The sequence below is a fragment of the Marinobacter metalliresistant genome, from assembly GCF_038098645.1.
GTDB classification, from domain to species: Bacteria; Pseudomonadota; Gammaproteobacteria; order Pseudomonadales; family Oleiphilaceae; genus Marinobacter; species Marinobacter metalliresistant.
This window is the reverse complement of the sequence record NZ_CP101118.1, coordinates 4,019,303-4,130,225: the sequence shown is the minus strand read 5'-3', so window position 1 is coordinate 4,130,225 and position 110,923 is coordinate 4,019,303. Positions and strand designations below refer to the sequence as shown.

Below are 110,923 nucleotides of genomic sequence, written 5' to 3'. Positions count from 1 at the left end.
AGCCACAGCCAGCCGGTTGCGCCGGGCGGCAGGGCACCGAGGCTGACAACCAGATCGGGCGCGAAAATCCAGTACGCCGCGGAGACGAAGCCCATCCCGAAGGCAAACAGCGAGAGCCGGAACAGGCGCGACCACTGCAAGGCGCTGATCGGAGGCGGGGGCGCTGCGTTCGAAGGCGTGACACGCGAAACTGAAGGGATGAAAAACCACGTAGCAAACACCCCGATCACCGCCAGGATGGCAAAGGATACATACGCATAACGCCAGGCCCCGGCCAGAAACAGAATCGCCGGTACGGCAATGGCGACGCCAATGCTGGTACCCGCGTTCATGACCGCGCTAACGCGCCCATGCAGGGACCGTTTCACCAGGGCCTGCATGGCGGCCGTGAGGGCCGGCATCATCAGGCCGGTGCAGATGCCACTGGCAAACACACCGATGCCGAGGGACAGAGCACCAGAGGCCTGGCTGATCAGCGCCAGACCGACAGCACCAAAAACGCCGGAAAGCACTGCCGTGTTGCGGGCACCGAGACGATCTGCGGCAAACGGCGCAACCATCGTGGCGAGCACGAAACTGATCAGCGGCAGTGCGCCGATGAAGCCAATCACGTCCGGCGCCAGTTCGAGTTCGGCACGGATCGGGGGCACAAACAAGCCGAAAGCAAAGCGTGCGAGCCCGTAACTGATCGCGATCAGTGCCGCTCCCAAGAGTGCAAACACCGTGCTTGAGGGAAACTTCATGCCACCTCCGAAAAACATCCACGCCCGTTAACGCTCTTCATTCGTGTCAGCGTAGACTGCAACGAGCCCGCCAGCCAAACCTCAGCGATTGGCCAGCCCTGCCCTTTTGCCCGGGCTGTTGTACGAAATCGCCATACAGCAGGTGCACAAAAAGCTGATCACCTTGAAAACACTGGCCCTGTCCCCAATTAGGGGGTAGTTTGATGCCTCCGCCCGCGGGCCCGGCATCTTCCCCTATTTCATGCAACCACCATCGGGACAGAGCACTATGGCAACCCTTCACAAACCGCTTCAACCGCGGACCTTCTGGCAGTTGACATCGCTGATGGCACTGGTGTTGTTTCTCAGTGGCTGTGGCATCAATAACATCCCCACTTACGATGAGAAAGTTACCGCCGCCTGGTCCCAGGTGGAAAACCAGTACCAGCGCCGCGCCGATCTGATTCCCAACCTGGTGGAAACCGTCAAGGGCTTCGCGGCCCAGGAGCAGGAAACCCTGACCGCGGTGATTGAGGCGCGCTCCAGGGCGACGTCGATTCAGGTGGACGAGAGCATTCTCAACAATCCCCAGAAGCTGCGGCAGTTCCAGCAGGCCCAGGGTGAACTGAGCAGCGCCCTGAGCCGGCTGATGGCTGTATCTGAACGTTACCCGGACCTGAAGTCGAATCAGAACTTCCTGGCCTTGCAGTCCCAGCTTGAAGGTACGGAGAATCGTATTGCCGTCGCACGCCGGGATTTCATCCAGGCGGTGGAGCGCTACAACACCGAACTGCGTACCTTTCCGGGCAAGATCTGGCACAGCCTCCTGTATAGCGATCTGGAGCCCCGCGCCAACTTCGAAGCCACCACGGAAAATGCGGATGAAGCGCCCGCGGTGGAATTCTGATGGCTGCCCAGCTCCGAAACAGTATGCTATTGGCGTTACTGCTGTTGCTACCGGCTGCTATCTGGGCCCAGTCAACGCCGGAATTTCCCGAACTGACCGGCCGGGTGGTAGACCAGGCGAAGATGCTTTCCCCTGAGGTAGAAGCCCGCCTGAGCCAGATGCTTCAGGCCCACGAGCAGGCCAGCACTGAACAGGTAGTGGTGGTCACCTTGCCGGACCTACAGGGCTTTCCGATTGAGGATTTCGGCTACCGGCTGGGCAGGCAGTGGGGTATCGGTCAGGAGGGCGAGGATAATGGCGCCCTGCTGATCGTGGCGAAGGAAGAACGCCAAATCCGCATTGAGGTGGGCTATGGCCTCGAAGGCCGGCTCACCGACGCTGACTCCTCCGTCATCATCAATCGCGTGATCACCCCGGCATTCCGTCAGGGGGATTTCCAGGCCGGTATCGTCAACGGTGCCGCCGCCATGATTCAGGTCCTCGGCGGCGAGCCCATGGCGGTCCCCCAGGGTCAGCAGTCCCTTGCAGTCCAGGAAAAGCCCAGGGCCGGCCTGGTAGCGCTGCTCTTCATCATCATGATGGCGGTGGTGTTCTTTATTGGCAGTCGCGGCGGCCGTGGCGGGCGCGGCGGCGCTGCCCTGTTAGGCGCGGCTTTGCTGGGCGGCGCCATGGGTGGCCGTGGCGGCCATGGCGGCGGCTTCGGTGGTGGCGGTTTTGGCGGCGGTGGCGGCGGCTTCGGCGGCGGCGGTGCCTCCGGTGGCTGGTAGCTCCGCACTGATAACCGAGCGCGCTGAATCCCCTCACCTGAAAATGAGAATTAAAGAATCATGACATTATTAAGCAAAAGCGATCAGGAAGCCGTTACTGCTGCCATCAATGAGGTGGAACGGGAAACCGATGCCGAACTGGTCACCGTGCTGACGGCCCAGTCCGATAACTACAGCTATATTCCCCTGCTCTGGGCCGGCATCCTGGCGTTGCTGGTGCCGGGTACTGGCAATTACTTCGGCGGCTGGTTCGGTGCCGACATGCTGATGCTGGTGCAGTGGGGTACGTTCATCCTGCTCAGCCTGCTGTTCCGGATGCCCGGTATCAACACCCGTCTGATTCCCCGGCAGGTGCGTTACTGGCGGGCCTCCAACCTGGCGCGGCGGCAGTTCCTGGAGCAGAGCCTGCACCATACCGAAGGCGCCACCGGCATGCTGATCTTCGTCTCGGAGGCGGAACGCTATGTGGAGATCCTGGTGGATCAGGGCATTGCCGACGTTCTGGACAACTCGGTATGGCAAGACATCGTGGCGGACTTCACCGCCAGGGTGCGCCAGGGCGAGACCCGGCAGGGATTCCTTGACTGCATTGCTGCCTGTGGCAAGCTCCTGAAAGAGCACCTGCCGGCCACCCATGAGCGCAACGAACTTCCCAATCACCTGGTCATCCTGCCCTAACGACAACGGCGGTCACCCTATGCCACTCCGGGCTGCGGGGAGTGGTGTGCCAGGCTTCTACCTCACGGCGCCAGTTTTCGCTTCAACGCCCTGGAAACCGACAACGGCAGGCTCGGCAACGAGCGCAGCATCCACGGCAGTATCCTGCGTTTCACGCCGCTCAGTGACTCCGGAATCATGGCTTCGATCAGATGCGGCCCCGGCATGCTCCGGGCGTATTCCAGGGCTTTTGCCATGTCTTCCGCCGTATCCACCCGCACCGCATGCACGCCCATGCCCTGCGCCATTTCGGCAAAGTTGAGTACGGGGCCTCGCAGGTCCAGCTGGGATTTGGCCTTAATGCCGACGTCTTCTGCCCCTACCCGCTCCAGTTCAATGTTCAGCACTGAGTAAGACGCATTGTTGAAGATGATGGAGGTTACGTTCAGCTGTTCCCGGGCCATGGTCCACAGGGCCTGGATGGTATACATGGCGGTGCCATCGCCGATCAGGGCGATGACCGGCCGGTCCGGGCAGGCTACGGCCGCACCTACGGCATTGGGCAGACCCTGGCCGATGGCACCGCCGGTGAGGGTGATCATGTCATGGCGGGGTGCGCCAGCAGTCATTGCCGAGAGCATCAGGCTGGAGGTGATGCCCTCATCCACGATGATGGCGTTGTCGGGCATCAGGTGGCCTACCGCCTTACAGACTTTTTCTGCCGTGAGTTTTCCTCTCGGCCGGTCCGGTCTTTTGGCGGCTTGTAGCCGCGGTTCGGCCTGGCTGGCGCCGAGGACGCCGTTGAGTTTGTTCAGGCTTGCGGTGATGTCCTGATCCGGGGCCGCCAGGGTGTGCACCTGGCAGGTATCGGGCACCAGGTAACTTTGTTTGCCGGGGTAGGCGAAGAAGGAGACGGGGGCCTTGGCATCCACCAGGATGAGGTGTTCAATATCCGTCAGTTGCACCGTAGCCAGCTCAGCCAGGTAAGCAAGGCGCTCAATGTAGGGCAGGCCGGCACCCCGTTCCATCCGGGTAGGGAAGGTTTCGGCCAGCAGGGTAACGCCATTGTGTGCGGCCAACTTTGCTGCCGCCAGCATGCCTGGTTCCCGCAAGGCATGGCCGCCCATCAGCAGGGCCGTTTTCCTGCCGGAGCGGATGGCCGAGGCAATGACCTCTACCGTGGCATCGTCTGCCGGCTCCGGTGTGGGCGGCACCAGGGGTGCGCTGGGCACACCGCCCTCGCCCCAGGAAACATCGGCCGGCAATATCAGGGTGGCCACCTGCCCGGGCGCGGTGCGTGCGGCGGCAATGGCCGCGGCGGCGTCCTGGCAGAGGGTTTCCGTGCTCTTGGCGGTGCGCACAAAGCCGGGGGAGACGTTGCGGGCAACGGTCTCGATATCGGACTGCAGTTGGGCGTCGTATTTCACGTGGTAGGTGGCGTGGTCGCCAACAATGTTGACCACCGGCACCTTGCCCTTGCGGGCGTTGTGGAGATTGGCCAGCCCGTTGCCAAGCCCACAACCCAAGTGCAGCAGTGTGGCGGCGGGCTTGTCCGCCATGCGGGCGTATCCGTCTGCCGCGCCGGTGGCGACGCCTTCAAACAGGGCGAGTACGGCACGCATCCTGGGCTCATCGTCCAGAGCCGCCACAAAATGCATTTCACTGGTGCCGGGGTTGCTGAAGCAGACTTCCACACCGGCATCCACCAGGGTTCTCATCAGGGCTTGTGCGCCGTTTGTCATTGTTATTCTCCAAGCTTTAGGAATTCAATTATTAAGGGTCTGGCCGATTGTGCCATTGGGGTCAGCTTCGGGTTCAGGGGCTTGAGCCTCCGGTCACAATGGAGCGCACCGCTGCCCGGGCCGTCATGATGCAGCCGGGCAGAAAAGTGCCTTCCAGCGAGCGTTTACCATTGGCGCCACCGCCGCCAAAGCCTGCCGCTTCTCCTACACAGTACAGGCCCTCGACGGGCGCTCCCTGAGCATTGAGGACGCGGCTTTGCAGATCGGTCTGAAGCCCGCCCAGGCTCTTGCGGGTGATCAGTTGCATGCGGATAGCAATGTAGGGCCCGGCACCGGGCTTTTGCAACGGGGCCGGTTTACAGGTGCGCAGGCGGTCCGGCTTCCATTCCCGGGCGTGCTGGATCATCCGGATCTGTGGGTCGTTATGGAGACTGGTGCCAGCGGTGAAGTTGGCATCGAAGGCATCCGCGGTGGCCTGGAGCGTGGCCGGATTGATGTCATGGGAACAGGTCAGCGCGTTCATCTTGCCGGCCAGGTCGGACAGGTTATCCGCCACCAGGAAATCACGGCTTTCACGCTGCATCTGGCGCACCAGTGCGTGGTTGCCCAGCAGCAGTTCTTTCACGAACAAGGGGAATTGCTTGTCCCGTATCCGGGCATTGTGCTCGGCGCCGGAGATGGCGAATTCCCTGGCGGCAATGCGCCAGTTGAGCAGGTGCCAGGTCCAGGGTTTTTCCTGTTCCGCCACTCGCTGACATAACCAGTGGGTATCAAATCCGGTCACCAGGTGTTCCGGGCCGATCCGCTCACCCCGATGGTTCAGCCACAGGGCGGATTTGCAGGGGATGGTGGAAAGCCCATGGCCGGGAAAGTGGGGGTAAGGATGCGCAAAGCCCGCCGCGTAATTCCACATCTCCCCGGCGTGGGTAATCCTGCCACCGAGGGTGTCGGCCACCCAGTGGTGCATGCGGCCATCCGCAAAGGGGTGGGCACCGTTCAGCATGCCGGTAGGTTGGGGACGATTCTTGGGCCAGTTGGCGCGGCATTCCCTGTGGCTGCCGTTGATGCCGCCGGTGGCCAGTACCACTGCGGATGCGGCCAGGCGGACTTCCTCACCGGTGGCCTCGTTGATGGCCTGGGCGCCGCTCACTCTGCCGGTCTCAAGCTCCAGTTCGGTGATGCGATGCTGGTGCAACAGGGTGAGTTTGCCGCCAGTGTTTTCTCGGTGCAGGGCCGCCAGCAGGCAGCGGACCAGTTCCCGGGCAGTGCCCCAGATCACATGGTAACGGGGCAAACGGTTGCCATCACCGAAGCGGCCACGCTCCACCCAGTTCACGGCCGGCAGGAATTTGATGCCTTCATTGCCCAGCCAGTCATAAACCTCTGAGCGGGAATGCTCCACGTAGTAGCGTGCCCATTGCAGGGGCCATTCATCATCCGGCGCCAGCTCACCAAAGCTGAGCCAGTCACCCAGGGCAATCTCCGGCGTATCTGCAATCTTCATGCGTTTCTGCAGGGGCGTGCCCACCAGCATCATGCCGCCAAAAGCCCACAGTGCCAGGCCACCCATTCGTTCGGCCGTATCCCGGTCCGCCAGGGTCACTGATTTCCCGGCTCGCAGAGCTTCGAGGGCCGTGACAAGTCCGGCCAGCCCTCCGCCGACCACCAGAATGTCTGAGGAAATTACCTTGGCCATAGTGCGCATCCGATTCGGTAGCAATGAGTTGTCAGCTTTAAAGATATACCGGTACCATGGCTTTAAAATTGACATTAGAGGCCAGCAAAATTGACTTTAGAGGCCACAGTTTCCATTGGCTGGGTGAATACCGTTATCGCGGCGGCGCAAAGGCTGTCTGTGGATGAAGGTACGTTGCTGACAACCGCCGGTATTCCGGAGGCGGCCGGTACCCGGGAACGCTGGCCCATTGATGACATCACCCGGCTCTGGCACGCGGCGGAGCGTTGCACCGGCGATCCCGGTTTTGGTTTGAAAGTCGGGGCGGAGTTCACCCCGATGAGCATCAGTGGTGTGGGCTTTGCACTCCAGTCTGCCGCTACTCTGCGCGAAGCCATTGTGATGGGGCAGCGCTTCCAGCGGCTGATCTCCGACGGCGGGCGTTTCCAGATCCTGGCAGGCCATTCCGCCACCTGGCTGGTTTACCATCCCCGGCAGGGGAAGCTGGCTTTCAGTCCGCATCAGATTGAAGCGGTGCTGGCCGCGGTGGTCGGCTTCGCCAGCTGGGTAACCGGTACCCGCATGCAGCCTTCACGGGTCCAGTTCAGCCAGCCCCGGCTCGGGCCCCTGGCGGGATACCAGGCCGCGTTTAACTGCCCGGTGGAATTCGAGCAGGCGTTCAGCGGTGTGCTGGTCGACAATGCCGTTCTGGACCAGCCTCTGCCCCAGGCCGATCCGGAACTCGCGCAGGTGCACGAACGCTACACCACCGCCCGACTTACCGCGCTTTCCATTAACAGCGCTTCTGTGCCGGAGATACGGAGATGGCTGATGGCCCGTCTGGGCCCGAGCCTTCCTCGTCGGGCCGAAGCAGCCGAGGCGTTAGGTATCAGCGAACGGACTCTGGCGCGGCGGCTGCAGGAACAGGAGCAGACGTTCGATGCCCTGCTGGACGAAGTGCGCCGTGAAAAGGCACTGCAGGCCGTGGCAGATCCCAGCGCCTCTCTACCCAAAGTTGCCGAAGCCCTGGGCTTTGCCGAAGTCAGTACCTTTTACCGCGCCTTCAAGCGCTGGACCGGACTGCCCCCGGTGCGCTGGCGCAAAGCCATGCTTCGGTGACAATCCGCGTATTTTGCCGATATGGGCGGCAACTGAAGCGACGGGTAGCGGCTAATGCGCCGTTACCAGGGCAGCTCTTCACCATTGCTGTGCCAGAAGGAGCCGGTGTTCTCCAGGCTCAGGCCTTCAATCCTGGCTGCCAGACCCTTGGCTGATTCCTCGGGTGTGATCAGCCCGCCGAAATTCACCATGCGGGTTTGCACATACCCGGGGTGCAACTGCGCCACCGCGATCCCCCGGGGCTTCAGATCCATGGCGAGGGATTTGCCAAAGGCGTTCAATGCCGCTTTTGAAGCGCGGTAACCGTAGCGCCCACCGGAATCGTTATCCGCAATAGATCCCATGCGGCTGGTGATGTTGGCAATCTTGCCGCCGGAAGGGATCTGCGAGACCAAGGCCTCGGCCACCCGCAACGGCGCATAGGCGTTGATTTCCATCTGGGTCCGGATGGAATCGAAGTCGATGCTGCCCAGCTTCTCATCCTGTAGCAGGCCGGCGTTGTTGATCAGCAGATCAATGGTTTGCCCGGCCAGCTCGTTCTTCAGTTTCGAGATACCGCTGTCAGTGGTGACATCGATGTTGTCGATGACTTTCGCCGCGACGCCAGAAAGCTCGTCTGACGTTTGCCTGCAAACGCCAATAACATTCCAGCCCTCGCGCGCATAATGGCGCGCCAGCTCAAGGCCAATGCCACGATTGGCCCCTGTAATGACCGCAGTTTTGTGATCTGTCATAAACACCCTCCTGATCTAGAGATAGCGATGCAGCCCATTATTGACTACAGGCTTGGTGCGTTGAAAGTGTGTTATTTTGAGGGGCAGGGTTGGGCCCGAAGTAAGCATGAAGTGGGCCCGCACTCCCCGCAATAAATTTCCAGGATGGTAAATTAAAGAGGCTCAATGCTCTGCTTCAGCTACGGCTCCAACATGTCAAAACGGAGACTCCGGGCCCGGATTCCGTCGGCCCGGTTTGTAGCTGTAGCAGAGTTACCGGCCCACCGGCTTTGCTTCCATAAATCGGCCGGGGATGGCTCTGCCAAATGCGATGCAGAGGAAACCGGCAATCCGGACGATCGGGTGATCGGTGTGGTTTACGAGATTGCCGATGCAGAAAAGCCTGACCTTGATCGACATGAGGCTTTGGGGTTTGGCTACGATGAAAAGCAGGTGGAGCTATTTACCGGGAGCGGAAGACTCCACGCCTGGACGTATTACGCCACGCGCATCAATAAGGCATTAAAGCCCTTCCAATGGTACAAAGACCACGTCCTCACCGGCGCCAGGGAAAACGAACTGCCGGCTGAGTACATCTCGCAGATCGAAGCCGTCGATTCCATTGACGACCCAAAACCCGAACGGCATGGGCGCGAGCTGTCGATTTACAGCAACGTATGAGTTGCTATTCACCACACTTCCGGTTTGCTATCGACAATTAGCAACTTTTATGTTGCCAACATAGGAAAAAGAAGCGAATATGTTGCTATCACTCAAAAAGGCAACTGATACGTTTCCGTATGACTTCACTACTGGACCAAATCAAGCAACGTCGATTGAACCTGGGACTTAAACAGCACGACATGATGATGTGTGTCGGTATGTCGCGCCAACAATACCAGCGTCTGGAGTCCAAGGGTAACCCAAGGCTCGATACGCTTGAGTTGATTGCCATGGGCCTAAAAAGCGAACTCATGTTGGTTCCCCAGGAAAAGCTGGAGGCAGTCAGGGCCGTCCTCGAGGATAAGAGCATCGACCACTCTCCTCACAACAGCCGCTCATCTGAAACAGAACGCTCCCTCTCAGACGATCCCTGGCGAGGCTTGCTGGAGGACGATCAATGAGCAATGCGGCAGACGGCGACGTGAAGGTGCTCGAGCTGACTCTTCACGGACGACTGGTGGGCTATCTGGCTGGTTTCAGCACTGGCCGTAACGTCCTGAGTTTTGCGGAGGAATTCAAAAAAGACAGGGATCGCCACTCCCATGGACCCGGAGGACATTCCAGACAGCGTTTTATCGACCCACGGAAAAGCGAAGGCCGTGAAGTTCGAAAAACCCAGATTCGAAAACAGGTTCTCGCTGGCGGGCGTCCAGATGAAATTTTCCATGAAGGAAAAGGAAGGTCGCTACAAACTGACAAAGAGTAACGAACTGGGCGACTGGATTATCAAAACACCTTCGACCAAGCACAGCCACGTTCCCCTTAACGAATACACGGCAATGAGCCTGGCATCCCTGGCCGGAATCGATATACCGGACATAAAGCTGGTGGATCTTGATAAACTCGACAACCTTCCGCCCATTAATCTGCCGGAGGAAAAGCAGGCATTTGCGATCAGGCGGTTTGACCGGGATGGAAACAGGCGCGTGCATATGGAGGACTTCGCCCAGATCCTCGTGAAGTACCCCCACGAAAAATACAACTCGGCGAACTATGAGCAGATCGGTAGGGTGGTTTACGACTACTCCGGCGATGGCCTTGCAGACGCCCAACAATTTGCCCGTAGACTGTTGGTGAATATCCTGCTCGCCAACGGCGATGCCCATCTGAAAAACTGGAGCCTGACCTACCCTGATCAGGTCACGCCCCGACTTTCACCGGCCTATGACATCGTCACAACCCGCGTTTACATCGAGAATGAGAGTGAGTTTGCGCTCAATCTGGGGAAAAACAAACGTTGGTACTCTGCGACCATGGAGCATTTCCGAAACTGGGCAGAAAAATCCGGGATACCCTGGCGGGTTATCAAGCCCCATCTGGACGACACTTTGGAAAAAGCCCGGACCTTGTGGCCGAATGCCCTTCAAGAGTTACCAATGGCGGCTGCTCAAAAAAACATACTGATTGCTCACTGGCAGGCACTGGAGAATGATTTCAGAATAGAAACTCGTTAACGCGCCTTTCGGTGGCAACCCGGGGGCATTCAACCCCCCAACCTGTCCCGCAACGCATAATACCAGGCCCATTGCCGTCAGTTTACCAGGGCAGCTCTTCACCGTTGCTGCGCCAGAAGGACCCGGTATTCTCCAGGCTAAGCCCCTCGATTCTGCAAGTTCAAGGCCGATGCCACGGTTGGCACCGGTAATTACAGCGGTCTTTTTATCCGTCATACTCAGCTCCTGATCTTTCTGAAACGCCTGTACACTTTGCCCTTAATTGGCTCGGGACACCAAACCATGCACCTTCCCTTCTGGCTGACCACCGCCCTGCTTTTCCCGGTGTTGCTCTACCAGGGCAAACAGGCGCGGCGCAACACACCGCGGCTCCCGGAAGCCGGGGGCTCGCCTTCAGGCCAATACGGTAAAGGCACACCCGGTAAGCGGATCCTGGTCATTGGCGAATCCACGGCCGCCGGTGTCGGGGTTGAAACCCACGACGAGGGTCTGGCCAGTCAGTTGGCACATAGACTCCACGAACGTTCCGGCGAGACAATCGCCTGGCACACTTTCGGCATCAACGGTATTCGTCTTAGCGCGCTGATTCACGCGGTTGAGGATGCAGACGCTGAACTGCCAGAAGCCGATGTGGTGCTGCTGAGCATGGGCGTGAACGACACAACCGGCTTTACGCCCCGTTACCGGTTCCGCAACCAATTGCGGGCACTTCGCAAGTTACTGGCTTCACGCTACCCCGGGCCGCTGCAGTTGCTCAGTGTTCCGCCAATGCACCTGTTCACGGCGCTGCCTGCGCCGCTGCGCTATGTGATAGGCTGGCGCGCGAGGCAACTGGACAGCCTGTACCGCCAGCTTGCCCGGCAATATCCGGAAGACTTTGTTTACCGAAGCTACCCCACGATTTCAGACCCGGAACTGCTTGCCCGAGACGGTTATCACCCGGGGCCCAGGGGCTACCAGTTCATTGCCGAGGCTCTGGCTGCCCAGGCATCTGAAGCTGATCCCGCCCCGAGGCTTTAGCCCGGTAAAGTGCATTGTCGGCGGCATCGATGAGCTCATCCGGGCTGAATCCATGCTCCGGGGCGGTTGCGAGGCCTGAGGAAAAGCGAATAGTAAGGGGTGAAATACTGGTCTCAAAGATGGTCAGCGGCGCGGAATCGAAACCTTCCGTGGTTTCCTCATAGCGAATCATATGGCCGGCGATCCGTGCGCGGGCGTAATTATCAGCGATCCGCTGGTACAGGTCCCGGTCCGGCACGATTTCGTCGAGGAACCGCCCACAGAGCATGGCGTCTGCCTGGTTCATGAACCGGTCCATTGCCTTATTGCAATAGATCAGCCGATACCGACCCGCCTCTGCGCGCAGGCTAAACACATGATCGGCCATGGTATCCAACATGCCCGTAAGCAGGTGGATGTCGGCCGGTTCAACTTCGTTTAGCGGGAACGTCACGGCAAGATGGTCCTGATTCCTGAAGAAAGATCTCCCGCTGACTATAGTCTAATCCGGTGCCATGACAACCGATACCGGGCATCAATGTCGGCCGGTGCCGTGATAAAAGCCAGACATTATTTACTGGCCACGCAATTCAGACTGGTACATAGCAGCAGGCTGGCGAGGGCGTCAAAGCGTTCAGCCTGACCCTGAATCGCCAGCGCGAGGGCCTTGCCCGCGCCACATGGGTGAAGGTGACGCCGTAGCCAGAGCAGCCCTGGGAATAGCAGTAAGGCGGCGGCCGAAAACAGCCGCCGACGCACGTCTATGCCAGGACCAGACGTTCGGGAAGACACGTTCTTCTACCTATATCTGAAGCCGCGATCACCCGGGGAAGTGCTGCTATGATTGGCCAACTCCCCTGCCTGTGAGACGGCCATGAATCATCCCAAAACTACCACCACACCCACCGACCAGGCCGGATGGCAGGCCCTGGCAGATCAACTCACAATTGAAAGCCGAGCCTATGTAAACGGCTCTTACCGGTGGGCAAGCGATGGCGAAACCTTTGCCTGCATCAGTCCGGTAGACGGGCGCGAGCTGACCCAAATCGCCAGTTGCGGCCAGGCCGATGCCGGGCTTGCCGTTGCTGGCGCCAGAGAGGCCTTCGAAAGCGGCGTCTGGAGCCGCCTGGCACCCACCAGGCGCAAGGCCACTCTGCTTCGGTTTGCGGACCTGATCGACGCACACGCGGATGAACTGGCCCTGCTGGAAACACTGGACATGGGCAAGCCCATCGGCCACGCCCGAACCGTGGATGTGCCGGCTACCGTGCGCGCGATCCGCTGGACCGCCGAGGCTATCGACAAGGTCTATGGCGAACTGGCAGCCACGCCCCACGACCAGATCGGCATGATTTCCCGGGAGCCCATGGGGGTGGTGGCCGCCATCGTGCCCTGGAACTTTCCGATGATCATGGCCTCCTGGAAGATTGCCCCGGCCCTGGCCACCGGTAACTCGGTCATCCTCAAGCCCTCCGAGAAATCCCCGCTCACCGCTATTCGTCTGGCGGCCCTGGCGGAGGAAGCGGGTATTCCCGCCGGCGTGTTCAACGTGCTGCCCGGCTATGGCCACACCGTGGGCAAGGCCCTGGCCCTGCATATGGACGTAGATTGCCTGGTGTTCACCGGCTCCACCAACGTGGCCAAGCAGCTGATGATCCATGCCGGCCAGTCCAACATGAAACGGGTGTGGCTGGAGGCCGGCGGCAAAAGCCCGAACATCGTCTTTGCAGACGCGCCGGACCTGAAGAAAGCCGCCGCCGAAGCCGCCAGCGCCATAGCCTTCAACCAGGGCGAAGTGTGCACCGCCGGCAGCAGGCTGCTGGTTGAAGAAAGCATCCGCGCCGGGTTCATTGGCCTGATCCGGGAGGCCCTGAAAACCTGGCGCCCCGGCCATCCCCTGGATCCGGCGACGACCTGCGGTGCCATCGTTGACCAGGCCCAGTTGGATCGCATCATTGAGTACGTCGGTATCGGCCAGTCCGAAGGGGCAACCCTGGTGGAAGGCGGTAAACAGGTGATGGAAGAGACCGGTGGCCTGTTCGTTCAGCCTGCGGTATTTGATGGGGTGAAAAACGGTATGCGCATCGCCTCGGAGGAAATCTTCGGGCCGGTACTGTCGGTGATCGGGTTCACGACCGCCGAAGAAGCCATCAACATTGCCAACGACTCCATCTACGGCCTGGCCGCAGCGGTGTGGACGTCCAACATCAACACCGCCCACAAGGTCGCCAAGGCGCTTCGGGCCGGCAGCGTCTGGATCAACCATTACGACGGCGGCGACATGACCGCGCCCTTTGGCGGCTTCAAACAGTCCGGCAACGGCCGCGACAAGTCCCTGCACGCCTTCGACAAATACACTGAAATCAAGGCCACCTGGCTGGTGATTGAATAGCGAGCGGTTGCTCAAACCGGTCAACGCGTCGTGGTGAGCCATGAATCAGATCTGCTTGTAAACAACATCGGACAGACGGCTGCGGTTACCATCAGTGTCCAGGGTTCGGATAGCGAAGTACCAGGTTCCCCCGGTAAGTTCGTCTACCAGCAACTCGTCTACAGAGGCATCACCAATCGCCAGACTCTGGTCCAGGTTTTCAGCGCTTGTGCCATAGACCACCTCGAAGCCTGCGATCTCGCCCATGGCAAGGCTCTCGCCGTTCTCGCGGGTCAGGGGCGCAGTCCAGCTCAACAGGGCCGTATTCGCCGGAATGGTTTCCTCGGGCGTGGTCTCAGTAGCCGGAGGCTCGCTGGCTCCGGTGGTGGTTCCGGTATCGGCAACTGTATCACCGGTGCTGCCGTCTACAGTGGTATCCGGTTCGGTCGTTCCGGCGACATGCTCTTCAGTGTTATCCGTTGTGGTTTCCGTACTGGTATCAGCCGCCGTATCCCCGCCGCCTGCAGCCGTCTGGTCCGTACTTGCAGAACTGTCGTTTGTTGTGTCGGTGGTCGTGTCACCACTGTCGGCAACACTGGTGTCGTTGTCTTCGTTAACATCGGCAATCGTTTTGAAGCGCTGCACGTTGCGGTACTCAACAACCACCAGTTTCTGGCTGATGACGCTTGAATCCACCATGGCCTGGAGCTCGGAAGACTGCAGTGCCGCGGCGCTGACAAGGTCCGCCAGCGCCACGTTGGTACCGTCCCCCATCACGCTGATCTGGCCGGTGGCACTGACCTGTGAGGTCACGTCGCCCAGTACATCAGAAATCGAATTCCACTGGGCGTTGTCGTTCACCAGAGCCAGGAATGCCGCATTGGCAATCGCAACCTGAATGGCGTCGGCGGCTACGCCGGTCATGTCATCCAGGTTGGTCAGGTCCGGCGGGGTCAGGCGCAGAGCGCCGGCCGGAAGGCCGAACCAGTTTTCCACTGTGGTGTAGGCACTGGAGATCGCGGTCGGTGAAAGACCTTCAGCACTGCGCTCCGCCAGGGTAACCGCCAGATGAGTCAGCGGAGTGAGGTTTACCGTTTCCATGCGCAGATCACCCGCGCCCAGTAAGCTGAAGTCGCTGTCCAGCGGCATGGTCTGGCCGAAAGCCACCGGGTCACCGCCAGCCTGATCGCACTGGGGCACAACATCGCAGATCATGCGGGTGCCGCCATCAGCCGTAAGTTCAACCAGGGCCCAGCCTTCGGCCTTGCCCCGGAGCTGCCACTCGTAACTACCATCGTCTGCAGTCAACACCGGCTTGGCCGCCTGGCGCTGTGGCACGTAATAGCCGTCTTTGTCGGAAATCAGGCGATTGGCAACAACCAGCCCCTGCTGGATGACGCCCTTCATCGCTGCGCCGGCAATCTGGACTGTCGGCTCAGCCGTGGCCGAAGACTGTGTCGAGGTGTTGTCTTCGTCACTGGAAATGTCCAGACCGCAGCCCGAAAGCAGAATGACCGCAGGTAACATCAGCAGTCCTTGCTTCGTTAATTTTTTGCCGCAATATGACATCTTTTTGCACCACTTGTTTGACGAATTTGAGCGAATCTTACAGCGGCGGTTTTCGGTTATATGTGGCGCAGTTCCGGATTTTCCGGAGCAGGCCCGTCAGGAAATTGACGCTTACGGAGGGATACACGTTGTGATGGAAGGTTACAGCGCGGAGCCCGGATTGCGGATCATAAGGTATTGTTTTACTGTATTTTTATGCATCACGATTACATTCTGGCTCAGCGCCATGAACGACAGGCGCGGTGCCTGATTACAAATTTAAACGTTGATAAAGCGAGAGCGGTTTCACAGTTTTCCGGAGACCGCTCCCGGATACCGGAGATTAACCTGGCCCCATGCTCTGCTTCAGCTACGGCTCCAACATGTCACAACGACGGCTCCAGGCCCGGGTTCCATCGGCCCGGTTCGTGGCTGTGGCAGGGTTACCCGCCCATCGGCTTCGCTTCCATAAATCTGCCGGGGATGGCTCCGCCAAATGCGACGCGGAAGAAACCGGCAACCCGGACGATCTTGTGATAGGTGTGGTTTACGAGATTGTCGACGCAGAAAAACCTGACCTGGATCGGCATGAGGCGCTGGGGTTTGGTTACGATGAAAATGAAGCCGTGGAGTCCATTGACGACCCCAAACCTGAACGGCATGGGCGCGAGCTGTCCATTTACAGCAATTCTCGAACGGCTCGATGACTCAAACCCCCAACCTGTCCCGCAACGCGTAGTACCAGGCCCCCATTGCCGTTAAAGGCACCCGGAGGGCGCGCCCACCCGGGAACGGGTAATGCGGCAGGCTGGCAAAGGCATCAAAGCGTTCAATCTGGCCCTGGATGGCCAGGGCCAAAGCCTTTCCGGCCACGTGAGTGAAGGTGACACCATGGCCTGAGCAGCCCTGGGAATAGAACACGTTGTCGTACAGGCGGCCGAGCTGGGGTAGGCGTGAGAGCGTAAGCAGGAAGTTGCCGGTCCAGGCGTAATCGATCATCACGTTCGCCAGTTCCGGAAACGTTTTCAGCATGTTGGGTCGAATCAGCCGTTCGATGTTGTCCGGGGCTCGGGCGCCATACACCACACCACCGCCGTAAATGAGGCGTTTGTCGCCAGACAGTCGGAAGTAATCCAGCAGATAGTTGCAGTCTTCCACGCAGTTGTCCTGAGGTAACAGCTTCCTGGCCAGCGCATCGTCCAACGGCTCGGTGGCAATGATCTGGGAACCGCAAGGCATGGACTTGGCCTCAAGTTCGGGCACCAGCCCCCCCAGGTACGCGTTGCCGGCCAGCACGACATACTGTGCCCTGACCTCACCGTGTTCGGTTTTAACCGTTGCCGTTTTCCCCGGAAGAATCCCGGTAACCGCTGAGTGCTGATAAATAACACCTCCCCGGGACTCCAGTGCCGCCGCCTCTCCCAGCGCCAGGTTCAGTGGGTGAATATGGCCACCGGTGTGGTCGATGGCACCGCCCACATAGCGCTCGCTGCCAACCCGTGCACGAATGGCGTCGCGATCCAGCAGCTCCAGTTCCTTATAGCCGAATCGGCGCCAAAGCGCCTGTTGGGACTCCAGATGTCTGAACTGTCCTGGATTAAGAGCCGCAAAAATGCCCCCCTCTTTCAAGTCGCAACGAATACCGTAACTCTTCACCCTCTGGCGGATAATCTGGCTGCCCTCGAAGGCCATTTCGGCCAGCAGCTTCAGGTGGTCTTCAGTGGTCTGCCGTTCGATGCTGTCCAGATCGCGGCTGAAGCTGTTTACGATCTGACCGCCATTGCGACCCGACGCGCCCCAGCCAACCGTTGCGGCTTCAAGGACCACCACCCTGAAACCGGCTTCCGCCAGGAACAGCGCCGTGGACAGGCCGGTATAACCGGCGCCGACTACGCAGACATCCGCCTCACACGATCCCCGCAGAGCCGGGCGCACAGGGGCCGGATTGGCGGAGGCGGTGTAATAGGAAGGAACTGGGGGATACTGGATCATTATGTGGCGCCAGACAGGGTGATGGAAGAGTTTGGTAACCGGCGGCAACGGTGCTCGCCGGAGGAAAGTCTATGCCGGCCAGCCCAATATGAAACCGGTGTGGCTGGCGCCCGACAAGCGCCGCAGATCAACTCCGGGAAACCATTAAACCGTGTGCAGGTACCAGAGATATTCGAGATCGGAGATAGTCATCTCGAACTCATTCAGCTCATGCTCCTTGCAGGCCACGAACACATCCAGGAACTGGCTGCCGAGATAGTCGGCCATCACCGCTGACTGTCCCAGCTCCCGCAAGGCATCCCGCAGGTTGTTTACCAGCGTCGCTTCGTGCTGCTCGTGGGCGTTACCCACCGTGACCGGCGGCGGCTCGATCTGGTTGGAGATGCCATAATGGATGCCCGCCAGCACCGCTGCCATCAACAGGTAGGGGTTGGCGTCGGCACCGGCTACGCGGTGTTCAATGCGCAGGGCGCCGGGATCACCACCCGGCAGTCTCAGTGACGCGGTGCGGTTGTCCACACCCCAGGTAGCCGCACTGGGCACATAATACTCCGGACTGAACCGGCGGTAGGAATTGATGTTGGGGCAGAACAGCGCCATGGCATCGTTCATGGTGGCTACCAGGCCCCCGACCGCCCAGCGAAGCAGGTCGTTGGGTTGCTCGGCGTCACCTGCGAACACGTTGCGCCCGTCCCCATCAACCAGGCTTACATGCAGGTGCATGCCGCTGCCCGCCTGATTGTGATAAGGCTTGGCCATGAAGGTGGTGTCCATCTCATGGTCGTATGCCATGTTCTTGATCAGGCGCTTGAGCAGAGTGGCGTGGTCGCAGGCACGCACGGCGTCGTCCACGTAATGCAGGTTTACCTCAAACTGGCCGGGGGCGGATTCCGCCACCAGTGCATCCGCAGGCAACTCCTGCTCGTGGGCCGCATCCAGCACATCTGCCAGGAATTCTGCGTATTCATCGAGATCATCAATGGAATAGGCCTGGGTACCCGCCGGGCGTTTTCCGGAGATGGGCGACTTCGGCGGCTGGGGACGGCCCGCCAGGTTCTCCTGATCAATCAGGTAGAACTCCAGCTCAAAGGCGGCAACCGGTGTCAGCCCCAGTTCCCCGAAGCGTTTGACGATATTCTTCAGCACTACCCGCGGATCGGCAAAAAACGACGTTTCGCGGTTCAGCTCGAACATGGTCAGCAAAAGCTGGGCTGTCGGCCGTTTCTGCCAGGGCTCCATGGTGAGAGTGCCCCCAATGGGCAGACACACGCGGTCCGCTTCGCCGATATCCAGGCCCAGGCCGGTTTCTTCCACGGTGGTGCCCTGGATGTTCAGTGCAAAGATCGAGGCCGGCATGGCTACGCCCCGCTGAAACACCTTAGCCAGCGCAGACGGATCCACCCGCTTGCCACGAACAATGCCATTCATATCCGGAATCAGCAGGTCAACAAACTGCAGCTCGGGATGCGCCTGAAGGAACGCCTCAGCGCTCGCAAAACCAGAACCCATAGGAAAAACCTTCCACAAACTCTAACAGGCCTGTGGCGAGGGGCCGGCACAGGGGGCTTAACGCTCCTTTATCCGGTTTTTCGGAGCACTTTGCAAGATAGGCATATACCGTATCAGGCGGTGATATTCACGGTCGTTCCAGGGAGCCCCCCCATGAAAGCAGCGGCTAGTGCGCATGCCTTTTTCCCAAATACATATTCGCGTCGGCCTTGCTGAGTAATTCCCTGGCCGTCATTCCGTCCTCCGGGTAAAGAGCCGTACCGATGCTGCATGAGATATGAAAAGTCTGTCCTTCAAGATTCATGGGCAGCGCCGTCAGTTCATAGACCTTGGCAACAGCCGTCTCGACCGAGTCACGGCCATGAACATCAGTCAACAGCACCGTGAATTCATCGCCACCCATACGCGCAACTGTATCCGTCTCCCTCGTGCAATCTTCCAGACGGCGGGCGATTTCCACAAGCAGCTGGTCCCCGGCCTCATGGCCACCGGTGTCGTTGATGCGCTTGAAATCATCTACATCGAGGTACAGCAAGGCCAGCCGGCCTTCGTTCCTGTTGGCCGACCGCAGGGCGGTTTCCAGGCGGTCGTAGAATAGCGAGCGGTTGGTCAAACCGGTCAACGCGTCGTGGTGAGCCATGAACCGCAGACGTTCTTCCGCCCGTTTACGCTCAACCACCGTCGCAAGCTGCGTCGCCACGAACTGCAGCAACGCCTGATCCGCTTCGCGATAGCGCGTGCCTGGTGACGGACTTTCAATGACCAATACACCAAGAACAGCGTCCCGGGATATCAGGGGCACACCTAACCAATTGGCACCTTCAGGTTGTGTCAGGTCATTGAGCCCCACCCCCTGCCGAGCGGGATCACGGGAAGCCAGCAGAGCCTGCCCCGCGTTGATGACATCGGCAATGGCAGTCCCTGATTCCACAGGCTTCTCAATCCAGCTACCGGATCGTCCGGCGATCCAGTCCGGAACGCTGAGCAGGCTCCCGGCAGCGTCGTAAAACCCGAGGCACAGATCAGATTCCGGGAAAAGCTCGCCGATCACCTCGCGCACACCGTCGCACAGCGCACGGAGCGTTTCTGCCGCGTGGGCCGCTTCGGAAATTCGGTACAACGCGTTCCGGGTCTGGTCTGCCTGCCGCAGTGCGGTAACATTTCGCGCCACAGCAATCCTCAGGCGATCTTGCTCAGACCAGCGTGCGGACCAAAGGATTTGAACAACGCTGCCATCTTTGTGCAGGTAACGATTCTCGAAATCCGTGTGGGACTGGCCACTCATCACATTGCCGATAGCTACAAGAGTGCGATCCAGGTCGTCAGGGTGGATGTAATTCAGAATCCGGGTGTCGATCATCTCGTTGGCGGAATAACCAAGCAGCTGCTCGCAGGCATCACTGACAAACACGATATGTCCGAATTCATCGACCACGAAGACCGTATCCAACAACAGATTGATCAGCTTTGGATAGAGAGCTTTGAAATCGATACTCACAAACCGTCTCCCTTCACTCCCAGCCGGTCAAGATAGACGTGAAGCTCCGCTTCGCTCATATCCACATACTCCAGCACCCGCCCATACAACATGGCGGTTGGTACATTGCGGTCGTTCAGTTCCCGCTGGGTTTCATGCAGTACATGCAGAATGATGCGCTCTGTTCGGGTGAGGCCGTCGCGGGCATCCGGAATGACTTCCAGGAGGGTTTGGAGAGAGTCTGAACCATTCATTGCGTGCTCGGCATGGATATTGGACTGATACATAGTAGCAGTCTGGCTGCGGCGACCCCAGCGGGACACCGCAGCATTTCATGCCGGATCAGATCTGCTTGTAAACAACCTCGGACAGCCGGCTGCGGTTGCCATCAGTGTCCAGGGTGCGGATGGCGAAGTACCAGGTGCCTTCGGTGAGTTCGTCCACCAGCAGCTCATCGGTGGAAGCATCACCGATCGCAAGGCTCTGGTCCAGGCTTTCGGCGCTGGTACCGTAGACAACTTCAAAGCCGGCAATTTCACCCATGGCCAGGCTGTCACCGTTTTCGCGGGTCAGCGGTGCCGTCCAGCTCAGCAGGGCTGCGTTGGCCGGAATGGTTTCTTCCGGCGTCGTTTCCGTGGCCGGCGGCTCGCTGGCTCCGGTATCGGCAACCGAATCACCGGTGCTGCCGTCTACAGTGGTATCCGGTTCGGTTGTGCCGGCAACCTGCTCTTCAGTGTTATCCGTTGTGGTTTCCGTACTGGTATCAGCCGTCGTATCCCCGCCGTCTGCAGCCGTCTGGTCCGTGCTTGCAGAACTGTCGTTTGTTGTGTCGGTGGTCGTGTCATCACTGTCAGCAACACTGGTATCGCTGCCGTCATAGACTTCGGCAATGGTTTTGAAACGCTGTACGTTGCGGTACTCAACCACCACCAGTTTCTGGCTGATGACGCTTGAATCCACGGTTGCCTGGAGCTCAGAGGCCTGCAATGCTGCGGCAGAAACAAGGTCAGCGAGCGCTACATTGGCGCCATCCCCCATCACACTGATCTGGCCCGTGGCACTGACCTGAGAAGTGAGATTGTTCAGTACATCAGAAATCGAGTTCCACTGGGCATTGTCGTTTACCAAACCCAGGAAGGCGGCATTAGCGATAGCTACCTGGAGGGCGTCAGCGGTAACACCGGTCATTTCGTCAAGCTGGGTCACATCCGGCGGGGTGAGACGGAGGGCGCCGGCCGGGAGACCAAACCAGGCTTCCACCGTTGTGTAGGCACTAGAAAGCGCATTCGGTGAAAGCCCGTTGGCACTGCGTTCCGCCAGGGTTACGGCCAGGTGCGTCAACGGAGTCAGGTTGACGGTTTCCATGCTTAGACCACCGGCTCCACGAAGGCTGACGGCGACTGTGCCGGTGGCTGCTTACAATTTTAAACAGAGATCTTCCGGCCCTTATTGGAAACAATTGGGAACATAGGCATCAGCTCACAGAGCCTCCGGAAACGCCGATACGAGGTAATCAACCAGCGCACGGACTTTGGGCGTCACGAACTTGCGGGTGGGGTAAACGGCGTACACGCCGAGCTCGGTGGAACGATATTCTGGCATCAGCTCCACCAGTCGCCCGGCTTCAAGGTCCTTCTGTACGAGAAAGCCCGGTTGAAGCACCACGCCCTGCCCAGCCACCGCAGCTGCGCAGCATGTCTCGCCATTATTGGCCTGCATCCACGGCCGGACCCGCACACTGGTCGCCCCCTCCGGTCCTTCGAACGGCCAGTCGTTGCCGGTCGTGAAGTTGCTGTAGCCGATGATCCGGTGGCTGGCGAGATCCGCAGGCGCTTCGGGCGAGCCCTGGGCCGACACATAATGGGGGGAGGCACAGGCGATCAGGCGGGTTGACGTTATCCGTCGGCTGACCAGCGTGGAGCTTTGCAGTGTTGCAATACGGATGGCCAGATCAAAGCCTTCTTCGACAATGTCCACCAGCCGGTCAGACAGATCGATAGAGAGCGCCACATCCGGATAACGGGCGTGAAACTCGCCCCACAAAGGTGCCAGATGGCTGATCCCGAAACTGACCGGTGCGTTAATCCTTAACAAACCCCGGGCGACATCGCTCCGGGACGTAATTTCCGCCTCGGCTTCCTCCACGCCCGCGAGCAGCTCCCGGCAGCGAACATAGAAAACTTCACCCTCTCCCGTCAGTGACAGCCTCCGGGTCGTCCGGTGCAACAGTCTTATTCCAAGCCGGGATTCCAGCTCACCGAGATAGCGGGACACCGCCGCCCTGGACATGCCCAGGGCATCCGAAGCGGCAACGAAGCTGCCCGCCTCCACCACCGCACAGAAGGTCTGCATCTCCAGCAATCGATCCATTGTTTCATTTTCCGGAACAGTTAATTTATATAAAGCAGGTTTATCCCGTTATTTGATATTTGTAAAGTGACAACATGTTCAAACACACCCAAGGAGATTCACCATGAACAACGCATTCCTGAACACGTTGCTGTCTACCCAGGCCGGCTGGGGTGCTCTTGCCCTGCGCATTCCGGTCGGGATTATTTTCGCCGCCCACGGCGCCCAGAAACTGTTTGGCTGGTTCGGCGGCTATGGCCTGGAAGGTACCGGGCAGTGGATGGATTCCATCGGCCTGAGCCCGGGCTACCTGATGGCCCTGTTGGCCGGTGGTGCGGAATTCCTTGGCGGTCTGGCACTGATCATCGGCCTTCTGGTTCGCCCCGCCAGCGCGGTACTGGCTTTCGCCATGCTGATTGCCATTTTCAGCGTTCATATCGGCAACGGGCTGTTCATGAGCAACAATGGTTACGAGTTTGGTCTGGCATTGCTGGCAGTATCCGTGTCACTGTTTTTCAGTGGTGCCGGACGGGCATCTGTTGACCGCCTTATCGCGGCCCAATAACCACGCTCAGCAAGGAAGAATCAACCATGAGCCTGTTTGTCTCCCACGGCGCACCCACCTTCGCATTGGAGCCGGGCCTGGCTGGCCCGGCACTGACCGACCTGGGTAGACGCCTGCCAAAACCCGAAGCCGTGCTGGTCGTTTCACCGCACTGGATGACCACCGGAATCCGGGTGGGCTTCTCGGAAAAACCGGCAACCATTCACGATTTCAGCGGATTCCCGCCTGAGCTGTACCGGATGGAATATCCGGTACCAGGCCATCCGGCTTTGGCTGGCAAAGCCCTGGCGCTTCTGGAGGCGGCCGGCTGGAAACCTGTGGCTGACGCCAGCCGGGGGCTGGATCACGGTGCCTGGGTCCCCCTGATGCACCTGTTCCCGGAGGCTTCAGTCCCCGTCTTTCAGGTTTCCATGCCAATGGATCTTGATTCCGAGTCGGCGTGGCAGCTGGGCGAGGCACTGCGGCCCCTGGAGCATGATGGGGCACTGATTGTCGGATCCGGCAGTCTGACCCATAACCTGCACGAAGTTCGCTGGGGGGATAGGAAGGCGTCAGACTACGCCCGGGAATTTACGGACTGGGTGCGGCTAAACGTCCAGGAGGGCAATCACCAACAGCTGATTGGAACCTTGAAACTGGCTCCCCACGCCCGGCGTGCCCACCCCACAGAAGAGCATTTCCTGCCTCTGCTGGTGGCGGCCGGTGCAGCTGGCATCGGAAGTTCGGGCGGCCTGATTGATGGCGGTATCGAACATGGCGTTCTGGCCATGGACGCCTTCGTGTTTAACAGAGAGGCCACCTGGATCGGTGGCCTCTCTGGGTTCCCGAACTGAGGCTCGCTTACCCCAGATTCTTCCTGACAAACTTCTGGATCTCACCAACGATACCGCTGCGGAACGCCAGTACCGTGAGCACGAAGATGCCACCGAGAATCGGATCTACCCAATCCCGAAGCGGACCCTGGGAGAGCTGGTACTCGATATTAACCACAAAAGTTGCGCCGACAACAGGCCCAAGCAGGGTGCCCATGCCCCCCACGAGGGTCATCAGGATGACTTCGCCCGACATATGCCAGTGCGCATCGTTCAGGGAGGCCAGTTGGAAAACCACTGACTTCAGGGAACCGGCAAGTCCTGCCAGGGCCGCCGAGATGACAAAGGCAAGCACCTTGTAGCGATTCACGTTGTAGCCCAATGATATGGCCCGGGGTTCATTCTGCTTGATCGCCTTTAACACCTGGCCGTAAGGGCTGCTTACAATCCGCTGGACCAGGAGATAACAACCGAGGAAAACCGCCAACACGAAATAATACATGTTGTAGTTGTCCGAGAGGTCGACGAAACCAAACAGATTGCCCCTGGGAATACCATGCATCCCGTCTTCACCGCCGGTGAATTCCGACTGGACGAGGAAGAAGAACACCAACTGCGACAGCGCCAGGGTAACCATCGCAAAGTAGATGCCCTGCCGTCGGATGGACAGCAGTGCGAACGCCAACCCCAGCAATGTGGCAGCAGCGGTGCCTGCAATAATGCCCATTTCAGTGGTCAGGCCGGAAACGTTGCTCAGCAGATAGCCGGTTGTATAACCGCCTGTCGCAAGAAAAGCCGCGTGGCCGAAGGACAGCAGGCCGGTAAAACCGAACAGCAGGTTAAATGCCACCGCAAACAGGGCAAAACACAGGATCTTCATCAGGAACACCGGATACATGGCGAACGGTGCTGCGAGCAAAAGCAGCAGCAGGACACCGTTCAGTACCATTTTTTTCCGGTTGTCCGCGCTTTGCTGTTCCAGAATGGCTTTTTGGATCTCGGTCTGATTGACAGGCTGAGTCATGGTTACGCCTCCTTACCAAACAAGCCACTGGGGCGGAACATCAGAACGATCACCATGACCAGGAAGATCACCGCGGATGAAGCAGGCGGATAAAAGGTTTTGGTAAGGCCTTCAATCACCCCCATGAGAATACCGGTGATAATCGCGCCACCGATGGAGCCCATGCCACCGATAACCACCACGGCAAAGACGGTTATCAGGATGTGAGACCCCATCACCGGCGTAACGGAATAGATTGGCGCAGCCAGGACACCCGCAAACGCCGCGAGCATAACGCCAAAGCCGTAGGTAAGGCTGATCAGTAAGGGCACGTTGATGCCGAACCCCTGCATCAATTGAGAGTCTTCCGTTCCGGCACGCAGATAGGCACCAAGCTTGGTTTTTTCGATCATGAACCAGGTGCCAAAGCAGACCAGCAACGCGATCACGATAACCCAGAGCCGGTAATAAGGAAGGAACATGAATCCGAGTTTCATTCCGCCCTGGAATATATCAGGCATGGAATACCGGAGCCCGGATACCCCGTAGATGTTCGTAAGCACACCCTGTAACAGCAAAGCCACGCCAAAGGTGAGCAAAAGGCTGTAGATATGGTCCTGGCCGGCGATCCTCCGGAGCAGGAAATATTCGATCAGTACGCCGACCGCTCCGACCAGAAGTGGCGCGACGAAAAGCGCAACCCAGTAATTGACGCCGAGAGCGTCAAAGAGGATGACGGTGGACATGGCGCCCAGCATGTACATTGCCCCATGGGCAAAGTTAATTATCTTGAGCAGGCCAAAGATAACTGCCAAGCCGAGGCTCAAGAGCGCATAAAACGCGCCATTAATGACCCCGATCAGAAGCTGACCAGCCAGCACGGCAAGGGGGACACCGAAAATCATGGACATGTTGCTCACTCCAAAAGCAGCGCAAACGTGATACCGGGAACCATCGTTGCGAGTTCCCGGGGCTGCCCCACCGGAAGGCGAGGGAACCCCGAAGATTACGCTCTTCTCTTTATTTGCTGGTTACCAGCGGGCACTTGCTCTCGGAGAGCGGGCGATAGGCTTCGTCAGCCGGGATAGTGCGGAGAATCTTGTACAGATCCCACTCCCCTTTGGACTCAGCCGGTGTTTTGACTTCTGCCAGGTACATGTCGTGCACCATACGGCCATCGACACGAATCTTGCCGTTCTTGGCAAACATGTCGTTGATCGGTGTATCCATCATTTTCTGGCGTACAGTCTGGGCATCGTCGGAACCGGTGGCTTCAACGGCTTTCAGGTACTGCATGGTGCTGGAGTAGATACCGGCGTGAACCATGGTCGGACGTACTCCGGTTTCTTTCTCGAAACGATCGGACCAGGCGCGGGTCTCATCGTTCATATCCCAGTACCAGCCCGTGGTCAGCTGAATGCCCTGGGCTGCATCCACGCCCAGTGCGTGCACATCTGTCAGGAACAGCAGCAGAGCGGCAAGGGTCTGTCCTGACTGGGTTACACCAAACTCACTGGCGGTGTTGATGGCATTGGTGGTATCCGCACCCGCATTGGCCAACGCCACGACATCCGCACCCGAAGCCTGTGCCTGAAGGATGAAAGAGGAGAAATCAGGCGTAGGGAACGGATGCCGCAGGGTACCGATGACTTCGCCACCGTTGGCCTCAACAACGCGGGTTACGTCCGCTTCAAGGGCATGACCAAACGCGTAATCCGCGGTCAGGATGTACCAGGTTTTACCGCCTTCTTTTACCACTGCACTGGCAGTGCCATTAGCCAGCGGATAAGTGTCGTACACATAGTGGATATGGTTTGGCGTGCAATGCTCGTTGGTGATGCTGGAGGCCGCAGAGCCGGAAATGATACCCAGCTTGTCATTCTCTTCAAGGATATCGCTTACCGCGATGGAGACTGAGGAAGCCACAAGGCCGGCGACCAGATCGACTTTGTCATTTTCGACCCAGCGGCGGACTGTGCTGGAGGCCACATCCGCGCTGTTGCGGTCATCTGCGCTCACAACTTCGATAGTGGCGCCGCTCACTTTTCCGCCGAAATCGGCGACGGCCATTTCCAGGGCCTTCATGCCGTTGGGGCCAGCGAGATCCCGGTAGGTACCGGACATGTCCGCCAGGTAGCCGATTTTAACGGTGTTGTCAGAAATGGCCGCCTGGGCGCCACCCACCATCATGGCGGTTGCAACGGCTGATGTCAGAAGCTTTTTCATCATTGTCATTGTTGTATCTCCGCGACTGTCGTGCGTTGGTTGTTCGGGTTGTTGCTTTTTTTGGTTGTTGCTCTCTTCTATCCGGTGTTACACACCCAAATAGTCGTTCAGCAGCGACTGCTTGGCTTCAAGCTCGCCGGCGCTTACCTCTTCCACGATCTGGCCATGCTCCACAACGTAGTGGCGATCAGCCAGCGGCGCGGCGAAATGGAAATTCTGCTCCACCAGCACAATGGTCAGGCCTTTGTTCTTGAGCTTGATCAGCACTTCGCCAAGCTTTTCAACAATGACCGGTGCCAGCCCCTCGGTGATTTCGTCGAGCAGCAGCATATTGGCGCCGGTCCGAAGGATGCGGGCCATGGCCAGCATTTGCTGTTCACCGCCAGACAGTTTCGTGCCCTGGCTGAAGCGGCGCTCATAGAGGTTGGGAAACATGCTGTAAATTTCTTCCAGGCCCATGCCGCCGCTGCGCACTACCGGCGGCAGGGTCAGGTTCTCCTGGACGTTGAGTGCGGAAAAAATGCCCCGGTGTTCGGGGCAATACCCGACACCCAACCTTGCAATATGGTGCGGCGCACAAGACATGGTCTCTTCGCCGTTGATCATGATGGAGCCGGTGCGGCGGCCAACCATGTTCATGATGGCCTTGAGCGTTGTGCTGCGGCCGGCGCCGTTGCGCCCGAGCAGGGTGACCAGCTCGCCGCGGTGAACCACAAGATCGATGCCGTGCAGGATATGCGACTCACCGTAAAAAGCGTGCAGACCGGAAACCCGCAGCTGTTCGTATTCTTTGTCGGCACGGTTGCTCATTCTGATGTCTCCCGCTCCGCCGAGGCTTTATCGTTCGCGGTGCCCATGTAGACTTCACGCACTCGGGGATCGGCAGACACTTCGCTGTACTCTCCCTCGGTAAGGACGGCCCCCTGGGCCAGCACCGTGATGCGGTCGCACAGTTTGCTGACCACCCCGAGATTGTGTTCCACCATCAGCACCGTGCGGCCCCTGGCTGCCTTGCGAACCAGTTCAACCACACTGTCTACGTCTTCGCCGCCCATGCCCTGGGTAGGCTCGTCAAGAAGCAGCAATTCGGGCTCCATGGCCAAGGTGGTGGCCAGCTCCAGCGCCCGCTTGCGGCCATAGGCCAGTTCCACCGTTGTGGTGTTGGCGAACTCCACAAGCCCGACGGAATCGAGCAATTCCATGCAGCGCTGGTTCAGTTTGTTCAGTGAAGCGCCGGACTTCCAGAAGCTGTAGGAGTTGTTTTCCGCGGTTTGCAGGGCAACCCGGATATTCTCCAGTGCCGTCATGTGAGGAAACACCGCGGAAATCTGGAATGAGCGGACGATCCCCTTACGGGCAATGGCAGCCGATTTCATGGCTGTGATGTCCTGCCCCTTGAACAGGATCTGACCCCGGGTCGGAATCAGGAACTTGGTGAGCAGATTGAAGACCGTGGTCTTGCCGGCGCCGTTGGGGCCAATCAGGGCGTGAATATGGCCTTTCTGAATCTTCAGATTCACGTCGTCGACCGCAACAAAGCCCTTGAATTCCTTGACAAGGTTACGGGTCTCCAGCACGTACTGTTCACTCATGAGCCAATTTACCTTTGTTATTGTTGTACATGTCATCTATATCACAGATTAGATTGACGTATACGTAAACGTCAACACTTAATTCTGATTTTTCAGTTCAACCTCGCTACGCAAAAAGTCGCATATGAGGGTCACCAACTGGTCCTGCTGCTCGAGATGGGGCGAGTGACCGGCACCTTCCAGAAAAACCTCCCTGGCGCTGGAACCGATGCCAGCCACGATGTCAGTCACCTGTTCGGGCACGCCGTATTCGTCACACTCTCCCTGAATGATCATAGCCGGGCATTCGATAGCCGCCAGCCAGTGACCAAAATCCATCGCCGCATGGAACCCCTCATCACGCCAGACAGTCTGCCAGGCGTTAAACAGATCATCGGTCCGATGGCCGTGATACCGCTCCAGCCGCTCACGAATATCGGTTTCCCGGTAACGACTGGCCATTTCCTCTAAACCCGCGAGCGTCAGGTGGTCGGCGTAGGTGTGCGCCGCCATGGTGACAAGCGCCTTTACGCGCCTGCCCAAAGCGCCGGCGGCTACCAGGGAAATCGAGCCACCATCACTATGCCCCACCAGCACGGCTTCCGGAATTTCAAGCCTGTCCAGCAACCGGGGTAGCCAGCGATGGCCGGCGACTTCGAGGTAGTCATAGGGGCGCGGCAGCACTTCCCGGGTTGACTGCCCGTAACCCTGCCGGTTGTAGATCAGCGCATCCCACCCTGTCGCCCTCGCAAGCTTCTCCGGAAACTTGCGCCACAGGGCGATACTGCCGAGGGATTCGTGCAGGAAAACCAGAACCGGCCCTTTTTGTTGCTGGTGCTGAATCCGCCTGACTTCCAGCTCAACGCCCTCGCCCACCGGCACCATCATGTCTCTTATCTGCATGGCGCTACCGGTTCGGAGGGATCGAATAGGTCAGGGTGGAGTGGGCCACCGGCTCCTCTGCGCCTTCGGAGTAGACAAACACTTCACCCACCCCCATGGTACGGCCGACCTTCAGCATCGTCGCCCTGGCCCAGATCGGCTGGTGTGCCACAGGTTTGCGCAGGAAGTTGATATTCAGGTTGGTGGTAACCGCCAGCGGCACCAGGCCAATTCTGCTCAACAGCGCCGCGTAAAGGGTGACGTCCGCCAGCCCCATCATGGCCGGCCCGGAGACGGTCCCCCCCGGCCTGAGATGCTCCTCATCCACTTCCAGCTTCATTTCCGCCCAACCGTCCCCGAGCTTTTGCAGGGTGCCGAAAGCGGCCCCCTGCGGAAACTGCTCATCAAGGAAGGCCTGCAACTCTTCAAACGTGATGATCATGCGCCGGCTTCTTCCTGGGCTTTATTACGAAGGACGAACCGCTGAATCTTGCCGCTCGGCGTCTTCGGCAGCTCATCAACGAACTCGATTTCCCGGGGGAAGGCGTGGGTGGACAACCGGCGGCGCACCAACTCCTGAAGTTCGTCTTTCAGGGCCTGCTCATCCGCTGGCTCCTGATCACTCTTGATCACCACATAGGCCTTAATGATGGAACCGCGCTTTTCATCCGGCTTCCCGACTACGCCGGACTCCGCCACGGCGGCATGTTCCAGCAACGTGCTCTCCACATCCGCGGGGCCGACGCGGTAGCCGGCGGTGGTGATGATGTCGTCGTCCCGACCGCTGAAGGAGAAGCACCCATCGCCATGGCAGACCACCATGTCACCGGTGAGGTAGTAGCCTTCCACGAACGGGTCTTTTTCACCCCAGGTGTAACCGTCAAAGTGGAACAGGGGCGAGGCTTTCACGTCCACGGCCAGTTGACCAACCTCGCCGGCGCCCACTTCCTCGTTCTTTTCGTTCAGGGCGACGACTTTATGACCCGGGGAGGCATAGCCCATGGAACCCTCGCGAACGGGATGCTCAAGGCCATGGAAGTTACAGCAGGTCATACCGGTTTCGGTCTGGCCGTAGTGGTCCTTGACCGGGCAGAAGTGACGATTGCGGATCCAGTTCACCACTTCCGGATTGAGGGGCTCGCCGGCACTGCTGGCGATTCGCAGCCCCAGGTTCTCAGCTTCCGGCAGCACATGATCGTTAGCCTTGAGCAGACGATAGGCCGTAGGCGCCGCGGCCAGGTTGGTGATCTTGTACTTCCGGATCATGTCGTAGGTGGATTCCGGCGTGAAGCCCCCCGGGTTGAAATGGGTCGCATGCCCCATCAACAGGGGGCCCACCACGGCGTAATAAAGGCCGTAAGCCCAGCCGGGATCGGCCACATTCCAGAACCTGTCGTCGTCACGCAGATCGATGGCGTACTTCATATAGACATAGAACGCCAGCAGCGCTTTGGCCGGGACGGCAACGCCCTTGGACTTGCCCACGGTCCCAGACGTAAACATCTGCAGGAACGGCTCATCGCCTCTGACCATGACCGGCTCAAACTCACTGGACTGCGCCGCCAGGGTTTCCTCGAAATCGGGGACTTCAGCGTCAATCTCACCGGCGTTCACAGCGAGTACCGGCGGACACACCTTCACCTCATTCAGTTTGGGGTAGTTTTCCGGATTGGTCACCACCAACTTGGTACTGGCCCGTTCGAAACGGTATTCAATAGCCCCCGAGCCAAAGGCCGTGAACAGGGGTTGATAGACAGCACCGACGCGCAGGGTGCCCGCGATGACGATCAGCAGTTCCGGCGTACGCGGCAGGAGTGCAGCCACCCGGTCACCCTTGCCAACGCCCCGGGATGCCAGGTAATTGGCAAACCGTGCAGACGCTTCTTTCAGCTCGGCAAAGGTCAGAACACCGTCACCGCCACCCTCTTTTTCGTAGTAAAGGGCGACCCGGCTGGGGTCGTCCGCCCACTTGTCGCAGATTTCGTGGCATACATTGAGCCCGCTATCCAGACGTCCATCCAGGATGTCCGCTTCCAGAGCAGCAGGATCGAAGTTGTTGTAAACGTCAGTGTATTCCGGAAGGCTCATTCTCAACTCCTGTTGTTTTTAGCATCGAAAGCACGGGTCAAGGTTTAGCACAGGCTTCACTTTACGTAAAGGTAAACTTTAGACCAAGTAGGAAGAAAATCGGGGCGCTTTATGAGGAGATAAACCGGCGCAGCCGGCAGGCCGCGCCCGGTAAGGAGGTCAGGATTTCGGGGTGATATTTCCGGAGTGGCGGCTGGAAAGAATATGGTGCAGGGCCCCACACTCCACCATAGGGTCATCGCAGTTCACAACGATGTCTGAGCGGGCAATGACATAGCCCTTGCCAGTGATGCTGTTCTTGATCACCTGGTATTCGCCCTCTTCCTCAACCGAGGTAAATTCGCCGATAAAACCGGTCTCCCTCAGGGATATGGTTTCCAGCTTGTCGCCCGGCTTTATGCTGCCTTCGTAATTCATCAGCGCCAGCCGCGCCGAGGTGCCGGTGCCGGTCGTACTCCGGCATATCACGCCCGGATGCACGTAGGTGGCGGAACGGGATCGGTAATAAGCTTCAGCTACATGCTCCACAGGCCCCATGAAGTGCAGGAACGGCAGCGGGCCGACATCGCCAAGGGTGTAATGGGAAAAGCCACGCTCGGCCTGAATGGCCTCGACGATGGCGTGGGCGGTTTCCGCCAGCTTGCGCTCCTCGTCCAGGGTCAGATCAAAACCCAGGCTGGCGGCATCGACCAGTGCGTAGAACCCGCCACTGTAGGCCACGCTGTAGGTAATCCCGCCCAGCGAAGGCACATCAATGGTGGCCTGGTAGGTATGGATATAACTGGGCAGGCCTTCACAGGTGATGGCTTCCACCACGCCGTCATGCACGGTCGCCTCGATCTGAACCAGACCGGCGGGCGACTCCAGGGCGAAATTCTGTTTCCCTTCCTGTTTCGGCACAATGCCCGATTCGAGCACGGCGGTGGCGGTGCAAATGGTGTTTGAGCCGGAGTAGATCGGGTAGCCCATCACCTCCATGATGATGTAGCCGGCCGCCGCCCTCGGGTCCGTCGGCGGTACCAGCAAATCCACTGACATTTCCGGCACGCCATAGGGCTCTTCCAGCAGCAGCCGGCGCAGACCATCGGCATCATCGCGCAGGTATTCCATCTGCGCCCGTACAGTATCGCCGGGCAACAGATCAATACCACCAGTCACGATGCGGCTGACATCACCGCCGGCATGAGTATCCATCAGCTCAATAGTCAGTTCCGGCTTCATCAGGCGCTCCCCAGTGACCAGCGTTTGCCGTGTTCTTCCCACTGTGAGTCGGGAACAATCACGATCTTGCCGAGATAATTGCTACCCCGGTTCACGAAGTACTGCTCTGCCCGATGCAGATCAGAGAGCCGGAAAGCGCCGTGCAAAACCGGTTTCAGGTGGCCGTTGCGAATCCAGGCCACCAGCTGTTCCGCTTCCTCCCGGGTGCCATGGGACACACCGAAAATCTGCACCTGATAGAGGTAGATACGGGTCCACAGGATTTCGCTGATATTGCCGCCGCTGGCGCCGGCAATGCTCAGGCGCGGGTAGGTGCTGCGGGCATTCATGTCGAAAATCATGGTATCGATGAACACATCGGTCATCTCACCGCCGACCAGATCCATCACCGCATCGATGGGCTTGCCACCGGTTTCCGCTTTCAGACGCTCCACGAAGGTGTCCATATCGGAGCGATCCAGCACCGCCTCGGCACCCAGTTCCAGCAACGGTCCGGCCTTGTCCTGCTTGCTCAGGGCGTACGGAATTGCTCCCATAATCCGGCACAGCTGGATCAGTGCGGTGCCCACACCACCACTGGCGCCGGTTACCAGTACCCGTTCGCCACCTTTGATGTTGGCCGACGTGAGCATGTGCATGGCGGTCTGATAGGAACACATACCCATGGACGCGACTTCGGCATCCGCCAGTTCGGGGTTGGGAATGTGGTGAAACTGGTCCGCTGGCAGTGCGGCGTATTCCGCGTATCCGCCATCGGCGCCGTGGCCGTAGTAATCGGGCGTGAGATTGATGTCCCGCCGGTCATTGGCGTAGATGTTGAAGTCCAGCAGACCCCGTTCGCCGACCCGGGCCTCATCAACACCTTCGCCAACGGCCACAATACGCCCGGCAATATCCGCACCCTGTATCCGTGGAAAAACCAGCGTGGGTTTGCCGCCCATCCGGAACGAGGTCATTTCACCCTTTTTGGTGGGATACAGCCCTTCCCGCGCCTTCCGGTCGGTATTGTTCTTAGCCGTTGCCGTCACCTGAACAAGCACCTGGCCGGGCCCGGGGGTGGGAACGGGCACATCCTGATACTCGAGTTTGTCGATATCACCGTGACCGGTAAGAACCATGGCTTTCATGGTAGTCGGGATCATGGGCGGGCGATCCTCCCTGTCTGCTGAATTTCGGGTGTCCAGAGAGGATAGGTGAGTTTCCGGGGTGTGTCAGTGCGTGTTGCGGGTATCCATTATTCCCGCTATCGCGCAATAACCTTGTAGACCGGGCGCAGCTTGGGAATCTGCTTGAGGACCACCTGGATAACCGTCATCAATGGCACCGCCAGAAGCACGCCCACTGGCCCCCATAGCCAGCCCCAGAAGAAGATCGAGACGAAGATAATCACCGGATTGATGGCCATGCGGAAGCCATGGATCCAGGGCTCGATAAACAGACCCACAAGGGTTGTCAGCCCCAGGAAACCCAGGGGCGCGATCGCCATCATCCAGAGTTCATCCAGGCTGACGGCTGATACGATTGTCAGCATCGAAATCGAGAGAATATTGCCCAGATAGGGAACAAACCGGGCCAGCCCTGCCACCAGCCCCCAGACCGCCGGATCCGGCAAGCCGGCGCCCCAGGATATAAGGCCAGTGATAGAGCCAACGGCCAGATTGCTCAATCCCAGAACGCCCAGGTAGCGGGCAATCTGATGCTGCGAATCATGAGTGATCCGCAAAACCGTTTTGCGCTGATCAATGGGGAGCTGACGAACAAAGTTTCTGGTCAGGCGGTTACCGCTGACCAGAAGGAAATAGGTCAGTGCCAGTGCCAGCGCGAGGCCCGCGATGCCGTTCCGGGCTTTGGCCATCAACTGGCTACGCCAGGAGTCCGTTTGCAGAACAACCGTCGTTGGCTGTTGTTGTTCTATCTCGGAAAGCTCCTCCACGGATTTCTCAACCTGCTTCGCTGATTCCGTCACCCTGGCAATCTGGCGACTTATCTCACTCTGGCCTACCAGCAGCCTGGAGATACCCTGCGGCACCTCTTCCATCCACTTCAGCGCCGGAGTGGCGACAGCAACGGCAATACCGACAATCCCGGCCAGTACCAGCAAGACCAGAACCAGCGAGCTGACCACCCGCGGAATCCGCCAATTCACGTAGGCCTTCTTCACCAGTGGCGATAACAACAGGCTCGTCATTAACGCGAGAATGATGGGCATCACAATCTCATGGGCCAGGTACAGGGTGTACAGAGTACCCAGGCCGAACAGCCCGTAGATCGGCGTGGCAAGATCCGATGAAATCAGCGGGCGCCTGCTTTCGCCCGCCGAGTCGTTGTTTGTGGAATGGTCGTCCATGATGAACCCTGCAGACCTTGAGAAAAATCCGGCCCGGGAAAAGCCAGGCCAGCGTTCAAAGCGTTCAGTCTACCTTCACCACTGCGCGGGCGCATCCGGGAGAGGGTTACGGGAGGTTCACCTCAAAGCATGATTCAGGTGCACAAAGTGAGACTCTGGTCCCTCGCCAGGCACAAACTATCGCTATGGTAATTCTGTTAATCAGAGCGAATTGTTAGTATGGCACCAACACATGGAGTGTTAATCCCAGTGCACGGAGCAAGCATGCGTTACCTCGTTTTTTCTTCCCTCGTTCTTACATCAGCCCTTTCCGGTTGCAGCCTCTATTTCGAATCCCAGGCAAAAGACATGGTCCAGCGACAGATGGATGCCATGGTTTTTGTGGAAGGTGGGGAGTTTATGATGGGGAATCCAGGTGGATGGGATGGGAGCAGTGATAGCTGGCCGCCTCACAGGGTGGTTCTGGATGATTTCTATATTCAGAAGTATGAGGTTACCCAGGGAGATTTTGAGCTGTTTATAGAGGTGACGGGGTATGAGCCCTCCGATGATCGCTATGAGGACATGAGGGATAAAATGTCCGAGCGCTTTGACGATGAATTCCCAGCTGTCGCATCCTGGGTAGATGCGAAAGCCTTTTGCCAATGGCTGGGCGAACACGCTGGCACAAAAGTCCGGCTTCCCACAGAGGCAGAGTGGGAGTTTGCTGCACGTTCTCGGGGGCAAATGCTTCGTTACGCAACCGAGAACGGAGAGGCTATTGAAGATGTCACCATGGCTGCCAAGGTTGAGCATAGCCGGTACGCCCCACCACCCTATGAAGTCGCAATGCCAAACCCGCCCGGCACGTTTCCACCGAATGCGCTGGGGTTATATGACATGTCGGGGAACGTTGGAGAGTGGGTTAGCGACAACTACTCAGAGGACTTCTACGAGCACTCTCCCGTTAACAACCCTAAAGGGCCCGCAGAGGGACAGAAGGATATTTTCGAAGGCTTGCCCTATCGGGTGTTACGAGGTGGTAATTATGAGAACTTCCTTGCAAACACAACAATATCCCGACGAAAAGGCTCGCAGACGCTCGCTTCAGAGATCCGGGGGTTCCGTTGCTCTACAGATTCAGGCTTAAAATAGACCATCATGCAGCATTAACTGAGCACGCCTGACAACCACCGCTCAGCCTTTTCAGATTGAGGCGAACGCAATAATCGGCGAGCAATCAGTCGCGCATAATTGGTCTTGAGATCATGGAAGCCGCCTTTCTTCCCCTCATTACCGATCCGCTTCAAAATCTCCACCAATTCCCGATGCATGGTTACCGTCTCAAGGATCTTCATACTCGCTTCGTCAGCAATTGATCGGTATGGATCCTCAAAACCGAAGAAAGCGGAACTGTCTTCCATCAAAATCTCCAAAAGCTCAGCTTTTGCAAGAGGGGGCAGCCTGGCCACATCGTTATTCGAAATAACAGCCTTAGCAACATCCCTTACTCTCGAATTAGCTGTGCTCAGATCCGCCCAGAACTTTTCGATTCGTTCTGCCCCCTGAGAAACAAACTCTTCAAAGTCTGATTTCGTTAAAACAAACGCTTTTAAAAACAACGTGATCTGCTTGAATGCACCCTCATCAATCCAGTCCAGAAATCTGAAATCACTCCGCTCCAGCGACCAGCGGACAAACTTCCCCAACTCCCAGATCTGCTTGCCATTGAGTTCGGCGGCAATTCCGCCACCTCCGCCAGCACCGACAACCAGCCTACCGTTAAGTGCCATGTACAATGTATCCCGCTCAAGAAATACCTTGTAATCAAAACCGGCCCCGATTCCTGCGGATATCGCAATCTCCGGCTTTACATCCAGCAAGGATCTGAATTCGGAGCCCAGTGCTTTTTGATCTTCGGTGATCTCCGTGCTTCTTGAGGAGCTACCCTCACCAGAACCCTGGTGATCGGCAACCTCCTGATAAGCCGCCTTCCACTTAACCCCAAACCTGGCTTCATTACTCACCGTCGCCCCGGCAAATGCCTCCCCGTTAGTTTCCCCAGAAATACCGACTTGCCCCGGGGCACTTGATACCTTCGCATTGGCTGCAAGAGAGACGCAGGCACCAGCGAAGCCCTGGATCCGGTACTCCGCATCGGCTCTGAAGTAACCACAATGAAGCTTTATCTGATTTCCCTGGTGGTTCTCGTATTCGAGAATAACCTTTGCTCCGGTTTCATCAGGTATTCGTGCCGCAAAGGTCGCCTCACCCTGCAGCAAACTGTACGCACCCTGCATTTGCGTGCCGATGTAGGCCTCGCCCTTCTGGGGATCATAGTTGGCTTCCAGACTGCATTGAGCGGCAAACCGGAACATCTGTGCTTCAGCACTGGCAGCGAAGCGCCCATCTTTGGTCGACGCTTCTTTTTTAAATAATTCGATTTCCAACTGGTTGAAGAAGTTGTCCTCTTTACTCTTCCACTCGGCGAATTTCACCTTGAGCGACCGATTGTTCTTCAGTGAATCTTTGGCCTCGCCCCAGGCTCGCTCAAAGTCGGCGGCGTTCATCACTGCACGAACATCCGAGGCCTTCAATGGCTTCCAGTTACTGCGCAATTGATTCAGAACCTCCTGGCGGGCGTAACGATAACCAGCGCCACCAGTGTGCTTCAGTTCGATCAACGGGCGGGCTTTCATTGAACTGACATTGGGTTTGGCAAGAACATCGACAGCCGAGGGAGGGCTGGTTTCCACCAGGCCTCTGAGGGTCTTCCCAATATCGACGATCAGGTCCCGGCGTTCCTGCTGCTCCTGACGATGCTTCTCAACCTCCTCGTGGTGGATGACATTCCACAGCCGGACGACCCAGGACACTTTCGCCGCATAGTCGCTGACGTAATCCATGTACGGAATAAGTTCACCATCGAGCTCGTTGAGCCGTTTCTGCTTTTCTACGAGAGACTGGATATCGGACTCGGCAATGAAATCAGGCCAGCGGGTATAATTTTTCAGCTCGTCGGCTTCATACCTTAGCTGACGTGCTTCCTGGCTGTCTGCGTCGTCGGCACTCTCCACCATCCGGTACTGAATTTCTGCCTCGAGCGCCGCGCGAAGAAACTTCAGCCTTTCATCTATTGCCGATAGGTCTTGTTTACTGGCGTCGGCGATCAGTTCATGGGCTTCAACCTTGGCTTTCACACCTGGCAGGGTCGCCTCCAGTTCCGCACAAAGCGTTGTGAACACCTTTACCGAAAGCTGGTCCCTTGCATCTGTCAGATTGCGTTGACTGGCCGGAAACAGGATCTGGTTTCGAATCTGGTTGATTTCATACTCAATCCGCTTTGCACGACGGCGCTGATGTTCAAGCCGTTGCCGCTCCCTTTTCCAGCGCGCTTCGTAGTCTCTGAGCAGTTCTTTTGCAGTCGAACTGTGCTCCGGCTTCGGGAGCGCTCCCAACTTTCTGAGTCTGTTCCAGGCTTTTTCCCGGGCGGCAGGTATCTCTGCTTTTGGCCCTTCTTCCGCCGCTTTCAGTTCAATCAATGGCTCGTTAAGCGTTTCAATCTCCCTATGCAGATCTCTTAGCTGAGTTCGGGTAAGCGCATAGAGAACGTCTTCCTCACCAGTGACATGGACAAGCGCTTCGCATTCTATCGAGCACTGGGAACATTCGAGATCATCTTTTGTATCATCATTGGCCGACTGTGCTGGCGGCAAAGCATTCCGGGTTGCGGGGTTATCAGGCACTGTCAGATTCCAGCCGGCCTCTATGTGATTCACATCCTGAATAATCGGGTTCTCAGCCTTGATCTCATCCAGCGAAACCTCGTAACGGGAAGCAATACCTGACAGGGTTTCACCTGACTGAACTTTATGTTGTGGCATCCGTGGACTCCAATATGCTTTCCATAGCGTTCAAACGGTCCGCCGGCGTCATATCCGGCTTGTTCATGATTTCTCGATAATCCAGCCGGCCAAGCAGAGGAGCGCCATTGCGAATTCTCAGTCGCAACCAGCGCTCTTGCAGAGAAGCGGATTCAAAACCAAGACTGTTGGCTTCCTGCAGCTGCTCTAACACCCAGACTCCGGGGTTTTCGCTATAGGGCAGGTAATCCCGGTAGACATTCGTGTAGACCATGGCACGATCTGCCAACCGAAAACCCGGCAATTCCAAGAGTTCTGCCTGAGACAACGAAATACCTTCAGGGGCATCGCCTGTTTCTGTTTGACCGGCAGACCGGTATGCGTACCAGGCGCCACTCTGGCTCCAATAGATCGCCGCTCCTGGGTTCACCATGCTCCGTGATCTTTCCTGGAGTGTTGCCATCAGCGGCCGGAAAGACCTTGGATCGTAAAACCGGAAAAGACGCTCATCCGAATCCGCAAGCGCCAGCAGCCATCCCTGAGCCCACTCAAAAACCTGCTCCGGGCTCTCAGAGGATTCAACGAGGATGCCCAATGGCAATTGGGTCAACCGTTCTTTCAGCTTGTCCCGGAAGTGGCTGTCGCCAGCGAATTCCAGAAATACCGGGCCAGCCTGCCAGGAAGCTTGCCATCGGGTATTTTCCAGAAGACTCCGCCAATGAACAGCGCCCTGTCGATCAGAGTCGTACAGAAATTGCAGAAACCGTTCATCAACCGCGAGGTCGATGAAGGCAAAGTCTGCTCGGAAGGGTTCCTGATTTAGCAACTCGAGACGATCAAGCGTGCTGATGTAGTTTGCAGCGTCCATTCTCATCAAACTCGCAAGCGGAAACGACGGGCGCTCCCTGGTTGGCTGATTCCTTCAGCAATATTGAGGGATCTGCTACGACTTGTGGGGCACCCTTCCCCGAAGCCCGCTGGTTGGTTTCAGCCAGCTGCACGGCGTCCCGGCGCCCGGATTCCGCAATAACCCCGAGAGGCAGTTCCGGCGTCTCGCCAGCCGCACCACTCCCGCTCCCCGGCCCACCACCGGAATTCATCCGTACTGAAGGACCAGACACCGTTACCCCACTGGGGTCCACCTTCACAAAACTGCCACCGGCTTTGAGAGTGACTTCGGCGCCAGCTTCGATGACGATCTTGATACCCGCCTTGTGGTGAATTTCGCTGCCGGCTTCGATGAGCTGGCTTTTGCCCTGTTTGCTGTGGTGGCTGCCGTTGACGGTGAGACTGGAATCGCCACTTATGCTTTGGCGATACTCGCCATCAACGGTGACATGGTCGTTACCTTTGGTCTGGCTGAAGCGGTTGTTCTCGACGGTGAGGTGGCTATCGTTCCGGATCACCTCGGTCCGGTTGTTCTCGGTAAGCAAGTCCAGGTCTTTCTGGGCGTGGAGGTAGATCTGCTCCTGGTCGGCTTCGTCTTCAAACCTCAGTTCGTTGCTGCCCTCGCCCTTGTGGGTTTTGGTTTTCAGGGTGGTGCGGGTCTTGTGTTCCGGAAGCGCATAAGGCGGCTTGTTGGTGATGTGATGGGTGCGACCGGTGATGATGGGCTGGTCCGGGTCGCCGTCCAGGAAGGAGACAATCACTTCGTGGCCAATCCTGGGCAGTGCCATGAAGCCGTACTGGCCGCCGGCCCAGCCCTGGCTGACCCGTAGCCAGGCGCTGCTGTGTTCGTTATTGCGGCTGTATCTATCCCACGGAAAGCGGACTTTTACCCGGCCGTGCTTATCACAGTGAATCTCTTCACCCTCGGGCCCGGTGACCATGGCAATCTGCGGGCCGTCCATCCGGGGGCGGTGTTGGGTTTGTGGCCGCCAGGGGATGTCGGCGGGCACCGCGCGGAATTGGTTATGGTAGGTGGTCGGCTCGCTGCCGCCCTCTTCTTCCAGGGCCTGGGGTTGGGTGCCGGTGTGGATGATCGCCGTCAGCAGCCATTCCCGGTTCAGGGCATCGCTGCCGTGGTCAGTCAGTTCTACCTTGGCACCCGCACAGAAATCCGGGCGGTTGCTCTCCCCGGTGGCGGTGCGGGCGTCGTTGCGCAGGGACTGAAGTCTGGCTTCGGTGAAGGGCTGGCCACTGGCGTCGGCCTTGAAGCGGCCGGGGTAGTCGTAGTGCTGGTAGTCCTCGCGATGATGCAATCCGCCGGTGGCATTCTCGTGCATCAGGGCGTAGGCCGGATTCCTGAAGGTGTAGTCCTTCATGGCCACGGAGGCCACCCGCACCCGCTCCTCATACCGGAAGCGATACACCACCGGGCGCCGGGTGCTGCCGCCCGCGTTGGCGTTGTACTCCGCGGGAGCCAGTGTCGGCGCATCGCCGTGGTGATCGGCGATGACCAGGGCCGGTTGAATCTCCCCGTCCACGCTGCCGTGTTCGTAGCGGTAGTGCCAGCCTTCCTCGGCGGCCAGGCGTTCGACAAAGGCCCGGTCGCTTTCCCGGTGCTGGACGCAATACTCCCGCTCTTGCGGTGGGCGTTTGAAATCAAAGACCGAATCGATAATGCCCCGCTCCTCCAACAGGGTCCGCACGATGGTATCGGTGCCTTGGGCCTGGAAGATCCGGCTGTTGTGCATCAGGCCCAGACGCCAGAGCGGGGGCTGGATGACCAGTTCGTAGCGGGTGCGCCGGTGGCCGGAACCGCCCCGGGCGAATTCGCTGACCACGCCGGTGAAACGCCGAAGCGGCACGCCGTCCTGCCAGACGGCGAGATCGACCGGTTGTTCCAGAATGTCCGCAGCCTGAATCGACCGGTCGGTACTGGCCAGCTCAAGGCGACCGTGGAACACCTCGGAAAGGCGCTCGGCCAGGGTGAAGCCAACCACTGAGAATAGATCCGGGGGGAGTTCGCCAACATGGGCGGTAAACTGCAATCCGCTTGCCTGGGGCATATCTTCAATCCCTGAAGTTGGGGTCAGATGAACTTTCATCTGACCCCGAATTCCACGCCAACCACATCCTGGTCGGGTTGACAAACAACAACTGGCGGAAAACTTACCAGCACTGGTTCAGAAAATCCAGTGGTGAGGGCTGAACATGGGGTCAGATGAAAAGTTCATCTGACCCCATTTTCATCTGACCCCGATTTTAGGTTACTCGGGTTTGTACAGCCGCTGGATACTGGAAAAGTCCAGCGTGCCATTGCCCTGCCCGGCATGGAGCTCAAACAGGTTGCGGGCCAGCGAGCCCATGGGGATCGCCGCGTGGTTCTTCACCGCGTTGTCGAAAGCCAGACCCAGATCCTTGTTCATCAGGTTTACCAGGAAGCCGCCCTCATAGCCGCGGGATGCCGGCACGCCTTCCATCACACCCGGCCAGGGATTGTAGACGTTCAGCGCCCAGTTACCGCCGGAGCTCTGTTTCATGATTTCAGACAGTACCGCCGGATCGAGACCGTTCTTCACGCCCAGAGCCAGGGCTTCACTGGTGCCGGCCATCAGGATCGCGAGCAGCATGTTGTTGCAGATCTTGGCGACCTGACCGGAACCATGCTCACCGGCGTGGAAGATGTTCTTGCCCATGGCTTCCAGGATCGGCTTTGCCTTGCTGAAGGTCTCTTCCGCACCGCCGCAGATAAACGTCAGCGCGCCTGCCTTGGCACCGCCTACACCGCCGGAAACCGGTGCATCCAGGAACGGAATATCCTTCGCTTTTGCGGCCTCGGCCACACCGCGGGCTGTTTCCGGCGCGATGGTGGAGGAATCAATCACCAGGGTACCGGCCGGCAGATTGGCCAGCAGGCCATCGTCGCCCAGATACACGGCTTCCACATGTTGCCCGGCGGGTAGCATAGTGATGACACACTCGGCGCCATTGGCCGCTTCGTGGGCGGTGTCGGCGGTTTTTGCGCCTTCGGACACCAGCGCTGCAACGGCGTCTTTCGAAAGATCGAACACGGTGACGTCGTGGCCGGCTTTAACGAGGTTGCTGGCCATGGGGCCGCCCATGTTGCCAAGGCCGATGAAGGTAATTATTGCCATGTCTCTTCCCCTAATTCTTGTATTTGATTCGTAGGGCTTGCCTTATCGGCAGCCCGGGCTCTCTTGTCAAAGCTTGTCGGATCAGCGCAGCGTAATCCGGCAACAGGCCTGCTACCGGGTAAAAAAGTCGTCGATCCAGGCACTGTCCATCTCGGCAAGGGACGCATAGCGCCAACGCGGCTGCTGGTCCTTGTCAATCAGAAGCGCACGGATACCCTCTGCGAATTCCCCTTTTGTCAGGCACTTCCGGGAAAGCGCCAGTTCCTTATCGAGCACCTCTTTCAAGCTGTCGTGTTTGCAGCCGTGCAAGTGGCGCCAGACCAGAGCCAGGGACGTTGGTGAGGCGCCGGGCAGCGAACGGGTTGCCTTGGCTACCCAGCCTTCACCGCCGGCAAGTTCGCTCAACTGGCTGACGGTCGCTTCCAGGGAATCGGCATCGGTGACCCGGTTAATCTCATCAAAATGGGCCCGTACCGGCGATTCCGGTATGGCATCACCACTGTGGCGTTCAAACTGTCTGAGCACACTGCCAACCACGGCGTGGGCCTCGTCATCCTGCCAGTTGCGCTTGCACAGCTCTGCTACCACATCCGCTTTCAGATCGTGCCGGATAAACCGATCCGCCAGGCCGGTAAACAGGGCGTCTGCGCCATTAAGGCGGGCACCGGTCAGGCCCAGGAACAGCCCGGTACGGCCGGGGGTGCGGTTCAGGAACCAGCCAGCGGCAACATCCGGATAGAGGCCAATGCTGATTTCCGGCATGGCGAGTTTCGAGCCTTCGGTCACTACCCGGTGGGAAGCGCCTTGCATGATGCCCATACCGCCCCCCATCACAACGCCATTGCCCCAGCAAACAATGGGTTTCGGGAAGGTATGGATCAGGTAATCCAGCTCGTATTCCTCGGTGAAGAACGCCTCACCTTCACTGGCAGCCTGGGGCTCGGTCATACTGCGATACAGGGCGACAATGTCGCCACCGGCACAGAACGCCCTATCGCCTTCGGCTTCAAGCCAGACTGCCTGAATGGCCGGGTCCTCTGCCCACCGCTTCAACTGCGGTGTCAGCAGGCGAATCATCTCCAGAGACAGCGAGTTCAGCGTCTTCGGCATGTTCAGCCGGGCCACGGCAATCAGCGCGCCGTCGCCTGTTTTCCACTCTTCAAAGATAATGGGGTGATCACTCATAACAGATCCTTGAGCCAGGGTTCAGGGCGCCGGCCTCAGCGGTTTTTCCATTCCGGCTTGCGCTTGTCGAGAAACGCATTCACGCCTTCTTTCTGGTCTTCGGTGGAGAACAGCTCAACGAACAGCTCCCGTTCCATACGCCAGCCGTCGTCATGGCTGCGACCGTCGCGGGCGCTCATCACCAGGGTCTTGCAGCGGGCAGTGGAAGACGGGCTCTGCTTGCAGGCCATTTCCGCCAGCTCCAGGGCCTTTTCAAGCCCCTTACCCGAAGGCACCACTTCCTCAACCAGGCCGATTCTCAGGGCGGTATCCGCATTGACGCGCTCGCCACACAGGATCATGCGTTTGGCCCAACCTTCACCCACCAGCCAGGGCAGGTTCTGGGTACCACCGGCACAGGGCAGCAAGCCCACGGACGCCTCCGGCAAGGCCATCTGGGCATGCTCCTCAGCAATACGGATATCGCAGGCCATGGCGCACTCCAGGCCGCCACCCATGGCGTAGCCATTCACCGCCGCGATTGACACACCCCGGAACCGGCTGAGGGTCGCAAACGCCTCACCAAACAACTGGCCCATTTCATTGGCCCGGGCCTTGTCACCGTCGGCGAAGGTTTTCAGGTCGGCACCGGCGGAGAAAAATTTCTCGCCCTGCCCGGTCATTACCAGGGCAAAGATGTTTCGGTCTTCGTTGAGTTCACCAACCCTGTCCATCAGGGCAATCAGGGAATCCCGGGTCCAGGTGTTGGCCGGGGGGTTGTTGATGGTCAGTATTGCAATGTGCCCGCGTTTTTCGAGCTGAATCAGATCGCTCATTTTATTCTCCCGTTCTGAAAATGGGGTCAGATGAACTTTCATCTGACCCCGTCTTTATGCCTACTGAATGGCTTCCGCCACGCCGTCCTCGAGCAGACGGCGGGCGACAATCAGGCGCATGATTTCGTTGGTGCCTTCCAGAATCTGGTGCACTCGCAAATCGCGCAGGTAACGCTCCAGCGGGTATTCGCGAATATAGCCATAACCGCCGTGCAGTTGCAGGGCCTCGTTGACCACCTCAAAGCAGGCGTCGGTGGCGAAGCGTTTCGCCATGGCACAATGCAGGGTTGCTTCCGGATCGGCGTTATCGAGCTTGAAGGCACCCAGGCGAACCATCTGCCGTGCTGCGACCAGATTGGTGCCCATGTCGGCCAGTTTGAACTGCAGGGCCTGAAACGCGGCCAGCGGTTTGCCGAACTGTTCGCGCTCGTGCATGTAATTACGGGCCCGCAGCAGGGCTGCCTGGGCACCACCGAGGGAACAGGTGGCGATGTTCAGGCGCCCGCCATCCAGGCCTTTCATGGCAATGGCAAAACCGTCGCCTTCCTCGCCCACACGGTTGCTGGCCGGGATGCGCACGTTCTCAAGGCTGATCATCCGGGTTGGCTGGCTGTGCCACCCCATTTTCTCCTCGTTCTTGCCATAGGAAACGCCATCGGCGTCTGCAGGAATCACGAAGGTGGAAATACCTTTGTAGCCGGAATCCGGCGCCCCGGTGCGGGCCATGAGCACCAGGATATCGGTGGCGCCGGCACCGGAGATAAATACCTTGCTGCCGTTAATCACATAGCTGTCGCCGTCCCGGACTGCCTTGGTACGAAGGCTGGCAGCGTCTGAACCGGCGCCCGGTTCGGTCAGGCAGTAGGACGCCAGCCATTCGCCGCTGGCCAGTTTCGGCACGATTTCCTGTCTTAGGTCGTCCGAGGCGAAGCTGGCAACCATCCAGGTGGCCATATTGTGGATGGTGATAAATGCAGCCGTTGAGGGGCAGGCCGCGGCGAGCTCTTCCACGATAACGGAGGTGTCCAGCCGTGACAGGCCCATGCCGCCAAGGGCTTCCGGGGTGTACATGCCCATAAAGCCCATCTCTCCGGCTTCTTTGAGCACATCCGTCGGAAAGATATGTTCGTCGTCCCACTTTGCCGCGTACGGCGCCATGGCTTTCTCCGCAAACGCCCGGGCCGCCTCGCGAAACGCCTGCTGGTCTTCAGTGAGGTTAAAGTCCATCGTTACGCTCCAGATAAAAGAGGCTTGGCATTGAAAGGGGCGAACAACAAGGGGCCGGAAACGGATTCCGGCCCAAAGACCCCACCTTCAACGCAATTAACGCAACTGGATAGAGAAGTTGGCTTCCGAGCTCGTCGCCTCACTGGAGAACCAGCGGGAAGTAACCGTTTTGGTTTCGGTGTAGAAGCGAACCGCCTGCTTGCCGTAGGCGTGCTGATCACCATAGAAGGAGCCCTTCCAACCGGTGAACGAGAAGAACGGCAGGGGCACCGGAATGGGGATGTTTACACCGACCTGGCCTACATCGATCTCATGCTGGAACCGGCGTGCAGCGCCACCGGAGCTGGTGAAGATGGAAACACCGTTACCGTATGGGCTCTTGTTAACCAGCTCAATCGCCTCACCCAGGCTGTCCAGCTCAACACAGGACAGAACCGGGCCGAAGACTTCCTCGTTGTAGATGTCCATTTCCGTGGTCACACCGGAGAACAGCGTGGGACCAACCCAGTTGCCATCAGGCAGGCCATCGACGGTGCAACCACGGCCATCCAGCAGCAGGTTGGCACCCTGAGCCTCGCCGGTGGCAATGAGGGATTCGATACGATCTTTCGCCTTGCCGGAAATCACCGGACCATAGCTGGCGCCGGCGTCATTCCAGGCACCGGGACGAACCCTGGCCATGGCTTCCTTCAGCTCCGGAATCCACTGCTGGGCCTCGCCCACGAAGACGGCCACGGAAATCGCCATGCATCGCTGGCCGGCGGCGCCAACAGAAGCGCCCACCAGGGCGTTGAGTACCTGCTGTTTGTCGGCATCCGGCATGATGACCATGTGGTTCTTGGCGCCGGCGAAGCTCTGCACACGCTTCATGTTGCGGGTGCCGGTTTCATAGATATAACGGCCGACAGGCACAGAACCCACGAAGGAAACGGCCCTGATGGCCGGGTCGGTCAGAAGCACGTCTACCTGCTCCTTGCCACCGTGAACCACCTGCAGAACACCCTTGGGCGCGCCGGCTTCTTCAAACAGCTCGGCAAGGCGCATGGGAGTCAGCGGGTCCTGTTCGGACGGTTTCAGGATGAAGGTGTTACCGCAGGCAATGGCCATCGGGAACATCCACAGCGGGATCATGGCCGGGAAGTTGAATGGTGTAATACCCGCGCAAACACCCAGCGGCTGGATCCAGGAATGGGTGTCCACTTCACGGGCCACGTTTTCAACGGTCTCGCCCATCATCAGGGAGGCGACGTTGGCGGCGTGTTCAACCACTTCGATACCACGCCAGACATCGCCCTTGGCGTCATCAAAAGTCTTGCCGGTTTCCTTGGAGAGGATTTCGGCGATCTCGTCATGATGTTCTTTCAGCAGGGCCTGATAACGCAGCATGACCCGGGCACGCTCGGAAACTGGCACTTCTTTCCAGGTGTTGAACATTTCACCGGCGCTTTCGATGGCCTTGCGCATTTCCGCATCGGTGGTGCACGGCGCCTTGGCGATCACTTCGTTGGTCGCGGGGTCGGTGACATCAATCCAGTCACTGGTGTTGCTCTGGACGAATTCACCTGCGAGATACAGCGGCACATTTTTCATGTTGATATCCCTGTTTGTTGTTGTGCGGGAAGCCAGCCGAAACCCGTTGGGTTCCGACCACGTTTAACCAAAGACTAGCACGGGTACGGCGAGAGGGCGATTGACTAAATTTCGCCCGTAATGGACTATATTTCGATATATGAAACCCAGGCGACACCAGACATGACTCAAACCTCGCAGTGGCCGGTGCCCAAAGACAGCATTCGATATGTGGTACCTGAGCCAATCATTCGGCTCCTAGCCAGCCACCCACTTACCCGGGACCTATACCCCCTGGCCTTCGGCCACTACCGCCGGGCCATGGGCCATCACATGCACCGGGAACACCACCACGACAATCTTTTGATTTACTGCACCGAAGGCAAGGCATTCCTGAATGTCCGGGGCGAGCCCTACACCGTGGAAGCCGGTGACCTGCTGCTTCTGCCGGCGGGAGCCAGCCACCGCTATACCGCTGATCCAGACAATCCCTGGACCATTCACTGGGTTCATTACACGGGGCCACTGGCGGAGGATTTCCGCCATTACATGGGGTTTGACGACCCAACCCGCATTCGCCACCTGGGGCGCCAGCCACGCCTGCTGGTGGACTTTAACGGCCTGTTATCGGTACGCCAGACCGGTTTCCGGGCTCGCGGGCTGATCCACGCCGCCAACCGGCTCCGGCAACTAATGGCAGCAGTCCCAATCAACGCGGATGAGACCGGTCATGAGCGGCAGGCGGAACTGGAAACCATCCACAACTATATGCGTGAACACCTGGACGAACGCATCAGCCTGGAGCAGCTTGCAGACCTTGCCGGCCTGTCCCCGGCCCATTTCGCCACCCGTTACCGGGAGCAGACCGGCACCTCCCCTATCCGGCACTTCCTGCACCTGAAAGTGGAACGGGCCTGCCAGATGCTGGACACCAGCAGCCTGAGCTTTGCCGACATCAGCCGGCGCCTCGGGTACGACGACGCCTATTATTTTTCCCGGCTTTTCAAAAAGGTTATGGGCCAGTCACCCCGGGATTACCGGCATACCGCGCGGCACTGACCGGGCACTCCGGGCCAGATTGAAACCTGCCGCCTGCTACGACTTTTGTTGCAGAAGCCAAAGGGTTAGTCTTGGCCGATAAATGGATAGAAAGAGTGAGCCCATGGCCATGTACAGGATTGAAATTGATGAAACCTTTGACCTGCCCCGAAGAAAGGTGTTTGCCCTGTTTGCCGATCACCATCGTTTTGGCAAACTTCTGGGTGCGCCGGCCAAACGCATCAGGGACAGCCACCAGGCCGACCCGAATGGCATCGGCTCGGTCCGCAAGATTGGCATCGGGCCGGTAGGCCTGGAAGAGACAGTCACCAATTTCGAGCCGGATTCATTGATTGAGTACACCATCACCAGTATGAGCCCGATCCGGAATCATCTGGGGCGGATCCGGTTTGAGGACACGCCGGAAGGCAAGACCCGGGTGAACTACACCATCTCTTTTGACGACATTGTGCCGTTTACCGGAAAAGTGGTGCGTACGGCCCTTGAACAGGGCATTCGCCGCGGAATCAAACGGGTACCCCGGTTGGCCTGAAGGCCGGCGACAACAAATCGTCACTTGAGAAATCGTCACTTGAGAAATCGTCACTTGAGGGATGTCAGAGAATTGACCCGCGACAATTATCGCAGGCCGGTTGATCGCGTATAACCTGAAACGGAGTCTCTGCCCGAATCGAAATAACCCTGTCACCAGCCGGCAATGTTGAGTAAAATCCGGCCTTTTCCAGAGAACCAAGAGGCAGCGCATATGGGCAGAGCCTACCAGAACCGTAAAGAGTCCATGGCCAAGACGGCTGCGGCAAAAACCAAGGTCTACAGCAAGTACGGACGCGAGATTTACATGAGCGCCAAATCCGGCGGCACAGACCCGGATGGCAACCTGTCACTTCGTGGCCTGATCGACCGTGCAAAGAAAGACCAGGTACCCTCCCACGTTATCGAGAAGGCAATTGAGAAGGCCCGGGGTGGCGCTGGTGAAGACTACTCCCCTGCCCGCTACGAAGGCTACGGACCGGGCAACTGCATGGTGATTGTGGACTGCCTGACTGACAACCCTAACCGCACCTTTGGCGACGTGCGCCTGGCCTTCACCAAGACCAAGTGCAAGATCGGCACCCCGGGCACCGTTGCCCACATGTTTGATCACAGTGCCATTTTTGCGTTCAAGAGCGATGATGAGGAAGCCGTTCTGGAAGCACTGATGGAAGCGGACGTCGACGTGACCGACATTGAAAACGAGGACGGCCTGATTACGGTTTTCACGCCAAACACGGAATATGCCAAGGCGCGTCAGGCTTTGGTAGACGCAATCGAAGGCATCGACTTTGAGGTGGACGAAATCCAGTTCCTGCCCAAGACCACCACACCGGTGGAAGGCGATGACATCCCCATGTTCGAAAAATTTCTGGATATGCTGAACGAACTGGACGATGTGCAGAATGTATTCCACAACGCCGAGCTGCCGGACCAGTAAGCCAGAGGCTCACGCCATGCAGGAAAACCGCACCGTGCAGCAGAACCCTTCCCCGAACCGCAAGGCGCGGGTGGTGGTCCTGAAAACAGGCAGCACCTACCCTGGCCTCCTGGTGCAATTCGGTGATTTCGACGACTGGTTCCTGCGCGGACTGTTACCGGAGCTGGATATTACTGTCACCAATGTGGAAGCCGACGAGCTACCCGGAAGCCCTGAAGACTGGGATGGCATTGTGGTGACAGGTTCCCCCGCCATGGTGAGTGACCGGGCCGATTGGAGCGAAAATACCGGGGCCTGGCTGGCACGGGCGGTTGCCGGTGAAATCCCGGTACTCGGAGTCTGCTACGGGCATCAGCTGCTGGCCCATGCATTGGGCGGCGAAGTGGGGTATCACCCGAAAGGCCGGGAGACCGGCACCCATCAGGTTGAGCTGCTTCCCGAAGCCGACTCAGACACCCTGTTCCGGGGACTGCCGGCGATTTTCCCGGCCCAGTTGACGCACCGGCAGTCGGTACTGCGCTTACCCGCCGGCGCGGTGTTGCTGGGACGCAACGGTTTCGAGCCTAACCAGGCGTTCAGAATCGGCCCCTGCGCCTGGGGTGTGCAGTTCCATCCAGAGTTCACGGATACCGTCATGAGCGCCTACCTGGAAGTACAGGCGCCGGACCTGACCCGGGAAGGGCTTGATGCGCAAGCACTGATTGCCGGTGTGAGCCCCGCTCCGGACGCATCCTCGCTTCTCCCTCGTTTTTCAAGGCTGGTTATCAAACGAGCCCGGTAATATCCGGCCGGCATTTTTCGTCAGTCGAGGATATAGGCCGTCTTTTCCATCGCCTGCTCTTCTTCATCAATGAAGCGGAACTCATTCCAGCCGATACGCACCCTATCGTTACTGTTCAGCCGCTGCCGGCCCTCAATCCGCAATTCGTTGACAAAGGTACCATTGGTGCTGTTGCTGTCGGTAATGTAGTAATCCACGGCGTCTTCGAGATAGGCATTGGGTACCGCTTCAATCAGCGCGTGCTGGCCACTCACCGAGATTTCATCAATCCGGATGTCACTATCCGGGCGGCGGCCAAGGCGGGTTTCCGGCTGCCCGAGTTCAAAGGTGTTGACCACCACGTTGTCCACCAGTTGCGAAAGCGAAGCCATGTCAGTTTCCTCAATACTCCAACGTCAGTAATACCACAGACACGTTATCGCCGGCCTCGTTTGCCAGGCCGGCTTCAACAAGAGCCTGAACCCTGCGCTCCATGCCGTCACTGTCCCTCAAAATCTCAAGCCACTGTGCTTCCGGGACAGAATGGGTCAACCCGTCGGAACACAGCAACAGCACATCACCTTTTTCCAAAGACTCAACCCGGTAACTGGGCTGCACCTGCTCAACTGTACCCACCGCACGGGTAAGTACATTTCTAAAAGGTACATTGGGAACGTCGGCCTCGGTAATGCTGCCATCTTCCAGCATGTTCTGGACCACGGTATCGTCCCGGGTCAGGCAGACCGCCTGGCCGCCGCGCAGGCAGTAACACCGGGAATCGCCCATGTGGGCAATGTGTGCCTTGTTGTCGATTGCCCAGGCCACCACCAGGGTTGTGCCCATTTTATCGAGCCTCGGATCTTCGGAACGCTGGCTCAGTATCCGTTCATTGGCCAGTGCGAAAGCACGCTCCAGGCTTTCCCTGACTGAGCTGCCGGTTTTGCCGCGCGACGGCCCGGAGATTTCCGGCTCAAGGGCTTCCACAACAGCGTCAACCGCCAGGCGACTGGCAATCTCGCCGCCCTGGTAGCCGCCCATACCGTCGGCAACCACCAGCAGCGCCTGATCACCGCAATCGTTTTCCCGCCAGTCCACCACATCCTGGTTCGATTTCCTGACTGCACCCCGGTGACTCTGGCCTGCAATGCGATATCTCATCAGGACACCTCCTGGCCCGCTTCCCGCACTGCCAGGCGCCGCACGGCCTCGGCCATGGTGGCGGCGCTGGCAAAGCGTTTATCCGGCTCGCGCTGGATGGCCTTGTTGATCAACCGAACCACCCCATTGGGCAACCCGGCATTGAATTCCCGGACACTGCGCGGGCGTTTGTTGAGGATCTGGTAAGTCAGGTTGGCCAGGGTATCGCCCTGATACGGCGTTTCACCGCTCACCAGTTTGTACAGTGTGACCCCCAGACTGTAGATATCAGAAGCGCCAGTTACCTTCTGGCCCTTGAGCTGCTCCGGGGACATGTAGAGCGGGCTACCCATAACGGCGCCGGTGCGGGTCCGCGAGTCGTCGGAAATTTTGGCGATGCCAAAGTCGGTAATCTTTATGTCGCCGGTATCCGGGTTGAAAATGATGTTCCCCGGCTTGACGTCCCGATGGACAATTTTCTGGCTATGGGCATAGGCCAGGGCATCAGCAACCCGGGCAATAATATCCAGTACCCGGGGCAACGGCAGCAACCTGCCGGGCTTGCCGAATTCACTGAGCGGCCGGCCCCTGGCGTAATCCATGGCAATATAGGCAAGGTCTGCCTCCTCCCCAACATCATACACCGTTACGATGGCCGGGTGGCTCAGACGACCCGCCGCTTCGGCTTCCCGGAAGAAACGTTCCTTCAGATCCTGAAGCAGGGCATCATCAAACGCCTGATAGCTCAGGGTCTTGATGGCAACGGTGCGGGCAATTTTCGGATCCTTGCCGAGATAGACCACGCCCATGGCACCCCGGCCGATCTCTCGCTCGATTTCATAGCGCCCCAGGGTCGGCCGACTCACCGTGGGTTCCGGTATCAACAGGGTGCGGTTGTTGTCGAAGCTGCCGGTTTGCACCACTGAGGCATCCGGCGACAATTTCTCCAGTGCCGCCAGGCGAGCGGCGGTATCCCGGAAATTCTTCCTGCGCTCCCGGATGCTGCGGTAAGTGTTTACAGCTTTCTCATACTGGCGCTTGCGTTCCTGGTGGATGGCGATGTCGTAACGCAGCTCCAGAGCCCCCTCGCAGGGCGGGCAGTGATTGAGTGCCTCAAGGGCATCGTCGGTGTGGCCCTGCTGCAGGAGCAGTCCGGCCAACCGGAGGCGGGCTTCGCGAACGCTGTCTGTCAGTGCGCGGATGCGATTGTGGGGCTGAAGCCAGAACAGCATCACCACAAAACCGACCACCAGCAAGGTCAGCACTTCCCCCAGGGGCACCCAGGCATTGCGATAAAACATCAGCGCCGCCTGTAAAACCACCAGGGAACCGCCAAGCAGCAGAGTGACAGGCAGGGAAACGGCGGCGCCCATCACCGGGACAGCAAGCGTCAGAAAGAGTGCCGTAACGGCCAGCCCGGCAGTAACCGTACCATCCGCCCACAGAGGCTCCGCCAGCCCCCGGTCAGCCAGCGCGTTATGAAGACTGCCCTGTGACACAATGGTGGTGGGGCTGGCACCCTCTGGCACCCCGAGAATGCTGAACAGCACCCTATCGGCCCAGCTAACAAGCGCCAGCTGGTCTCCGGCCAGGGCAAACACCACGGCAGCCAAAAGAACAACGGCCCGCAGACTGAACAGGCGCGGCATGAATGAAATGATGGCGTTCACAGGCAACTTTGTTATAAATGATTGATCTGCCTAGTTTAGAAAGCGTTGGTGTCGGGCGATACAACGACAGGGGTGTTTTTTGTAAGTGTTTGTTTACCTGAGAGGAAGGTCACGTATGGTAATTTCGTCTTTTCACTCAAGGATGATGGAATTACCGGTATGACACTGAAGCTGCTTTTACCCCTGTTACTGCTCGCGCTGACTGGAATCGGGCTCTACCACACCCACAAACCCTTGCCTCAGGGCATCAGTTATCGGGGTGAAGCCCTGCCGCTGGAAGATCCTGTCCTGCTGACCGATGTCACCCGTCACTACACGGACGGTCACGAAGAGAAAGACCACGAAATCTTCAACGACGTGTTCCGGCTGATCGGGCAGGCCGAAGAGTTCATTCTTGTCGACATGTTCCTGTTCAACAGCACCAAACCGGAAGGTGTCGTTCACCGGCCCCTGGCACAGCAGCTGACCGAAGCCCTGCTGGCCCGGAAGTCGGAAAAACCGGGGCTGTCTGTGATCGTTATTTCCGATCCACTGAACACCATGTATGGCGGGACAACGTCACCCTGGTTTGAAGCCTTGCGTAAGGCCGACATTCCCGTTGTTGAAACAGCGCTTCGTCCCCTCAGGGACAGCAACCCCACCTGGTCTTCAGTCTGGCGGCTTTGTTGCCAGTGGTTCGGTAACAATCCGAAAGGGGCCTGGCTGGACAATGCCCTGGGCAACAAGCCAGTCACGGTTCGAAGCTACCTTTCGCTGCTGAACTTCAAGGCCAATCACCGCAAACTTGTGGTGGCCGATGAGGCCGGCTCCCTGAGAGCTCTCGTGACCTCAGCCAACCCGCATGACGGCAGCAGCCGCCACAGCAACGTCGGGCTGAGCTTCAAAGGGCCCGCCGTGGCCGATGTGTTGCGAAGTGAACGGGCAGTGCTGGCCATGTCTGGTGCCGACACAGAATCCCTTGATAACTGGATCAGCCGGGTTGAAGAAGCGCCTGAATCCGGAGAAGGTAAAAAGGACAAAGTGGCGGTACTGACCGAATCGGCCATACTCGACCAGGCTTTGGAAATGATTCGCGGGGCCGCGGACGGAGACCAGCTGGATCTGGCGATGTTCTACCTGTCACACCGGCGGATTGTCGGGGCGCTGATCAGGGCCTCGGAACGTGGCGCACAGCTTCGGATTTTGCTTGATGCCAACAACGAGGCCTTTGGTCTTCAGAAAAGTGGTATTCCCAACCGGCAGGTGGCCATGGAACTGGTCCGGGCAGGTATTCCTGTACGTTGGTGTAATACCCGGGGTGAGCAATGCCACAGTAAGCTGTTGATGTTGGCGAAGGAGAGTGGGACAACCGGGATATTGCTGGGGTCCGCCAATTTTACCCGCCGCAATCTGGATGACCTGAACCTGGAAACCGACCTGTGGATCTCGGTTGCGGCCCAGTCTTCGGTTGCAATGAAAGCAAGAGCGTTCTTCGACCAGCAATGGCACAAAGGCCCCGGCGACGAGCCGGTTATGAGCCTGCCTTATGAGCGCTGGGCCGACGAATCAACGCTGCGCTACTGGCGTTACCGGATTATGGAAGCGACCGGCCTGTCGACCTTCTGAACATGAGGGACAAGCCCCATGCTCACCCGGTCAGCTATACTGCATTGGCCTGAACGGAAACTTGAAGTAGCCAACAAACAGGAGTGAACCATGTCAGGAATTCGCAAGCATCTGAGGTATGTTTCTTTTTTCATGGCCATGATGATGGCCCTTGGCTCTGTCTGGTCGGCCACCGCATCCGCCGGGATGGTAGGAACCGGCGAGATGATTGGCGAACAACAGGTCCAGCTGGACAGACAACAGCTGATCGATATGCTTGAGAATCAGGAAGTCCAGGACAAACTGGCAGATCTGGGCGTAAGCCAGGACCAGGTCAAGGAACGTATTCAGAACCTCACGCCGGCGGAACTGGCGGATTTTGAACGTCAGCTTGCCGAAGCCCCTGCGGGTCAGGGTGTGGTTGGCATTATTGTGCTGTTTCTGCTGGTCTTCATTATCACCGATATGTTGTGCGCCACTAACATCTTCCCATTCGTGAACTGCATCCGATAGCGTCGGTCCGTGGCAGTCATTTTGCAACGGGAGAGGGCCGCGTCAGTCAGGCTGACCCTGTTTTTACTGGTCGGCCTCCTGGCCGGTTGCGCCAGCGCCCCGAAATGGCCGGGCCCGGACACCGGAACAGACCGCCCTTCTCTGCCAGATCAGGTGATTCTGGAGGATGTCCCATTTTTTCCTCAGGAAAAGTACCAATGCGGTCCGGCCTCACTGGCCATGACGCTGAACAGCCAGGGTCTTACGACCGATCCGGAAGTTCTCAAAGAACTGGTTTACATCCCCGGCCGGGAAGGTTCCCTGCAGGTTGAGATGGTCGCCGGTGCTCGGTCCCACGGGATGCTGGTCTATCCGCTGGACGGCGAGCTTGAGAGCATGCTGGCAGAACTGGCGGCGGGTAACCCGGTGCTGGTTATGCAGAATCTGAGATTTGACTGGTGGCCCCAGTGGCACTTCGCGGTTGTGATCGGTTACGACGCGGAGCGAAGGGATCTGATTCTTCATACCGATACCCGCGAACGCCAGCGCGTGGCCCTGGAAGTGTTTACCAACACCTGGGGGCGGGCCGACAACTGGTCTGTGGTGATTCTGCCTCCCGATCAGGTTCCGGCAACCGCGAAACCACTGCGGTTTCTCCAGTCAGCCCACGATCTGGAGACAACCGGGCGAACCACTGCCGCGGCGATTGCGTACAAGACTGCGGAAACCACCTGGCCTGACCAACCAGCCGCCATCATGGCCAGAGGCAATCTGGCCTGGCAGATGGGCAGGCATACCGAGGCGGCAGGGCATTTCCTCCGCACGGTTAACCGTTTCCCGGAGTTCGCCGGAGGCTGGAACAACCTCGCCTTTGCCCTGGAAGAGACAAGTTGCCCGGTAACCGCCACCAAGGCCGCCCGCTGCGCCGCTGCCCTGGCACCGGAACGCTTTGGCAATTCAATATTGCTCCGATCAAACCCGGTAACGGCACCGAAAGACTGCCCGACATTACCGGAGTGTCCCCGGGAAGCGCCCTAGTGTCCCGTCTGGCTGCCCCTCCTGAAAAGCACCACGTCCTTTCTCGGGATCTCCATAACCCAGCCAAATTTTTCAGCCAGCAATGCCAGGGTGGACTCACGGTAGAACACAACATGGGTGGGGTCGCGGCGATAATGCCAGTTGTCGAACCGGTCGTCGTCGGTCTGGAAACAGGTCATCACCCCCAGCCAGCCACCCGGTTTGAGCAATTGATCGAGTTGCCGGAACACCTCCGCTGGCTCGTACAGATGCTCCACCACCTCGGTACAGGTTATGAAGTCATAGGTACGGGACAAGGCTGTTTGCGAGGGGTAAAAGCAGGGATCATAGAGGCTGACAACCATGCCTTCGGCCTCCAGCATCCTTGCCAGGGCCGGGCCGGGCCCACAGCCGAAGTCCAGCCCGGTGGCGCCCGGTGGCAGGCGCTCCAGCAGCGGGTCTGCCAGCTTTGAAAGAAATTTACGATAGCCCGGATCAGACGGGTCGTTATCGTGCAGTCGGTAGATATCCCGCTCCTGATCAGGAGAAAGCCGGCACGACTCATCCATCACCGTTGCCTCGCATACCGGGCAGCGGAGATACCGCCGGGTCTTCACCACCCGGAATTCCACAAGGCTGCCCTGCTCACAAACCGGACAAAGATTCATGCCACTACCCCGGATCAAGCCGCGGCCGGGCTTCAGTCAGAGTTTAAAACGTTATACCATAACATTTTAGTCACCGGGACGCTCCTTCTTCAGGAAAACGCTGACCGCTTTATCCGACATCAGCGCATGGGCGAGTGCCGGATACGGCAGATAGTGAAGAAACAGTGTGGCGAGGGTTACTGCATCCATTCCTCCATCAAGGAACATCCAGGCGCCGAAAGCAAGAAACAGCGCACCCAGAAAACCGCCATAAAGCCACAGAGCCCGTGAACGCTCCCCGGCCATAGGCAGCCGCTCCAGGGTGCGCGCCACTGAAAAGCTCATGTAGACCGCAATCAGTGCTGCAATCACCAGGGAGGCAATCAAACCCGTAAATCCGATCAGGTACCGGAACAGATAGTTGGCGAGAAAGAACAGGGCAATGCAGGTTACAGCAACGATGGTTATGCGTGTCTTTTCCATGGCGGCTCTGAATTGGTTGGATTTATGGGTAGCCCCGCAAAGAATGGCAGAGACGCCCTGAAAGAACCACCCCCTGCTGCGACCCGTGTTCCAGCCTGATATGATGCCTCCCATTCTAACCGGCAACCGGAAAACCGATGACCACTGGCAAGTCCACCCGTCTCAATAAATACATCAGCGAAAGCGGCATGTGCTCCCGCAGGGAAGCCGATCGTTATATTGATCAGGGCAACGTATACATCAATGGCACGCGTGCCACGGTAGGGGATCAGGTGCTGCCCGGGGATACGGTCAGGGTTAATGGCCAGGTGATTGAACCGCGGTCCGAAGAGGATCTGGTCTTTATTGCCCTGAACAAGCCCGTGGGCATCGTCAGCACCACCGACAGCGCCGAGAAACACAACATTCAGCGGTTTGTCGGCCACAGCGAACGCATCTTTCCGATCGGGCGGCTGGACAAGGACTCCCAGGGGCTGATCTTCATGACCAGCAATGGTGATCTGGTCAACAAGATCCTGCGGGCCGGAAACAACCATGAAAAGGAATACCTGGTTACGGTCGACAAGCCGGTGACCCGGGAGTTCGTTGAGGGTATGGCCAACGGGGTGCCGATCCTGGGAACTGTCACAAAAAAGTGCCAGGTGTCCAGTGAATCCCGGTTCGTATTCCGCATTACCCTGGTTCAGGGCCTCAACCGCCAGATTCGCCGCATGTGCGAGCACTTCGGTTATGAGGTAACCAGGCTGGAGCGCATCCGGATCATGAACGTCAGCCTGAAGGGGCTGGCTGTGGGCCAGTGGCGCAATCTGACGGAGAAAGAACTGGCCGGACTGTTTGATGCCATCCGGGACTCCTCCTCAGAGGCCCCGCCCCAGCCCGGAAAACCTGCGAAAAAGAAGCCTGCTGCAAAGCCAAAGCATCGTCCCAAAGCCAAACCGGGTGGGCCCGGCGGTTCCCAAAGGCCGGGACCGAAAGGTAAGCCTGCGTCGGGCAAACGCCCCAAGGCCGGAAAACCCCGGCAAAAGAGTGTTAAACGGTAATTCTGGCCCGGCACTCAGAGCGCAAGGCTACTTTTTCACCCACTTGCCATTAACCTGAATGTACTGGCCACCCGGCGTTTTATCGATGGCCTTCTTCCCGGCAACGGTTTCAACCTGGGTGACCGGGATACTGTGCTTCTCGGCAATGCGCTTGTACTCATCCCGGCGGGCACTGTTGATCGCCTCAACCACCTCCCTGGCCTGGCCTTCGGCACGAACCACCTCCAGGTAGCCCGTCGGCGTTTCTCCAACCAGTCCCTGCTGCTTGACGGTATCCAGTTTCTGTTTGGCCTCATCCAGCCCCATGGCGAACACGGACAGACTGACACCAACCGCCAGAACCAAGGCACACATCTGTATGAATCGTTTCATCTTCAACCCCTTAAGCTATCCGGATCCGGTCAGAACAACCCTTTTTCGCTGAACAGGTCATCCACTTCCTTGTCTACTTTTATATAGATTTCGTGCTCGATTTTCACGTTCAGGTTCACCGTAATCGGTTCTTTGGGTGCCGCCATCTGCACCGTTGGCGTGCAGGCAATCATTGCCAGCGGCAACGTCAATATCATCAGTACTCTTGCCAAAACCGACCCTGTTGGCCGCAACGATTTTTTCATGGCACTGCCTCCTTGCCGGACTCTTGCAACAGCTTCCGGACCCGTTCTGTAACGGCTTCGTTTACCCTGCCACTCAACTGCAGGCTGGTCAGCAGCGCGGGAATGTCTTCCTCAAGGTTCACGTTAAGTACAACCGGCTGCCCACCCCTGAGTTCCGGATTCTTTCCCTCGAGGCGAAGATCCAGCGTCAACTTCCCCCTTTCATCGTAGTCTATCGTGCTGTCCAGCACCGAATAGTGAAAGTTTTGCAAGGCTTGAACGACCACATCCATGGCCTGGTTGCCACCCAGCATGGCCTGCAGTTTCTCGCCGGGCAGCCGCAACCGACCGCCCGGCGCCTCCGCTGAAATGCGACCTTTCGCCACCTGAACACCGTCGCTACTGAAGCCTATGGGAATACGGCCACTGAGCAAACCACTGCCCTCAAGGCCCTCTGCAGGGTAAGCCTTCATCAATCTGTCCAGAGAAATATCCTGAACCTCCACGGGTATCCCGCCAGAGCTGTCTTCCAGATCATAGACGCCCGGAGGTATTCTGAGTGCCCCCTCGAGGAACCGGGCCCTCGCCTGCTGTACCTCCAGCTGGCCTTCCAGCCTATTGGTAACTGGCGCAATGTAGTCACCGGTAAAGCGAATGGAGGTTACCGGGATACCAGGATTCACCTGCTCAACGGTGAGATCCCGGAACCCGGCGGTCAACCGGTCATCTTCCAGGGAGGCAAGTACCCGTCCGCTCAGCCCGGAGAAAGCGGTTCGGTTGAACACCCCGGTGACATTCTCCAGGTTGGAGCTGCCGCTCGCTTCCAGTTCACCATCCGGGTTCAGACGAACCTGTGCCGACACCCCGGCAATGCCTGAATCCACTGCCAGCAGCTCCGGCCAGCCGGCAAAAGTTCCGGCCAGGGCGCGAACCCCCTGTTGCCCCTCGATAACGGAATCGACCAAAACCGAGACCCCGCCACCCGGATTGAGCTGAATCGTGAGGTCGGCCTTCAGCCCCGCGCTGGATGAAAGCGTGCCCTGAATCCGGAGGTCAGCCAGACGGCCCTGCACCCTGCCCTGGAAACTCCACGCCTGCGGCACCATGAATGGGTGTTCAATCCGGGTTGCCTCGATCTTCACCTCGCCTTTGATGGCGATCCGCTCGGTCCAGGCACTCGATGCGCCATAATCGAGCGTAAGCGTGACATTGCTGATATCGGTTCGGAGATCCTGTAGCAGCAGGGGCTGCTCCGAACCGGTGTACGCCAGCCGTTCGGTAAGAACCAGGGATGGGGGGGTGAACTGGATAACCGCCGACCCACCACTGGCGTTGACCGAGGGCATGATATGGGCCTGACTCCCTGCCACTTCCCAGCCGCCATGGTGGATATCCGGCAACGCCATGCCGACCTTTCCCTGCCCGACCACCAGCGACCAGCCCGCGGCAACGGCTGGCAAGGCCAACGCGATCCAGCCGACCAGACGGACCCGCCGGATCCTGCGGCTCGGCTTTCCAGACCCTTCAGCGTGCAAAACGACACTCCTGTCTACTCGGTCTACTCACCACGCCAGGTCACGCTGTAGAGGTCGTGACGACGATCCTGAAGATTTTTCACGGTTCCACTGTTTCGGGCCGTGATCAGCACCTCCGGCCGGAGATCGGCGAAGGCCACTGTTTCAACATTGGGTTCCGTGTCTGCGGCGATACCGTCCCGGGCAAACGGAAAATCACAGGGGGTAAGAATACAGCTCTGGCCATACTGGATTTCCATATTCGGCACCTTGGGCAGGTTGCCAACGTTACCGGACATCACCACGTACACCTGGTTTTCCACCGCCCTGGCCTGACAGCAGTAACGCACCCTCAGGTAGCTCTGGCGTTCGTCGGTACAGAAGGGCACAAAGATGATATGAACGCCCTGATCCACCAGATGGCGGGTCAGTTCCGGAAACTCCGCGTCATAACAGATCAGAACTCCGATGGTACCGCAGTCGGTCTCGATGGCGCTGACCCGGTTGCCACCCTGCACGTTCCACCAGAAGGCCTCGTTCGGGGTCGGGTGAATCTTGGGCTGGGTAAAAACCTGGCCATCCCTGAGGAACACATGGGCCATGTTCCGAATGGTGCCGTCTTCCTCACGCACCGGAGTGGAGCCGGCCACAATGTTGATGTTGTATCGCAGGGCCAGGTCCCGCATCAGTTCCCGGTAGCGCTCTGCGTAATGGGTGACCGCCGCGAAGGTTTCCGCCGGGCTGCCCTTGCGGGCCTCAATCGATAGCAACTGGAGAGTAAACAGTTCCGGAAACACCACAAAATCGCCCTTGTAGGTGGATACAACATCGACGAAATAACGGACAATCTCGCTGAATTCGTCAAATGATCCCACCGGCCGTTGCTGATACTGAACCGTGCCAATACGCACTGTATCCCGCATTCGGTGGCCATAGCGTTTGCGCCGCTCGCTGTTTTCGATCCGCGGTACTTTCGGGTTGCGCCAGACCAGATGAATGCCGTAGCCCATGGAATCGTGATCGGCGTCCAGATAATGGGGAATGATGTCGTGCACTTCGAAGCCCTGATGGAGCTGAAAGGACAGCACCGGGTCCTTCTGCTCCTTACCCTTGATGGCCTCGACGTAGGCCTCAACACTGCCGAACTTTTTCAGGCGCTGGCGCAGGCTTGGCAGGCGCCCGGCAAATACCACACCCTGCAGGTTCAAGGCCTGGCACAGTTGCTTGCGCTCGTTGTACAGCCGCTCGCCGATGCGATATCCCCGACACTCCGGGTCAACACACACCTCCATGCCGTACAGCCAATCACCCTCGGGATCATGCCGTGAGGCGTAACCATTGCCGGTTATGGAGGTCCAGTCATGAGGCGCCAGCGCCACTTCTTCGGCAATACGGAACGTGGCGCAGTAACCCACCACGGTGTCACCCAGCATGGCAACGAACTGGCCGTCCGGGAAGGTGTTGATCTGACCGGTCAGCGGCCCCTTGGTGTAACCATACATACCGGTGCCTTCGTAGACACGGTGACTGAGCTCAATGATGCCCGGAATATCCGCCAGCGTGGCATTGCGGACGTACAGGCGCTGATCCGGGTCGGAAAATGGCGGGCACATAGACACCTCGAAAAAGGCGTTGATTTGCCCTCATCTTTGGTGGCCTAACGGGATTTCGTCAAGGGAAATCGGTTAATCGGAGCCCTGAAGGGGAAAGCGTTCGACCACGCTGTACATGGAACCGGCCGAGCCCTGTTTGCTTTCAAACAGCGCGAACTGGTTAACCGGAAACTGCCCGAAAACCGATTCACCATGCTGCGCCAGCAAGTTCCCGACAGACCCGGGCGGCCGTTTAAACCTAGCCAGCGTGATGTGGGGACGAAATGCCCGGCTCTCCGCTGTGAATCCAAGGCTCTCCATTCGGCCTTTGAGCGCATCATGCAGCCCGGCGACGGGGGCCGCGGGCTGCACCCCCACCCAGAGGTTTCGCGGGCTGCGAGGTTGACCGAAGCAGCCAAGACCGACGACATCCAGCTCAAAAGCTGCCACCGGAATATCGCGAGCCGCGGCGCGCACAGCCGCAACGTTTTGCTCTTCCGTGCGCCCCAGGAACAGCAAGGTGATGTGCAATTGCTCAGAACTTTGCCATTTGGCATTTGAGACCGGTGCCTTTACCTCCAGCAACCGCTGCCTGATGGCAGCGGGGACCTCCAGCCCGAAGAAAAGCCGGGGCATGGCTTCACTCCTCATAGATCAGCCTGCGCACCACAACGCCGTCTGCCACAAAGTTCTGGCCGGTAATCAGGGCAACCCGTCCCGATTGACTCATATTAACCTCCGTTTTACCCAGCGTCTGAATTTACTCACCCAGGGGCGTTGGCCTGACCAGAATCTCGTTCACATCAACATGGGCCGGTTGCGCCACGGCGTACATCACTGCGTTGGCAATGTCCTCCGGCTTCAGGGCGTGAGCCGGCGGCTCGTCGAAGAATGGCGTATCCACCATGCCAGGCTCAATGAGCGTGACACGGATGCCAGAGCCACGAAGCTCTTCACGAACGCCGTAGCCGATAGCGGAAACCGCCCACTTGGTGGCACTGTACATGGAACCGGGGATCGTAACACGACCGGCTGCAGAGCCGGTCAGAAGCAGGTGCCCCTTGCTTTCCCGCAGCGCCGGCAGGCAGTGCTGAAGGGTCAGGCCGACCCCGTAGATATTGGTCAGGATCATATCCTTCCACACCTCCGGATCAGCCCGGCTGAATCCTCCGGGTTCGCCGCCACGGCCGGCGTTGGCGAAGACGGCATCAATGCGGCCGAAAGTCTTAAGGGCGTGATCGACCATATTCTTCTGGTCGTCGCCATTCTGCACGTCGCATTGCACCGTTAGCACTTGTGCTTCGCCACCAAGCTCCTGCTGCAGACCTTTCAGTTTGTCTTCGGAGCGGGCCGCCAATACCAGGCGATACCCCTGTTTCGCCGCTGCACGGGCCGTTTCTGCACCAATGCCCGATGAGGCGCCGGTAATCAGCATTACAGGTTGATCTGCCATAGCTTTCTTCTCCTGTCGTTTGAACAGTTTGAGAGGGGCTACGCCGGCAGGCGCCAGCCCGATCATTCAGTAGATTTGAAACAGCAGCAGGCCGACAATGGCCAGGGCCAGCAGGAACCAGCGGGCGTAGTGATCGGGGCGGTCATAATCGTCATCAGTAACCTGACAGGAACTTCCGCCAGCGCTGGCCTCATACTCGGCCACCAACTGACGTGCCTGGTACAAATCGTCGTCGTCAACGTGAACGTTGCTGAAACCGGCGGCGCCGATCTCGCCCATGGCACCCTGGAGATAGTGGCCGCCCACAAAGGCCTCAATGCCGTTGGCTTCCAGCAGGCCAGCCACAATGTGGGCTTCGGTAATGTCTCGCGCCCGATAGGCAATTTGCAACACACGACTCCTTCTGTGACCGTTCCGGGCAGAACCGGGACAAATCTGCGAGTATTATCTCAAGCATAGTTCGCCCCCTCTGGCGGGGCCAATAACCAGCAGCCTGTCGGACTTAAGTGATCGTCACGAGCAAGGTGGGAAAGCGAGCGCAAATTTTTTGGATTTTGAGGCGCATAGTGGTTCTATGTAACGAAAAATCCGGGAAATTTGAGCCACTTTCCCACCGGCACAGTAGATCAGCCTTAAGTCCGACAGGCTGCGAGGGACTGACCATGCTCTGGATTATTCTTGCCATCATTGTGTTTATTGTTGCCGCAACACTGCTGCTGTTCCGCCTTGAGGATCTGTCTCACCTGGACCAGGACGACTACCCGGTCCGGGATGGCAAGCCCAGCGATGCAAACCGGGAGGTTCTGGGGCGCATTCGCGAACTGGGGCAATCATCGAAGGGCCTTCGCGGCAAGGCCCGGCTGATGGCCCTGCGCAAACACATGGACGAACTCAGTCAGGGGCTGGAGTTGGCGTCCGAATTCCGCCACTGCGAGTCTCCCCGCGGTGAGTGGGTCATTGCCCCAGGCTGCGATACCCGCCGCCGGATTCTGTACATCCATGGCGGAGCCTGGGCCGCCGGCAGTCCCCGAAGCCACCGGGCGATTACCGACCGGTTGTCACAGATAACCCGAGCGGCGGTATTTGCCCTGGACTACCGGCTGATGCCGGAAAACCGCTTCATGGATGGTGTCCGGGACTGCCGGGAGGCCTACACCTGGCTTCTGAAACATGGTCCGGAGAGCCCCGAATCTGCCGGTTTCATGGTAGTGGCCGGGGACTCCGCCGGCGGCAGCCACACCCTGGGGCTGATCGCCTGGATACGGGATAACGGGCTAAGGCAGGCGGATGCCGCGATTACCTTCTCGCCCTCAACCGACCTGACCCTGACGGCACCGAGCAATCGCAACAACATCGAGACCGATCCCTTGCTGGGGCCGGCGTTTGGCGGATTATCGAAAATCCCCCTGCCGGTGATCTGGTGGGCCACCCTGGCCGCGTTTCGGGTCTCTCCGGCCAGCCCTGTGGCCTCACCACTGCGGGGCGACCTGAGAGATCTGCCACCAACCCTGATTCAGGCCAGTGATACTGAAATGCTGCTGGATAACGCCCGACGTTACGCTTCCAAGGCACAGGCTGCAGGCTCACCAGTCACCCTGCACACCTGGCCCGGGATGGTGCACGTATGGCAGATCTTCGTGCCTCTGCTTCCCGAGGCGGAAGAGGCGTTTCAGGACATCAAGTCATTTCTGGAGCAGGTTGAATCAGGCAGCAGGATGCACCCGGAAGGTCAAACCTGAACTTTTCCGCGAAGCGCCTTGGTTTTGCCCTTCTTGGTTTTCTTGTCGACGCGCTTGCGCTGGGAGGAGCGAGTCGGTCTGGTTGGCCGCCGGGCCTTTTGGGGTTTCACCGCTTGCTGGATCAGTTCCTTGAGACGCTCAAGGGCGTCCTCCTTATTTAATTCCAGGGTACGAAAGGATTGCGCCTTGATAATCAGTACACCTTCCTTGCTGATTCGCTGGTCATTAAGCGACATCAGCCGTTCCTTGTAAAAAGGCGGCAAGGTGGAGTGCGGAATATCAAAGCGCAGGTGCACTGCGGAAGCCACTTTATTCACGTTCTGGCCACCGGCACCCTGGGCACGAATCTGGGTTATTTCGATTTCCCAGTCAGCAAGTTCAACAGCATTGGATAGTTTCAGCATCTGCTAAGGTTAACAAATCCCCGACACCCGGGCTTCGAAAACACGGTAATCAACCATCATGTGCGGACGATTCACCTTTTATACGCCACCCGACACCCTGATCCTCGAGTATTTTCCGGAGGGCATGGAGGTGAATGGCCATTTTGACCCCAGCTACAACATCACCCCCGGCATTGGCATTCCCATGATCCGGATGAGCATGAACGGTACGCTGATCATGGCACACTCCCATTGGGGGTTCCGCCCGGTGTGGGCCGGCGACAAGGCGCCCTCTCCGATTAATGCCAGGGCGGAAAGTGTGGCCACCTCAAAATACTTCCGGGAGGCGTTCGCCCACCACCGATGTCTGATTCCGGCCAATGGCTGGTACGAGTGGACACAAACAGAGTACGGCAAAGAGCCTCACTACGTGACGCCGGCAGATTCTCAAAGTTACCCCGCGATTTTCTTTGCCGGGCTATGGACAGCCAGAGAGGGAGACGAAACCACGGCCTGCGCCATTATCACAGAGCCAGCCAGCGAACACCTGAAGCACATCCATGACCGCCAGCCGGTGGTTCTTGACCCGACCTGCCTGAGGGACTGGCTGAACCCGGAAATCACGGACCGGAAGCAGGTGCGAACAGTTACCCATCGCCTGGCAGCCGACCAATTGAAAGCGGTGACCGTCTCTGCCGCAGTCAATAACCCAAAGCACAACACCCCGGACCTGATTCACGAGGTGCGAAAACTGTAGTAGTCCGTTAATACCCGCTCCGCCATTACCACTGCTACTGTTTTCGGACCTGGCATGACAATCACAAGGAGACAGCCATGAGCGGGAAGAAGATTCTGATGATCACCGGTGATTTCACCGAAGACTACGAGACCATGGTGCCGTTCCAGGCACTTCAGGCCGTTGGCCATACGGTTCACGCCATCTGCCCGGACAAAAAAGCGGGTGACACTGTCGCCACCGCCATCCATGACTTCGAAGGAGACCAGACCTACACCGAAAAACCCGGACACCGGTTTGCCCTGAATGCGGATTTCGAGGGCCTGGACCCAGCGGATTACGATGCCCTGGTGATTCCCGGTGGCCGTGCTCCGGAATACCTGCGCCTGAACAGGGACGTGCTGAATCTTGTTCGCCACTTCTTCGACACCGACAAGCCGGTGGCGGCAATCTGCCACGGTGCCCAGTTGCTTGCGGCAGCGGGAGTGCTTGAGGGCCGCAAATGCTCTGCCTATCCGGCCTGTCAGCCGGAAGTGGAGCTGGCCGGGGGCAGCTTTGCCGGGATCGAGGTTGATCAGGCCGTAACCGATGCTAATCTGGTAACAGCACCTGCCTGGCCCGCCCATCCGGCCTGGCTGGCGCAGTTCTTAAAGTTGCTGGATAAATAATGACGCGGGGGCCGGCATGCCAGCCCCTCGTTAACCCCAGGGAGACCGCCATGTGCAAGCTCTTTATCAATGCCGATCCGGAGCAATGGGTCAGCAAGACTCACTCCCTGCGTATCGACGGCATGGTTACCAGCGTGCGCATGGAAAACGCCTTCTGGCATGTACTGGCAGAGCTGGCCGAAAGGGACGGCATGAACCTGCCCCAGATGATCACGCGCCTTTACCACGAGTCCATTGATGCGGGCCACGACCTCGGCAACTTCACTTCGTTCCTGCGGGTATGCGCCCTTCGGTATCTGGAGCTCCAGTTAAGTGGCGACGTTCCGAGGGATACCCGGGTGCCTATAGCCTCCCTCGATGCAGACCGCATTCTAAACGCGAAACGTAACGAACCCGTTGTTCCGGATGTGGTCAACAAATCCACACACTGAACCGCGACCACCGGTTCCCTGGGCGCTAACTCTGGCCATACTGTTTTGCTTTGGTATCTCGGGAATCCGAGGTTTCAACAACTTCCTGCAGATTGCGTCTCGGAGCAGCTGGCAGATCGGTCGCCGGATAACCAATTCTTAGCAGGATCTGGGGGAATCCTGAGCTGCCCAGAAGATGCTGAATTTTCGGGCGAAGTACCGCCACCTGAATCGGCTGATTCAGGTAGGAGGCCTGCAGCCCCTGGCCTAAGGAGGTGAGTAGCACCCGCTCCAGTGCCTGCCCCGCTTTCAGCCAGTCTTCGTCGCCGTCTCCAGAAGTTCCCAGCGCTGCAATAACCGGGGATTCATCCGCCAGCTGCCGGTCTTTGGCACCGACACCGTTACCCATATCGAAGGTGCGCACGACCAGCTGTGCCACGGGGGCAACCATGCCCGGTACTGTCAGGCCATCGCCTTTGCGGCGGGGATGCATCCAGGCTGCCAGTTCCCGCCGCCAGCTGGGATTGGACCACTGGGCAGCATCACCTTCGGCAACCAGTTCAGCCACCTGGTGGCGGGCCGACTCAGATTCCAGAACCTGGAACCAGGCCCCTTCGGCCTGTGCCGCTTCGGTCAGTGTATCCAGCACACCGGATGGCACCTGTTTTGGCTCGAAACGCTTGCGGTAGGTGCGGCGCCTGGTGATCGCCCGGAACAGCGCAGTTTCCCGATCTTCTATACCAACTGTTTGAGAAAAGGGCTCAAACGAAACCGTGGCGAGCAGATCCTCATCTTCCGGATCCGGCAGAAGTGCGCAATTTGCGGTAAACCCGGCGTGAGCAGCGGCAACCCGGAGATTTAACAGTGCACAACCACAACTGATGGTGAGCTCCCTGTCATCCGGATCATTCACCGGCAACGCCCGCAGCCGGTCCGCGAACAGTGATACACCGTTCCCGCTGATTTCAAAACGCCAGGGCTGGGTGTTGTGACTGGAAGGGGCCAGAACGGCGCTTTCCAGAATGGTTGCAAGGGTATCCTGCGATATTGAATCCGTGCGGCGTCCTTCGCTCATAGGCGACTCTCCTCGTTGGTCTGAACCCAGACTATTCCGGCCTGCCCGAAAAAGATAGCCAGGGATTGGCGGGGAATTCCACACGCCGTATCAACAAAATCACACGAACCGTAACCTGACATATTCGCGTTCGAATAATACAGTGGGAAGGGAGTGCCCTATGAGTATGGCGGTACCACTTCCGACGGCTTCGATTGCTCCGGGTTCATTCTCACCGCTTATCAGGAAGGCCTTGGCAAACAGTTACCCCGAACCACCTCACAAATGCTGGCCAGCGGTGACGTAGTTCATCCCGGCGAAATCAAACCCGGTGATGTGGTGTTTTTCCGTATCGGCGGCAAGGAACAGCACGCCGGCATCTACATGGGTGGGGACCGATTTATCCACGCCTCCACCTCGGTCGGTGTTACCCAATCCTCGATCAGCGGCTACTACTGGAAGGGCCGACTCACTCAGGCACGGCGTTTCGACTAATCCAGACGGCCCTTTCCGGGATTCGCTTCGGAAAATTCCAATCCTACAGCGCACCACCAACTGCAAGATGCAGCGCGATACTGGCCATCATCAAGCCAATAACGCCATCGATAATCCGCCAGGCTACGGGACGTGAAAGCACTGGCGCCAGCGCCGACCCGCTCCAGGCCAGCAGACCGAACCAGAGGATGGAGGCACTGCTGGCGCCGGCCACAAAGGTGGTGGCATCCTCCTGCTGGGCACCCACTGCCGGGATTAGCAGCAAGGTGTCGAGATACACCTGGGGATTCAGTAGGGTGACTGCCAGCGTGGTAAACACTACGGCTTTCAGACTGCGCTTTGTTACCTCCCCGGCCTCAAGGGCTACCCTGCCCCGGCCGGCACGGGCAAATGCCTGGATGGCCAGCCAGCCAAGGAACGCCACCCCCAGCCAGCGCAGGATTTCCAACGCCTCTGGCATTGCCATCAACGCCGCACTGATGCCGAACATACCCAGGGTAAACAGGGTGACATCGGCCACCATGCACAGCCCCGCCGACCACCAATGGTGCTCCCTGCGGATTGCCTGGCTCAGCAGATAGGCGTTCTGCGCTCCGATGGCAACGATAATGCCGCCGCAGACAATCAATCCAGTCAGGTAACTCTCGAACACGTTGGTTTCTCCCCTATCGATAGCGCAAGGTTACCGGTTTACCTCTATACTGGAAATTCATATTCATAATACTGCATCAGTTTTACTTATGATTGATTACAAGCTTTTGGAAGCGCTGGCGACGGTTATTGAATGTGGAGGATTCGAGCGAGCCGGCCTGGCTCTCGGGCTGAGCCAGTCCGCTATCTCCCAACGGATCCGCACCCTGGAGATCCGGCTCGGGCAACCGGTCTTGGTGCGCAGCCCGGTGCTCAAGGCCACCCCGGCCGGACAACGCCTGCTTAACCATGTTCAGCAGGTGCAGCTCCTGGAAAGAGACCTCACAAAATCCATCCCGGCACTCTCCGAACCCGCTGCGCGGCTGCGCATTGCACTGAATGCAGACAGCCTGGCAACCTGGTGGGCAGCTGCCGTGGGCAATTTCTGCGCCGATGAAGCCCTGCTGCTGGATCTGGTGGTCGAGGACCAGGACATTGGCCTGCGCCGGATGCGCGAAGGTGATGTGGCTGCCTGCGTCTGTAGTAGCCCTCAACCGGTTGCCGGCGCCCGCTGTGTACCGATCGGCACCATGACTTACATGCCACTGGCAACCCCGGACTATGTTCAGCGGTATTTTGGGAAAGGCCTGACCGAAACCAGCCTGAAGAATGCCCCGGCAATCGTCTTCGGACCTAACGACCAACTGCAACACAGGTTCCTGGCCCAGTGCGGGTATCACGGTACCTTTCCCCATCACCTTTGCCCTTCCTCGGAAGGTTTTGTAAAACTGGCACTGGCCGGCACGGGCTACGGGATGATTCCGGAGATGCAGGCGCGCCCGGAAATTGATGCGGGGCGACTGGTGAGCATCGCCCCGGAACAAACCCTGGAAGTGCAGCTATACTGGCACTTCTGGCGCCACGGCGGCGGCGTAATAGACCGCCTGACAAAGGCCCTGCAAACGGCTGGAACTTTCGACTCGCGCTGATCCGCCAACTCAGGCAAATGGACACCGAAGAAGACCACGGATTAATCGCCCGACAGATCGGCATGCTGCGAAAACGGATTGTGCTGACCAAACGGATGCGGGCCAGCTTTGAAAGTGCTGGTGGGGAGGATGTCGATCACTCGTGATGGCAGTTCCGGCCGGGGTCCACGATGGTAACGCCAAACCAGCGCGGAAACCGGAGCAGGCAAAACAGGGCAATCATGTCGTAGACGGCGTGCCAGATCATCACCAGTGCCAGGCTCTCGGAAAACACATAGGCCGCACCCAGTATCAGCCCCAGGCCGGTTGCAACCAGAAAATAGGTGAACGATATATAGTGCGCCAGCCCGAATAACACCGATGCCGCCAGAACCGAGGTCACTGCACCGGTGTGCGCCATCAGCCAGCCCTGGATTGCGCCCCGGAACAGCAGCTCCTCGCCAATACCGGCCAGCAGGGACAGCAGAATCAGCACAGCCGGGGAATAGCGGGATGCAAACTCATACAACCCCTGCATCTGGCGTTCGAGGTTCTCCGGAAACAGCCCTGGCACCCGCGTAAGCAGTAGCAACACGGCATAGGTACCGGCCGCGCCGAAAGCCCCGTAGAAAATGCTCGGCCACAGGCCCGGACCAAGGAGCAGCACCGGAATCCCGAAAACCAGAATGGCAATCAACCCCAGCACACCGATACCACCCTGGAATAACAGGGCGGCATTGGAGGAAATACTGGATTTGCGCCGTTTTCCCAGTGCCATTTACTGCTCGAACAATGGCTTCACCGGAAACAGGGCGTCGTACTGCGGCGCCTGCTTCTGGACCTTGGCCTGGAAGGATTTCTTCATATCCGTCGGCCGGAACATGCCCGCCTGCCAGGTGGCCATGTACTTCAGGCTGTCTTCCACGCTGTGGTCGCGGCTGTAGTTGAGCATTTCCTTGCAGCCGGTGACAGCCAGGGGTGAATTGGCGGCGATCTGCCCGGCAATATCCAAAACTGCCGTGAGCATGGTTTCCTGGTCGGCGTAGACGGAATTCACGAAGCCCAGATTCCGCGCCTCACTGGCGGAAAACCTGCGCCCGGTGTAGGCCAGTTCGCGAACCACGCCTTCCGGCATCAGTTTTGGCAGGCGCTGGAGAGTGCCGACATCGGCTGTCATGCCCAGCCCGGTTTCCTTGATGGTGAAGTAGGCATCTTCCGTGCAGTACCGGCTGTCAGCGGCACAAACCAGATCAAGGGCACCGCCAATACAGCCACCGTGGATGGCCGCCAGCACGGGAAGACGTATTTTCTCCAGGGAAGTCAGGGTGTCCTGCAGCTGCAGCACCACCCTGCGCAGGTTTTCCGCCATCCGGCCGGGGTCGCCATTCATGGGTACGGCTTTGGGGTCGCTGAACACACCCAGATCCATGCCGGCGGAGAAGTGCTTGCCGGTGGAGGAGATGACGATCACACGGGCGTCTGTGTTGGCTTCGATCTCCTGCATGCAGCGGGGTAACTCAAGCCAGAACGCCTTGTTCATGGTGTTCAGGGCCTCGGGGCGGCTGAACTGGACATGGCCAATGAAGCCTTTAACCTCGATCGAAAAACTCTCGTAACTGGACAACTCAGACAAGACAGCACTCCTTATGTAAATTTCGTATTATGGCGAGCATAAAAACCACAAGTTAACCCGAAAAGGCCTGGTATGGAATTCTCCTTCCCCGGAACCTCCGCCGGAACACCCACCAGATCACGCAATGTGACCGGCCTCTACCAGGGAAACCTGTATCTCGCCAGGGACTTTGCAAGCTATACCCTCGGCAAGGATCTGATGCTGAGAGTCAGAAAGAGTCTATAATGCGGTCGTGGATTCAGGGCGCTTTCCGGCTTTAGGTGTGTCGCTTTTGTGGATTCACTTTGCGTTTGGTGAAGATCAAATTACACTGCCCCAAGGGCTAGACTGAAAACCGATTCAACTTTCACTGCTCAGGAAGGCGGTCAATGACCCGGGCCAACACAAAAGAGCTTCATCTGCTGCAACAGCATGAATTCGAAGACTGGCTCGATTTGCAGGCTGTTGCTACCGGTGTCAGCAAGGCAAACACCGGCGCGACCTTCCTGCTTAACCAGTTTCTGAACCAGATCTTCCGGCAGGACGTCAACGATGACAATAACCCGTTGACGCCCAGGGCGCTGTGCGCCTGCCTGCAATATATGGTCGATCATCTGGGCATCGCGCGGGAGCACCGCGTCACCATTTACCGGGCCTGGGAGAGCGCACTCGCCAGGGTCTGGCCCGCCGCAGTCCGGTCCATGATCAATGACTTCCGGCGGGCGGGGCTGGAAGCTCTCGACCTCACCGAATTGCCGGCAAACTGGTCGCTGAGGGAATACGCTTCAAATGACACAGGTTTGACGGCGGAAAACAACGAGGACACACCCGGCCATCATCCGGAAACCGACATACCTGAGCGAACAGCAACGGAGACGCCATCAGCCGGACGCTCCCTGTTCCAGTTGATGGCGCTGGAGGACAACCCGACATCCGAGCTCGCTGGATCGCACGGCCGTGGAGAAGGCCAATCTGGTCGACCGTTTGTTTGCACCGCTGAAGACTCACGAAGAGCTTTCGGGTTCGCTTCGCCATCAACTGCAACAACTGCGGTTACCGGTGTTTGAAACACTCATAGAAACACCGGATTTCCTGAATGCAGACGACCATCCGGCCCGGGACATCATCAACAACCTGATGCATATCTGTCTTGCCGAAAGGGCGTCAAGCAAGAAACTTGAAGCGACGGTTGCCGATATCGTCAAAGAACTCACACAGATCGAGTCATCGAATCCCGACCTGCTGGAAAGTCTTGGCCAGCGACTCAGGCGACTTGTAGAGCGCCAGGATCAGTCATTTATCCGGAACTCGGAACGACTGGCCAAAACCCTGGAGGGGAAGGAGCACCTGCGCAGGACACGTAAGGATGCCCGGCAACGACTGAACGCGCTCCTGGGCGGGAAACAGGTTCCGAAGATTCTGATCCGTCTTCTTCAGGCCGGCTGGGAACAGCTGATTGTTCTCACAATTCTTCGGGAAGGGCCGGAAAGCCGCCACTGCGAAGAACTGTTTGACGTGGTGGCACAACTGCACGCGTGGCTGTCTCCTGCCGGCACTTCCGGTGAGCTGGCGTTTGAGAGAGAGCTTGAGAGCAGCGTCATGCTGCAGTTCATTGAACGCGAGCTTAAAATGGCCGGTGACGTCTCCCGAATCCGCCCGGTCATAGACGAGTTATCCGGAACTCTTCAGGGCCAGGTGGAGGCAGATACCCTCTGGGTGGAGGAATACGGCGAGGCGGATGAGGCGCCCGTGACCATACCCCCGGAGCTCGAAGACAGTCGATGGGTCTCAAGGGCGAAGGGTATTTCGGTTGGCGACTGGGTCGAAATCTGGCTCGACAGCGGCGAGACACGCCGAATGCGCCTCGTGTGGGGAGGAGAGGACTCACTCAGATTTGTCTTCCTCTCGCCCAAAGGCATGACTGAAGTCAGTTACGGGTTCCCGGAGTTTGTTCAGAAACTTGCCGGGGGGGAAGCCTGGCTGGTTGAGGGCGGCGACATCCCGTTCCTTGATCAAAGCCTTTTCAGCATTGTTGAAGACGTCTATCGGAAGCTGAATTTTCAGGCCACCCATGATGCACTGACCGGCTGCATGCATCGTCATGATTTTGAGAAACAGGTATCGCGGCTGATCAACACGCCTCCATCCTTTACCAAGGACGGTAGTGGGGCCCTGATCGTTCTGGATATTGACGAGTTCAGTGTCATCAACGCCTCCTATGGCTCAGAGGCCGGCGATACCCTGTTGCGACACGTCGCCGGCAAACTTCGGGATGAGTGCCAGTCCCGATTCCCTGAGTCACATGTTGGCCGGATAAGTGGCAATGAGTTCGCCGTGCTGATCAATGACATCAGTACAGAAGACTGTCTGGACTTCGCAGAACCCATCCGGCGAAACTTCGAGCAGCAGGTTTTCCAGCATGGTCCGGAGGAATATCAGGCGACGGTGAGCATCAGTATCCGGCCAGTAACAGGCGCTGCAAATTCGCCCGGGGATCTCCTCAACCAGGCGAGCCTCTCTCTCAAGGCTGCCAAGAAGCAGGGCGGTAACCGGATCGAACTGGCCAGAGAAACCCGTGACCCATCACAGATTGGCACTCCGCAATGGGTGACTGAAATTGACCGGACTATCCGTGATGGCAGTCTTTATCTTCGTGCCCAGCCCATTGTTCCGCTGGGCCCGGAAACCGGCGAAGGAAAAATGTACGAGCTCTTGCTGGGGCTCCGGGACAGCTCCGGCAAGGAGATTTCACCTCAGGGGTACATCGAGGCAGCGGAACAGTTCCACCGCAGTACACGGGTCGACTTGTGGGTCGTTTCAGAGGTTATGGCCTGGATGCGCAGCAATCCGGAGACCCTGGACGATATCGCTACCCTGAACGTAAACCTGTCAGGCTCGTCGTTGAGTGATGACAGCTTCATGCTCGGCCTCGAGTCAAACCTCAGGGCAAACCCTGAGCTTGCCCACAAACTCTGCTTCGAGGTGACCGAAACCTCAGCCGTTGCCAACCTGCACTTTGCCTCCGACTTCATGCGGGAGATGAAGCGCCTCAGTTGCCGGTTTGCCCTGGATGACTTCGGTACCGGATTGTCCTCTTATGCTTACCTTCAGAAGCTTCCTGTGGATTTCGTGAAGATCGATGGCATTTTCGTCCGGGACATGGCTACAAACCTGACAAACTACGCCATGGTGCGCTCGATCAATGAACTGTGTCATTTCCTGGACCTGCAGACGATTGCCGAATACGTCGAGGATATGGAAATCATGGACACCCTGAAAGAAATTCAGGTGGACTATGCTCAGGGCTTCGCCATTGCCAAGCCGCGCAGGCTGGATAGCCTCGGTACCGGAAAATCCGACACCCCGGTTTATGCCTACAAGAAATAGCTTTGCATTTCCCGGCAGTAAGAGTACAGTGGGCCTCGTTGGAAAGATTTAGCAAAGCATTTCATCAATAAGACCGCTCTGAGTTGTAACAAGTAGCACGTCCTGTTTTTGATCACGCCAGTTTTTTGTTTCCGCATACCGCTGATCAGGCATCACAAAGATGTTCTGACGGCACATTAAAAGATTGAATTCAGGAAAGTATATTATGTCTACAGTTACCGGTAACGTTAAGTTTTTCAACGAAGCAAAAGGTTTTGGCTTTATCACTCGCGAAAGCGGCCCGGACGTTTTTGTTCACTACAGCGCTATTCAGGGCGGCGGTTTCAAGACTCTGGCTGAAGGCCAGCAGGTCGAGTTCACCGTTACCCAGGGCCAGAAAGGTCCCCAGGCGGAAAACGTAGTCGCTCTGTAAAGAGTCGCTCTATAAAGAGTTGATCTGTGAATAACAGACGACACGTAATGAAAAAGGCAGCTCCGGCTGCCTTTTTTCGTTTGCCCGGCCTTTAGTTGCGGGTTTTTGACATTCACCTGTGTCTGGTGCCAGTCTAAAGTGAAGGATCAGTGGCTTTGAAACCTCAAACGGAAAAGGAAAACTCTCATGTACAGTAAAATCCTCGTTCCGGTCGACCTCGCCCATACCGATAAAATGGTAAAGGCACTCAACACCTCCATCGATATCGCCAAACACTACAAGGCAACCCTCTGCTACGTGACGGTGACCAACAGCACGCCCTCGGCTGCAGCCCATAACCCGAAGGAACTGGCGGAGAAACTCAGCGTCTTCGCTGAGGAACAGGGAAGATTGCACGGCATTAATACCGACAGCATCGTCATGGAGTCCGCCGATACGGCTATTGAGCTGGATGACAAGCTGCTCGAAGCCATTCAAGAAACCGGTGCCGACCTGGTCGTAATGGCCTCACATGCACCTGGCATTGGAGACAGGCTTCACGTTCTCCATTCCAATGGTGCCAACATCGTCAGGCACAGTGACATTTCGGTTTTCGTGGTGCGCTGAGCTGTTCCCGGAGTTGCCCATCTCGCCCAGAGGGTCACCGGCTTCAATCTTCTCACCCATTTTTACCGGGATGCTGCCCTGTCTCAGGTGAGCCATGATCGCGAAGAAATTCAACGCTGCTGACCCTGGCAACAAAAAACGGAAAATACGCCTCCGTGCCAAAGAAATTTCCCGCTTCCACGCGCGTTGGCGGCCTGAAACGCCGCCAACCGCGCCATGGCAGAACGATCAGCGTTGTGGTCAGCCTGGCGCCAGAGCCACAACACCGCCACAACGGCAACAACCAAAATCAACAGGATTAACAGAAAGATTTTCATGTAAGCTATGCTCCGTAGCGGCCATTTTCCCTGCCCTGCTCATACCCGGCCTTGCCCCAGATCAACGAACACGGTCGGCACGCTCACTGTCAGTCTGAAAGGTTTTATGAAAGTACCGAAAAGATTACAACCCCTTGTTGATGATGGCATGGTGGACGAAGTCCTTTACCAGCTCATGAGCGGCAAGGAAGCTCAGGTGTATGTAGTGCGTTGCGGCGACCAGATACGCTGCGCCAAGGTATTCAAGGAAGCCTCAAAGCGAAGCTTCAAGCAGGCAGTGGAATACCAGGAAGGCCGAAAGGTTCGGAACAGCCGGCGGGCCCGGGCCATGAGCAAAAAGACGAAATATGGTCAGAAAGAGCAGGAAGATGCCTGGCTCAATGCCGAGGTCGATGCCCTTTACCGCCTGGCTGCCGCCGGCGTCCGGGTTCCGGAGCCACTGGGCTTTGTAGACGGGGTGCTGCTGATGGAGCTGGTAGCCGACAAAGATGGCAAGGCCGCACCACGGCTGGGCGACGTTACCCTTTCTCCCGAGCAGGCCCGGGACTTTCACGGCCAGGTTATCCGGGAGGTGGTCCGAATGCTGAGCGCCGGGCTTGTTCATGGTGATCTGTCTGAGTTCAACGTTCTGGTCGATCCCGACGGACCGGTCATCATTGATCTGCCCCAGGCAGTAAATGCCTCTGGCAACAACAATGCTGAACGGATGCTTGAGCGCGACGTCGACAATATGCGCCGGTATTTCGGCCGCTTCGCACCGGAACTGCTGACCACCGATTATGGCAAGGAGATCTGGGCGCTCTATGAATGCGGGGACCTTCACCCGGACAGTAAGCTCACCGGCTGCTTCCAGCATGATGACACAGCTGCCGATGTCGATGAACTGATGGAGATTATCGACGCCGCCAAGGAAGAGGAATGGGAGCGACAGGAACGTATGAAGGATGCCGAGGAAGACTGAGAGCAACTGGTTATTAGCGGGATACCGATTCCTGCTCGCGAATCATCGCTGACATAACCGCCTGCTCCCCAGGCCCGGGCAACACGCCCGTCAACCAGGCTTCGATCACCGTTTCGCCATACTGGTTAGACAGCACCGCCTCGGCCCGGGCACGGTTCCGTTCATCCACTTCAGTAAGGGTGAATACGCAGGTGATGGTGTCACCAAAATAGACGGGCCTCCGGAAACGGAAATTCATCCCGGACGCCAACCACCCGATTTGCCCACCCACTTCTGTGATCATGCCGCCGACAAGCAGGCCGTGGCAGATTTTAGCCTTGAGATTCTTCGATTCCGCAAAACGGTCATCGTAATGAACCGGATTGTGGTCGCGGCTGATGTCACCAAAAACCCGGGTGTCTTCCTCGGTAAAGGTGCGTGTCACAGTGAAAGTGTCACCTGATATCAGGCCACTGATCGATTTTTTCCGGATGTGCGACATGCCTTCAAATCCTCGCTTTCACCCCTGGCGGTCATTCAAACGGCCTCAAGCTCAACCCGGTTCCGGCCGCTGGCCTTGCTCCGGTAAAGTGCCATATCGGCCCGGCTGACAGCGCTACTGAGGTCGTCACCGGCCCGAAGCTCGCTCACCCCGATGCTGATCGTAACCTCCAGATCCCCTCCGGTGATCGCCCGCCAATCCCTGGCCAGGAAGGCGTTGCGCACCCGTTCCGCGCTCGCCTGGGCCTTTGCGGTATCGGTATCCGGAAGAATGGCAAGGAACTCCTCACCGCCCCATCGCCCGATCAGATCCTGTGCCCGCAACTCCTTTCGGATGACATCGGCAACGCAGACCAGCACCCTGTCACCGGCTTCATGGCCGTAGGCATCATTGATGGACTTGAAGTGATCCACATCCAACAAAAGGAAACCCACCGGATGGCCACTGCGCTGGAACCGGGCCAGCGCTTTTTCAGCCAGGTAAGTCATGTGGCGGCGGTTGGAGAGCCCGGTCAGTGAATCCGTCGTTGCCATCTCCCGGAGTTTGCGCTGGGCAGACACCACCATCCTCAGATAATAGGAGGAAAGATAGCTGAACATGGCAAAGACCACACTCAGATTGAACAGATGGACGATATGCAAGGCAGTCTGGTTGATAGGCTGTAACGGTTCGATAAACCACATCAATACATCCAGCGCGATGTAGTAACCCCAGAGCCCCAGCAATGCATAAACGGCCCACCTTCGTGATGCTGAAACGCAGATCGCCGGTATGAACATCAGCAGGTAATAATGAAAACCGCTCTCCCAACCGATCAGGATGATGCCGAGCGCCGCATGTATCAGCACTTCCGCCCAGATCAATACCACTGCGATTTTATTCCTGTGGTATTTGAGCGCGTAATAGGCGCCCGCATACATGGCCACGCTGACCACATTCACCCACGCAAGAATCGGTGACCCCAGGGCATGGAAAAGAAAGAAAAAGATAACATCGACCGTACCTGCAATCTGGGCACATCGCATGGCCAGGCGCCAGAACTGCGGCCGGCGCTCTCGTGCCGGCTCATAGGTCGCTGTGGTATTGAAGCTTTCCATAAACTGCAGAATTCCTTGGATGTGACACAAGATTACCCTGAAACCCGAAGCCTTGCGTAATGGAAATGTAAACAACGGAAAATTATTTCGTCGTATTGCCAGGCTGAAAAAACACCATGAAGCACGGAGCGGACCTGCTGGCAGTTGCAATTTTTCGGTAAGATACCAGCTCGCTCATTCAAACGGTCGCTGGAAGCAGCATGTCAGCAGCACTCATATTCGCAATCTTCGCAGTAGCCCTGATAGCGGCCGCGGTTTTCTTCCTGTTCTTTTACCGAACATGGCGAAGAGAGTGGGAGCTTAAGGAACCGTTTCCGAAAATCTGGCGCCGGCATCTGAAATCCCAGGTGCCGCTCTACCGAAAACTTCCCGGGCACCTAAAGCAAGCGCTGGAACAGCGGGTACAGCTCTTTCTTGCCGAGAAGGAATTCTATGGCTGCGATGGTTTCGAAGTGGATGACACGGTGAAACTGACCATCGCCGGCCACGCCTGCCTGCTGATACTTGCCCGCTCCTACTCGGATTTCGATGAGGTCCGCAGCATTCTGGTTTACCCGGACGCCTACCATGTGCGAAATATCGAAAGCGATGGCATGGTGGTCAGCGAAAGCAACGAAATCCGGGCGGGCGAAGCGTCGAGCCGGGGCCAGGTCGTGCTGGCCTGGAAGGAATGCGAACAAGCTGCCGGCAACCTGCACAGCAGCCACAACGTCATCCTCCACGAATTCGCCCACCAGCTGGATTATCTGGACGGCACCGCCGATGGCGCACCACCCCTGAGCGGCGAGCAAGCCAGGCACTGGCAGCATACAATGACCGAAGCCTACCAGGACCTCAGGCATTCTCTGGGCCATCATCACAAGCCCTGGCTCGATCCTTACGGCGCAACCGAACCGGCCGAGTTCTTCGCGGTGCTGACCGAAGCTTTTTTCCAGCAGCCGGACCACCTGAAGAAAGAGCAACCGGAAGTGTACAAGGCCCTGCTGGGGTATTACCGGCTGGATCCGATGAACCTGCCTGAGGCATCTGTCGAGCCTTGAGCCCGCCAGCCGTCAGCGTTATTCACCAACAGAACACGCCAGAATCCGGGATAAATGGCTGTAGGGCAGCCCGGTTTCACGATGCCAGGTGTTGAAAGCCTGCTGGGCCTGAACAAGCGCTTTTTTGCTGCCCGGACTCGCATCCAGCAGCGCTTCCCTGCGTAAGCCCGCGATCACGTCCGAGGAGAGAATAAAGCCGTCCCAGCCGACACGGCGAAGAAAATACTGGGCGGTATTTCCGCCAAGGCGAGCCCCATTGCGCTTCAGCCAGAGCAACAGCCCCACCTGATCTTCCGATGGCCACTGTGCCAGAAATCGTCCGAAACTGCCGTAGTCCCGGGCCGCATCCACGATCATCCGGGCGTTCTCCGGCACCGTACGGATCTTCTGCATGTTCCGGACAACTCGCTCATCCCGGGCAAGAGCTTCCAATACGTCCGGCGGCACCTGCTGCCAGTACAGCGGCACAAACCCCTCAAACGCCACCTCGAAATCCGGCCACTTGTTCTCGATCACTCGCCAGACGAATCCGGCCTTGAAGATACAGCGGGTCAGCTCGGACAGATAGCGGTCATCGCCTCTGGCCTCCAGTTCGTCGCGCCCGGCGACAGGAGGCAGCAGGGCGCGTAACGCATCTGCTCCGCCCTTGTGGGTGATCGCCTGGTCGTGGATTCGGGAGAAAGACATCTGGTGGTCTCCGGATATCTGGTTGTCGGCATGCCATCGCGTGGTTCACTATAAAGGAAACCGGATCAATCAGGGAGCCACGCACATGCCGATGATAGGATGGGTCATTCTGTTTCTCGCACTGGCGCTGATAGTGGGCAGCATGATGATACTGCGTAACAGCGCCCACAGCATGAAAATCTCCGACGAGAAAATGAAGAAAATCCAGGCTCGCAAGGCGGAAATCGAGGCTGAGGAAAGCGCAGAAGACAGGGAATCGTGACCACCGTCTCAAGCCTCGCCGATGAATTCTTCATGAAGATTCAAGCCGGGTTGACATGTGTCACCCGGAATGACTGCCCTTCTAGACACACTGCAAGAATAGCCCATCAGGAAAGGAGATCCCTGAATGACCACATCCAACAGCACCGGAAATCTCGGCTCAAAACTCGCCCCTCATGTTGAAGCGCTCAAAAAGCAGGGGGTCGAGGTCACCCCGGACGCCTCATCAAGACACCTGCACAACGGGATCGACACGCCCCTTCCGCCGGCTGACCTGCACGGAAGCTACACCAACAACCGGCCACTTCCGACAGAGGGCATTACGGAGCGTCGGGCGTGGATCATCGGTAGCGGAATAGCCGGCCTGTCTGCTGCCTTTTTTCTCATTCGCGACGGCCACATGCCCGCTGGCAACATCACCTTTCTTGAGGAGCAGGAGATAGAAGGTGGGTCGCTCGATGGCGCCGGTAATGCCGAAGACGGGTATATCGTTCGCGGAGGTCGTGAAATGGAAATGACCTACCAGAACTTCTGGGATGTTTTCTCGGAAATACCTGCGCTCGAGTTACCGGCGCCATTCACCGTGCTGGATGAATACCGCATCGTGAACGATGCCGACAAGAACTGGTCGAAAGCTCGCCTTCTGGAAAACCAGGGCCAGATCAAGGACTTTTCCACCATGGATCTCACCCGGCGCCAGCAGCTGGAAGTCATCAGACTGCTACTGGCACGGAAAGAGGATCTGGACGACATCACTGTCGAGCAATGGTTCAGTGGAGGGTTCCTGAGCACCAGTTTCTACACGTTCTGGCGCACCATGTTTGCCTTTCAGAACTGGCACTCCGTGCTCGAAATGAAGCTCTACATGCATCGTTTCCTGCACCTTATGGACGGACTGAACGACATGACGTCCCTGGTTTTCCCGAAATATAACCAGTATGACAGTTTTGTCCGGCCTCTGATGACCTGGCTAAAAGATCAGGGCGTGAATATCCAGTACGACGTGATCGTTACGGATCTGGACCTGGATCTGGATACCGGGGATGGCACCAGAACTGTCAAAACCATCCAGTGCCATGGCGGAGATGGCGATAAAACCTTCAATGTCGGCGCTCGTGATCTGGTGTTCGTCACCACTGGCTCAATGACCGAAGATACGGCCTACGGCGATGACGATACCGCCCCGCGGTTGAAGGACAGTGATAAGGCAGGCCGGGGATCCGGCTGGCAACTCTGGAGGAATCTGGCCGGGAAATCCGAAGTCTTCGGGCGCCCGGACAAATTCTGCGGAGACATACCCGGCTCAACCTGGGAATCAGTGACTCTTACCTGCAAGCCCTCACCATTGATGGACAAGCTGAAGGACCTGTCTGTGAACGACCCGTATTCGGGCTTCACGGCCACTGGCGGTATTGTCACCTTTACGGATTCCTCCTGGCTGATGAGCTTCACCTGCAATCGCCAGCCACACTTCCCCGACCAGCCCGACGATGTGATTGTGCTGTGGACCTACGCTTTGCTGATGGATAAGCCCGGCGATTACGTCAAGAAGCCGATGCCTGAGTGCACCGGCAAGGAAGTGTTGATCGAGATGTGCTACCACCTCGGGTTGACCGATCAACTCGATGAAGTACTGGCTGCCACAAAAACGCGGATCGCCCTGATGCCCTACATCACAGCCCAATTCATGCCGAGGGCCAGGGGCGACCGCCCTCAGGTGGTCCCCGAGGGCTGCACCAACCTCGCCTGCATGGGGCAGTTCGTTGAAACCCATAACGACGTTGTGTTCACACTGGAAAGCTCGGTTCGCACTGCCCGCATCGGGGTTTACAGCCTTCTTGGCATCGACAAACAGGTGCCCGATATTTATCCGGGGCAATACGATATACGGCGTTTGCTGAGGGCAACCCGCACCCTTAACAACAACGAAGCGTTTCTGGGCGAGGGCATTTTGCGCCGCCTCCTGGGCGGCACTTACTTTGAAAATATTCTGCCACTTGGTCCGGACGAAGACCCGGCGGATCTGCACAAATCCGGGCTGTTCGACAACCAGTTACAGGTTATCCGCCGACTGGTGGAAGAAAACCACACCCTCGACGAGGCTAAAGGGTGGGTTCAGGGCATCCTGGACAGGCTTCGCGGGCGAGGCTGATTCAGCTTTCAGTCGCCGCTGTGGTCCATACCCTGACCGGAATGATCCATCTTCTGGTTGTTCATCATGGTTTGCCCATCCAGCGGCGCAACGTTCAGCTCAACTTCCATATCCGCCGCGCCCTCAAAACTGAGGGTTAGCGGAATGGTTTCATCCTCCCGAAGCGGGCTGTTCAGGTTTTCCAGCATCAGATGGTAACTGTGGGGTTTCAGCTCCACGGTTGCGCCGGCTGGAATGGCCAACCCGCCTTTCACTGGCGCCATGCGCATAACGCCATCCTGCATGCTGCTCCTGTGGATGGAGACCCTTTCTGCCCGGGGGGTTCGGGCACCGGTAAGAACGATCTCGCTGCCGCCAGTGTTTGAAATGCTCATATAGCCCACACCCATGGGCGTACCCGGTGGTGTGGGGCGACTCCACGGGTGATCGATTTTTACATCGCCCTGACTGTAATCCTGGGCCAGGACAGGTGTGGTGATCAGTGCACTGCAGGCAATCAGCAGGCCGGTGGTCAATGCGGTGAGTCTGTTCATGGTGTCTCGCGTCGATCCGTTTTTTGGAAACGTCATTCAATCCTAGTGTTGCCTCTGGATCTCCTGATGACAAGCGAGCAAGGCTGGATGCGGCGAATGGTCGCAGCTGGCCATTGCAATAGCCAGCCAGCAGAAGCTTCGTACCTCCGGGCTAATGCAGCAGTGATCAACGGAACTAACCCGAATTATTCATAAAAAAAGGCGAACCTTGCTCAACCCATTGATATAATGGGAGTTACACCAATAACGCTTCGGAAGAAGCTAAACAAGGTTCGCCCATGTCCAATTCTATCCCAACTCAACTGCGCTTTCCTCCCTTTGCCGGCTTTACCGTGCGAGCTGATTTCGAGGGCGGAGCGTTGTCATCCGACTTTGGCCCCCTGCTGCTGCGTGGGGTGGACCAACAGATTGGCCTGGTTCATCGACTGGCCCAGGCCATCGACGACCGCCGTCACGCCTCTTATATCGACCACTCACTTTCCGATCTATTAACTCAGCGGATCTTCCAGATCGCCTGTGGCTATGCCGATGCCAATGACGCCAACACCCTGCGCCGTGACCCGATGTTCAAGCTCGGCACCGAACGCAAGCCGCTTGAGCCAGAGCAGGATCTGGCCAGCGCACCGACCTTCTCGCGCCTGGAAAATGCCGTTAACACCCGCGACCTTTACCGTCTCGCCGAGGCCTTTGTAGAGCAGTTTGTCGCCAGCTACGCCAAGCCTCCAGAGATGATCGTGCTGGACATGGATCACTCCGAAGACCAGACCCACGGCCAACAGGAACTGGCGTTTTATAACCACCATTACCAGAGTCACTGCTACCTGCCACTGTTTCTGTTTGAAGGTCTGTCGGGCAAGTTCATTACCGCGGCACTGCGCCCCGGCAAACGCCCGACGGGGGCAGAGAACGCAATGATCCTCAAGCGGGTGCTCAAACGGCTGCGCCAGCATTGGCCCGAGACCCGCATCCTGCTGCGTGGTGATGCTCATTTCGCCAACGTGGAATTGATGCAACTGGCGCTCGACGATCCGTACACCGATTTCCTGTTCGGCCTGGCCGGCAACAGCCGTCTGAAAAAACTGGCCGAGCCACACCTGCAATCCACCCGGCGGCTGCACGATACCCGCTGCCATAACGCTCGCCTCGCGGAACAGGCCCCGCCGCAACGCTCGCGCACCTTCCACGAGATCGATTATCAGGCCCGTTCCTGGCCACAGGCGTTTCGCACTGTCCTGAAAGCCGAAACCATGGCCCTCGGCGATAACCCCCGCTTCGTCGTCACCTCCCTGGAAGAGTCAACCCCGGAAATACTGTACGCCGAGCTGTATTGCGCCCGGGGCCAGGACGAGAATTTCATCAAGATGATGAAAAACGACCTGGCCAGCGACCGCACCTCGGATTGCCGCTTTGCGGCCAACCACCTGCGCCTGTTTTTCTCCTGCGCCGCCTATGTGCTGCATCACGCCTTGCGCGCCGAACTGTTGCAAGGCACCGAGTTGTCTCAGGCCCAGCCCTCGACGGTCATCATCAAGCTGTTCAAGCTGGCCGTACGGGTGGTGCAGTACAAAGACCGCATCAAGCTCCACCTGCCAGGTAGCTGCCCGGTCAAGGCCCTTCTGCACACAGTCACCGAACGGTTATATCGCCTGCCTCGGCCCAGGTTAAACACCGGCTGAGCCGCCGTCGGCGCTCACCTCCATCTCGGGCTCGGGAGGCCTTCCCTCGCCCGGACGCTGGAATTGATCAAATAATAAACACTTAAGGCCGGTGACTGGATGACATCAGAGCGACATTGGCGCGCATACTACTAATAATTCTCATATCTGGGCGTAATGGGCTAACCGAGAAAATTTCGTGGCTGCTGCTTGGGGTGTTTATGAAATGTTCGGGCTAAATGCCCTGATTCATGACAACAGATTAATCTCGGCCTCATGACCCGGGAGCCCGGCGGACATAGAATGACCGCAGAAGCCAACCAGTGACCCGATTAGCAGGAGCTGAATATGAACGTGATGTCGGTGTTGAACCAGGTAATGAAACAGGCCCAGGGAGGCCAGTCCCGCAGTGGAGGAATGGACATCAACAGGATGATGGACAGCCTTGGCAGCCAACTCAAAGGCGGACAAGGCTCGGGTTCAGGCATCGACGTCAAAAGTCTTTTGGGCGGCGGCGCCCTCGGCATGATGCTCGGCTCAAAACGCGGCCGGAAGATGGGCGGCAAAGCCCTGAAGTACGGCGCCCTGGCTGGCGTGGGTGTACTGGCCTGGAAGGCGTACCAGAACTACCAGTCCAGCAACCAGGGCACATCGCAGCCTGCATTGGCCCAGCAAGGTCAGCCTCTGGAACAGCTGCAGGGCCAGGCGCAGGAACAACGAGGCCTGGAGATACTGCAAGCCATGATCATGGCAGCCCGCGCCGATGGCCACATCGACGCTAACGAACGCGCCCTGCTGACCCAGGAAATCGAGAAACTGGGTCCCGATGACGAACTCCACGCCTGGATACAACAACAGTTTGACGCCCCACTGGACGCAAAAGCCCTCGCCCGGAACGCAGACTCACCCCAGGCAAGCCGGGAAATCTACATCGTCAGCGCGGTGATGATCGACGAACAAAACCCCATGGAGCGGGCATGGCTGGACCAGCTGGCCTCGGCTCTGAACCTTGATACCGGAATGGCCCGAGAGCTGGAGCAACAAATCCAGGTTGCCACAAACGCCTGATCAACCAGCCTCTGAGGCAGCAAGCGATCAGTCATCCCATTCATGGTACTGATTGCCCTGCCTCAGCAACCAGTAGGTAACCCCGAGCGCCAGCGTGGTTGCGGCAATCCCGATCAGATACATGGGTGTCAGTGTCTCGAAATCGAGCACGATCACTTTCCGGGCGATAGCCATAAGAGCCGTGGCCACAACCAGCTGCACCGGGAAGACATTGGTGCCGAGATAAAGCCTGATATTGATGAAGATCTCCACCGCAATCAGAACCGCCATGAACGCACCAAAGGTATAAAAAATATCGTTGATGTTCAGAAGCAGGAAGGGCGGCGTGATGAGCCTGTCGTAGATGATGTAAATGACATCGCCGACACCCCAGAGGATAACAGCGACCATCAACACGGCAAGCACCCGGATTGCGAAACGAATAACCCGGTGCAGGCCGCGAAAAAACGGATCGGGGAAATCGACCGGCAGTTCCTGATGGAGCTCATGCTTGCGCTCTGACGGCGATTGAACCGGCTTGTTTTCATCATCATGATCAACCATTCGATTTCTCCCTGCCGACCCCTAACACCTTTTAGAATCAGGCCTTCTTAACGAATTCCGATTTCAGCTTCATGGCACCAATGCCATCGACCTTGCAGTCGATATCGTGATCGCCCTCCACAAGACGGATATTCTTTACCTTGGTACCCACCTTCACCACAGAGCTGGAGCCCTTGACCTTCAGATCCTTGATCACAGTGACCGTGTCGCCATCCTGAAGTTCATTGCCGTTGGCATCCCGAATCAGCTTCCCGGCCGCATCAGCCGCAGCCTCCGCCTCAGACCATTCATGCCCGCACTCTGGACAAACAAGCTGGACACCGTCCTCGTATGTGTATTCGGAACTGCACTGCGGGCATGGAGGAAGTTGGGACATTATCATTTCCTGTTAATTGAATGAGTGCTGGATTATACCATCAACTCTCGGGTGAAACTCTCGCCAGCACCCTCGGATCATCAGACAAGGGCAGTCCGATAATTACCCCCTCATTGGACGAAGGATACACACCGGTCAGCGCCGTGGTATTCACCTGATGGGACACCAGAATCACCGGCGCCCCGACCTCCAGCCCGTTAACCAGAGAAATGGTTTGCCGAGTCTGCGCCGAACCATCCCCACGATTGCCAAAAAAAGAATTCAGCGACGGCCACTCAGTAACCTCCCCCATGTTCATGCCCCGCGCCGTATCCAGACACCGACACCACTGACTGCTGAACACCCGCGCCTCAGTAATCCCGTGGCTCTCCAGAAACGGCTTCCACGCCCGCGCCTGCTCCCGCCCCATAGCGTTCAGATTCCGCTGGGTGCTGCAGTCGTTGATATCAAAATTTGCCGGATCCCCGGTACCCGGTGCCAGAGCATGACGAAGCATCAATACGGCCTGTCCATCACGAAGGGCTTCCCAGGCGTCTGGTTCATCAGCCTTTGCCGTTCCCGTGGCGATAAGAACCAGGCTCAGAATGAGCGCAAAAAATGCAGTGGGAACAATGTCCGTTTTCATAAATCCCTCAATAAGTCACTTGGAGTGCCCGCCATAATCGCGGACTTAACTCTGCAGCAAGATCGCGCCATTGGGAGGGGGCTTCCAAAAATGTTGGAGGCCATGGATGGCCGGAAACAAGCGCACAGGGATGTGCTTGTAGCGGTTTTTGGAAGCCCCCTCCCAATGGTGCAAGCCTGCCAAATCTGCAAACCCTTAAAACAATACGCGGCAGCATGCTTCCAGGCTCACAACAACAAACGGTAAACTCACCAAAAACCAAGCCAAAAGAAGGAACCAACCATGCCAATCTGGGTCGACGCCGACGCCTGCCCCGTCCCCATCCGGGAGATCCTCTGCCGAGCCGCCACCCGTTGGCAGATCGACACCACTTTCATCGCCAACCACGTCATCACCCTGCCCCCGAGCCCTTATATAAAGCGCCGACAGGTCCCCCAAGGCTTCGATGTCGCCGACAACGAAATCATGGACCAGATGCAAAAAGGCGACCTCGTCATCACCCAGGACATTCCGTTAGCAGCAGAAGCCATCGAAAAAGGCGCCGACGTTTTCAACCCCCGCGGCCAGGCCTTCACCAAAGAGAACATCCGCCAACGCCTCGCCATGCGCAACTTCATGGAAGAAATGCGCAACGCCGGCCAGGTAACCGGCGGACCGGCCCCCTTCAGCCAGACCGACCGCAAGGAATTTGCCGACAAACTGGACCGCTGGCTACAACAAAACACCCGCAAGTGATAATGATTCTGTTTTAAAATCCCAGCGAATCCTGGACCTGCTGGCGCTCCAGGGTTTCAAAAACACTCATCACATGCCTGGCCAGGAGGGCTGGAACTGGACAGCACTCCGGGCAGTACTTAGGCACCAATCGCAGAGCCCAGAGCCAAACCTATGGCCACCAGGCCAATAAACGCGCCGGCACTGGCGGCCAGCTTTAATCCTTCAATCATTTCCTGCTCGGGCGTCATTCCGCTTCCTCCCCATTCATACTCGATAAAGAGGGCGGGAAGGTTTCCCGCCCTCACCTTTCTTCATGGTGGTTGTGGTCGCGCCGCCGGTGTAACTGCCGGTGGATTCAGACGAGACCTCGCCACGTTCGGCAGATACATCCAGCACTTCCAGTGTGGCGGGTCCCGCGTCCTGCGCCGATGCCAAGGCAGGCAGGATCGCACACAGGGTTGCAGTAAACAGCGCCCTGTGGCGGAACAGGGATTCCGGAATTCGGGACATCTTCTTCTCCGTTCTGGGGTGTGATTCAGTGTTGAACTGCTATTCTCACATAATAATACGAATCATTCTTATTTAAAACATCAAAAATAATGATCCGGGAAGTTTTTGACGCCCTATATACCCGCACTGCTATTCTCAACCATCAACCGTTCATTAATTGGCGCCGACGAGGCGGATTTCCAGCTGGAAACCGTGGCGCAGGACCTTGAAAACCCATGGAGTCTCGCCTTTCTGCCGGATGGCTCCAGCCGGAACTTTGCCGGGCGCATGGAATTTAATCGGGAAGGCAACCTGTATGTGGCCGTGGGTGACCGGGGAGAGATGGGCCGCGCCCAGGACACCGCTGACGATAGAAAATAGAGCGGTAGTCGAAGAGAAGAATTTGCTCACCGATCTTGGCAAGCGGATCCGCGATGTGCGCATGGGCCCGGATGGGGCCCTGTGGTTGCTGACGGATTCACCGCGGGGCAAGGTTTACCGGATGGTTCCGGTTTTCAGTGAGGATCGTTGGTTCGCTCGGTCTTCTCGAACTGTGGCAGCTCGTCGGTAATCTCGAACCAGTCGGATTTTGAGCCGACAAAAACATGCCGGGCCGGGCCCTTGCCCAGGGGTTCGTTGACCCACCCGACCCGCAGACGGAGAATCCCGGGAATGGCATCAACGCGGCTGTATAGCTGACTGCCGCAACAGCTGCAGAAGCCCCGGAACTTGCCGGGGCGTGACTCGAACTCGGTAATCCTGTCTTCGCCGGAAATGAAACGGAACCGCACCTTCTGTACCGGCGCACTGGCTGAAAAGGCACTGCCGTGTGCCCGCCGACACTGGCTGCAGTGGCACAGGGCAACGGGGCCAAGGGGGCCATCGTATTCAAAGCTGATGTCGCCACAGAGGCAATGGCCGGTGTACATGGTCTAGGCCTTATCGTTTCGGTTCACAGGTTAGTTCAGGCGCGATGATACCCGGAGGCCACTTGAAGAACCAGTGTGCCGGCACCACCTTAAAAACACACGATTCGCAAAGGAGGACAGCATGTCATTCAGCGCACTTCCAAAGATCGGCATGGGAACTTTCCGGCTCAGGGGCAATGATGCCCGGGACGCCGTCAAGAGTGCCCTGTCCCTGGGCTACCGTCATATAGATACTGCCCAGATGTACGGAAACGAAGCGGAAGTGGGTGATGGCATCACTTCCAGCGGCATTCCGCGCCGCGAGATTTTTGTCACCACCAAGATCTGGCATGACCAGCTGCACGCCAGCGACCTGATCAACAGCCTGCACGACAGTCTCGCGCGGCTGAAAACCGACCATGTCGACCTGGCGCTTATTCACTGGCCATCACCGGGCGATGAAGTGCCCATGAAAGAATATCTTGGCGCCCTCAGGGATGCCCAGCGGGAAGGCCTGGCAGAGCATATCGGCATTTCCAACTTCACCTGCGCCCAAATGGATGAAGCAAAAGAGATTCTCGGCGACACCGTCATCTTTACCAACCAGGTGGAAGTCCACCCCTTCCTGGCGAACCGCAAGGTTGTGGCGCATGCGCAAAAGCTCGGCATTGCTGTAACTGGCTACATGCCATTAGCCGTCGGCAAGGTCATGGAAGACGAAACCCTGCAACGCATTGCCGGCGAACGAAACCTGACCCCGGCCCAAATCGCGATCGCCTGGGTGGCTTCGAGAGGCGTTGTGCCTATTCCCTCCTCCACCCGCCCGGCGCACCAGAAAGCCAATCTGGACGCCCTGGATATTGAGCTGAGCGAAGAGGAAATCCGCGCCATTGATGCGCTGGACCGCAACGAGCGGATCGCTAATCCAGACTTTGCTCCGGCCTGGGACTGAACCAGAACCCGGCGCCAACGAACAGCAGCGTGGCCACTGGGGTAATGAGCAACCACCAGGTTTGCAGCACCCAGAGCGTGGCCGCGCTGAACAGACTCCACAGCACCAGCAGCGGCAGGTAAAGCCACCGCCAGGGCCCGGTCACCAGGGCGAGCACCAATGCGCCAGTGGCTGCCGTGGTACCCGGCGCCACCCCAAACAACGCCAGCGACTGCCAATCGCCGGAATCAGCCACCGCCAACCAGGGCAAACCACACACTGCCGCCAGCCAGAAGACAGCAAGCTGCTTCGGCTGCGGCGTTTGCCCATGGACAGCCCCGAAAAACGCGGCGGCTGCGAGCAGGGCGCCCTGCGCCACAAAGGCCCAGCCAAACCACGCCGCCGGCCAGTTGATGGGGCTAAAGTAGCCCACGAGAAATCCGTAACCACTCCCTGCCCAGGCTACTGCCATCAGCCCGACGGCCAACCGCCGGGCCCGGAGATCCGGTTTCAGAAACAGCACGGGTATACCGATGGCAACCACCACAGCCAGCAATTGCCAGGGCCAGAGATCCTGATTGATCCGGACAAACAGCCGCAGAAACACCTGCGGCCCGAACATCACGAAATCCTGCAACGAGTAGCTCAGCCAGTCAGCGCCCGTCACAGGGACCTCACATAATCCGCCATCCGCCGCCGCTGCTCTGGGTTCGGCAGCGCCCCGTAAAGCGCCCCCATGTTCTCCTTCATGTGCTCGACTTTGCTGGTCGCCGGAATCGCACAAGTCACCGCCGGATGGGAAATGATGTACTTGAGAAAGAACTCCGCCCAGTTGCTGACGCCAGCCTCACCGGCCCAGCCCGGCAACGGCTCTGACTGGAATCGACGGAACAGCGAACCACCCTGGAACGGCCGGTTTACAATCACCCCGATTCCCCGTTCCTCGGCCAGGGGCAGCAACCGATCCTCAACCTCACGATCAAGGACGTTATAGGTCAGTTGCACAAAATCCAGAGGCTCCCGCTTCATGATCTGCTCAAATTCGCGGTGTCGGCGACCGTGGGAAGTCGTGATGCCGATATACCTCACTTCGCTGTCCGCCTTCATCTGTCTCAACGTCTCAAGATGCCCTTGCCAGCCCAGCAGATTATGCACCTGCAACAGATCAAACCGCTCAACACCCCAGCGTCTGCGGGAGCGCGCCGCCTCCTGTCGGGTCTCTGACTCGTCACCGGTCCAGATCTTGGTGGCCGCAAAAACCCGGTCATGGGCATCCAGGGCATCCAGCGCCTCGCCCACCACATCCGAGGCGCTGCCGTACATCGGCGAGCCGTCTACAACCGTCCCACCCTGATCGAAGAAGGTTTTCAGAACCCTGGTGCGCTGTTCAACCAGCTGTGTGTCGCCACCAACATTGAAGGTAATCCAGGTACCCATGCCGATGGATGGAATTACCTCGTCTGTTCCGGGAATTTTTCGGGTGATGGGAGATGAGGCGGGTTTGCTGGTTAGGTTCGCGAACAAGTGAGGGGACGTCAGAGCAAGCCCTACCAGCCCGGAACTGACCAGAAACTGTCTTCGGGTAAACCGATTCGCCATATCTGCTGCCCCACTGTCATAAATTTCAGTGCGAATAGCACAAGGCCCAAAAGCGCGGGTGGGTCATCCCTTGTCCAGACCGTGGAGGGCCATGGATGGCCCGACCGAGCCTACATGGATGTATTTACGGTGTGTCTGGACAAGGGATGACCCACCCGCGCGGCTACTCGATGACTGACAGTCTTACACGCAGGTCAGTTCCCGTAGTGACTATCGAGATAACCCAGAATACGAGCAGATTCGAACAGCCCCTCTCCGGTGTTGGGGTCCTCCAGATAAGGCACTTGAACCCGCTTGTGCACCTGAAAGAACGCATCCCGTTTGCCACCGGGAATCGGCGTATAAGGCCCAGGCTTGATCCGCTGCTTCGCCGGCCCGATTTCCGTCCAGTGCTCCTTGGCCAGATTGTGCAAAGTGTACGGAATCTCCAGCTCGCACAGCCGCTCCCGCACCAGCCGCGAGAACGGGCTACCTTCAAAGCTCCAGAGATGCAAAGGCTGCTCCGGCCGCTTCCCGGGGCTAACCCGAAGCCCCCTCATGGCACTGGCCACCGATGCCACCGAGCCCAGAACCGGCTGCCAGACCCGGTCACGGTAATATTTGGGCACCGGCCGCCCGGTATACTGGCGGAACAGATACTCAATAATCTCCTCGGACTCATACATCACCGCCCCCGTGTTCTGGTCCGCCAGCAACGGGAACTGCTGCCTGCCACCCAGAGCCTCCGCCTGCGCCCGGAACACCGAACCACCCTTCGGACAGGGCCGGATTTCCACATCCAGATTCAGGGCGGTCAGGGCCTCCCGGACCCTGCGGCAATAGGGGCAGCCTTCCATATCATAGAGCACGATCGGCTTTTCCGGCTGAGGTACCTTTTTCACCACCAGGCAACCGCGCCACGCCGTCAGCGACGAAGTGGTGACCGAACCCAGCACGTGAATGTTGCGAAACAGCATATTGGACATAAACAAACCTTCTGTTGGAGATCACGTCATTATCACGCAATCTGACGATTTTCCATTGGCTCCCGGGTGCCATGCATGACATTAGTTAATTTTTGTCCACCTAACTCCATGATTCACAAGGGCACTTACATTGAGTCACAAAAGTTCAATACAAACAACGACACTACTGGCATTTTTTAACGTCATGTAGAGCTTTTCTGCATAGTACAACCAGCAAAGATAGGCTATTGTTTAGCCATAAGAACTCATTGGACGGCAACCATGGAAATTCGGGGAATGCAGCGCTCTGACAGTGCAGGAAAAACGTGTCTTGGATTCCGACGTTCAGCGCTGGTATCGGTGGTGGTTTGTGCCCTGATTGCATCTCCTCTGACTGCAACTGCCGAAACCGATGATACTGGTTTCTCCGGCAACCGTCTCTGGACCAACCAACTCAAGGATTACGCCCAGGAATCGCTCCACAATGAGAATGCCATGAGCATGGCAGCCATCCCCCTGAATGGCCCCGGCATTAACCAGTACATCAATGCCGATACGCTCATGAGTCCCGGTTCCATCATGAAGCTGGTTACAACCTTTGCCGCGCTGGAAGTTCTCGGCCCCAACCATCGCTGGGACACCGATTTCCTGACCGACGGGACCATGGTCGGCGACACCCTGAAAGGCAATCTCTATGTCCGCTTTGGCGGCGACCCCAAGCTCACCATTGAGCGACTCTGGACGACCCTGAGGGATTTGCGGAGCATGGGCATTACCAGAATCGAAGGGGACCTGGTGCTGGATGGCAGCTATTTTGAAGTGGATGGCGGTTTCCCAGGCTTCGAAGACAATGGTGACAATCCCCATGCGCCCTTCCTCGTTGAGCCTTCCGCTTATCTGACCAACCTGAACCTGATGCACCTTCAGGTGCGGGCGGATGAACGGGGCACCCAGGCCTGGAGCACCCCTTCACTGAGTGAGTTAGTGATCGACAACCGCGTCGTTGCGACGGCCGAAGGGCCGTGCCCCTCCCGTCACAGTTTTGAGTGGGAGCCTGTTTTCCATGATGACCAGCGGGTTACCGTGCGAGTAACCGGCGAATTGCCTCAGGGCTGCCGTACCACGACATACATGTCCCTGTTACCCCATGAGCAGTACACCGCATCGTTGATCCGTTCACTTCTGACGGACATGGGCGTGGTCATTTCCGGTGGCAACCTCAATGGCGTTGCCCCGGAAGGCGCAAGGCTGGTGCTGAAAACCACTTCGCCGGATCTGGTGTCCATGGTGCGAGACATCAATAAATGGAGCAGCAACGTTATGGCCCGCCAGCTGTTGCTTACCATTGGTGCCCAAAACCGGCTGGAAGACGAAAACGATGACCGGGTAGCCGGCATTCGGGTGATCTACGAATGGCTGGAAGGCAAAGGCATCAACACTGCCGGCATGGTGATCGATAACGGCGCCGGGCTCAGCCGGCACGGCCGCATCACCGCCCGCCAGGGCGCCCAGATATTGCAACACGCCTGGAACAGCGCCTACTCGGCAGACCTGATGGCCTCGATGCCAATCATTGCCATGGACGGAACCATGGCGCGCCGCCTTCGCAATACCGGCATGGATGGCGAAGGCCGCATCAAAACTGGCTATCTGGAGAATGTAAGATCGATCGCCGGCTTCACTCGCGATGCTAATAACACGACCTGGGCTGTGGTGGGCATGGTCAATAATGACCCGGCGTGGAATGGCCAGGCGGTGCTGGACCGCATTCTGTATTCACTGCATTTCAGGCCGCCGACGGGCACAGCGATTTCACACGCTTCTTCCGGCGCTTCTGAAACCAGCATTCAGTAGGCACCTGTTCGCCAGCCTGAAAGCTGAACACGACCTCCCGTGAAAGAGGGGTCAGATGAACGCTTTCATCTGACCCCGGGCCATTCAGATAGTCAGATAACCGCCGTCTGCGTTGATGCAGGCACCGGTGGTGTAGCTGGACGCCTCAGATACCAGATACAGTACCGTACCCGCCATTTCACTCGGGTCGGCTACCCGCTTCATGGGGATGTGGGCCATGGCCTGTTTCTTGATTGCGTCGTTCGTTGTCAGGGCACTGGCAAACTTTGTGTCTGTCAGGCCGGGGAGCAGAGCGTTCACCCGGATCTTCTGCTGGCCAAGCTCCATCGCGAAGGACTTGGTCATGGAAATGACCGCAGCCTTGGTCACCGAGTAAATGCCCTGGAAGTGCCCCGGGTTCACACCGTTCACCGAGGCCACGTTCACGATGGAGCCGCCACCGGCTTTTTTCATCATCCGGGCACCGCGGGCACACATGAAAAAGTAGCCCCGGATATTCACATCCACGGTCTTGTTGAACGCGCCCAGGTCGGTGTCCTCCACCGGCCCGAAATAGGGATTCGCCGCCGCGTTGTTAACCAGAATGTCCAGCTTGCCGTGGGTTTGCTCGATGTGCGCCCAGATGCTTTCGATCTGATCCATTTCCCCGATATGGCAGGCGTGGGCTTCGGCGCTGCCGCCGGCTTCACGGATGCTGCTGGCGACCGCTTCGCAGCCGTCAATCTTGCGGCTGCTGACGATCACGTGGGCACCGTAATCAGCCAGAGTGCGGGCGATATTCTCGCCGATGCCACGACTGGCGCCGGTAATCAGGGCAACCTTGCCCGTCAGATCAAACAGGTTCTTGCTGCTCATTCGTTCACCTCAATGCATTATCGGAATGTCACCAGGGCGGGGTTGTCCGCTTCCAGGTGGCTGTAGTTGTTAAACACGGCCAGGCTGCGCCGGGGGCCTGAATACAGGACCCGGGTGACGCTGGTGTTGGCGATCACCTCGTTCAGCCCCAGCGCTTTGGCATCGTCCAGCCCGAGCAGGTGCTGGGCAATCACCGAAACCGGACCAGCAGAGGTTGCCACCAGCACATCGCCACCATCGGCGTACTCAATCATCTCCTCGAATGCGATCAGTACCCGTGCCTTGAACTCAGGCCAGCTCTCGTCATACTCATGGTCGAATTCGCCGGATACCCAGCGGCGCACTGCCTGCACGAAGGCCTCCTGGAAGGCTCTGGCCGGCTTCGGGAAGGCCTTGAGATCTCTGGCCATCACCGCACGGTCATTCCACTCCGGGCGATAACGGGCCACTACCGTGATGTGGTCGAATTCGTTGAAACCCGGTACCACCTGCATATCCGGCAACTCGGTCCCGTATCCGGTGGTGATGGCCTCGACCGTTTCACGATGTCGTTCCAGATCGCCACCAAAAACCGCCGCAGGCTCAACCTTTCCGGCAAACCAGCGACCAAGAACCCGGCCCTGCTCCCACCCGCAGGGCGAGAGCTGGTCGTAGTTCTCTTTCCCGAAACTGGCCTGGCCATGGCGCACCAGATAGATGGTTGCCATTACAGGGCGCTCTCCGAAATCAGTCGCTGGCAGCGTTTCTCCAGATAATTGGCGGCATGACCAAAGGCCGCAAAGCGCTTGTCTCTGGTCTGGCCATGATAGAAACGGTAGTAAATCTGCTGGATGATCACCGCCAGGCGGAACAGACCGTAGATCTCATAGAAGTCGAAGTTGTCGGCTTTGAAACCGGACTGCTCCATGTAGTAATCCACCACTTCCTTGCGGGTCAGCATACCCGGGCGATGGGTGGGCTGCCGGCGCAGCATCTGGAACGGCCCCTCGTCATCCGCCTCGATCCAGTAGGCCAGGCTGTTACCCAGGTCCATCAACGGGTCGCCGATGGTGGCCATTTCCCAGTCCAGAACGCCAATCACTTCAAACGGGTTGTCCGGGTTCAGCACCACGTTGTCAAAGCGAAAATCGTTGTGGATCACCACCTGGGCAGTGTCCGCCGGCATCTTGTCGTCAAGCCAGCCCATCACCGCCTCAAAGTCACCGACATCCTCCGTGCGGGCCTTGCGGAAGCGATCACTCCAGCCGCCAATCTGGCGCTGCACATAGCCCTCGCCCTTACCCAGCTTATCCAGGCCCGCCGCCCTGGTGTCCACACAGTGCAGATCCACCAGCTTGCCAATCACGTTCAGGCAGAGCTTGCGGGTGTCCGCCTCACTGAGCTCAAAGTCCTTCGGGAAATCCTGGCGCAGAATGATGCCTTTCAGGCGCTCCATCACGTAGAAATCGCAGCCCAGCACGTCGTGATCATCGCAAATGGCAATGATGTTGGGCACGTAAGGATAGACCGGCTTCAGAGCCTGCATCACCCTTGCCTCACGCAGCATATCGTGGGCCGATTTGGCGATCTTGCCGAACGGGGGCCGACGGAGAACGTAGGAATGGTCGCCGTAATCCACCTGGTAGGTCAGGTTAGAGGCACCGCCTGGGTACTGGCGAATGTCCGGCTCGCCTGCGAGGTCAGGAATGGCCTGTTTCATGAACCGGTCTACAGCGGCTATATCCAGCTCTTCGCCTTCACGGATATCCATCGCCTCATCAATCTGGGTCATTCAGGGCTCTCCTCTTGTTCATGTGTTGGGTTCAGGCCTTGGCCTTACCGCCCATCTTGCTCATCCAGCGCTTGCTTTCCTGATGCATCAGCCAGTCAAAGGCCTTGGGCGCGTGCCGCTTGAGCATCCACATGCGGCGCTCTTTGGCGTGGGGCAGCACCCAGAAACTCTTGTCTTGCACTGACCTTACAACGTCCTCAGCCACATCCCCAGCGGTAATACTGGAACGCTTCATCAGTTTGTTCACATTTTGCTGAATTCCGGGAAGGTCCGAGCGCATGCTGCTGGCCAGATTGGTCTGGAAAAACGCCGGGCAGACACAGCTTACATGGATGCCGTCGTCCCGCAGCTCCTGACTCAGGGTCTCAGACAGCGCAATAACCCCGGCCTTGGAAACGTTGTAGCTATCCATCAGCGGTGCCAGCATCAGGCCCGCCATGGAGGCGATGTTCACAAATGTGCCGGAACCCTGCTTCTTGAACTGGGGCGTGAACGCCTTGCAGCCACGAACGACACCCAGCACGTTAATATTGAGAATCCACTCCCAGTCCGCCATGGCGGTATCTTCGATGGAACCGGCAGACGCCACACCGGCGTTGTTCACCACCACATCAACGCCACCCCATTTCTTCACGAGATCATCGCGGACCTTTTCGAAATCGGTCAGGCGTCGAACATCGCACTCGACGTAGTAGCCCTCGCCTCCGGCTGCGGTAATCTCTTTCTCAACGCCACCCCCCTGCTCCGGGTTAATGTCGCCGATGCAGACTCTGGCGCCTTCTTTGGCGTACCGCAATGCAATCGCCCGACCGAGACCGCTGGCTCCGCCGGTTATGAATACTCTCTGTGTCATCGCTGTTCTTCTCCGTTAGGTTTGGAGTTCGTGTTCTTTTTTTTGGTGCAAGAGCTGCTACCGGGCAGGCCTTTCCAAAACACGCTGTGAATACGTCCATGTACGCTCTGCTCCGCCATCCATGGCTCCGCAAGGTTTTGGAAAGGCCTGCCCGGCACCAGCTCCCGAACTTTCGAGTTAGCTGATCTTCATCTCCAAAACCAGCAGCCCACTCCTAAGATTGAAGGAGCGGGTGGGAGACGGTTTCTGAAACTGTGCGGAGCCATGGATGGCGGAGCCCAAGCGTCACATGGATGTGCCGAAAGGAGCGTGTTTCAGAAACCGTCTCCCACCTGCTCCCGGCACCAAACGATGAGGCTCCGCTGACTCTTGAGTCAGGCTCAGAGCTTGTACTTACGAAGCTCCAACCGGGCCACCATAGCCCGATGCACCTCATCAGGCCCGTCGGCCAGGCGTAACACTCGAGCATAGGCAAACAGCTGCGTCAGCGGGAAGTCGTCATCACTGACCCCGGCACCACCGTGAATCTGAATGGCCTGATCCACAATGGTTTGCAACATGGACGGAATCACCGCCTTGATCATCGAGACCTCCTGCAATGCCCCCATGATGCCCTTGGTATCCAGTGCCCAGGCGCATTTCAACGTCAGCAGACGAGCCTGCTCAATGGCCATGCGGGCATTGGCAATGATATCCGGGTTGCCGCCCAGCTTGGCGATCGGCCGCCCGAAGGCCTCCCGGGTGGTGGCACGCTTGATCAGAATCTCCAGTGTGCGCTCCGCCGCACCGATCGCGCGCATGCAATGGTGCACACGACCTGGCCCCAGACGGCCCTGGGCAATCTCGAAACCGCGGCCCGGGCCGGCGATGAATGCGCTCTTGGGCAATCGGACGTTATCAAACAGCACCTCACCATGGCCGTAGGGCTCGTCGTATTCACCGAATACCGGCAGCATACGCTCGATCTTGACGCCCGGAGTGTCCAGCGGCACCAGCACCATGGAATGGCGGCGATGCTTGTGGGCGTCCGGATCCGTCAGGCCCATGAAGATCGCCACCTTGCAGTCGGGGTGCCCGATACCGGTGCTCCACCACTTGCGGCCGTTCAGAACCACTTCGTCGCCTTCGACTACAGCGGTGGCTTCCATGTTGGTGGCATCGGAAGAGGCAACCGCCGGCTCGGTCATGCAGAAGGCGGAGCGGATCTCACCGCTGAGCAGCCGGGGTAGCCACTCGGCTTTCTGCTCTTCGGAGCCGTAGTGGATCAGCACTTCCATATTGCCGGTATCCGGCGCGTTGCAGTTGAAGATCTCCGGCGCAATAAAGCTGCGCCCGGTTTCCTCGGCAATCAGGGCGTAGTCGGAGTTCAGCAGGCCGCAGCCGTATTTTTCGTCCGGGAAGAACATGTTCCAGAGGCCCTGGGCCCTGGCTTTTTCCTTCAGCTCCCGAATGATCGGCAGCACAACCCAACGGTTATCCAGGGAGGCAAGCTCCTTGTGGTACTGCTCTTCGATTGGAAAAATCTCATCCTTCATGAACTGTTTCACGCGGTTGAGATAATCCTGCCCTTTCTCGGAAATATTGAAATCCATCGCCGTCTCCTCGCTAACGGTTGCACGGTGGCGTGCACGGAATAATCACGTTGAGACCAGTCTAGGGATGACTTAACTATTACGCGACTGAATTATTCTTATCGTTTATTATTAACCAAACTTATTCCAAATTTCGAAAGAACGGACGCGCTCATGGCCCTCAACCGCCTGGACCTGAACCTGCTGCATGTATTCGACACCATCTACAGGGAAGGAAGTCTGACCCGCGCGGCCAGGGCACTGCATCTGACACAGCCTGCGGTCAGTCACTCGCTGTCCCGGCTCCGGGACCATTTTGATGATCCTCTGTTTACCCGCCAGGGCAATCAGATGGTACCAACGCCCCTGGCCCGGCGATTCCTCGAGTCCATGCGACCGGGCCTCACCCAGATCCAGGGCGCGGTAAACCAGTTTCATGCGTTTGATCCGGCCACCCAGCGCAAAACCTATTCACTCGGGTTGCGGGACATCCTGGAATCCACTTTCCTGCCCCGCCTGATGGCGCGTCTGGACGCCTACCCGGAACTGGAGATCGTCAGTCAGCGTATTGCGCGCCGTGATATGGAGACGCAACTGGCGGCGGGCAAGCTGGATTTTGCTGTGGATGTGCTATTGCCCGTGAGCAACCAGACGTCCCACGAACTGCTGCGGCGCGACCGGCTGGTGGTTCTGGCCCGGGAAGGACATCCACTGGCAGACGGCACTCTGGATATGGAAGGGTACCTGTCGGCAAAACACGTACTGGTGTCGTCACGGACCGAGGGGCCCGGGATTGAGGACTTCGAGCTATCGAGGCTGGGGGTTCAGCGCAGCATCCGGCTAAGGTGCCAACATTACTACGCAGCCTGCCGGGTTGTGGAGGAGACCGACCTGCTGCTGACCATGCCAGAGGCTTATGCCCGCATCATTGCCGAGCGAGCCAACATCCGGATCATGGATCCGCCGGCAGACCTGCCGTCCATCGACGTTCACCTCTATTGGCACAGGGCTTACGAGAGAGAGCCAGCACTGCTTTGGTTCCGGGAACAGCTCCGCTCTATCGCCTGAAAAGACTACCAGCCTACTGTCGTTATTTTTCGCTTTAACGACGCTTTCGTTAAAGTTCACGTTCTGCCCCTGGTTTAACGTGATCAGAACGTGGACTTCTGCCGATTACAACTCACAAAAAGAGGGCTCCGCTGTGGAAATCCTTGATTTCATCATGACCAACCTGAACCTGCTGGGCAAACTCACGCTCGAGCACATCAGTCTGGTGGTCGTCGCTGTGGGCCTGGCAACGCTGACGGGCGTTCCGATTGGCATTGCGATCACCCAGAACGAGCGCATTGCCACAGTTGTGCTTTACGTGGCGTCGGTTCTCATCACCATCCCATCCATTGCGTTATTCGGAATCATGATCCCGATTCTCTCAACCATTGGCCACGGGATTGGCTATCTGCCTGCCGTTATTGCTGTGCTGCTGTACTCCCAGCTACCCATCATCCGGAATACATACACTGCCATTAATAACGTCAGCCCCGGTCTTCGCGAGGCAGCCAGGGGTATTGGCATGACCAGTGCCCAGCGGCTAAGGAAAGTGGAAATTCCACTGTCCGTGCCGGTCATCATGGCGGGGGTTCGCACGGCTGTGGTTATGAACATCGGCGTCATGGCGATTGCGGCCTATATCGGTGCCGGTGGCCTGGGCGTGCTGATCAGCCGCGGGATCTCGCAAAGCGATCCACGGCAACTGGTGGTGGGCGCGATTGCCGTCAGCCTTCTGGCCATTGTGGCCGATCGTTCTCTGCTGTCGCTGCAACGCAAATTGACCCCCAGGGGCCTCTGATTCCTCGAGATAACAACAACCGGGATACGGAACATGATTACACTCGACAACCTGACCAAGATTTTTGATACCGACCGTGGTGTAGTGACTGCCGCCGACCATATCAACATGGAGGTACCGCAGGGTGAAATCTGCGTTCTGCTGGGACCCTCCGGTTGCGGCAAGACAACCACCCTGAAAATGGTGAACCGGATTATCAACCCGACCTCCGGCCGTGTCCTGATCAACGGCCAGGACACCACCGACCAGGACACCGTCTCCCTCCGCCGGAACATAGGCTATGTCATCCAGCAGATCGGCCTGTTCCCGAACATGACCATCGAGGAAAACATTTCGATCGTGCCGAAGCTGATCGGCTGGGAGAAAAGCCGCTACCTTAAGCGCGCTTCGGAACTGCTGGAAATGGTCGCCCTGGACCCCGCCATTTTCCTCAAGCGGTACCCGAACGAGCTTTCCGGCGGCCAGCAGCAACGGGTCGGAGTCATCCGCGCCCTGGCTGCAGATCCCCCCGTCATGCTGATGGATGAGCCCTTCGGTGCGATCGATCCTATCAACCGGGAAGTAATTCAGGACGAGTTCCTGAAGCTGCACCGGGAACTGAAGAAGACCATCATGTTCGTCAGTCACGACATTGATGAGGCCGTGAAGATGGCGGACCGCATTGCCATCTTCAAGGACGGCAAGCTGATCCAGTACGACACTCCCGATGACCTGCTTTCGCACCCGATCAACGAATTCGTCAAGGGCTTTGTGGGGCGGGATCGGGCACTGAAACGCCTGCAACTGGTAACCGTCTCCGAGGTGCTGGAAGGTGAATCCAGTGTTGTCACCGCCGAAGACTCGCTCGCCACTGCCCTGCAACGCATGGACGATGCTGGTTACGAACGCGCCATCATCATCGTCGACGGCAGTGACCGGCCCGTGGGTTATGTTTCGCGCAGCGTGGCCACCACAGCCAAGGGCAAATGCGGCCAGCACAGCTACAACCTGCGTACCGTCGTCCGCCCCGAGGACGACCTCCGTACCGTGGCCTCCAAGATGTTTACCCACGACGCCACCTGGCTGCCCTGCGTATCCGAACAGGGCAAGCTGATGGGCGTGGTGACCCAGCGCGGCATTACCCACTATCTGGGTGCGACCTACAAGTCATCCCGCAGTGATGACCAGAACGTGCGGCGTTTCAGGGTGGCCACATGAAAAAGCTCAAACAGTCCCGTTTCTTCCAGTTGCCGGCACTGGTTGTCGTCCTCCTGCTGGGGGTTTACCTCCAGCGCTCGGGTCTGATTGACGGCATGCTGTTCCACTGGGAAGACATTGTTTACCTGACCAAACAGCATATTCAGCTGACTGCCATTTCAGGAACGCTGGCGATTGCCGTAGGTATCCCGCTCGGGGTTATCCTAAGCCGGCCACGCTTCATCAAGGTTTCTGAGTGGGCCATGCAGGGGCTGAACGTGGGCACCACGATCCCAACCCTGGCAATCCTGGCGTTGTCCATGAGTCTTCTTGGCATCGGCTTCATTCCTTCGGTATTCGGTTTGTTCATCGCCTCACTGCTGCCGATCGTGCGCAACACCTACACCGGGTTACTAGGGGTTCCCGCGCACCTCAAGGAGTCTGCCTCGGGCATCGGAATGTCACCGGGACAGATGTTGCTGCGTGTGGAAATTCCAAACGCTACCTACGTCATTTTCGCAGGCATCCGGACGGCGCTGGCGATTAACGTAGGTACCGTGCCCCTGGCGTTCCTGATCGGCGGTGGCGGTCTGGGCGAGCTGATCTTCACCGGCATCGACCTGTTCGATACCGAAATGATGCTGGCCGGAGCCCTCATGACCGCCCTTCTCGCCATCACGGTGGACATACTGGTCGCCGCCTGCGCGTTCCTGATGGTTCCCCGGGGCGTCAATCCATCCCGTGCCTGAGGCCGCATAAAGCGGCCCGGGATTTGAAAACTGGCCACTCCGCGCGGGGTAGCCACAAAACAAGAAGTCACATGGAGCACTGAAACATGAAAACCCTCAAAAAACTGGCATCTGTAGCGACACTCGCCATCTCCATGACCTTCGGTGGCATCGCAACTGCCGAAACGATCGTGGTCGGTGGCAAGAACTTCACCGAACAACAACTGCTCACCTCCATGACTGCGCAGTACCTGCGCGCCAAGGGCTACGACGTGGATACCCGGGCGGGCATGGGCAGTGCCGTTCTGCGATCCGCCCAGGAAAATGGTCAGGTGGACGTGTACTGGGAGTACACCGGCACTGGCCTGATCGTTTACAACGACGTCAAGGAAAAACTCGGCCGTCAGGAAGGTTATGAAAAAGTGCGCGAGCTGGACATGGAAAAAGGCCTCGTCTGGCTAAATCCGTCTGACGCCAACAACACCTATGCCCTGGCAATGCAGTCAGAAGAAGCTAACGCCATGGGCATCAAGACCCTGAGTGACATGGCCGCCGCCATCAACGATGGCAAGGAATTGGTCCTGGCCAGCAACGCCGAGTGGTACGCCCGTGAAGACGGCTTCCGTCCGTTTGCCAAAGCTTACGACTTCAAACTGCCCCGTGACCAGATCAAGCGTATGGACTCAGGGCTGACCTATACTGCGTTGAAAGAAGGTGAAGTGGACCTGGCGTTGGTCTTCGCCACTGACGGACGTATCCCGGCATTTGATTTCGTACTTCTGGAGGACGACCAGAACTTCTTCCCGGACTACGCAATCACGCCGGTGGTGCGACAGGAAGTTCTGGAACAGAATCCGGAACTGGACGACCAGCTCAACAAGCTTTCCGGCTTGCTGGATAACGAGGTAATGTCCCGTCTGAACGCCCAGGTGGACGTCGAGAAAGAAGAAATCGAGAAGGTTGCCCGTAACTTCCTTGAGCAGAACGACCTGATCTGACCCCTGAGTCAGACAACGCCCTGTGCGCCTCGACGGTTCACAGGGCTTTTGCCGTTGTATACCCGTCATTCAATCACCGAGAAGCCGACATGATTACCAACCTCAATGTGGCCGTAGCACAGATCAACAGCCAGTTGCTGGATGTTGAAACCAACCTTGAACGGCACCGCGAATACGCTGAGCAGGCTCGTCAAAGTGGGGCGGAACTACTGCTCTTCCCTGAGCTGTCGCTGACCGGCTACCAGGTCGGGCGTGATGCACCCACCGTTGCCATGCGAAAAGACGATCCGGCCCTGCTCAGCCTCGCCAGGCAGGCAAAAGGCATCACACTTGTGGTCGGCTTTGTAGAGCGGGCACGGGCAGGCGAACTGTACAACGCCATGGCATACCTGCGGGATGGTGAGGTGCTTCATGTTCATCGCAAACTCAATTTGCCCACCTATGGCGGCCTGGAAGAAGGCAAATGGTTCCATTCCGGCAGCCAGATCGGCAACGTGAAAATCCGCGAGCACTGGGAGTCCAGCTGCCTGATCTGTGCGGACCTGTGGAACCCTGCCCTCACCCACTGCGCTTTCCTGAAGCAGCCCGAACTGATGCTGGCACCGATCAATTCTGCTTCCGGTGTTGTCAGTGAGAACTTCTCTAACGAGGACAACTGGAAGACCAATGTCAGCTTTTACGCCATGATCTACGGCACGCCGATGGTGATGGCCAACCGCTATGGTCACGAGAAAGATCTCTGGTTCTGGGGCGGGAGCTGTATCCTCGGTCCAAAGGGAGAAATCCTCGCATCTGCAGAAGACCGGGAGTGTCTTATTCAGGCAGAGCTGAATCAGGAGTCCATCGACCGCGCCCGTTTCGAGATGCCGACGGTGCGGGATTCCAACACCCGCCTGATCCGACGCCTGCTCGACGATCAGTACTGAGTTCAAGGCAATCGGGATAGGGGGGAGCCACTAGACTCCGCCCCTCCCACACCACCCGGCAAGCGGGTCCGCACCGGGCGGTTCGAGACGTTGAGGTATCACGAGAGACGCGGCACGCCCAACCGATCAAAGTAGGCAATCGTCAGCACGTTGTGAATGGCAGACCGACTGTTATGCCACCAGCGACGGCTCAGGGCCGCCACTGATTCCGCAACCCAGGGACTCGCGCCAAGGCGCAGCAGTTCCCGGTAAATGGTCCTGCCCCGCTTCCACTGTTTGAGATGCAAGGCTCTTAGGCGACGGCGTAACCACTCATCCAGCGACCGCCAGATGCGTGGCGTTTGCGCCAGCCGGAAGTACCCTTTCCATCCCAACAGGTAGCTACGGAGTTGCTCTACCACCTGCTCAATACTGCGCCCTCCGTTGCGTCGGGTCAGTTGCCTGATCCTCCACTTGAACGCCTGTAACGCCTTGGCTGATACCGCGCGCCGGACGTCTCCGTCCCTCGTCTGCCATAAGGCATAGCCGAGGAACTTTCGACCGAACGCACTGGCGACTGCGCTTTTGGATTCGTTGATCGTCAAGCGCAATTTGCCGTAACAGCGACGCAACAGTCGCATCACTCGCTCACCGGCTTTCTGACTGCGTACGTAGACGTTGCAGTCATCGGCATAGCGGGCGAAGCAGTGGCCCCGGCGCTCCAGTTCCCGATCCACCTCGTCCAGCAGGACGTTCGCCAATAAAGGCGACAGAGGCCCGCCTTGCGGCGTGCCTTCGTGTCGCTCAATGACGACTCCGCCATCCATAATGCCCGCATTCAGATACGCCCGAACCAGCCGGATGACTCCGGTGTCGTTCACACGCGGCTTCAGACGGTCGATCAGGATGTCGTGGTTGACCCGGTCGAAGAACTTCGACAGGTCGACGTCCACCACGATGTGGTGGCCCTGCTGGGCATAGCGGTGTGCAGCCAAAACCGCATCCTGAGCCCGACGGCCCGGGCGGAAGCCGTGGCTGTGCTCGCTGAAGGTTGGATCGATCAGAGGTTGCAGCACTTGCAACAGTGCCTGTTGAATCAGACGGTCGGTCACGGTGGGGATACCCAGTTCCCGTTCACTTCCGTCCGGTTTCGGGATGCCTACCCGACGGACAGGCTGAGGCCGATAGCGACCTTCCAGCAATTGTTGCCGGAGATCCGGCCAGGCCCATTGCAGGTGTTCGGCTGTCTGGGCAATGTCCAGACCGTCGATACCCGCCGCTCCCTTGTTGGCCTTCACGCGCTTCCATGCCCGTTGCATATTCTCTCGTGCGAATACCTGCTCAAGCAGGCCTCGCCCTGCGCCCTCCGGTTCTCGTCGCGGGAGTCCTGTTTCATCGCTGGTCACATCTGGCAAGGCTTCACCTTCCCGCTCCGTAACCCGCCCCGCTGGCGCGGGCATCTGATGCCGTACAATGCTCATCGACAAGGCGTTTGACGCTCCTTCTCGTTCGGCCCTTCGTTCCATTCCGGAAACTACTATGGCCTCTGCTGACTTCTCGCTCCGTGTTGCCACGTTGCCCTTTCAGGCATAAGGCGAGATATCCCCGGGTAAGAACACACTCCTTCACCGCACAACCGCCGGATTTACGCCGCATCGCCTTGGCCACAAGAGCTTCGCGGCTTCTAGCCCGCTCGCCCTGCTCGGCAGCGCCTTATATCCGATTCTTGTTCATCGGCTCACGGTTTACGCTCCACGCTTCCTCTCCACAGTTGGTCGCCCTTCCGCAGTTGCGCTTCACTTCGTTCGCTGTGGCCAGCTTACGGGAGGACTTGCACCTCCAGGAGTGCGCCCATGCCGGGCGCACTAAAAAAGGGCGGCCATGTCCGCCCGAAGAACATCTTCATCAACGCTTCAATCATCAAATCCATACAGGCGGACGGGATTGGATACCAGGATTCGTTTCCGGGCCTCCTCGTCCGGTACCCAGACGGCCAGGTCTTCCAGCAGGTCGGTATCATCCGGCATCAGCCCCGAGAAATGAGGGTGGGGCCAGTCCGACCCCCAGACACATCGGTTGGCATTGGCAGCCACCAATGCGCGGGCGATTTCTTCGACATCCGGATAGGGATACTCGTCCTGCAAAGTAACCCGATAGCTGCCAGAGAGTTTCACCCAGGCCCTGTTGCCCGCCAACAACCGGAGCAGCTTACGGAAGCCCGATTGGTCGGTGCCCAGGGTCGCGGGCATATGCCCCATATGGTCAAAAACCACAGGAACCGGCAGCTCCGCAACACGATCCATAATGTCGTCACAGTCAGAGACGTTGATCAGGAACTGAAGGTGCCAGCCCAGATCTGCAATTCGATCTGCCAGCCCCAGAACGTCATTCCATTGCAGGCCACCCCGGAACAACAGGTTCATCCGAACACCCCGGAATCCGGCCTCATGGAGTTCCTTAAGCTCAGTGCTGGAGACTTCCGGGGCGACCACACACACGCCGCGATAGTCATATCCCCACTCCCTGAGCTGCCGGAGTGCCTGCAAGTGAAGGCTGTTATCGGTGCCGTAGACACTTGGCTGTACCAAGACACCCCGCTCGATACCAAGCATCTGATGCAGCTCGAGATACTGTTCCAGAGACGCCTCTGGCGGCGTATAGGTGCGGTTAGGGGTAAAGGGGAAGTGCTCGTGTCGGCCAAAGACATGAGCGTGGGTGTCACAGCTCTTCGCCGGAACCGCCACTTCCGGCCGGCGCACCAACGTGCGGGCTGCCTCACAGAAGGGAATTTCAGAACTCATAGTCGGTCACTCGAAGGGAAAACGACGGCCAGTGGCCGCCGCAGGGGAGCTATCAGAATGTGGAAGTGATCCAGTCGGCGATCTTGCCGGCAAAGGTCTGGAACTTCGGATTCTCGTCCAGCATCCACTCTGTATGGCCACCACCCTCAAGCAGGAAGAGCTCCTTCGGACCCGGGTAGCGGGCATAAAGAGAGCGAGCTTCGGTCACCGGGTGCAGGTCGTTCTCGGCGCCGTGGGCTATCAGCAGCGGGATCTGAGCGAAGCGTTCATCAAGATGCGCTTCCGGGCGGAAACTGATCAGCGAATCTGCAAAATCGAACGTGGAAGTCACACCATAACCGGGCGCCTTGACCAGCTCGGTGTATACGTATTCGCGGCTGACCGGATCCAGCGGATAAATCTCGAACGGGTCAATACCCTGGGCCTCTCCGCCCTTAGCCAGGCGCAGA

The 110,923-nt window shown here is 58.1% G+C and carries 117 protein-coding genes and 1 pseudogene (2 of these 118 cut by a window edge); 49 read left to right on the top strand and 69 right to left on the bottom strand.

The window, feature by feature from the left end:
* A protein-coding gene (locus tag NLK58_RS19330) for an MFS transporter (RefSeq protein ID WP_341581513.1) crosses the window boundary here: on the bottom strand, positions 1 to 743 show its 5' portion. Its footprint begins 529 nt before the window's first position; only the first 743 of its 1,272 coding nucleotides appear in the window; its start codon is at positions 741 to 743; the stop codon falls past the left edge of the window.
* A 268-nt stretch (positions 744 to 1,011) separates the two neighbouring features.
* Between NLK58_RS19330 and NLK58_RS19325 the strand changes: the two genes are divergently transcribed.
* Genes NLK58_RS19325 through NLK58_RS19315 form a run of 3 tightly spaced genes read left to right on the top strand, consistent with a single transcriptional unit; the run spans position 1,012 to position 3,074 of the window.
* Complete coding sequence (locus NLK58_RS19325; protein ID WP_376788058.1) at positions 1,012 to 1,629, top strand: LemA family protein; 618 nt, start codon at positions 1,012 to 1,014, stop codon at positions 1,627 to 1,629.
* A complete protein-coding gene (locus NLK58_RS19320) occupies positions 1,629 to 2,396 on the top strand; it encodes a TPM domain-containing protein (protein ID WP_341581512.1) in 768 nt (255 codons plus the stop codon). The genes NLK58_RS19325 and NLK58_RS19320 overlap by 1 nt, the downstream gene beginning before the upstream one ends.
* A 60-nt stretch (positions 2,397 to 2,456) precedes the next feature.
* Positions 2,457 to 3,074: a TPM domain-containing protein gene (locus tag NLK58_RS19315; protein WP_341581511.1), complete on the top strand. Its 618-nt coding sequence runs from the start codon at positions 2,457 to 2,459 to the stop codon at positions 3,072 to 3,074.
* Between the two features lie 62 nt (positions 3,075 to 3,136).
* Here the strand turns inward: NLK58_RS19315 and NLK58_RS19310 are convergent, their stop codons facing one another.
* The gene (locus NLK58_RS19310) at positions 3,137 to 4,795 is read right to left on the bottom strand and encodes an acetolactate synthase large subunit (RefSeq protein WP_341581510.1); all 1,659 of its coding nucleotides are present in this window, start codon (positions 4,793 to 4,795) and stop codon (positions 3,137 to 3,139) included.
* 73 nt (positions 4,796 to 4,868) lie between these two features.
* Entirely contained in the window at positions 4,869 to 6,491 is a 1,623-nt protein-coding gene (locus NLK58_RS19305) for an FAD-dependent oxidoreductase (RefSeq protein ID WP_341581509.1), read from the bottom strand.
* Positions 6,492 to 6,581: 90 nt separating this feature from the next.
* On the opposite strand from NLK58_RS19305, the gene NLK58_RS19300 reads away from it, so the two are divergent.
* Complete coding sequence (locus tag NLK58_RS19300; protein ID WP_341581508.1) at positions 6,582 to 7,589, top strand: AraC family transcriptional regulator ligand-binding domain-containing protein; 1,008 nt, start codon at positions 6,582 to 6,584, stop codon at positions 7,587 to 7,589.
* A 62-nt stretch (positions 7,590 to 7,651) separates the two neighbouring features.
* Here the strand turns inward: NLK58_RS19300 and NLK58_RS19295 are convergent, their stop codons facing one another.
* Positions 7,652 to 8,323: an SDR family oxidoreductase gene (locus NLK58_RS19295; protein WP_341581507.1), complete on the bottom strand. Its 672-nt coding sequence runs from the start codon at positions 8,321 to 8,323 to the stop codon at positions 7,652 to 7,654.
* A gap of 192 nt (positions 8,324 to 8,515) precedes the next feature.
* Between NLK58_RS19295 and NLK58_RS19290 the strand changes: the two genes are divergently transcribed.
* The 5 genes from NLK58_RS19290 (at position 8,516) to NLK58_RS19270 (ending at position 11,499) form a co-directional block, all read left to right on the top strand.
* On the top strand, positions 8,516 to 8,983 hold the full coding sequence (locus NLK58_RS19290; RefSeq protein ID WP_341581506.1) for a gamma-glutamylcyclotransferase family protein: 468 nt from the start codon (positions 8,516 to 8,518) through the stop codon (positions 8,981 to 8,983).
* A 200-nt stretch (positions 8,984 to 9,183) separates the two neighbouring features.
* On the top strand, positions 9,184 to 9,426 hold the full coding sequence (locus NLK58_RS19285; RefSeq protein WP_341581505.1) for a transcriptional regulator: 243 nt from the start codon (positions 9,184 to 9,186) through the stop codon (positions 9,424 to 9,426).
* Positions 9,423 to 9,731, top strand: a complete 309-nt coding sequence (locus NLK58_RS19280) for a hypothetical protein (RefSeq protein ID WP_341581504.1) — start codon at positions 9,423 to 9,425, stop codon at positions 9,729 to 9,731. The genes NLK58_RS19285 and NLK58_RS19280 overlap by 4 nt, the downstream gene beginning before the upstream one ends.
* Complete coding sequence (locus tag NLK58_RS19275) at positions 9,691 to 10,479, top strand: HipA domain-containing protein (RefSeq protein ID WP_341581503.1); 789 nt, start codon at positions 9,691 to 9,693, stop codon at positions 10,477 to 10,479. The genes NLK58_RS19280 and NLK58_RS19275 overlap by 41 nt, the downstream gene beginning before the upstream one ends.
* 282 nt (positions 10,480 to 10,761) lie before the next feature.
* Positions 10,762 to 11,499, top strand: coding sequence for an SGNH/GDSL hydrolase family protein (locus NLK58_RS19270; RefSeq protein ID WP_117619916.1), 738 nt, complete (start codon positions 10,762 to 10,764; stop codon positions 11,497 to 11,499).
* On the opposite strand, the gene NLK58_RS19265 is transcribed toward NLK58_RS19270, so the two are convergent.
* Positions 11,441 to 11,932 (bottom strand): diguanylate cyclase domain-containing protein, encoded by a 492-nt coding sequence (locus NLK58_RS19265; RefSeq protein WP_341581502.1) that lies wholly within the window; start codon positions 11,930 to 11,932, stop codon positions 11,441 to 11,443. The two genes, NLK58_RS19270 and NLK58_RS19265, sit on opposite strands and share 59 nt — an antisense overlap.
* Positions 11,933 to 12,352: 420 nt before the next feature.
* Here NLK58_RS19265 and NLK58_RS19260 point away from each other — a divergent pair, with 420 nt between their 5' ends.
* A complete protein-coding gene (locus NLK58_RS19260) occupies positions 12,353 to 13,870 on the top strand; it encodes an aldehyde dehydrogenase (protein ID WP_117619914.1) in 1,518 nt (505 codons plus the stop codon).
* A 45-nt stretch (positions 13,871 to 13,915) separates the two neighbouring features.
* Here the strand turns inward: NLK58_RS19260 and NLK58_RS19255 are convergent, their stop codons facing one another.
* Positions 13,916 to 15,376 (bottom strand): hypothetical protein, encoded by a 1,461-nt coding sequence (locus NLK58_RS19255; protein ID WP_341581501.1) that lies wholly within the window; start codon positions 15,374 to 15,376, stop codon positions 13,916 to 13,918.
* Between the two features lie 404 nt (positions 15,377 to 15,780).
* Between NLK58_RS19255 and NLK58_RS19250 the strand changes: the two genes are divergently transcribed.
* Positions 15,781 to 16,104, top strand: a complete 324-nt coding sequence (locus NLK58_RS19250) for a gamma-glutamylcyclotransferase family protein (protein WP_227539352.1) — start codon at positions 15,781 to 15,783, stop codon at positions 16,102 to 16,104.
* Between the two features lies 1 nt (position 16,105).
* Here the strand turns inward: NLK58_RS19250 and NLK58_RS19245 are convergent, their stop codons facing one another.
* The 6 genes from NLK58_RS19245 to NLK58_RS19220 all read right to left on the bottom strand — a co-directional run bounded on the left by NLK58_RS19245 (position 16,106) and on the right by NLK58_RS19220 (position 22,745).
* Complete coding sequence (locus tag NLK58_RS19245; protein ID WP_341581500.1) at positions 16,106 to 17,389, bottom strand: FAD-binding oxidoreductase; 1,284 nt, start codon at positions 17,387 to 17,389, stop codon at positions 16,106 to 16,108.
* Between the two features lie 144 nt (positions 17,390 to 17,533).
* Positions 17,534 to 18,898, bottom strand: coding sequence for a glutamine synthetase family protein (locus tag NLK58_RS19240; protein WP_341581499.1), 1,365 nt, complete (start codon positions 18,896 to 18,898; stop codon positions 17,534 to 17,536).
* 166 nt (positions 18,899 to 19,064) lie between these two features.
* On the bottom strand, positions 19,065 to 20,396 hold the full coding sequence (locus NLK58_RS19235) for a diguanylate cyclase domain-containing protein (protein ID WP_341581498.1): 1,332 nt from the start codon (positions 20,394 to 20,396) through the stop codon (positions 19,065 to 19,067).
* Positions 20,393 to 20,629: a hypothetical protein gene (locus NLK58_RS19230; protein WP_341582829.1), complete on the bottom strand. Its 237-nt coding sequence runs from the start codon at positions 20,627 to 20,629 to the stop codon at positions 20,393 to 20,395. The genes NLK58_RS19235 and NLK58_RS19230 overlap by 4 nt, the downstream gene beginning before the upstream one ends.
* Positions 20,630 to 20,717: 88 nt before the next feature.
* The gene (locus tag NLK58_RS19225; RefSeq protein WP_341581497.1) at positions 20,718 to 21,740 is read right to left on the bottom strand and encodes a hypothetical protein; all 1,023 of its coding nucleotides are present in this window, start codon (positions 21,738 to 21,740) and stop codon (positions 20,718 to 20,720) included.
* A gap of 114 nt (positions 21,741 to 21,854) precedes the next feature.
* Positions 21,855 to 22,745 carry a LysR family transcriptional regulator gene (locus NLK58_RS19220; RefSeq protein ID WP_341581496.1) on the bottom strand — a complete coding sequence of 297 codons (891 nt, stop codon included), beginning with the start codon at positions 22,743 to 22,745 and terminating at the stop codon, positions 21,855 to 21,857.
* Between the two features lie 103 nt (positions 22,746 to 22,848).
* On the opposite strand from NLK58_RS19220, the gene NLK58_RS19215 reads away from it, so the two are divergent.
* Complete coding sequence (locus NLK58_RS19215) at positions 22,849 to 23,289, top strand: DoxX family protein (RefSeq protein ID WP_341581495.1); 441 nt, start codon at positions 22,849 to 22,851, stop codon at positions 23,287 to 23,289.
* A 26-nt stretch (positions 23,290 to 23,315) separates the two neighbouring features.
* Positions 23,316 to 24,122 carry a class III extradiol ring-cleavage dioxygenase gene (locus NLK58_RS19210; RefSeq protein WP_341581494.1) on the top strand — a complete coding sequence of 269 codons (807 nt, stop codon included), beginning with the start codon at positions 23,316 to 23,318 and terminating at the stop codon, positions 24,120 to 24,122.
* 7 nt (positions 24,123 to 24,129) lie between these two features.
* Here NLK58_RS19210 and NLK58_RS19205 read toward each other — a convergent pair whose 3' ends face one another.
* From NLK58_RS19205 to NLK58_RS19155, 11 genes are all read right to left on the bottom strand, one after another.
* The gene (locus NLK58_RS19205) at positions 24,130 to 25,125 is read right to left on the bottom strand and encodes a branched-chain amino acid ABC transporter permease (protein ID WP_117619904.1); all 996 of its coding nucleotides are present in this window, start codon (positions 25,123 to 25,125) and stop codon (positions 24,130 to 24,132) included.
* Between the two features lie 2 nt (positions 25,126 to 25,127).
* Positions 25,128 to 26,015 carry a branched-chain amino acid ABC transporter permease gene (locus tag NLK58_RS19200; protein ID WP_117619903.1) on the bottom strand — a complete coding sequence of 296 codons (888 nt, stop codon included), beginning with the start codon at positions 26,013 to 26,015 and terminating at the stop codon, positions 25,128 to 25,130.
* A 109-nt stretch (positions 26,016 to 26,124) separates the two neighbouring features.
* Complete coding sequence (locus NLK58_RS19195; RefSeq protein WP_117619902.1) at positions 26,125 to 27,339, bottom strand: ABC transporter substrate-binding protein; 1,215 nt, start codon at positions 27,337 to 27,339, stop codon at positions 26,125 to 26,127.
* A 78-nt stretch (positions 27,340 to 27,417) separates the two neighbouring features.
* Positions 27,418 to 28,140, bottom strand: a complete 723-nt coding sequence (locus NLK58_RS19190; RefSeq protein WP_117619901.1) for an ABC transporter ATP-binding protein — start codon at positions 28,138 to 28,140, stop codon at positions 27,418 to 27,420.
* Positions 28,137 to 28,922 carry an ABC transporter ATP-binding protein gene (locus NLK58_RS19185; RefSeq protein ID WP_117619900.1) on the bottom strand — a complete coding sequence of 262 codons (786 nt, stop codon included), beginning with the start codon at positions 28,920 to 28,922 and terminating at the stop codon, positions 28,137 to 28,139. Before NLK58_RS19185 ends, NLK58_RS19190 begins: the two co-directional genes overlap by 4 nt.
* Before the next feature lie 78 nt (positions 28,923 to 29,000).
* Entirely contained in the window at positions 29,001 to 29,804 is an 804-nt protein-coding gene (locus tag NLK58_RS19180) for an alpha/beta hydrolase (RefSeq protein WP_341581493.1), read from the bottom strand.
* A gap of 4 nt (positions 29,805 to 29,808) precedes the next feature.
* Positions 29,809 to 30,225 (bottom strand): PaaI family thioesterase, encoded by a 417-nt coding sequence (locus tag NLK58_RS19175; RefSeq protein ID WP_341581492.1) that lies wholly within the window; start codon positions 30,223 to 30,225, stop codon positions 29,809 to 29,811.
* A complete protein-coding gene (locus NLK58_RS19170) occupies positions 30,222 to 31,871 on the bottom strand; it encodes an AMP-binding protein (RefSeq protein ID WP_341581491.1) in 1,650 nt (549 codons plus the stop codon). The genes NLK58_RS19175 and NLK58_RS19170 overlap by 4 nt, the downstream gene beginning before the upstream one ends.
* 159 nt (positions 31,872 to 32,030) lie before the next feature.
* The gene (locus tag NLK58_RS19165) at positions 32,031 to 33,092 is read right to left on the bottom strand and encodes a proline racemase family protein (protein ID WP_341581490.1); all 1,062 of its coding nucleotides are present in this window, start codon (positions 33,090 to 33,092) and stop codon (positions 32,031 to 32,033) included.
* Positions 33,092 to 34,234: a zinc-binding dehydrogenase gene (locus tag NLK58_RS19160; RefSeq protein ID WP_341581489.1), complete on the bottom strand. Its 1,143-nt coding sequence runs from the start codon at positions 34,232 to 34,234 to the stop codon at positions 33,092 to 33,094. Before NLK58_RS19160 ends, NLK58_RS19165 begins: the two co-directional genes overlap by 1 nt.
* 101 nt (positions 34,235 to 34,335) lie before the next feature.
* Positions 34,336 to 35,439 carry an AI-2E family transporter gene (locus NLK58_RS19155; RefSeq protein WP_341581488.1) on the bottom strand — a complete coding sequence of 368 codons (1,104 nt, stop codon included), beginning with the start codon at positions 35,437 to 35,439 and terminating at the stop codon, positions 34,336 to 34,338.
* Positions 35,440 to 35,703: 264 nt separating this feature from the next.
* Between NLK58_RS19155 and NLK58_RS19150 the strand changes: the two genes are divergently transcribed.
* Positions 35,704 to 36,573 (top strand): SUMF1/EgtB/PvdO family nonheme iron enzyme, encoded by an 870-nt coding sequence (locus tag NLK58_RS19150; protein ID WP_162893774.1) that lies wholly within the window; start codon positions 35,704 to 35,706, stop codon positions 36,571 to 36,573.
* 14 nt (positions 36,574 to 36,587) lie between these two features.
* On the opposite strand, the gene NLK58_RS19145 is transcribed toward NLK58_RS19150, so the two are convergent.
* The 8 genes from NLK58_RS19145 to NLK58_RS19110 all read right to left on the bottom strand — a co-directional run bounded on the left by NLK58_RS19145 (position 36,588) and on the right by NLK58_RS19110 (position 48,138).
* Complete coding sequence (locus tag NLK58_RS19145; RefSeq protein ID WP_117619891.1) at positions 36,588 to 39,302, bottom strand: LysM domain-containing protein; 2,715 nt, start codon at positions 39,300 to 39,302, stop codon at positions 36,588 to 36,590.
* Positions 39,289 to 40,149 (bottom strand): DUF4123 domain-containing protein, encoded by an 861-nt coding sequence (locus NLK58_RS19140; RefSeq protein WP_341581487.1) that lies wholly within the window; start codon positions 40,147 to 40,149, stop codon positions 39,289 to 39,291. Before NLK58_RS19140 ends, NLK58_RS19145 begins: the two co-directional genes overlap by 14 nt.
* Positions 40,118 to 42,232, bottom strand: coding sequence for a type VI secretion system tip protein TssI/VgrG (locus NLK58_RS19135; RefSeq protein ID WP_341581486.1), 2,115 nt, complete (start codon positions 42,230 to 42,232; stop codon positions 40,118 to 40,120). Before NLK58_RS19135 ends, NLK58_RS19140 begins: the two co-directional genes overlap by 32 nt.
* 201 nt (positions 42,233 to 42,433) lie before the next feature.
* Entirely contained in the window at positions 42,434 to 43,321 is an 888-nt protein-coding gene (mmsB, locus tag NLK58_RS19130) for a 3-hydroxyisobutyrate dehydrogenase (RefSeq protein ID WP_341581485.1), read from the bottom strand.
* 111 nt (positions 43,322 to 43,432) lie between these two features.
* Positions 43,433 to 44,506 (bottom strand): enoyl-CoA hydratase/isomerase family protein, encoded by a 1,074-nt coding sequence (locus tag NLK58_RS19125; RefSeq protein ID WP_341581484.1) that lies wholly within the window; start codon positions 44,504 to 44,506, stop codon positions 43,433 to 43,435.
* Between the two features lie 35 nt (positions 44,507 to 44,541).
* The gene (locus NLK58_RS19120) at positions 44,542 to 45,321 is read right to left on the bottom strand and encodes an enoyl-CoA hydratase (RefSeq protein WP_117620466.1); all 780 of its coding nucleotides are present in this window, start codon (positions 45,319 to 45,321) and stop codon (positions 44,542 to 44,544) included.
* A gap of 60 nt (positions 45,322 to 45,381) precedes the next feature.
* Entirely contained in the window at positions 45,382 to 46,548 is a 1,167-nt protein-coding gene (locus tag NLK58_RS19115) for an acyl-CoA dehydrogenase family protein (protein WP_341581483.1), read from the bottom strand.
* A gap of 96 nt (positions 46,549 to 46,644) precedes the next feature.
* Positions 46,645 to 48,138 carry a CoA-acylating methylmalonate-semialdehyde dehydrogenase gene (locus tag NLK58_RS19110; protein ID WP_117619886.1) on the bottom strand — a complete coding sequence of 498 codons (1,494 nt, stop codon included), beginning with the start codon at positions 48,136 to 48,138 and terminating at the stop codon, positions 46,645 to 46,647.
* A gap of 162 nt (positions 48,139 to 48,300) precedes the next feature.
* Here NLK58_RS19110 and NLK58_RS19105 point away from each other — a divergent pair, with 162 nt between their 5' ends.
* The 4 genes from NLK58_RS19105 (at position 48,301) to NLK58_RS19090 (ending at position 51,428) form a co-directional block, all read left to right on the top strand.
* Positions 48,301 to 49,176 carry an AraC family transcriptional regulator gene (locus NLK58_RS19105; protein ID WP_117619885.1) on the top strand — a complete coding sequence of 292 codons (876 nt, stop codon included), beginning with the start codon at positions 48,301 to 48,303 and terminating at the stop codon, positions 49,174 to 49,176.
* A gap of 103 nt (positions 49,177 to 49,279) precedes the next feature.
* Positions 49,280 to 49,708 (top strand): SRPBCC family protein, encoded by a 429-nt coding sequence (locus NLK58_RS19100; protein ID WP_117619884.1) that lies wholly within the window; start codon positions 49,280 to 49,282, stop codon positions 49,706 to 49,708.
* A gap of 213 nt (positions 49,709 to 49,921) precedes the next feature.
* Entirely contained in the window at positions 49,922 to 50,647 is a 726-nt protein-coding gene (locus NLK58_RS19095) for a YebC/PmpR family DNA-binding transcriptional regulator (RefSeq protein WP_117619883.1), read from the top strand.
* Between the two features lie 16 nt (positions 50,648 to 50,663).
* Positions 50,664 to 51,428, top strand: coding sequence for a glutamine amidotransferase (locus tag NLK58_RS19090; protein ID WP_341582828.1), 765 nt, complete (start codon positions 50,664 to 50,666; stop codon positions 51,426 to 51,428).
* A gap of 20 nt (positions 51,429 to 51,448) precedes the next feature.
* Here NLK58_RS19090 and NLK58_RS19085 read toward each other — a convergent pair whose 3' ends face one another.
* The 3 genes from NLK58_RS19085 to NLK58_RS19075 are packed head-to-tail and all read right to left on the bottom strand — an operon-like array spanning position 51,449 to position 54,214.
* Positions 51,449 to 51,799 carry an FHA domain-containing protein gene (locus NLK58_RS19085; RefSeq protein WP_117619881.1) on the bottom strand — a complete coding sequence of 117 codons (351 nt, stop codon included), beginning with the start codon at positions 51,797 to 51,799 and terminating at the stop codon, positions 51,449 to 51,451.
* A 10-nt stretch (positions 51,800 to 51,809) separates the two neighbouring features.
* Positions 51,810 to 52,565 (bottom strand): Stp1/IreP family PP2C-type Ser/Thr phosphatase, encoded by a 756-nt coding sequence (locus NLK58_RS19080; RefSeq protein WP_341581482.1) that lies wholly within the window; start codon positions 52,563 to 52,565, stop codon positions 51,810 to 51,812.
* Positions 52,565 to 54,214, bottom strand: a complete 1,650-nt coding sequence (locus NLK58_RS19075) for a serine/threonine-protein kinase (protein ID WP_341581481.1) — start codon at positions 54,212 to 54,214, stop codon at positions 52,565 to 52,567. The genes NLK58_RS19080 and NLK58_RS19075 overlap by 1 nt, the downstream gene beginning before the upstream one ends.
* Positions 54,215 to 54,373: 159 nt before the next feature.
* On the opposite strand from NLK58_RS19075, the gene NLK58_RS19070 reads away from it, so the two are divergent.
* From NLK58_RS19070 to NLK58_RS19060, 3 genes are all read left to right on the top strand, one after another.
* Positions 54,374 to 55,819, top strand: coding sequence for a phospholipase D family protein (locus NLK58_RS19070; protein ID WP_341581480.1), 1,446 nt, complete (start codon positions 54,374 to 54,376; stop codon positions 55,817 to 55,819).
* Positions 55,820 to 55,951: 132 nt separating this feature from the next.
* Positions 55,952 to 56,311 carry a PA2779 family protein gene (locus NLK58_RS19065; protein ID WP_227539564.1) on the top strand — a complete coding sequence of 120 codons (360 nt, stop codon included), beginning with the start codon at positions 55,952 to 55,954 and terminating at the stop codon, positions 56,309 to 56,311.
* A 9-nt stretch (positions 56,312 to 56,320) separates the two neighbouring features.
* Complete coding sequence (locus tag NLK58_RS19060) at positions 56,321 to 57,328, top strand: PA2778 family cysteine peptidase (protein ID WP_227539349.1); 1,008 nt, start codon at positions 56,321 to 56,323, stop codon at positions 57,326 to 57,328.
* On the opposite strand, the gene NLK58_RS19055 is transcribed toward NLK58_RS19060, so the two are convergent.
* Positions 57,325 to 57,975 carry a class I SAM-dependent methyltransferase gene (locus NLK58_RS19055; RefSeq protein WP_117619876.1) on the bottom strand — a complete coding sequence of 217 codons (651 nt, stop codon included), beginning with the start codon at positions 57,973 to 57,975 and terminating at the stop codon, positions 57,325 to 57,327. The two genes, NLK58_RS19060 and NLK58_RS19055, sit on opposite strands and share 4 nt — an antisense overlap.
* A gap of 66 nt (positions 57,976 to 58,041) precedes the next feature.
* Positions 58,042 to 58,437: a hypothetical protein gene (locus tag NLK58_RS19050; RefSeq protein WP_341581479.1), complete on the bottom strand. Its 396-nt coding sequence runs from the start codon at positions 58,435 to 58,437 to the stop codon at positions 58,042 to 58,044.
* 137 nt (positions 58,438 to 58,574) lie between these two features.
* Here NLK58_RS19050 and rluF point away from each other — a divergent pair, with 137 nt between their 5' ends.
* Complete coding sequence (gene rluF, locus NLK58_RS19045) at positions 58,575 to 59,477, top strand: 23S rRNA pseudouridine(2604) synthase RluF (protein ID WP_117619875.1); 903 nt, start codon at positions 58,575 to 58,577, stop codon at positions 59,475 to 59,477.
* A gap of 27 nt (positions 59,478 to 59,504) precedes the next feature.
* Here the strand turns inward: rluF and NLK58_RS19040 are convergent, their stop codons facing one another.
* The 7 genes from NLK58_RS19040 to NLK58_RS19010 all read right to left on the bottom strand — a co-directional run bounded on the left by NLK58_RS19040 (position 59,505) and on the right by NLK58_RS19010 (position 65,025).
* Entirely contained in the window at positions 59,505 to 59,849 is a 345-nt protein-coding gene (locus NLK58_RS19040) for a YdbL family protein (RefSeq protein WP_117619874.1), read from the bottom strand.
* A 29-nt stretch (positions 59,850 to 59,878) separates the two neighbouring features.
* On the bottom strand, positions 59,879 to 60,094 hold the full coding sequence (locus NLK58_RS19035) for a YnbE family lipoprotein (RefSeq protein WP_264756454.1): 216 nt from the start codon (positions 60,092 to 60,094) through the stop codon (positions 59,879 to 59,881).
* Positions 60,091 to 61,608 (bottom strand): YdbH domain-containing protein, encoded by a 1,518-nt coding sequence (locus NLK58_RS19030; protein ID WP_227539348.1) that lies wholly within the window; start codon positions 61,606 to 61,608, stop codon positions 60,091 to 60,093. The genes NLK58_RS19035 and NLK58_RS19030 overlap by 4 nt, the downstream gene beginning before the upstream one ends.
* A 23-nt stretch (positions 61,609 to 61,631) precedes the next feature.
* Complete coding sequence (locus NLK58_RS19025) at positions 61,632 to 63,200, bottom strand: bifunctional GNAT family N-acetyltransferase/carbon-nitrogen hydrolase family protein (RefSeq protein ID WP_117619873.1); 1,569 nt, start codon at positions 63,198 to 63,200, stop codon at positions 61,632 to 61,634.
* Between the two features lie 72 nt (positions 63,201 to 63,272).
* A complete protein-coding gene (gene thpR / locus NLK58_RS19020; protein ID WP_117619872.1) occupies positions 63,273 to 63,815 on the bottom strand; it encodes an RNA 2',3'-cyclic phosphodiesterase in 543 nt (180 codons plus the stop codon).
* A gap of 124 nt (positions 63,816 to 63,939) precedes the next feature.
* Entirely contained in the window at positions 63,940 to 64,632 is a 693-nt protein-coding gene (locus NLK58_RS19015) for an SDR family oxidoreductase (RefSeq protein WP_341581478.1), read from the bottom strand.
* Positions 64,633 to 64,698: 66 nt separating this feature from the next.
* Positions 64,699 to 65,025: a DUF2007 domain-containing protein gene (locus NLK58_RS19010; protein WP_264756453.1), complete on the bottom strand. Its 327-nt coding sequence runs from the start codon at positions 65,023 to 65,025 to the stop codon at positions 64,699 to 64,701.
* Positions 65,026 to 65,294: 269 nt separating this feature from the next.
* Here NLK58_RS19010 and NLK58_RS19005 point away from each other — a divergent pair, with 269 nt between their 5' ends.
* On the top strand, positions 65,295 to 66,371 hold the full coding sequence (locus NLK58_RS19005; protein ID WP_117619869.1) for an alpha/beta hydrolase: 1,077 nt from the start codon (positions 65,295 to 65,297) through the stop codon (positions 66,369 to 66,371).
* Here NLK58_RS19005 and arfB read toward each other — a convergent pair.
* Positions 66,362 to 66,775: an alternative ribosome rescue aminoacyl-tRNA hydrolase ArfB gene (arfB, locus tag NLK58_RS19000; RefSeq protein ID WP_117619868.1), complete on the bottom strand. Its 414-nt coding sequence runs from the start codon at positions 66,773 to 66,775 to the stop codon at positions 66,362 to 66,364. The two genes, NLK58_RS19005 and arfB, sit on opposite strands and share 10 nt — an antisense overlap.
* Before the next feature lie 58 nt (positions 66,776 to 66,833).
* Here arfB and NLK58_RS18995 point away from each other — a divergent pair, with 58 nt between their 5' ends.
* The 3 genes from NLK58_RS18995 to NLK58_RS18985 all read left to right on the top strand — a co-directional run bounded on the left by NLK58_RS18995 (position 66,834) and on the right by NLK58_RS18985 (position 68,589).
* The gene (locus NLK58_RS18995; RefSeq protein ID WP_341581477.1) at positions 66,834 to 67,511 is read left to right on the top strand and encodes an SOS response-associated peptidase; all 678 of its coding nucleotides are present in this window, start codon (positions 66,834 to 66,836) and stop codon (positions 67,509 to 67,511) included.
* A gap of 77 nt (positions 67,512 to 67,588) precedes the next feature.
* On the top strand, positions 67,589 to 68,158 hold the full coding sequence (locus NLK58_RS18990) for a DJ-1/PfpI family protein (RefSeq protein ID WP_117619866.1): 570 nt from the start codon (positions 67,589 to 67,591) through the stop codon (positions 68,156 to 68,158).
* 50 nt (positions 68,159 to 68,208) lie between these two features.
* Positions 68,209 to 68,589, top strand: coding sequence for a ribbon-helix-helix domain-containing protein (locus NLK58_RS18985; protein ID WP_341581476.1), 381 nt, complete (start codon positions 68,209 to 68,211; stop codon positions 68,587 to 68,589).
* A gap of 25 nt (positions 68,590 to 68,614) precedes the next feature.
* On the opposite strand, the gene NLK58_RS18980 is transcribed toward NLK58_RS18985, so the two are convergent.
* Positions 68,615 to 69,643 (bottom strand): Acg family FMN-binding oxidoreductase, encoded by a 1,029-nt coding sequence (locus NLK58_RS18980; RefSeq protein ID WP_117619864.1) that lies wholly within the window; start codon positions 69,641 to 69,643, stop codon positions 68,615 to 68,617.
* Positions 69,644 to 69,796: 153 nt separating this feature from the next.
* Between NLK58_RS18980 and NLK58_RS18975 the strand changes: the two genes are divergently transcribed.
* Positions 69,797 to 70,117 carry an NlpC/P60 family protein gene (locus tag NLK58_RS18975; RefSeq protein WP_341581475.1) on the top strand — a complete coding sequence of 107 codons (321 nt, stop codon included), beginning with the start codon at positions 69,797 to 69,799 and terminating at the stop codon, positions 70,115 to 70,117.
* Positions 70,118 to 70,160: 43 nt separating this feature from the next.
* On the opposite strand, the gene NLK58_RS18970 is transcribed toward NLK58_RS18975, so the two are convergent.
* On the bottom strand, positions 70,161 to 70,769 hold the full coding sequence (locus NLK58_RS18970) for a LysE/ArgO family amino acid transporter (RefSeq protein WP_341581474.1): 609 nt from the start codon (positions 70,767 to 70,769) through the stop codon (positions 70,161 to 70,163).
* Positions 70,770 to 70,857: 88 nt separating this feature from the next.
* Between NLK58_RS18970 and NLK58_RS18965 the strand changes: the two genes are divergently transcribed.
* A complete protein-coding gene (locus NLK58_RS18965) occupies positions 70,858 to 71,736 on the top strand; it encodes a LysR family transcriptional regulator ArgP (protein ID WP_117619862.1) in 879 nt (292 codons plus the stop codon).
* 136 nt (positions 71,737 to 71,872) lie between these two features.
* Here NLK58_RS18965 and NLK58_RS18960 read toward each other — a convergent pair whose 3' ends face one another.
* Positions 71,873 to 72,493 (bottom strand): CPBP family intramembrane glutamic endopeptidase, encoded by a 621-nt coding sequence (locus NLK58_RS18960; protein WP_341581473.1) that lies wholly within the window; start codon positions 72,491 to 72,493, stop codon positions 71,873 to 71,875.
* On the bottom strand, positions 72,494 to 73,348 hold the full coding sequence (locus NLK58_RS18955) for a crotonase/enoyl-CoA hydratase family protein (RefSeq protein ID WP_341581472.1): 855 nt from the start codon (positions 73,346 to 73,348) through the stop codon (positions 72,494 to 72,496).
* 368 nt (positions 73,349 to 73,716) lie between these two features.
* Between NLK58_RS18955 and NLK58_RS18950 the strand changes: the two genes are divergently transcribed.
* The 4 genes from NLK58_RS18950 (at position 73,717) to NLK58_RS18935 (ending at position 77,732) form a co-directional block, all read left to right on the top strand.
* Positions 73,717 to 74,394 carry a DUF1631 family protein gene (locus tag NLK58_RS18950; protein ID WP_341581471.1) on the top strand — a complete coding sequence of 226 codons (678 nt, stop codon included), beginning with the start codon at positions 73,717 to 73,719 and terminating at the stop codon, positions 74,392 to 74,394.
* Positions 74,285 to 76,714, top strand: coding sequence for a DUF1631 family protein (locus NLK58_RS18945; RefSeq protein WP_341581470.1), 2,430 nt, complete (start codon positions 74,285 to 74,287; stop codon positions 76,712 to 76,714). The genes NLK58_RS18950 and NLK58_RS18945 overlap by 110 nt, the downstream gene beginning before the upstream one ends.
* A 205-nt stretch (positions 76,715 to 76,919) precedes the next feature.
* Positions 76,920 to 77,126 (top strand): cold-shock protein, encoded by a 207-nt coding sequence (locus NLK58_RS18940; RefSeq protein WP_008176018.1) that lies wholly within the window; start codon positions 76,920 to 76,922, stop codon positions 77,124 to 77,126.
* A 186-nt stretch (positions 77,127 to 77,312) separates the two neighbouring features.
* Positions 77,313 to 77,732, top strand: a complete 420-nt coding sequence (locus NLK58_RS18935) for a universal stress protein (protein ID WP_117619860.1) — start codon at positions 77,313 to 77,315, stop codon at positions 77,730 to 77,732.
* Positions 77,733 to 77,842: 110 nt separating this feature from the next.
* Here the strand turns inward: NLK58_RS18935 and NLK58_RS18930 are convergent, their stop codons facing one another.
* Positions 77,843 to 78,049, bottom strand: a complete 207-nt coding sequence (locus tag NLK58_RS18930; protein WP_341581469.1) for a hypothetical protein — start codon at positions 78,047 to 78,049, stop codon at positions 77,843 to 77,845.
* A gap of 106 nt (positions 78,050 to 78,155) precedes the next feature.
* On the opposite strand from NLK58_RS18930, the gene NLK58_RS18925 reads away from it, so the two are divergent.
* Entirely contained in the window at positions 78,156 to 79,010 is an 855-nt protein-coding gene (locus NLK58_RS18925) for a PA4780 family RIO1-like protein kinase (protein ID WP_341581468.1), read from the top strand.
* A 13-nt stretch (positions 79,011 to 79,023) separates the two neighbouring features.
* Here the strand turns inward: NLK58_RS18925 and NLK58_RS18920 are convergent, their stop codons facing one another.
* Positions 79,024 to 79,434 (bottom strand): MaoC family dehydratase, encoded by a 411-nt coding sequence (locus NLK58_RS18920; RefSeq protein WP_319922340.1) that lies wholly within the window; start codon positions 79,432 to 79,434, stop codon positions 79,024 to 79,026.
* Positions 79,435 to 79,526: 92 nt separating this feature from the next.
* Positions 79,527 to 80,588, bottom strand: a complete 1,062-nt coding sequence (locus NLK58_RS18915; protein ID WP_341581467.1) for a GGDEF domain-containing protein — start codon at positions 80,586 to 80,588, stop codon at positions 79,527 to 79,529.
* A gap of 200 nt (positions 80,589 to 80,788) precedes the next feature.
* Between NLK58_RS18915 and NLK58_RS18910 the strand changes: the two genes are divergently transcribed.
* Complete coding sequence (locus tag NLK58_RS18910) at positions 80,789 to 81,628, top strand: M90 family metallopeptidase (RefSeq protein WP_341581466.1); 840 nt, start codon at positions 80,789 to 80,791, stop codon at positions 81,626 to 81,628.
* Between the two features lie 18 nt (positions 81,629 to 81,646).
* Here NLK58_RS18910 and NLK58_RS18905 read toward each other — a convergent pair whose 3' ends face one another.
* Positions 81,647 to 82,315 (bottom strand): DNA-3-methyladenine glycosylase I, encoded by a 669-nt coding sequence (locus NLK58_RS18905; protein ID WP_117619854.1) that lies wholly within the window; start codon positions 82,313 to 82,315, stop codon positions 81,647 to 81,649.
* Positions 82,316 to 82,400: 85 nt separating this feature from the next.
* On the opposite strand from NLK58_RS18905, the gene NLK58_RS18900 reads away from it, so the two are divergent.
* Both NLK58_RS18900 and NLK58_RS18895 read left to right on the top strand, forming a co-directional pair.
* Entirely contained in the window at positions 82,401 to 82,577 is a 177-nt protein-coding gene (locus NLK58_RS18900; protein ID WP_117619853.1) for a DUF2897 family protein, read from the top strand.
* A 126-nt stretch (positions 82,578 to 82,703) separates the two neighbouring features.
* The gene (locus NLK58_RS18895) at positions 82,704 to 84,728 is read left to right on the top strand and encodes an oleate hydratase (protein WP_341581465.1); all 2,025 of its coding nucleotides are present in this window, start codon (positions 82,704 to 82,706) and stop codon (positions 84,726 to 84,728) included.
* Between the two features lie 8 nt (positions 84,729 to 84,736).
* Here the strand turns inward: NLK58_RS18895 and NLK58_RS18890 are convergent, their stop codons facing one another.
* The gene (locus NLK58_RS18890) at positions 84,737 to 85,261 is read right to left on the bottom strand and encodes a copper chaperone PCu(A)C (protein ID WP_099619232.1); all 525 of its coding nucleotides are present in this window, start codon (positions 85,259 to 85,261) and stop codon (positions 84,737 to 84,739) included.
* Between the two features lie 278 nt (positions 85,262 to 85,539).
* Here NLK58_RS18890 and NLK58_RS18885 point away from each other — a divergent pair, with 278 nt between their 5' ends.
* Together NLK58_RS18885 and NLK58_RS18880 are read left to right on the top strand one after the other, a co-directional pair.
* Positions 85,540 to 86,937: an IS1380 family transposase gene (locus NLK58_RS18885; RefSeq protein ID WP_289114228.1), complete on the top strand. Its 1,398-nt coding sequence runs from the start codon at positions 85,540 to 85,542 to the stop codon at positions 86,935 to 86,937.
* Positions 86,938 to 87,264: 327 nt separating this feature from the next.
* Entirely contained in the window at positions 87,265 to 87,984 is a 720-nt protein-coding gene (locus NLK58_RS18880) for a tellurite resistance TerB family protein (protein WP_341581464.1), read from the top strand.
* A gap of 27 nt (positions 87,985 to 88,011) precedes the next feature.
* On the opposite strand, the gene NLK58_RS18875 is transcribed toward NLK58_RS18880, so the two are convergent.
* Genes NLK58_RS18875 through NLK58_RS18865 form a run of 3 tightly spaced genes read right to left on the bottom strand, consistent with a single transcriptional unit; the run spans position 88,012 to position 89,528 of the window.
* Positions 88,012 to 88,527, bottom strand: a complete 516-nt coding sequence (locus tag NLK58_RS18875; protein WP_341581463.1) for a phosphate-starvation-inducible PsiE family protein — start codon at positions 88,525 to 88,527, stop codon at positions 88,012 to 88,014.
* 37 nt (positions 88,528 to 88,564) lie between these two features.
* Positions 88,565 to 88,903 (bottom strand): zinc ribbon domain-containing protein YjdM, encoded by a 339-nt coding sequence (locus NLK58_RS18870; RefSeq protein WP_099619235.1) that lies wholly within the window; start codon positions 88,901 to 88,903, stop codon positions 88,565 to 88,567.
* Positions 88,904 to 88,943: 40 nt separating this feature from the next.
* A complete protein-coding gene (locus NLK58_RS18865; protein WP_341581462.1) occupies positions 88,944 to 89,528 on the bottom strand; it encodes a histidine phosphatase family protein in 585 nt (194 codons plus the stop codon).
* A 282-nt stretch (positions 89,529 to 89,810) separates the two neighbouring features.
* Here NLK58_RS18865 and NLK58_RS18860 point away from each other — a divergent pair, with 282 nt between their 5' ends.
* Positions 89,811 to 90,263: a YaiI/YqxD family protein gene (locus NLK58_RS18860; protein ID WP_341581461.1), complete on the top strand. Its 453-nt coding sequence runs from the start codon at positions 89,811 to 89,813 to the stop codon at positions 90,261 to 90,263.
* A 246-nt stretch (positions 90,264 to 90,509) separates the two neighbouring features.
* On the opposite strand, the gene NLK58_RS18855 is transcribed toward NLK58_RS18860, so the two are convergent.
* The gene (locus NLK58_RS18855) at positions 90,510 to 90,755 is read right to left on the bottom strand and encodes a hypothetical protein (RefSeq protein WP_117619847.1); all 246 of its coding nucleotides are present in this window, start codon (positions 90,753 to 90,755) and stop codon (positions 90,510 to 90,512) included.
* A gap of 105 nt (positions 90,756 to 90,860) precedes the next feature.
* Here NLK58_RS18855 and NLK58_RS18850 point away from each other — a divergent pair, with 105 nt between their 5' ends.
* Entirely contained in the window at positions 90,861 to 91,115 is a 255-nt protein-coding gene (locus tag NLK58_RS18850) for a PQQ-dependent sugar dehydrogenase (protein ID WP_227539346.1), read from the top strand.
* Positions 91,116 to 91,119: 4 nt separating this feature from the next.
* Positions 91,120 to 91,305 (top strand): annotated as a pseudogene (locus NLK58_RS18845) (PQQ-dependent sugar dehydrogenase); the annotation flags it as partial.
* Here NLK58_RS18845 and NLK58_RS18840 read toward each other — a convergent pair.
* The gene (locus NLK58_RS18840; protein WP_117619846.1) at positions 91,250 to 91,663 is read right to left on the bottom strand and encodes a GFA family protein; all 414 of its coding nucleotides are present in this window, start codon (positions 91,661 to 91,663) and stop codon (positions 91,250 to 91,252) included. The pseudogene NLK58_RS18845 and the gene NLK58_RS18840 overlap by 56 nt on opposite strands.
* Before the next feature lie 121 nt (positions 91,664 to 91,784).
* Here NLK58_RS18840 and dkgB point away from each other — a divergent pair, with 121 nt between their 5' ends.
* Complete coding sequence (gene dkgB, locus NLK58_RS18835) at positions 91,785 to 92,594, top strand: 2,5-didehydrogluconate reductase DkgB (RefSeq protein ID WP_117619845.1); 810 nt, start codon at positions 91,785 to 91,787, stop codon at positions 92,592 to 92,594.
* Here dkgB and NLK58_RS18830 read toward each other — a convergent pair.
* The 3 genes from NLK58_RS18830 to NLK58_RS18820 form a co-directional block, all read right to left on the bottom strand.
* The gene (locus NLK58_RS18830; RefSeq protein WP_162893771.1) at positions 92,563 to 93,240 is read right to left on the bottom strand and encodes a DUF6064 family protein; all 678 of its coding nucleotides are present in this window, start codon (positions 93,238 to 93,240) and stop codon (positions 92,563 to 92,565) included. The two genes, dkgB and NLK58_RS18830, sit on opposite strands and share 32 nt — an antisense overlap.
* Positions 93,237 to 94,172, bottom strand: a complete 936-nt coding sequence (locus tag NLK58_RS18825; protein WP_341581460.1) for an aldo/keto reductase — start codon at positions 94,170 to 94,172, stop codon at positions 93,237 to 93,239. Before NLK58_RS18825 ends, NLK58_RS18830 begins: the two co-directional genes overlap by 4 nt.
* A gap of 194 nt (positions 94,173 to 94,366) precedes the next feature.
* On the bottom strand, positions 94,367 to 95,137 hold the full coding sequence (locus tag NLK58_RS18820) for a glutathione S-transferase N-terminal domain-containing protein (RefSeq protein WP_341581459.1): 771 nt from the start codon (positions 95,135 to 95,137) through the stop codon (positions 94,367 to 94,369).
* A gap of 261 nt (positions 95,138 to 95,398) precedes the next feature.
* On the opposite strand from NLK58_RS18820, the gene dacB reads away from it, so the two are divergent.
* Positions 95,399 to 96,970: a D-alanyl-D-alanine carboxypeptidase/D-alanyl-D-alanine-endopeptidase gene (dacB, locus tag NLK58_RS18815; RefSeq protein WP_341581458.1), complete on the top strand. Its 1,572-nt coding sequence runs from the start codon at positions 95,399 to 95,401 to the stop codon at positions 96,968 to 96,970.
* An 84-nt stretch (positions 96,971 to 97,054) separates the two neighbouring features.
* On the opposite strand, the gene NLK58_RS18810 is transcribed toward dacB, so the two are convergent.
* The 5 genes from NLK58_RS18810 to NLK58_RS18790 all read right to left on the bottom strand — a co-directional run bounded on the left by NLK58_RS18810 (position 97,055) and on the right by NLK58_RS18790 (position 102,041).
* Positions 97,055 to 97,825, bottom strand: coding sequence for an SDR family oxidoreductase (locus NLK58_RS18810; protein ID WP_117619841.1), 771 nt, complete (start codon positions 97,823 to 97,825; stop codon positions 97,055 to 97,057).
* A gap of 17 nt (positions 97,826 to 97,842) precedes the next feature.
* Positions 97,843 to 98,532, bottom strand: a complete 690-nt coding sequence (locus NLK58_RS18805; protein WP_341581457.1) for a histidine phosphatase family protein — start codon at positions 98,530 to 98,532, stop codon at positions 97,843 to 97,845.
* Positions 98,532 to 99,596 carry a phosphotransferase family protein gene (locus NLK58_RS18800; RefSeq protein ID WP_117619839.1) on the bottom strand — a complete coding sequence of 355 codons (1,065 nt, stop codon included), beginning with the start codon at positions 99,594 to 99,596 and terminating at the stop codon, positions 98,532 to 98,534. The genes NLK58_RS18805 and NLK58_RS18800 overlap by 1 nt, the downstream gene beginning before the upstream one ends.
* A 31-nt stretch (positions 99,597 to 99,627) precedes the next feature.
* A complete protein-coding gene (locus NLK58_RS18795; RefSeq protein WP_341581456.1) occupies positions 99,628 to 100,449 on the bottom strand; it encodes an SDR family oxidoreductase in 822 nt (273 codons plus the stop codon).
* Positions 100,450 to 100,829: 380 nt separating this feature from the next.
* On the bottom strand, positions 100,830 to 102,041 hold the full coding sequence (locus NLK58_RS18790) for an acyl-CoA dehydrogenase family protein (RefSeq protein WP_341581455.1): 1,212 nt from the start codon (positions 102,039 to 102,041) through the stop codon (positions 100,830 to 100,832).
* A gap of 153 nt (positions 102,042 to 102,194) precedes the next feature.
* On the opposite strand from NLK58_RS18790, the gene NLK58_RS18785 reads away from it, so the two are divergent.
* The 6 genes from NLK58_RS18785 (at position 102,195) to NLK58_RS18760 (ending at position 107,694) form a co-directional block, all read left to right on the top strand.
* Complete coding sequence (locus NLK58_RS18785) at positions 102,195 to 103,088, top strand: LysR family transcriptional regulator (protein ID WP_341581454.1); 894 nt, start codon at positions 102,195 to 102,197, stop codon at positions 103,086 to 103,088.
* A 154-nt stretch (positions 103,089 to 103,242) separates the two neighbouring features.
* Positions 103,243 to 103,866 carry an ABC transporter permease gene (locus tag NLK58_RS18780; RefSeq protein WP_341582827.1) on the top strand — a complete coding sequence of 208 codons (624 nt, stop codon included), beginning with the start codon at positions 103,243 to 103,245 and terminating at the stop codon, positions 103,864 to 103,866.
* A 33-nt stretch (positions 103,867 to 103,899) separates the two neighbouring features.
* Positions 103,900 to 105,063 carry an ABC transporter ATP-binding protein gene (locus NLK58_RS18775; protein WP_341581453.1) on the top strand — a complete coding sequence of 388 codons (1,164 nt, stop codon included), beginning with the start codon at positions 103,900 to 103,902 and terminating at the stop codon, positions 105,061 to 105,063.
* On the top strand, positions 105,060 to 105,791 hold the full coding sequence (locus NLK58_RS18770) for an ABC transporter permease (protein ID WP_341581452.1): 732 nt from the start codon (positions 105,060 to 105,062) through the stop codon (positions 105,789 to 105,791). The genes NLK58_RS18775 and NLK58_RS18770 overlap by 4 nt, the downstream gene beginning before the upstream one ends.
* An 86-nt stretch (positions 105,792 to 105,877) precedes the next feature.
* Positions 105,878 to 106,768: a glycine betaine ABC transporter substrate-binding protein gene (locus NLK58_RS18765; protein ID WP_341581451.1), complete on the top strand. Its 891-nt coding sequence runs from the start codon at positions 105,878 to 105,880 to the stop codon at positions 106,766 to 106,768.
* 89 nt (positions 106,769 to 106,857) lie between these two features.
* Positions 106,858 to 107,694, top strand: a complete 837-nt coding sequence (locus tag NLK58_RS18760) for a nitrilase-related carbon-nitrogen hydrolase (RefSeq protein ID WP_341581450.1) — start codon at positions 106,858 to 106,860, stop codon at positions 107,692 to 107,694.
* A gap of 98 nt (positions 107,695 to 107,792) precedes the next feature.
* Here the strand turns inward: NLK58_RS18760 and ltrA are convergent, their stop codons facing one another.
* From ltrA to NLK58_RS18745, 3 genes are all read right to left on the bottom strand, one after another.
* Entirely contained in the window at positions 107,793 to 109,160 is a 1,368-nt protein-coding gene (ltrA, locus tag NLK58_RS18755) for a group II intron reverse transcriptase/maturase (protein WP_162893738.1), read from the bottom strand.
* Positions 109,161 to 109,586: 426 nt separating this feature from the next.
* A complete protein-coding gene (locus NLK58_RS18750; protein ID WP_341581449.1) occupies positions 109,587 to 110,474 on the bottom strand; it encodes an amidohydrolase family protein in 888 nt (295 codons plus the stop codon).
* Between the two features lie 52 nt (positions 110,475 to 110,526).
* Positions 110,527 to 110,923: the 3' portion of an alpha/beta hydrolase gene (locus tag NLK58_RS18745; protein WP_341581448.1), read on the bottom strand. The gene runs 545 nt beyond the window's last position; the window shows 397 of its 942 coding nt (coding positions 546-942); the start codon falls outside the window, past its right edge; it ends in the stop codon at positions 110,527 to 110,529.

Excerpts from the sequence above, each read along its gene's own strand:
- NLK58_RS19325 (WP_376788058.1), top strand. The coding sequence starts at position 1,012 with ATGGCAACCCTTCACAAACCGCTTCAACCGCGGACCTTCTGGCAGTTG.
- NLK58_RS19320 (WP_341581512.1), top strand. The coding sequence starts at position 1,629 with ATGGCTGCCCAGCTCCGAAACAGTATGCTATTGGCGTTACTGCTGTTG.
- NLK58_RS19315 (WP_341581511.1), top strand. The coding sequence starts at position 2,457 with ATGACATTATTAAGCAAAAGCGATCAGGAAGCCGTTACTGCTGCCATC.
- NLK58_RS19310 (WP_341581510.1), bottom strand. The coding sequence starts at position 4,795 with ATGACAAACGGCGCACAAGCCCTGATGAGAACCCTGGTGGATGCCGGT.
- NLK58_RS19305 (WP_341581509.1), bottom strand. The coding sequence starts at position 6,491 with ATGGCCAAGGTAATTTCCTCAGACATTCTGGTGGTCGGCGGAGGGCTG.
- NLK58_RS19295 (WP_341581507.1), bottom strand. The coding sequence starts at position 8,323 with ATGACAGATCACAAAACTGCGGTCATTACAGGGGCCAATCGTGGCATT.
- NLK58_RS19290 (WP_341581506.1), top strand. The coding sequence starts at position 8,516 with ATGTCAAAACGGAGACTCCGGGCCCGGATTCCGTCGGCCCGGTTTGTA.
- NLK58_RS19285 (WP_341581505.1), top strand. The coding sequence starts at position 9,184 with ATGTCGCGCCAACAATACCAGCGTCTGGAGTCCAAGGGTAACCCAAGG.
- NLK58_RS19280 (WP_341581504.1), top strand. The coding sequence starts at position 9,423 with ATGAGCAATGCGGCAGACGGCGACGTGAAGGTGCTCGAGCTGACTCTT.
- NLK58_RS19275 (WP_341581503.1), top strand. The coding sequence starts at position 9,691 with ATGAAGGAAAAGGAAGGTCGCTACAAACTGACAAAGAGTAACGAACTG.
- NLK58_RS19270 (WP_117619916.1), top strand. The coding sequence starts at position 10,762 with ATGCACCTTCCCTTCTGGCTGACCACCGCCCTGCTTTTCCCGGTGTTG.
- NLK58_RS19260 (WP_117619914.1), top strand. The coding sequence starts at position 12,353 with ATGAATCATCCCAAAACTACCACCACACCCACCGACCAGGCCGGATGG.
- NLK58_RS19255 (WP_341581501.1), bottom strand. The coding sequence starts at position 15,376 with ATGTTACCTGCGGTCATTCTGCTTTCGGGCTGCGGTCTGGACATTTCC.
- NLK58_RS19250 (WP_227539352.1), top strand. The coding sequence starts at position 15,781 with ATGTCACAACGACGGCTCCAGGCCCGGGTTCCATCGGCCCGGTTCGTG.
- NLK58_RS19245 (WP_341581500.1), bottom strand. The coding sequence starts at position 17,389 with ATGATCCAGTATCCCCCAGTTCCTTCCTATTACACCGCCTCCGCCAAT.
- NLK58_RS19240 (WP_341581499.1), bottom strand. The coding sequence starts at position 18,898 with ATGGGTTCTGGTTTTGCGAGCGCTGAGGCGTTCCTTCAGGCGCATCCC.
- NLK58_RS19230 (WP_341582829.1), bottom strand. The coding sequence starts at position 20,629 with ATGAATGGTTCAGACTCTCTCCAAACCCTCCTGGAAGTCATTCCGGAT.
- NLK58_RS19225 (WP_341581497.1), bottom strand. The coding sequence starts at position 21,740 with ATGGAAACCGTCAACCTGACTCCGTTGACGCACCTGGCCGTAACCCTG.
- NLK58_RS19220 (WP_341581496.1), bottom strand. The coding sequence starts at position 22,745 with ATGGATCGATTGCTGGAGATGCAGACCTTCTGTGCGGTGGTGGAGGCG.
- NLK58_RS19215 (WP_341581495.1), top strand. The coding sequence starts at position 22,849 with ATGAACAACGCATTCCTGAACACGTTGCTGTCTACCCAGGCCGGCTGG.
- NLK58_RS19210 (WP_341581494.1), top strand. The coding sequence starts at position 23,316 with ATGAGCCTGTTTGTCTCCCACGGCGCACCCACCTTCGCATTGGAGCCG.
- NLK58_RS19205 (WP_117619904.1), bottom strand. The coding sequence starts at position 25,125 with ATGACTCAGCCTGTCAATCAGACCGAGATCCAAAAAGCCATTCTGGAA.
- NLK58_RS19200 (WP_117619903.1), bottom strand. The coding sequence starts at position 26,015 with ATGTCCATGATTTTCGGTGTCCCCCTTGCCGTGCTGGCTGGTCAGCTT.
- NLK58_RS19195 (WP_117619902.1), bottom strand. The coding sequence starts at position 27,339 with ATGACAATGATGAAAAAGCTTCTGACATCAGCCGTTGCAACCGCCATG.
- NLK58_RS19190 (WP_117619901.1), bottom strand. The coding sequence starts at position 28,140 with ATGAGCAACCGTGCCGACAAAGAATACGAACAGCTGCGGGTTTCCGGT.
- NLK58_RS19185 (WP_117619900.1), bottom strand. The coding sequence starts at position 28,922 with ATGAGTGAACAGTACGTGCTGGAGACCCGTAACCTTGTCAAGGAATTC.
- NLK58_RS19180 (WP_341581493.1), bottom strand. The coding sequence starts at position 29,804 with ATGCAGATAAGAGACATGATGGTGCCGGTGGGCGAGGGCGTTGAGCTG.
- NLK58_RS19175 (WP_341581492.1), bottom strand. The coding sequence starts at position 30,225 with ATGATCATCACGTTTGAAGAGTTGCAGGCCTTCCTTGATGAGCAGTTT.
- NLK58_RS19170 (WP_341581491.1), bottom strand. The coding sequence starts at position 31,871 with ATGAGCCTTCCGGAATACACTGACGTTTACAACAACTTCGATCCTGCT.
- NLK58_RS19165 (WP_341581490.1), bottom strand. The coding sequence starts at position 33,092 with ATGAAGCCGGAACTGACTATTGAGCTGATGGATACTCATGCCGGCGGT.
- NLK58_RS19160 (WP_341581489.1), bottom strand. The coding sequence starts at position 34,234 with ATGATCCCGACTACCATGAAAGCCATGGTTCTTACCGGTCACGGTGAT.
- NLK58_RS19155 (WP_341581488.1), bottom strand. The coding sequence starts at position 35,439 with ATGGACGACCATTCCACAAACAACGACTCGGCGGGCGAAAGCAGGCGC.
- NLK58_RS19150 (WP_162893774.1), top strand. The coding sequence starts at position 35,704 with ATGCGTTACCTCGTTTTTTCTTCCCTCGTTCTTACATCAGCCCTTTCC.
- NLK58_RS19145 (WP_117619891.1), bottom strand. The coding sequence starts at position 39,302 with ATGCCACAACATAAAGTTCAGTCAGGTGAAACCCTGTCAGGTATTGCT.
- NLK58_RS19140 (WP_341581487.1), bottom strand. The coding sequence starts at position 40,149 with ATGGACGCTGCAAACTACATCAGCACGCTTGATCGTCTCGAGTTGCTA.
- NLK58_RS19135 (WP_341581486.1), bottom strand. The coding sequence starts at position 42,232 with ATGCCCCAGGCAAGCGGATTGCAGTTTACCGCCCATGTTGGCGAACTC.
- mmsB (WP_341581485.1), bottom strand. The coding sequence starts at position 43,321 with ATGGCAATAATTACCTTCATCGGCCTTGGCAACATGGGCGGCCCCATG.
- NLK58_RS19125 (WP_341581484.1), bottom strand. The coding sequence starts at position 44,506 with ATGAGTGATCACCCCATTATCTTTGAAGAGTGGAAAACAGGCGACGGC.
- NLK58_RS19120 (WP_117620466.1), bottom strand. The coding sequence starts at position 45,321 with ATGAGCGATCTGATTCAGCTCGAAAAACGCGGGCACATTGCAATACTG.
- NLK58_RS19115 (WP_341581483.1), bottom strand. The coding sequence starts at position 46,548 with ATGGACTTTAACCTCACTGAAGACCAGCAGGCGTTTCGCGAGGCGGCC.
- NLK58_RS19110 (WP_117619886.1), bottom strand. The coding sequence starts at position 48,138 with ATGAAAAATGTGCCGCTGTATCTCGCAGGTGAATTCGTCCAGAGCAAC.
- NLK58_RS19105 (WP_117619885.1), top strand. The coding sequence starts at position 48,301 with ATGACTCAAACCTCGCAGTGGCCGGTGCCCAAAGACAGCATTCGATAT.
- NLK58_RS19100 (WP_117619884.1), top strand. The coding sequence starts at position 49,280 with ATGGCCATGTACAGGATTGAAATTGATGAAACCTTTGACCTGCCCCGA.
- NLK58_RS19095 (WP_117619883.1), top strand. The coding sequence starts at position 49,922 with ATGGGCAGAGCCTACCAGAACCGTAAAGAGTCCATGGCCAAGACGGCT.
- NLK58_RS19090 (WP_341582828.1), top strand. The coding sequence starts at position 50,664 with ATGCAGGAAAACCGCACCGTGCAGCAGAACCCTTCCCCGAACCGCAAG.
- NLK58_RS19085 (WP_117619881.1), bottom strand. The coding sequence starts at position 51,799 with ATGGCTTCGCTTTCGCAACTGGTGGACAACGTGGTGGTCAACACCTTT.
- NLK58_RS19080 (WP_341581482.1), bottom strand. The coding sequence starts at position 52,565 with ATGAGATATCGCATTGCAGGCCAGAGTCACCGGGGTGCAGTCAGGAAA.
- NLK58_RS19070 (WP_341581480.1), top strand. The coding sequence starts at position 54,374 with ATGACACTGAAGCTGCTTTTACCCCTGTTACTGCTCGCGCTGACTGGA.
- NLK58_RS19065 (WP_227539564.1), top strand. The coding sequence starts at position 55,952 with ATGGCCATGATGATGGCCCTTGGCTCTGTCTGGTCGGCCACCGCATCC.
- NLK58_RS19055 (WP_117619876.1), bottom strand. The coding sequence starts at position 57,975 with ATGAATCTTTGTCCGGTTTGTGAGCAGGGCAGCCTTGTGGAATTCCGG.
- NLK58_RS19050 (WP_341581479.1), bottom strand. The coding sequence starts at position 58,437 with ATGGAAAAGACACGCATAACCATCGTTGCTGTAACCTGCATTGCCCTG.
- rluF (WP_117619875.1), top strand. The coding sequence starts at position 58,575 with ATGACCACTGGCAAGTCCACCCGTCTCAATAAATACATCAGCGAAAGC.
- NLK58_RS19040 (WP_117619874.1), bottom strand. The coding sequence starts at position 59,849 with ATGAAACGATTCATACAGATGTGTGCCTTGGTTCTGGCGGTTGGTGTC.
- NLK58_RS19035 (WP_264756454.1), bottom strand. The coding sequence starts at position 60,094 with ATGAAAAAATCGTTGCGGCCAACAGGGTCGGTTTTGGCAAGAGTACTG.
- NLK58_RS19025 (WP_117619873.1), bottom strand. The coding sequence starts at position 63,200 with ATGTGCCCGCCATTTTCCGACCCGGATCAGCGCCTGTACGTCCGCAAT.
- thpR (WP_117619872.1), bottom strand. The coding sequence starts at position 63,815 with ATGCCCCGGCTTTTCTTCGGGCTGGAGGTCCCCGCTGCCATCAGGCAG.
- NLK58_RS19015 (WP_341581478.1), bottom strand. The coding sequence starts at position 64,632 with ATGGCAGATCAACCTGTAATGCTGATTACCGGCGCCTCATCGGGCATT.
- NLK58_RS19005 (WP_117619869.1), top strand. The coding sequence starts at position 65,295 with ATGCTCTGGATTATTCTTGCCATCATTGTGTTTATTGTTGCCGCAACA.
- arfB (WP_117619868.1), bottom strand. The coding sequence starts at position 66,775 with ATGCTGAAACTATCCAATGCTGTTGAACTTGCTGACTGGGAAATCGAA.
- NLK58_RS18995 (WP_341581477.1), top strand. The coding sequence starts at position 66,834 with ATGTGCGGACGATTCACCTTTTATACGCCACCCGACACCCTGATCCTC.
- NLK58_RS18990 (WP_117619866.1), top strand. The coding sequence starts at position 67,589 with ATGAGCGGGAAGAAGATTCTGATGATCACCGGTGATTTCACCGAAGAC.
- NLK58_RS18985 (WP_341581476.1), top strand. The coding sequence starts at position 68,209 with ATGTGCAAGCTCTTTATCAATGCCGATCCGGAGCAATGGGTCAGCAAG.
- NLK58_RS18980 (WP_117619864.1), bottom strand. The coding sequence starts at position 69,643 with ATGAGCGAAGGACGCCGCACGGATTCAATATCGCAGGATACCCTTGCA.
- NLK58_RS18965 (WP_117619862.1), top strand. The coding sequence starts at position 70,858 with ATGATTGATTACAAGCTTTTGGAAGCGCTGGCGACGGTTATTGAATGT.
- NLK58_RS18960 (WP_341581473.1), bottom strand. The coding sequence starts at position 72,493 with ATGGCACTGGGAAAACGGCGCAAATCCAGTATTTCCTCCAATGCCGCC.
- NLK58_RS18950 (WP_341581471.1), top strand. The coding sequence starts at position 73,717 with ATGACCCGGGCCAACACAAAAGAGCTTCATCTGCTGCAACAGCATGAA.
- NLK58_RS18940 (WP_008176018.1), top strand. The coding sequence starts at position 76,920 with ATGTCTACAGTTACCGGTAACGTTAAGTTTTTCAACGAAGCAAAAGGT.
- NLK58_RS18935 (WP_117619860.1), top strand. The coding sequence starts at position 77,313 with ATGTACAGTAAAATCCTCGTTCCGGTCGACCTCGCCCATACCGATAAA.
- NLK58_RS18930 (WP_341581469.1), bottom strand. The coding sequence starts at position 78,049 with ATGAAAATCTTTCTGTTAATCCTGTTGATTTTGGTTGTTGCCGTTGTG.
- NLK58_RS18925 (WP_341581468.1), top strand. The coding sequence starts at position 78,156 with ATGAAAGTACCGAAAAGATTACAACCCCTTGTTGATGATGGCATGGTG.
- NLK58_RS18915 (WP_341581467.1), bottom strand. The coding sequence starts at position 80,588 with ATGGAAAGCTTCAATACCACAGCGACCTATGAGCCGGCACGAGAGCGC.
- NLK58_RS18910 (WP_341581466.1), top strand. The coding sequence starts at position 80,789 with ATGTCAGCAGCACTCATATTCGCAATCTTCGCAGTAGCCCTGATAGCG.
- NLK58_RS18905 (WP_117619854.1), bottom strand. The coding sequence starts at position 82,315 with ATGTCTTTCTCCCGAATCCACGACCAGGCGATCACCCACAAGGGCGGA.
- NLK58_RS18900 (WP_117619853.1), top strand. The coding sequence starts at position 82,401 with ATGCCGATGATAGGATGGGTCATTCTGTTTCTCGCACTGGCGCTGATA.
- NLK58_RS18895 (WP_341581465.1), top strand. The coding sequence starts at position 82,704 with ATGACCACATCCAACAGCACCGGAAATCTCGGCTCAAAACTCGCCCCT.
- NLK58_RS18890 (WP_099619232.1), bottom strand. The coding sequence starts at position 85,261 with ATGAACAGACTCACCGCATTGACCACCGGCCTGCTGATTGCCTGCAGT.
- NLK58_RS18885 (WP_289114228.1), top strand. The coding sequence starts at position 85,540 with ATGTCCAATTCTATCCCAACTCAACTGCGCTTTCCTCCCTTTGCCGGC.
- NLK58_RS18880 (WP_341581464.1), top strand. The coding sequence starts at position 87,265 with ATGAACGTGATGTCGGTGTTGAACCAGGTAATGAAACAGGCCCAGGGA.
- NLK58_RS18875 (WP_341581463.1), bottom strand. The coding sequence starts at position 88,527 with ATGGTTGATCATGATGATGAAAACAAGCCGGTTCAATCGCCGTCAGAG.
- NLK58_RS18870 (WP_099619235.1), bottom strand. The coding sequence starts at position 88,903 with ATGTCCCAACTTCCTCCATGCCCGCAGTGCAGTTCCGAATACACATAC.
- NLK58_RS18865 (WP_341581462.1), bottom strand. The coding sequence starts at position 89,528 with ATGAAAACGGACATTGTTCCCACTGCATTTTTTGCGCTCATTCTGAGC.
- NLK58_RS18860 (WP_341581461.1), top strand. The coding sequence starts at position 89,811 with ATGCCAATCTGGGTCGACGCCGACGCCTGCCCCGTCCCCATCCGGGAG.
- NLK58_RS18855 (WP_117619847.1), bottom strand. The coding sequence starts at position 90,755 with ATGTCCCGAATTCCGGAATCCCTGTTCCGCCACAGGGCGCTGTTTACT.
- NLK58_RS18840 (WP_117619846.1), bottom strand. The coding sequence starts at position 91,663 with ATGTACACCGGCCATTGCCTCTGTGGCGACATCAGCTTTGAATACGAT.
- dkgB (WP_117619845.1), top strand. The coding sequence starts at position 91,785 with ATGTCATTCAGCGCACTTCCAAAGATCGGCATGGGAACTTTCCGGCTC.
- NLK58_RS18825 (WP_341581460.1), bottom strand. The coding sequence starts at position 94,172 with ATGGCGAATCGGTTTACCCGAAGACAGTTTCTGGTCAGTTCCGGGCTG.
- NLK58_RS18820 (WP_341581459.1), bottom strand. The coding sequence starts at position 95,137 with ATGTCCAATATGCTGTTTCGCAACATTCACGTGCTGGGTTCGGTCACC.
- dacB (WP_341581458.1), top strand. The coding sequence starts at position 95,399 with ATGGAAATTCGGGGAATGCAGCGCTCTGACAGTGCAGGAAAAACGTGT.
- NLK58_RS18810 (WP_117619841.1), bottom strand. The coding sequence starts at position 97,825 with ATGAGCAGCAAGAACCTGTTTGATCTGACGGGCAAGGTTGCCCTGATT.
- NLK58_RS18805 (WP_341581457.1), bottom strand. The coding sequence starts at position 98,532 with ATGGCAACCATCTATCTGGTGCGCCATGGCCAGGCCAGTTTCGGGAAA.
- NLK58_RS18800 (WP_117619839.1), bottom strand. The coding sequence starts at position 99,596 with ATGACCCAGATTGATGAGGCGATGGATATCCGTGAAGGCGAAGAGCTG.
- NLK58_RS18795 (WP_341581456.1), bottom strand. The coding sequence starts at position 100,449 with ATGACACAGAGAGTATTCATAACCGGCGGAGCCAGCGGTCTCGGTCGG.
- NLK58_RS18790 (WP_341581455.1), bottom strand. The coding sequence starts at position 102,041 with ATGGATTTCAATATTTCCGAGAAAGGGCAGGATTATCTCAACCGCGTG.
- NLK58_RS18785 (WP_341581454.1), top strand. The coding sequence starts at position 102,195 with ATGGCCCTCAACCGCCTGGACCTGAACCTGCTGCATGTATTCGACACC.
- NLK58_RS18780 (WP_341582827.1), top strand. The coding sequence starts at position 103,243 with ATGACCAACCTGAACCTGCTGGGCAAACTCACGCTCGAGCACATCAGT.
- NLK58_RS18775 (WP_341581453.1), top strand. The coding sequence starts at position 103,900 with ATGATTACACTCGACAACCTGACCAAGATTTTTGATACCGACCGTGGT.
- NLK58_RS18770 (WP_341581452.1), top strand. The coding sequence starts at position 105,060 with ATGAAAAAGCTCAAACAGTCCCGTTTCTTCCAGTTGCCGGCACTGGTT.
- NLK58_RS18765 (WP_341581451.1), top strand. The coding sequence starts at position 105,878 with ATGAAAACCCTCAAAAAACTGGCATCTGTAGCGACACTCGCCATCTCC.
- NLK58_RS18760 (WP_341581450.1), top strand. The coding sequence starts at position 106,858 with ATGATTACCAACCTCAATGTGGCCGTAGCACAGATCAACAGCCAGTTG.
- NLK58_RS18750 (WP_341581449.1), bottom strand. The coding sequence starts at position 110,474 with ATGAGTTCTGAAATTCCCTTCTGTGAGGCAGCCCGCACGTTGGTGCGC.